The 98,654-nt window shown below is 70.5% G+C and carries 79 protein-coding genes, 3 tRNA genes and 3 pseudogenes; 32 read left to right on the top strand and 53 right to left on the bottom strand.

Features of this window, described 5'->3' with window-relative positions; genetic code table 11:
- Positions 1-146: 146 nt before the first annotated feature.
- The 17 genes and pseudogenes from FJ309_06690 to FJ309_06610 form a co-directional block, all read right to left on the bottom strand.
- Positions 147-942 (bottom strand): annotated as a pseudogene (locus tag FJ309_06690) (NAD(P)-dependent oxidoreductase).
- Positions 939-2,276, bottom strand: a complete 1,338-nt coding sequence (locus tag FJ309_06685; protein MBM3954284.1) for a class I SAM-dependent methyltransferase — start codon at positions 2,274-2,276, stop codon at positions 939-941. Before FJ309_06685 ends, FJ309_06690 begins: the two are co-directional and overlap by 4 nt.
- Positions 2,162-2,752, bottom strand: coding sequence for a dTDP-4-dehydrorhamnose 3,5-epimerase (rfbC, locus tag FJ309_06680; GenBank protein ID MBM3954283.1), 591 nt, complete (start codon positions 2,750-2,752; stop codon positions 2,162-2,164). Before rfbC ends, FJ309_06685 begins: the two co-directional genes overlap by 115 nt.
- Positions 2,749-3,837, bottom strand: a complete 1,089-nt coding sequence (gene rfbG, locus FJ309_06675; protein ID MBM3954282.1) for a CDP-glucose 4,6-dehydratase — start codon at positions 3,835-3,837, stop codon at positions 2,749-2,751. The genes rfbC and rfbG overlap by 4 nt, the downstream gene beginning before the upstream one ends.
- On the bottom strand, positions 3,834-4,607 hold the full coding sequence (gene rfbF / locus FJ309_06670) for a glucose-1-phosphate cytidylyltransferase (GenBank protein ID MBM3954281.1): 774 nt from the start codon (positions 4,605-4,607) through the stop codon (positions 3,834-3,836). Before rfbF ends, rfbG begins: the two co-directional genes overlap by 4 nt.
- On the bottom strand, positions 4,604-5,917 hold the full coding sequence (locus tag FJ309_06665) for an ABC transporter ATP-binding protein (GenBank protein ID MBM3954280.1): 1,314 nt from the start codon (positions 5,915-5,917) through the stop codon (positions 4,604-4,606). Before FJ309_06665 ends, rfbF begins: the two co-directional genes overlap by 4 nt.
- A gap of 10 nt (positions 5,918-5,927) precedes the next feature.
- Entirely contained in the window at positions 5,928-6,803 is an 876-nt protein-coding gene (locus FJ309_06660) for an ABC transporter permease (protein MBM3954279.1), read from the bottom strand.
- Positions 6,803-8,548 (bottom strand): ATP-binding cassette domain-containing protein, encoded by a 1,746-nt coding sequence (locus FJ309_06655; GenBank protein MBM3954278.1) that lies wholly within the window; start codon positions 8,546-8,548, stop codon positions 6,803-6,805. The genes FJ309_06660 and FJ309_06655 overlap by 1 nt, the downstream gene beginning before the upstream one ends.
- Positions 8,545-9,213, bottom strand: coding sequence for an acetyltransferase (locus tag FJ309_06650; protein ID MBM3954277.1), 669 nt, complete (start codon positions 9,211-9,213; stop codon positions 8,545-8,547). Before FJ309_06650 ends, FJ309_06655 begins: the two co-directional genes overlap by 4 nt.
- A 302-nt stretch (positions 9,214-9,515) precedes the next feature.
- Complete coding sequence (locus tag FJ309_06645) at positions 9,516-10,307, bottom strand: SDR family oxidoreductase (protein ID MBM3954276.1); 792 nt, start codon at positions 10,305-10,307, stop codon at positions 9,516-9,518.
- 3 nt (positions 10,308-10,310) lie between these two features.
- Positions 10,311-11,687: a long-chain fatty acid--CoA ligase gene (locus FJ309_06640; protein ID MBM3954275.1), complete on the bottom strand. Its 1,377-nt coding sequence runs from the start codon at positions 11,685-11,687 to the stop codon at positions 10,311-10,313.
- A 6-nt stretch (positions 11,688-11,693) separates the two neighbouring features.
- Positions 11,694-11,969 (bottom strand): acyl carrier protein, encoded by a 276-nt coding sequence (locus tag FJ309_06635; GenBank protein MBM3954274.1) that lies wholly within the window; start codon positions 11,967-11,969, stop codon positions 11,694-11,696.
- Positions 11,966-12,574 carry a sugar transferase gene (locus FJ309_06630; protein MBM3954273.1) on the bottom strand — a complete coding sequence of 203 codons (609 nt, stop codon included), beginning with the start codon at positions 12,572-12,574 and terminating at the stop codon, positions 11,966-11,968. The genes FJ309_06635 and FJ309_06630 overlap by 4 nt, the downstream gene beginning before the upstream one ends.
- Positions 12,575-12,676: 102 nt before the next feature.
- A complete protein-coding gene (locus tag FJ309_06625) occupies positions 12,677-13,816 on the bottom strand; it encodes a hypothetical protein (protein ID MBM3954272.1) in 1,140 nt (379 codons plus the stop codon).
- Complete coding sequence (locus tag FJ309_06620; GenBank protein MBM3954271.1) at positions 13,813-15,000, bottom strand: DegT/DnrJ/EryC1/StrS family aminotransferase; 1,188 nt, start codon at positions 14,998-15,000, stop codon at positions 13,813-13,815. The genes FJ309_06625 and FJ309_06620 overlap by 4 nt, the downstream gene beginning before the upstream one ends.
- Positions 14,997-17,087: a polysaccharide biosynthesis protein gene (locus FJ309_06615; GenBank protein MBM3954270.1), complete on the bottom strand. Its 2,091-nt coding sequence runs from the start codon at positions 17,085-17,087 to the stop codon at positions 14,997-14,999. Before FJ309_06615 ends, FJ309_06620 begins: the two co-directional genes overlap by 4 nt.
- A 93-nt stretch (positions 17,088-17,180) precedes the next feature.
- The gene (locus FJ309_06610; GenBank protein MBM3954269.1) at positions 17,181-17,765 is read right to left on the bottom strand and encodes an antitermination protein NusG; all 585 of its coding nucleotides are present in this window, start codon (positions 17,763-17,765) and stop codon (positions 17,181-17,183) included.
- A gap of 139 nt (positions 17,766-17,904) precedes the next feature.
- On the opposite strand from FJ309_06610, the gene FJ309_06605 reads away from it, so the two are divergent.
- From FJ309_06605 to FJ309_06595, 3 genes are all read left to right on the top strand, one after another.
- The gene (locus tag FJ309_06605) at positions 17,905-19,029 is read left to right on the top strand and encodes a hypothetical protein (protein MBM3954268.1); all 1,125 of its coding nucleotides are present in this window, start codon (positions 17,905-17,907) and stop codon (positions 19,027-19,029) included.
- A gap of 131 nt (positions 19,030-19,160) precedes the next feature.
- A complete protein-coding gene (locus FJ309_06600) occupies positions 19,161-19,616 on the top strand; it encodes a hypothetical protein (GenBank protein ID MBM3954267.1) in 456 nt (151 codons plus the stop codon).
- An 83-nt stretch (positions 19,617-19,699) separates the two neighbouring features.
- Positions 19,700-20,398 carry a hypothetical protein gene (locus tag FJ309_06595; protein MBM3954266.1) on the top strand — a complete coding sequence of 233 codons (699 nt, stop codon included), beginning with the start codon at positions 19,700-19,702 and terminating at the stop codon, positions 20,396-20,398.
- A gap of 33 nt (positions 20,399-20,431) precedes the next feature.
- Here FJ309_06595 and FJ309_06590 read toward each other — a convergent pair whose 3' ends face one another.
- The 5 genes from FJ309_06590 to FJ309_06570 all read right to left on the bottom strand — a co-directional run bounded on the left by FJ309_06590 (position 20,432) and on the right by FJ309_06570 (position 28,168).
- Positions 20,432-22,150, bottom strand: a complete 1,719-nt coding sequence (locus FJ309_06590; protein ID MBM3954265.1) for a tetratricopeptide repeat protein — start codon at positions 22,148-22,150, stop codon at positions 20,432-20,434.
- A gap of 104 nt (positions 22,151-22,254) precedes the next feature.
- Positions 22,255-23,136: a hypothetical protein gene (locus tag FJ309_06585; GenBank protein ID MBM3954264.1), complete on the bottom strand. Its 882-nt coding sequence runs from the start codon at positions 23,134-23,136 to the stop codon at positions 22,255-22,257.
- A gap of 15 nt (positions 23,137-23,151) precedes the next feature.
- A complete protein-coding gene (locus tag FJ309_06580) occupies positions 23,152-24,054 on the bottom strand; it encodes an ABC transporter ATP-binding protein (protein MBM3954263.1) in 903 nt (300 codons plus the stop codon).
- A gap of 59 nt (positions 24,055-24,113) precedes the next feature.
- Entirely contained in the window at positions 24,114-25,010 is an 897-nt protein-coding gene (locus FJ309_06575; protein MBM3954262.1) for a sulfite exporter TauE/SafE family protein, read from the bottom strand.
- On the bottom strand, positions 25,007-28,168 hold the full coding sequence (locus FJ309_06570; GenBank protein ID MBM3954261.1) for a hypothetical protein: 3,162 nt from the start codon (positions 28,166-28,168) through the stop codon (positions 25,007-25,009). Before FJ309_06570 ends, FJ309_06575 begins: the two co-directional genes overlap by 4 nt.
- A gap of 456 nt (positions 28,169-28,624) precedes the next feature.
- Here FJ309_06570 and FJ309_06565 point away from each other — a divergent pair, with 456 nt between their 5' ends.
- Together FJ309_06565 and FJ309_06560 are read left to right on the top strand one after the other, a co-directional pair.
- Positions 28,625-28,831 carry a hypothetical protein gene (locus FJ309_06565; GenBank protein MBM3954260.1) on the top strand — a complete coding sequence of 69 codons (207 nt, stop codon included), beginning with the start codon at positions 28,625-28,627 and terminating at the stop codon, positions 28,829-28,831.
- A gap of 383 nt (positions 28,832-29,214) precedes the next feature.
- The gene (locus FJ309_06560) at positions 29,215-29,700 is read left to right on the top strand and encodes a division/cell wall cluster transcriptional repressor MraZ (GenBank protein ID MBM3954259.1); all 486 of its coding nucleotides are present in this window, start codon (positions 29,215-29,217) and stop codon (positions 29,698-29,700) included.
- Here the strand turns inward: FJ309_06560 and FJ309_06555 are convergent.
- Positions 29,554-30,123 (bottom strand): M42 family metallopeptidase, encoded by a 570-nt coding sequence (locus FJ309_06555; GenBank protein MBM3954258.1) that lies wholly within the window; start codon positions 30,121-30,123, stop codon positions 29,554-29,556. The two genes, FJ309_06560 and FJ309_06555, sit on opposite strands and share 147 nt — an antisense overlap.
- A 349-nt stretch (positions 30,124-30,472) precedes the next feature.
- Between FJ309_06555 and FJ309_06550 the strand changes: the two genes are divergently transcribed.
- The gene (locus tag FJ309_06550) at positions 30,473-31,645 is read left to right on the top strand and encodes a DUF1559 domain-containing protein (protein MBM3954257.1); all 1,173 of its coding nucleotides are present in this window, start codon (positions 30,473-30,475) and stop codon (positions 31,643-31,645) included.
- Between the two features lie 204 nt (positions 31,646-31,849).
- Here the strand turns inward: FJ309_06550 and FJ309_06545 are convergent, their stop codons facing one another.
- Complete coding sequence (locus tag FJ309_06545; GenBank protein MBM3954256.1) at positions 31,850-32,368, bottom strand: carboxypeptidase regulatory-like domain-containing protein; 519 nt, start codon at positions 32,366-32,368, stop codon at positions 31,850-31,852.
- 197 nt (positions 32,369-32,565) lie between these two features.
- On the opposite strand from FJ309_06545, the gene FJ309_06540 reads away from it, so the two are divergent.
- Genes FJ309_06540 through FJ309_06525 form a run of 4 tightly spaced genes read left to right on the top strand, consistent with a single transcriptional unit; the run spans position 32,566 to position 38,046 of the window.
- The gene (locus FJ309_06540; protein ID MBM3954255.1) at positions 32,566-33,657 is read left to right on the top strand and encodes a tetratricopeptide repeat protein; all 1,092 of its coding nucleotides are present in this window, start codon (positions 32,566-32,568) and stop codon (positions 33,655-33,657) included.
- Positions 33,603-35,354, top strand: a complete 1,752-nt coding sequence (locus tag FJ309_06535; protein ID MBM3954254.1) for a CRTAC1 family protein — start codon at positions 33,603-33,605, stop codon at positions 35,352-35,354. Before FJ309_06540 ends, FJ309_06535 begins: the two co-directional genes overlap by 55 nt.
- 2 nt (positions 35,355-35,356) lie before the next feature.
- Positions 35,357-36,331, top strand: coding sequence for a tetratricopeptide repeat protein (locus tag FJ309_06530; protein ID MBM3954253.1), 975 nt, complete (start codon positions 35,357-35,359; stop codon positions 36,329-36,331).
- A complete protein-coding gene (locus tag FJ309_06525; protein MBM3954252.1) occupies positions 36,328-38,046 on the top strand; it encodes a CRTAC1 family protein in 1,719 nt (572 codons plus the stop codon). The genes FJ309_06530 and FJ309_06525 overlap by 4 nt, the downstream gene beginning before the upstream one ends.
- A 25-nt stretch (positions 38,047-38,071) precedes the next feature.
- On the opposite strand, the gene FJ309_06520 is transcribed toward FJ309_06525, so the two are convergent.
- The 4 genes from FJ309_06520 to FJ309_06505 form a co-directional block, all read right to left on the bottom strand.
- Positions 38,072-38,959: a hypothetical protein gene (locus tag FJ309_06520; protein ID MBM3954251.1), complete on the bottom strand. Its 888-nt coding sequence runs from the start codon at positions 38,957-38,959 to the stop codon at positions 38,072-38,074.
- Positions 38,960-39,046: 87 nt separating this feature from the next.
- The gene (locus FJ309_06515) at positions 39,047-40,852 is read right to left on the bottom strand and encodes an N-acetylgalactosamine 6-sulfate sulfatase (GenBank protein MBM3954250.1); all 1,806 of its coding nucleotides are present in this window, start codon (positions 40,850-40,852) and stop codon (positions 39,047-39,049) included.
- A 32-nt stretch (positions 40,853-40,884) separates the two neighbouring features.
- Entirely contained in the window at positions 40,885-41,751 is an 867-nt protein-coding gene (locus tag FJ309_06510; GenBank protein ID MBM3954249.1) for an alpha/beta hydrolase, read from the bottom strand.
- A 36-nt stretch (positions 41,752-41,787) separates the two neighbouring features.
- The gene (locus tag FJ309_06505; GenBank protein ID MBM3954248.1) at positions 41,788-43,014 is read right to left on the bottom strand and encodes a Gfo/Idh/MocA family oxidoreductase; all 1,227 of its coding nucleotides are present in this window, start codon (positions 43,012-43,014) and stop codon (positions 41,788-41,790) included.
- On the opposite strand from FJ309_06505, the gene FJ309_06500 reads away from it, so the two are divergent.
- Complete coding sequence (locus tag FJ309_06500) at positions 43,013-44,035, top strand: cation transporter (GenBank protein MBM3954247.1); 1,023 nt, start codon at positions 43,013-43,015, stop codon at positions 44,033-44,035. The two genes, FJ309_06505 and FJ309_06500, sit on opposite strands and share 2 nt — an antisense overlap.
- Before the next feature lie 15 nt (positions 44,036-44,050).
- On the opposite strand, the pseudogene FJ309_06495 reads toward FJ309_06500, so the two are convergent.
- From FJ309_06495 to FJ309_06475, 5 genes and pseudogenes are all read right to left on the bottom strand, one after another.
- Positions 44,051-45,484, bottom strand: a pseudogene (locus tag FJ309_06495) (SDR family oxidoreductase).
- 4 nt (positions 45,485-45,488) lie between these two features.
- Positions 45,489-46,343, bottom strand: coding sequence for a hypothetical protein (locus tag FJ309_06490; protein MBM3954246.1), 855 nt, complete (start codon positions 46,341-46,343; stop codon positions 45,489-45,491).
- Positions 46,344-46,502: 159 nt separating this feature from the next.
- A complete protein-coding gene (locus FJ309_06485; protein ID MBM3954245.1) occupies positions 46,503-47,945 on the bottom strand; it encodes an MFS transporter in 1,443 nt (480 codons plus the stop codon).
- A gap of 37 nt (positions 47,946-47,982) precedes the next feature.
- Positions 47,983-48,816, bottom strand: coding sequence for a sugar phosphate isomerase/epimerase (locus FJ309_06480; GenBank protein ID MBM3954244.1), 834 nt, complete (start codon positions 48,814-48,816; stop codon positions 47,983-47,985).
- Positions 48,813-49,916 (bottom strand): Gfo/Idh/MocA family oxidoreductase, encoded by a 1,104-nt coding sequence (locus FJ309_06475; GenBank protein ID MBM3954243.1) that lies wholly within the window; start codon positions 49,914-49,916, stop codon positions 48,813-48,815. Before FJ309_06475 ends, FJ309_06480 begins: the two co-directional genes overlap by 4 nt.
- A 362-nt stretch (positions 49,917-50,278) precedes the next feature.
- On the opposite strand from FJ309_06475, the gene FJ309_06470 reads away from it, so the two are divergent.
- Entirely contained in the window at positions 50,279-50,875 is a 597-nt protein-coding gene (locus FJ309_06470) for a hypothetical protein (protein MBM3954242.1), read from the top strand.
- Here the strand turns inward: FJ309_06470 and FJ309_06465 are convergent.
- Positions 50,860-51,435, bottom strand: a complete 576-nt coding sequence (locus FJ309_06465; GenBank protein MBM3954241.1) for a hypothetical protein — start codon at positions 51,433-51,435, stop codon at positions 50,860-50,862. The two genes, FJ309_06470 and FJ309_06465, sit on opposite strands and share 16 nt — an antisense overlap.
- Positions 51,436-51,499: 64 nt before the next feature.
- Between FJ309_06465 and FJ309_06460 the strand changes: the two genes are divergently transcribed.
- The gene (locus tag FJ309_06460; GenBank protein MBM3954240.1) at positions 51,500-52,663 is read left to right on the top strand and encodes a hypothetical protein; all 1,164 of its coding nucleotides are present in this window, start codon (positions 51,500-51,502) and stop codon (positions 52,661-52,663) included.
- A gap of 44 nt (positions 52,664-52,707) precedes the next feature.
- Positions 52,708-53,880 (top strand): hypothetical protein, encoded by a 1,173-nt coding sequence (locus FJ309_06455; protein MBM3954239.1) that lies wholly within the window; start codon positions 52,708-52,710, stop codon positions 53,878-53,880.
- A gap of 35 nt (positions 53,881-53,915) precedes the next feature.
- On the opposite strand, the gene FJ309_06450 is transcribed toward FJ309_06455, so the two are convergent.
- Positions 53,916-54,095, bottom strand: coding sequence for a hypothetical protein (locus FJ309_06450; GenBank protein MBM3954238.1), 180 nt, complete (start codon positions 54,093-54,095; stop codon positions 53,916-53,918).
- Positions 54,096-54,509: 414 nt separating this feature from the next.
- On the opposite strand from FJ309_06450, the gene FJ309_06445 reads away from it, so the two are divergent.
- The 6 genes from FJ309_06445 (at position 54,510) to FJ309_06420 (ending at position 60,645) form a co-directional block, all read left to right on the top strand.
- A complete protein-coding gene (locus FJ309_06445; protein MBM3954237.1) occupies positions 54,510-55,121 on the top strand; it encodes a thiol reductase thioredoxin in 612 nt (203 codons plus the stop codon).
- A gap of 31 nt (positions 55,122-55,152) precedes the next feature.
- Positions 55,153-55,521 (top strand): hypothetical protein, encoded by a 369-nt coding sequence (locus FJ309_06440; protein ID MBM3954236.1) that lies wholly within the window; start codon positions 55,153-55,155, stop codon positions 55,519-55,521.
- 138 nt (positions 55,522-55,659) lie between these two features.
- Positions 55,660-56,688, top strand: coding sequence for a DUF1559 domain-containing protein (locus FJ309_06435; GenBank protein ID MBM3954235.1), 1,029 nt, complete (start codon positions 55,660-55,662; stop codon positions 56,686-56,688).
- 101 nt (positions 56,689-56,789) lie between these two features.
- Positions 56,790-57,149 carry a hypothetical protein gene (locus tag FJ309_06430; protein ID MBM3954234.1) on the top strand — a complete coding sequence of 120 codons (360 nt, stop codon included), beginning with the start codon at positions 56,790-56,792 and terminating at the stop codon, positions 57,147-57,149.
- A gap of 669 nt (positions 57,150-57,818) precedes the next feature.
- Entirely contained in the window at positions 57,819-58,673 is an 855-nt protein-coding gene (locus tag FJ309_06425; protein MBM3954233.1) for a zinc metalloprotease, read from the top strand.
- A gap of 19 nt (positions 58,674-58,692) precedes the next feature.
- On the top strand, positions 58,693-60,645 hold the full coding sequence (locus FJ309_06420; GenBank protein ID MBM3954232.1) for a peptidase M4: 1,953 nt from the start codon (positions 58,693-58,695) through the stop codon (positions 60,643-60,645).
- Positions 60,646-60,739: 94 nt separating this feature from the next.
- On the opposite strand, the gene FJ309_06415 is transcribed toward FJ309_06420, so the two are convergent.
- Positions 60,740-60,813 (bottom strand) — tRNA-Arg (locus FJ309_06415).
- A 208-nt stretch (positions 60,814-61,021) separates the two neighbouring features.
- On the opposite strand from FJ309_06415, the gene FJ309_06410 reads away from it, so the two are divergent.
- A complete protein-coding gene (locus FJ309_06410; GenBank protein MBM3954231.1) occupies positions 61,022-62,140 on the top strand; it encodes a hypothetical protein in 1,119 nt (372 codons plus the stop codon).
- A gap of 108 nt (positions 62,141-62,248) precedes the next feature.
- On the opposite strand, the gene FJ309_06405 is transcribed toward FJ309_06410, so the two are convergent.
- Positions 62,249-62,923: a DedA family protein gene (locus FJ309_06405; GenBank protein ID MBM3954230.1), complete on the bottom strand. Its 675-nt coding sequence runs from the start codon at positions 62,921-62,923 to the stop codon at positions 62,249-62,251.
- Between the two features lie 344 nt (positions 62,924-63,267).
- On the opposite strand from FJ309_06405, the gene FJ309_06400 reads away from it, so the two are divergent.
- Together FJ309_06400 and dnaE are read left to right on the top strand one after the other, a co-directional pair.
- The gene (locus tag FJ309_06400; GenBank protein MBM3954229.1) at positions 63,268-63,933 is read left to right on the top strand and encodes an FHA domain-containing protein; all 666 of its coding nucleotides are present in this window, start codon (positions 63,268-63,270) and stop codon (positions 63,931-63,933) included.
- Between the two features lie 89 nt (positions 63,934-64,022).
- Positions 64,023-67,655, top strand: a complete 3,633-nt coding sequence (gene dnaE / locus FJ309_06395; GenBank protein ID MBM3954228.1) for a DNA polymerase III subunit alpha — start codon at positions 64,023-64,025, stop codon at positions 67,653-67,655.
- Between the two features lie 389 nt (positions 67,656-68,044).
- Here the strand turns inward: dnaE and FJ309_06390 are convergent.
- A pseudogene (locus FJ309_06390) lies at positions 68,045-68,188 on the bottom strand (hemagglutinin).
- Between FJ309_06390 and FJ309_06385 the strand changes: the two are divergent.
- Positions 68,103-69,470 carry a DUF1598 domain-containing protein gene (locus tag FJ309_06385; GenBank protein MBM3954227.1) on the top strand — a complete coding sequence of 456 codons (1,368 nt, stop codon included), beginning with the start codon at positions 68,103-68,105 and terminating at the stop codon, positions 69,468-69,470. The pseudogene FJ309_06390 and the gene FJ309_06385 overlap by 86 nt on opposite strands.
- 212 nt (positions 69,471-69,682) lie before the next feature.
- Here the strand turns inward: FJ309_06385 and efp are convergent, their stop codons facing one another.
- Positions 69,683-70,264, bottom strand: a complete 582-nt coding sequence (gene efp / locus FJ309_06380; protein ID MBM3954226.1) for an elongation factor P — start codon at positions 70,262-70,264, stop codon at positions 69,683-69,685.
- Between the two features lie 165 nt (positions 70,265-70,429).
- On the opposite strand from efp, the gene epmB reads away from it, so the two are divergent.
- Entirely contained in the window at positions 70,430-71,464 is a 1,035-nt protein-coding gene (gene epmB / locus FJ309_06375) for an EF-P beta-lysylation protein EpmB (protein MBM3954225.1), read from the top strand.
- 38 nt (positions 71,465-71,502) lie between these two features.
- A complete protein-coding gene (locus FJ309_06370; GenBank protein ID MBM3954224.1) occupies positions 71,503-72,396 on the top strand; it encodes a universal stress protein in 894 nt (297 codons plus the stop codon).
- A 31-nt stretch (positions 72,397-72,427) separates the two neighbouring features.
- On the opposite strand, the gene FJ309_06365 is transcribed toward FJ309_06370, so the two are convergent.
- From FJ309_06365 to FJ309_06350, 4 genes are all read right to left on the bottom strand, one after another.
- The gene (locus FJ309_06365; GenBank protein MBM3954223.1) at positions 72,428-73,240 is read right to left on the bottom strand and encodes a 3-deoxy-manno-octulosonate cytidylyltransferase; all 813 of its coding nucleotides are present in this window, start codon (positions 73,238-73,240) and stop codon (positions 72,428-72,430) included.
- 70 nt (positions 73,241-73,310) lie between these two features.
- Entirely contained in the window at positions 73,311-74,117 is an 807-nt protein-coding gene (gene eutC, locus FJ309_06360) for an ethanolamine ammonia-lyase subunit EutC (GenBank protein MBM3954222.1), read from the bottom strand.
- A complete protein-coding gene (locus tag FJ309_06355) occupies positions 74,114-75,529 on the bottom strand; it encodes an ethanolamine ammonia-lyase subunit EutB (GenBank protein ID MBM3954221.1) in 1,416 nt (471 codons plus the stop codon). Before FJ309_06355 ends, eutC begins: the two co-directional genes overlap by 4 nt.
- Positions 75,526-77,238, bottom strand: coding sequence for an amino acid permease (locus FJ309_06350; GenBank protein ID MBM3954220.1), 1,713 nt, complete (start codon positions 77,236-77,238; stop codon positions 75,526-75,528). Before FJ309_06350 ends, FJ309_06355 begins: the two co-directional genes overlap by 4 nt.
- Before the next feature lie 27 nt (positions 77,239-77,265).
- Here FJ309_06350 and FJ309_06345 point away from each other — a divergent pair.
- The 3 genes from FJ309_06345 (at position 77,266) to FJ309_06335 (ending at position 78,217) form a co-directional block, all read left to right on the top strand.
- Positions 77,266-77,349 (top strand) — tRNA-Leu (locus FJ309_06345).
- A 115-nt stretch (positions 77,350-77,464) separates the two neighbouring features.
- Positions 77,465-77,537: transfer RNA gene (locus tag FJ309_06340), tRNA-Lys, on the top strand.
- 119 nt (positions 77,538-77,656) lie between these two features.
- Positions 77,657-78,217: a rhodanese-like domain-containing protein gene (locus tag FJ309_06335; GenBank protein ID MBM3954219.1), complete on the top strand. Its 561-nt coding sequence runs from the start codon at positions 77,657-77,659 to the stop codon at positions 78,215-78,217.
- On the opposite strand, the gene FJ309_06330 is transcribed toward FJ309_06335, so the two are convergent.
- From FJ309_06330 to FJ309_06320, 3 genes are read right to left on the bottom strand one after another with little or no spacing between them, the layout of a single operon-like run.
- Positions 78,132-78,776, bottom strand: a complete 645-nt coding sequence (locus FJ309_06330; protein MBM3954218.1) for a methylated-DNA--[protein]-cysteine S-methyltransferase — start codon at positions 78,774-78,776, stop codon at positions 78,132-78,134. The genes FJ309_06335 and FJ309_06330 overlap by 86 nt on opposite strands.
- 49 nt (positions 78,777-78,825) lie before the next feature.
- A complete protein-coding gene (locus tag FJ309_06325) occupies positions 78,826-80,283 on the bottom strand; it encodes an FAD-dependent oxidoreductase (protein MBM3954217.1) in 1,458 nt (485 codons plus the stop codon).
- 43 nt (positions 80,284-80,326) lie between these two features.
- Positions 80,327-80,587, bottom strand: coding sequence for an AbrB/MazE/SpoVT family DNA-binding domain-containing protein (locus FJ309_06320; GenBank protein ID MBM3954216.1), 261 nt, complete (start codon positions 80,585-80,587; stop codon positions 80,327-80,329).
- Positions 80,588-80,653: 66 nt separating this feature from the next.
- On the opposite strand from FJ309_06320, the gene FJ309_06315 reads away from it, so the two are divergent.
- Positions 80,654-81,982: a PQQ-like beta-propeller repeat protein gene (locus FJ309_06315; protein ID MBM3954215.1), complete on the top strand. Its 1,329-nt coding sequence runs from the start codon at positions 80,654-80,656 to the stop codon at positions 81,980-81,982.
- Here FJ309_06315 and FJ309_06310 read toward each other — a convergent pair.
- A complete protein-coding gene (locus FJ309_06310) occupies positions 81,939-82,832 on the bottom strand; it encodes a PEP-CTERM sorting domain-containing protein (GenBank protein MBM3954214.1) in 894 nt (297 codons plus the stop codon). The two genes, FJ309_06315 and FJ309_06310, sit on opposite strands and share 44 nt — an antisense overlap.
- Before the next feature lie 1,468 nt (positions 82,833-84,300).
- On the opposite strand from FJ309_06310, the gene FJ309_06305 reads away from it, so the two are divergent.
- Positions 84,301-86,622, top strand: coding sequence for a hypothetical protein (locus FJ309_06305; protein ID MBM3954213.1), 2,322 nt, complete (start codon positions 84,301-84,303; stop codon positions 86,620-86,622).
- On the opposite strand, the gene FJ309_06300 is transcribed toward FJ309_06305, so the two are convergent.
- Positions 86,588-87,457 carry a tRNA glutamyl-Q synthetase gene (locus FJ309_06300; protein ID MBM3954212.1) on the bottom strand — a complete coding sequence of 290 codons (870 nt, stop codon included), beginning with the start codon at positions 87,455-87,457 and terminating at the stop codon, positions 86,588-86,590. The two genes, FJ309_06305 and FJ309_06300, sit on opposite strands and share 35 nt — an antisense overlap.
- Positions 87,454-88,245 (bottom strand): CAAX prenyl protease-related protein, encoded by a 792-nt coding sequence (locus FJ309_06295; GenBank protein ID MBM3954211.1) that lies wholly within the window; start codon positions 88,243-88,245, stop codon positions 87,454-87,456. The genes FJ309_06300 and FJ309_06295 overlap by 4 nt, the downstream gene beginning before the upstream one ends.
- 197 nt (positions 88,246-88,442) lie before the next feature.
- Here FJ309_06295 and FJ309_06290 point away from each other — a divergent pair, with 197 nt between their 5' ends.
- Complete coding sequence (locus FJ309_06290) at positions 88,443-90,536, top strand: elongation factor G (GenBank protein MBM3954210.1); 2,094 nt, start codon at positions 88,443-88,445, stop codon at positions 90,534-90,536.
- Positions 90,537-90,542: 6 nt separating this feature from the next.
- Here the strand turns inward: FJ309_06290 and FJ309_06285 are convergent, their stop codons facing one another.
- The 4 genes from FJ309_06285 to FJ309_06270 form a co-directional block, all read right to left on the bottom strand.
- Positions 90,543-90,800 carry a hypothetical protein gene (locus FJ309_06285; protein MBM3954209.1) on the bottom strand — a complete coding sequence of 86 codons (258 nt, stop codon included), beginning with the start codon at positions 90,798-90,800 and terminating at the stop codon, positions 90,543-90,545.
- A gap of 161 nt (positions 90,801-90,961) precedes the next feature.
- A complete protein-coding gene (locus FJ309_06280; protein MBM3954208.1) occupies positions 90,962-92,071 on the bottom strand; it encodes a DUF1559 domain-containing protein in 1,110 nt (369 codons plus the stop codon).
- Positions 92,072-92,366: 295 nt separating this feature from the next.
- Positions 92,367-94,094 (bottom strand): hypothetical protein, encoded by a 1,728-nt coding sequence (locus tag FJ309_06275; protein MBM3954207.1) that lies wholly within the window; start codon positions 94,092-94,094, stop codon positions 92,367-92,369.
- Positions 94,091-98,497, bottom strand: a complete 4,407-nt coding sequence (locus tag FJ309_06270; protein ID MBM3954206.1) for a hypothetical protein — start codon at positions 98,495-98,497, stop codon at positions 94,091-94,093. The genes FJ309_06275 and FJ309_06270 overlap by 4 nt, the downstream gene beginning before the upstream one ends.
- Positions 98,498-98,654 lie beyond the last annotated feature (157 nt).

Here is a 98,654-nt window from a genome sequence, read left to right as displayed (position 1 = left end):
TGGGTCCCTCAGGTCCTCGAAGTGTGAACGAATTACCGGCGTCGTTGAAACAATCACAAGTCGTCCTCCGTGACACAGGCGAAACGACGTGCGGCCACCGCCGCCCGCTTGCCTTTCGACGACTCACAGCAATACTTGTGCCGCTCTCAGAAGATGCGATTGCCCTGGGGGCGGGCACCGAATCGAAGCAGATCCCGACGGCCGTATTCGTCTGCGATCGATTCCGCCAAGGCACGAACGGTGATGCCTCGTCCGGAGCAGACATTCACGGCACCGGAACGGTCGGAGTTGATGATCGCGGCGATCCGGCACCCCGCCTCTTCAATGTCGAGAAAGTCACGAATCTGGGTGCCACTGGTCAGGTCGACCGCTGCACCGCGGGAGAGTTGACCACGGATGGCCGCCGTCAGCCGTCGGGGGTCCTCGCCCTCGCCATAGAGGTAAAACAGCCGACACCAGCAGAATTCGACTCCGGCAGCGGGTAGCGCCTGTGACAGCGCGAGAAACGTCGCAGCCTTCGCTGCCGCATGGAGTCAACGGCTTGAGTGGTGTCTCGGTGGAAAGATAGCCACCGGTGAGATCGTACTCAAAACAGGTGCCGACACCGAGAAACCGTCGCACGCCGGCCGCGATCGCCCCTTCCGCCAGCGCGATGGTCCCTGAGAGGCATGACAGGTTACGGGGCGAGATCAGGTAGCGACCCGGCTCTGCGTACCATGCCAAGTGGGCCACGGTGTCGATGCCGTCACAGGCATCCCGCCACCACTCGGCACTCTCGCCGAACAGGTCGTCTGTCTCGATGACTTCGACTTCAGAAGACGTTGGCGATAGGCGGGAAACCGTACCCCGTCGGATCACTACCCTCAAGGCGCGTTGAAGGCATCGTAAGACCTGCGTCCCGACGAACCCGGTGCCACCGGTAATGAGGACACGTCCACTCATCGGTCGACTGCCAGCCGTGGGATCGCGGTCACCGTCGCTACCGGGGCAATCCGCGTCACCACGGGCAACGCACGGACTTCAGTGGCGAGATTCCATGGCAGGATGAGAATGGTTTCGGGTCTGAAGGGGACCAGTGCGTCCGGATGGACGACCGGAATGCGACTCCCAGGGAGGAATCGCCCTTGTTTGGCCGGAGCGGCGTCGGCGACCAGCGGGAGCAGGTCGGGCTTCACCCCGGCGAAGTTGAGCAGCGTGTTGCCCTTTGCTGCGGCGCCGTATGCGGCCACCTTACGGCCGGCGCGCTTCTCGCCGATGAGGAAGTCGAGGAGATCGTCCTTCACCCGCTCGGCGCATGCCTGGAAACCGATGTATGGGGCGAGGGTCTCGAGCCCCGCCGCCCGTTCCGCCTCCATGATCCGGGCCACGGCGGGGGTGGCCGGCCGCGGGTCGGCTGCATGGCAGCCGTAGACCCGCAGGCTACCGCCGTGGGTCGGGAGTTGCTCGATGTCCCACACCCGCAATTCGGCCGCCGCGAAGATCCGTGCCACCGCGCCGAGCGAGAGGTAGGAGAAGTGTTCGTGGTAGACGGTATCGAACTGGTTCTCTGCGATCAGACGGAGAAGGTGGGGGAATTCGAGGGTGATCGTGCCGGTTGATGCGAGGGCCGCAGCGAGGCCGCGCGTGAAGTCGTTGATGTCGGGCACGTGGGCATAGACGTTGTTGCCCGCGATGAGGTCGGCGCGCCGGCCTGCTGCCGCGAGTTCCCTGCCGAGGGATTCGCCGAAAAACTCCTGTCGTACCGGAATCCCCAGTGCCTCCGCCGCGGCCGCGGTACCGGCGGTCGGCTCGATGCCGAGGCAGGGGATGCCGGCCGCGACAAAGTTCTTCAGGAGGTATCCGTCGTTGGATGCAACTTCGATCACCAAGCTGTCACGGCCCAGACCGAGGCGATCGATGATCATCTTCGCGTAACGGGCGGCATGCTCGAGCCAAGTGGTGGAGGTACTCGAGAAATATGCGTAGTCGGAGCGAAACAGATCCGACGCCGCCGTGTAGTCCTGCGTCTGGACGAGCCAGCAACGGTCACAGACCATCACCCGGAGCGGAAAAAAAACCTCCGGTCGGTCGAGGTCTTCTTCCGTAAGGTACGCATTCGACGGCGGCGCCACGCCAAGGTCGAGGAAGGTATGCACCAACGGAGTCTTGCAGTGACGGCAGTTCATCGCGGGATAGCGCTTTCCCGATGGTTCACGAGGACGATACCGGGGAATCCGCCCGTCAACGGCGGGTGTGCTTGGTCGCGGGTGGACAGCCCGACGATCGGCAGAGGCCATTCGATCGCGAGTGCGGAATCGTCGGGCCGGATTCCCCCCTCGGCCGCCGGCACGTAGGGGTGGGAGTGGGCGTAGACCAACTCGCAGTCGTCGGTGAGGGTCTGGAAGCCGTGGGCGAATCCCTCCGGTATGAGAAGAGCCCGACGGTTGGTGGCGGAGAGCCGCTCGGCGTGCCAGCGCAGAAACGTGGGCGAATTACGTCGTAGGTCGACCGCTACGTCCCAGACCTCGCCGCGGATGCAGCTGACGAGTTTGCATTCCGCGTGCGGGGGCCACTGGAAATGCATTCCTCGCACCGTGCCACGGGCCGCCGTAAAGGTGTGATTGATCTGCGCGACCGGAACGACAAACCCTGATGCCGCAAGCGCGTCGGAGTCGAACAAGCGAGTAAGAAAGCCGCGGGCATCGCCGTGGAGCCGCCGGGTGACTCCCTTCAGGCCGGGCAGCGGCAGTTCGGTAATATCCAGCCCGCTCACCGCAGCCTCTGGAAAGCGCTGATGTCTTCCTCGCACAGGCTTCTCGCCGACGTGCCGGCATGAAACCGTCGGTACCACTCGATCGTCATTCGCACGGCATCAGCCAGCGCCAGCCGAGGCGTGACCCCGAGTTGCTCGCGGGCCCGCGCCGTCTCAAGGGCCAGCCAGCCGGCCTCGTGCGGTCCCGTCGGAGTCTCGGCATAGTTCACAGCCGCCCCGGGGAAGGCACGGCGCGCCTGCTCGATCACGGTATGGACGGTCGCCGCCTCGTGCGGCGGTGGGCCGAAGTTGTAGGCACTTGCCACTTCGTCGCCGCGCTCCCACAGCGCTTGGGCGAGCGTGAGATAGCCCGACAGGGGCTCGAGCACGTGTTGCCAAGGCCGGGTACTCATTGGCCGACGGACCTCGAGGGGAACCCCCGCGCCCCACGCGCGGATCGCGTCGGGCAGCAGTCGGTCCTCCGACCAGTCTCCTCCGCCGATCACGTTTCCGGCTCTGGCGGTGGAGACTGCGACACCCCGGTCGATGAGGAATGCGCGGCGGTAGCATTCGACGATGACCTCGCTGGCGGCTTTGCTGGCGCTGTAGGGATCATGTCCGCCGAGCGCATCGTCCTCGCGGTAGGGCCACGGCCACTCGTTGTTGCGGTAGACCTTGTCTGTCGTCACGACGACGACCGCTCGAATTCCGTCGGTCTGGCGCACGGCCTCGAGCACGTGGGCGGTGCCTTGTGCATTGGTCGAGAACGTGCCGAGTGGATCTCGATAACTGGCACGTACGAGGGCTTGGGCAGCGAGATGGAAGACGATCTCGGGGCGGGTAAGCGCGACGATCCGACGGACCGCCTCGGCATCACGGATGTCGGTGACGTGCGAATCGCAACAGCCGTCGAGTCCAGCGGAGGTCCAGAGGTCGGGGCTCGTCTGCGGCGCCAGGGCGATCCCGGTGACGGCAGCACCCTGGCGTGCAAGCCACAATGCGAGCCACGATCCCTTGAAACCGGTGTGACCCGTGAGGAGCACCCGCTTGCCCGCCCAAAACGCCGGCCGGAAAGAGTCGTGCGGGGCCGCCACCGACACAGTCATCCCCATGACTTCCACGGAGCCCGACCCGACGCCCACAGGTGCTCGAGATGAATGCGGTCGCGGATCGTGTCCATCGCCTGCCAGAAGCCGGTGTGGACGAATGCGGAAAGTTGGCCGTCAGCAGCAAGCCTCGTCATCGGTGTGCCTTCGAAGCTCGTTTGATCGCCGGCGACGTACTCGAGGACCCGGGGCGAGAGGACGAAGAACCCGCCGTTGATCAACCCACCGTCTCCCTGCGGCTTCTCCGTAAACCCGGTGACGGTCTCTCCGTCGAGCGACAGTGCGCCGTAACGGCCCGGGGGGGCCACGGCGGTGACGGTGGCGATCTTGCCATGGGATCGGTGGAAGGCGACCACCCTGCCGATGTCGATGTCGCTCAGGCCATCGCCATACGTGAAGCAGAAGCAATCCTCATCGCGAATGTGATCGGCCACGCGCTTCAATCGCCCTCCGGTGAGCGTCTCTTCGCCGGTATCGACGAGCGTCACACGCCACGGCTCGGCTTTGCGCTCGTGGACCGTCATCGAGTTGTAGGCGATGTCAAACGTCACGTCGGACATGTGGAGGAAGTAGTTGGCGAAGTACTCCTTGATCACGTAGCCCTTGTAGCCGCAGCAGATCACGAAGTCGTTCACGCCATGAGCGGAGTAAAGCTTCATGATGTGCCAGAGAATCGGCCGGCCGCCGATCTCGACCATCGGTTTGGGTTTGACCGAGGTCTCCTCGGAGAGCCTCGTGCCGAGCCCGCCGGCGAGGATCACGGCCTTCATGAAACTTCGACCGCCGTGCCGAGCTGCTCGACTGTCCACTCGAGTCGCGGGCGGATCGTTCCCGGCATCGGCCCGGCATAGCCGACGCGTGTCGTGTCGAGGGTGACGGACATGTCTTCGGTCACCTGGAACATCAGCGCCCCGCGCTCGAAAAACGCCACATCGAGTCCGGGGTTCATCGACGTCACCGCGACGCCGATCGTGAACGTGCCCGTATTGAGCAGCCGGGGAGGGATCGTGCAGTGACAGGTCCAGCGACCGGGGCGATTGAGGCGCTCCACATTGCCCGGCGTGATACCGGCCGAGACGAAGAGATAGTTTCCGAGCTCATCGAAGAAGTGGAAGTTCGGGTAGGTCTGCCGAACGCCGGCTTTCAGGACCGTGTATTCCATCCAGACCTTGACCGGTTCGTCGAGGTCGAAGGCGCTGGCCGGGGTGCCGTCGGCGCGGGTCAGCCAGGCTTTATGAAGGCGGGCGTATGAATTGCCGATCACGCGGCCTTCCTCATCGGCGTCGAGCATCGCGCTGCCGCCGACCCCGCCGTGCGAGAGGTAATGCATGACGGCGTCGGGTGTCGAGCCGTCGAACGCGATCTCGCCGCGCTTGAGCACGATCCCACGATCGCACAGCGCGTTGATCATGCTCATCTGGTGGCTGACAACGAGCACCGTCCGGCCTTCGGTGTGCATCGATCGCATCTTGCCGAGACACTTCTTCTGGAAGTCGGCGTCACCGACGGCGAGGACCTCGTCGATGACGAGGATCTCCGGCTCGAGATGGGCGGCCACCGCGAAGGCGAGCCGGACGTACATCCCGGAGCTGTATCGCTTGACCGGGGTGTCGAGGAACTTCTCGACTTCGGAGAAGGCGGCGATCTCGTCGAACTTCGACCGGATCTCGGCCTTCGTCATGCCGAGGATCGCCCCATTCAGGAAGATGTTTTCACGGCCTGTCAGCTCCGGGTGGAACCCGGTTCCCACCTCGAGTAGACTGGCGATCCGTCCGCGAAGCCGGATCCGCCCAGTGGTCGGCTCGGTGATCCTGGAAAGCACCTTGAGGAGGGTCGATTTTCCCGCGCCGTTGCGGCCGATGATCCCGACGACCTCGCCCGGCCGAACATCGAAGGTGACGTCGCGCAGGGCCCAGAAGTCTTCCTGGTCCGGCTCGGAAGAGCCGGCGACCGGTCGGCTGCCAAACAGTCGCCGCGCCTTGTCGGCGAGCGCTTCGCGAAGCGACCCGCGCGGTTGGACTGCATGGCGGAGGCTGTAACGCTTGCCAATCTGCTCGACTTCGATGATCGGAGATGCCATCGGTCCCGGGTCAGATGATGTCGGCGAAGCTGCGTTCCGTCCGGCGGAAAAACGTGATCCCCGCCCACAAGAGGACAAAGGCAGTGACCAGCGAGACCGCCAGCGAGGCGGCGTGGAAGCTTTTCTCGACCCCGATGCACCAGCGGAACCCTTCGATCACGCCGACCATCGGATTGAGCGAGTAGATGAGCCGCGGCAGCAGGCCGAGCTTGGCCTCTATGAGGTCGGAACTGAAACCGACCGGCGAGACGTACAGCCCGAACTGCACGAGGAACGGGATCACGAACCGGAAGTCACGGTATTTGACGTTGAGGGCGGTCGCGATGAGGCCCGGCCCGAGCGCCGCGACGAGCGCCAGGAGGATGAACACAGGCAGGAAGACGATCCGGACCGGCGGAACATAGGCATACCAGACCATCACCGCGGCCATCATCAGCAGCGTGATCGCGAAATCGATCATCGCCACGATCACGGCACTGGCGGGGAGGATGATCCGTGGAAAATAAATCTTCGTGATCAGGTTGGCATTGGCGACGAGGCTGTTGCTTGATTCTGAAAGTGCGGCCGCGAAAAACTGCCAGGGGAGCATGCCGCCAAGGACGAGGATCGGATAGGGCACGCCGCCGGAAGGGAGCCCCGCGACCCGGCTGAAGATGACGACGAAGATCACCATCGTTAGAAACGGCCGCAGTACAGCCCACAGGACGCCGAACACGGTCTGCTTGTAGCGGACGAGGATGTCACGCCAGGCGAGGAACGCGAACAGATCGCGGTAACGCCACAGGTCGCGCCAGTAATTCGCCTCGGTGCGCCCCGCCTCGATCACCAACTCGGCTGGTGGGGGCACCGCGGCCGTGTCGCGACGGTTTTCGACGATGGTCGCCATCAGATCGCGTCGGCCAAGCGGGGGGCGGGTAGGAGCCTACCCGACTCGACTCGGTACACCACGTCGCACTCGGCCACGGTCGACAGGCGATGGGCGACGATCACGAGCGTCTTCACGCCGTGGAGGGCGTTGACGGCTGCCATCACCTCGGCTTCGGTGGCGGTGTCGAGCGAGCTGGTGGCCTCGTCGAGCACGAGCACCTCGGGGTCGCGATACAGCGCCCGGGCGATCCCGATCCGCTGTCGCTGGCCGCCGGAGAGGCGCACGCCGCGCTCGCCGACGGTCGTGCACAGCCCCTGCGGCAGCCCGGCGACGAAGTCTTCGAGCCGCGCGGCGCGGAGCGCGCGGGCCACGGCGGCATCGTCGATCAGGCGGTCGGGCACGCCGAAGGCGACGTTGCGGCGGATCGTGTCGTCGAAGAGGTGGATGGCCTGCGGCACGTAGCCCACCAGCGATTGCCAGCCGGCCAGGTCGGAGGCGATGTCGATGCCGTCCACCGTGATCCGGCCGGTCGACGGGGCGAGAAGACCGAGGATCAGGTCGACCAGCGTGCTCTTTCCCGCGCCGCTGCCGCCAGCGAGGCCGATCGCGCTGCCGTGCGGGATCGACAGGTCGATGCGGTCGAGGGCGCTAACGGCCGAATCGGGATAGCGAAAAGACACCGACTCCAGGCGAATCGCATCGCGAAACGCCATCCGCCGCGACGGCTGCGGTGCCGGGGTGGCGGGTTCGTCGGCCAGCTCGCGGCGCAGGCTGTCGATCGCCGGGGTCAAAAAGGCCACCGTCTGCAGCCCGATCGCGATCCGATTGATGCTCGGCAGCGTGCGGAATGCCGCCGCGGCGAACAGCCCCAGGGCCGGCAGCAGCGCCTCGGTCGGTTTGCCCTGGGCGACAAGCACGGCACAGAGCGTGGCCAGCGCCACCACCGCAGCCAGCTCGTACCACAGCCGCGGGATCTGCACGAGAAATGCCTGGTCGCGCCGCGCGTTGGCAAGACCGGCGGCGGCCGCGGCATATTCCGCCTCGAGAGCCGGCGCACAGCGAAGGAGGAGGATCTCTTTCATGCCGGCGCTGGCCTGCTGGAGCTTCCGCACCCCGGCCGACGTGAACGCTTGCACGCGATCCCCGGCATCGAACAGGTGCGGGCGCGACAGCACCACGAGGAGCCATGTGCAGGCCGCCGTGAGCAGGCCGACCGCGACCGCGCCGACCGGCTCGAACCACACGAGCAACCCCACGACGCCGACGAGCACGAGCACCTCGGCCACCGCCGACAACAGCGCCGTGCAGGCGGTGGCGAGCTTGTCGATCTCGCCGATGCTCCGCACCAGATCGGCGGAATTGGCAGAGAGATGACTGGCCCAGGGACGCGCCAGGGAGGCCGCGAACAGCCGCCGAGACAAGGTTTGCTGCACATCGGCGACGAACGCCGTCTGCACCCGTGCCACCCAGACGAGATAGCCGGTGCGCAGCAGCCAGAAGCCGATGACGGCGCCGATTCCCCAGCAGACGAGCGCCGCCGGCGCGGGTGTGCCCGCGAGCCTCGCAAACGGTTCGACCCATCGGGCAAGCGCCGGCGGAGCGTCGGCCCCGAGCCCGGTCGCGACGACGGCGAGGATGGGAACGACGATCCCCACGCCGATCATTTCCAGGACCATTGCCAGCACGAGACACATTCCCAGCCACGTGGCGCGCCGCCGCTGGCGAGGCGAGAGCAACCACCACAGTCCGCCGATCCCGGTCACGGGGAGGCGTCTCCCGGGGCCATGCCGATGTCGATCAGCGGAGTGGGACGCCCGGGGACGCCGACCACGAGCCGGTCGGCTGCAACGTCGGAAAGCGTTGCGGAATTGGCCGCCACCTTGCTGCGGTCACCGACGCGCCGGCCCGGTCCGACCGATGCCGACAGGCCGAGGAACACGTCGTCGCCGAGGATCGCATGGCCGCCGAGCGCGGCGTTTGGCGACAGCACGCAATAGTCGCCGGTCGCCGAATCGTGGCCAAGCGAAGCGTGGTAATTGACCAGCGTGCAGCGGCCGGTGACGACGCGGTCGCTGACCACGGCGAGCGGGCAGACGATCGTGCCGGCGCCGAGGCGGGCCGACCTGGCCAGCAGTGCCGTGGGGTGGACGAACGTCACGAACCGCCCCCCACGCGATTCGAGGTCGGCAGCGACGCGCCGGCGGACAGCGGGGATCCCGATCGCCAAGAGGAGGCCGTCGCCAGGTTGCGGCAGGTATCTCGCCGGGTCGGCGAGCAGGGGTGGGGAGTCAGGATCGAGGGAGCAACGCGGGTCGGCATCGAGGAAACCGGCGATCGGCGGCGATCGTCCGCCGCCCGAACGGATCCACTGCCAGACCTCACGCCCGAAACCACCCGCACCGACGATGACGACTCGGTCGCAATCCAACGCAACGGGCACGACTGCAGAGTGGAAACGACGGCAAAACACACACGGCGGATCCTGCCCGGATCGCGCCCGCGGCCGACAGGCTCGGCGCGCACTCCGTTCCCGTGGGTGGCATCGGAGTCGATCGCCAGCCCGGGAACAAAGGCGTTGCATTCCGCTCAGGAATCAGCTGCGAGCAACGAGTATAGCGATGCAAAACCCGCTTTCATCGGGCTTCCGACAAACGGGGGGGCACGAGCGAAACCGTGCTCTTGGAGCCGTCCTGGTGCCGGCTCTTGCGGCAGGTTCTCGGGAGAGAAAGATCAAAATCCCCCACCGCCGTCGACCGTGATCGTCTGCCCGGTGATGAACGCACTGCGCGAGTCGGTGAGAAAGTCGATCGCCCCGACGACGTCCTCGGGCATCCCGAGCCGGCCCAGGGGCGTGCGGCGCACGAGGCGCGCGCGGTCGCCGACCGACAGGCTCGCCGACAGGTCGGTCTCGAGGAATCCCGGCGCGACAGAGTTGACTCGGATCCCGCGGCTGCCGACCTCGCGGGCGAGGCTCCGCGCGAAGGCCTCGAGGGCGCCTTTGGTGGCCGCGTAGACCGCCAGCCCGGGGCTCCCGCGCGCCGCCACGCTGCTCGACACCAGGACCGCCGAGCCCGCCCCGTCGGTAGTGCCCGAGCGCGGTTGTACGAGCCACTGGCGCACACACTCGCGCACCAGCACGATCGAGCCCTGGACATTGACTGCCAACAGTTCGGCGATCGTGGTGTCAGGCATCGTCGCCAGCACCCCTTCGGCTGCGATCGCGGCGTTGGCGACGCAGGAGTCGATTCTCCCGAAGCGCGCGATCGTCGCGCCGACGAACGACGCGACCGCGATCGGATCGCCCGCGTCGAGAGTCGCGGTGAACAAGCGCTCGGGGTGCCGTGACGCGAGGTCGTCGAGACGCCCGGACCGCCCGCGCGAGAACGTGGCAACGCGGTCGCCGCGCTCGAGAAGGCGCTCGACGACCGCGTGGCCGAGGCCGCGCGATCCCCCCGACACGATCGCCACCGGCGCGGCACCGTCGACCGGGCTCGTGGGGGAGGGGGCCGTCGCCACGCGCAGGCCTCAGATCCGTCCGACCGGGCGCCTGGGCACCTTGCCGGCCGCGGTGGTCGCGATCCGTTTGACGATGTCGAGCACGCGTGGCACCGCCGCCGGCTCGCAGGCCGACCGGCAGGCGGCCAGCGCCGCGGCCCGGACCTGTTCCGGCGTGACACCGGCGGGGAGCGGATCGGCGAGCACGATCTCGGCGGCCACCAGCTCGCCGGTGATGGCGCTCGGCATCCCCCACACGCGGGCGTCGGCGATACCGCTCACCGCCCGGAGCACCTCCTCGACCCGCCGCGGCAGCACCTTCGCACCGCCGACGACGATCACGTCGCTGCGCCGGCCGGTGAATTCGTAGCGCTCCCCGCGCCGTTCGACGAGATCGCCGGTCGCGACCTGCGCCGTGTCGCGCGACAGTTGCACGAGCAGCTCGCCGTCGCGCCGAACGGCAAGGCGGACGCCGCCGGGCAGTGTCTTGCCGATCCAATCCGCCGGGAAGCCGGCATGACCGTCGGCGACGCGAAACACCTCGCCGAGCTCGGTCGTGGCGTAGACCTGCGAGATCCGCGCTGCCGGGAACGATGCCCGGATCTGCTCGAGGAGGGCGCCGTCGGCCGCCTCGCCGCCGAGCGTGATCCGCTCGGGGTGGGCCCCACGCAACAGCGCGCGGTCGGCAGCGGTGACGAGCCGACGCAGCAGCGTGGGCGTGCCCGGCAGGACAGCCACCCGTTCGTCGCCGAGCGCCCGGGCGACCTGGTCGGGGTCGCGCGAGGCAGGGGTCACGACCGTTCCCCCGGTGAGCAACGCCTGCAGCCAGACCTGGATGCCCGCCCACCGCGTCGCGTCGTAGACCAGCAGCCAGGCCAGCGCGTGCCATTGCCCGGCCAGGCGGGCCGCCGAGAGGAGCGAATCCCAGGAGTGCTCGACGAGCTTGGGCGGCCCGCTCGTGCCGCTGGTGGCGACGACGACCGGCGCCGGCAGCGAGCGGTATTCACCATGCCGCCCGTCCGACGCGGTGACCGCGAGCGAGTCGTCGACAACCACCCAATCCGACAGCGTCCCCGTCAGGTCACGCGAATCGTCACCGAGCAGCGCCAGCGGCACGTGGAGGCGGCCGCAGGCGGCGGCGATCACCGCCAGCGTGTCGATCCTGCGCGAGCGGGCGATGACGCCGATCGGGCGCGCGGTCTCGAGCCGTTTCGAGAAGGCCACCAGGCGGGCGGCGAGCTGCCGGTAGTCTTCCGTCGCTCGCTTGTCGGTCCCGGCGGCGGAAACGACCGCGACCCGGTCAGGATGCTCCGCGCCGATCACGGTGATCGCAGTCGCCAACCGGTCGGCCGGAGGTGTGTCGGCGATGGCAGCGAGAGCCGGGGAATCGTTGGTCGTGGTGTGCATGGGCTGTCACGGATCCTGACGGACGGAAGGCTCGAGGGCGGCGGTGTAAATGGTGATCAGGTCGCCAACGGCCCGCAGCGGACCTCCGGACGCCCCGCTCCTGAACGGGTCGACTCCCAGCGCACGTTCCAGCAGCACCACCGCCTGGGCGACATCGAGGGAATCGAGCCCCAGGTCGGCCCCGAGGAGCATCGGCGGGGCGATCTCCCGGTCGGCTCGCCCCGTGTCGATCAACACGGTGCGCAGGGCCGAGACGACCGCAGCGGCGGGATCGGCGCTCACGGGAAAAACTCCGGCATCGACGCGTGTCCTTCGGCCGCGGCACCCTTTCCGGTCAGCGCCTGGCGGATCACCTGGAACCCCGTCAGCAGGACGATCCAGCCATCGATCAGCGGAGCGTACCAGCGCGACGACATTTCGACGTACCGCGCGTCGAGTTCGAGGCGTCCGGGCCAATCGACCTGGTTGCGACCGTGAACCTGGGCCCAGCCGGTGAGCCCGGGCCGAACGAGGAGGCGCGTGGCCTGACGCGGGCTGTAGCGCGGAAGATACCTCATCGGGAGGGGTCGGGGGCCGACCAGGCTGAGGTCGCCGGTGATCACCGCGGCAAGTTGTGGCAGTTCGTCGAGGCTCGTGCGGCGGAGGAGTTTTCCGAACCAGCCGAGTCGGGCCTCGTCGGCAAGCAAGGCGCCGTCGGTGTCGCGGTCGAGTGTCATCGAGCGGAACTTGACGATCGTGATCGGCCGGCCGCCGCGGCCGGCGCGCTGCTCGCGGTGGAACACCGGGAAGCCGAGGACCATCACGACCGCGGTGGCGACTGCCGCAGCCAGCGGAGCGCACAGAACCAGCAACACGACCGCACCGACGATGTCGAGCCCACGCTTCAGGACGCTGGAGTACACGCTTCGTCGCGGGCTGCCCGCGCCAGGGGGCCGGTGGCGATCCGCAGCCTGGCCGCACCACGGCCGGAACCTATCGCCGCTGGTTGGCTACTCCTTCGGATTGTGGAGCGCCGCTCCCGTCGGTGCCAGCGTCCGCCGGGCGCAGTGCCATTCGACGCCGGCGGTCAGCAGGCAGGCCAGCGTTAGCGGGGCCAGAGCCATCGCGGACCGGATCTCGACGGGCACCCGGTCGTCGACGGTGGCGACCCCCGCCAGGCCGCCGAGCAGCGCCAGCACGGCGTAGAGCAGCGAAGTCGCGGCGTGGCTCCAGCCGCTGCGCACCAGCCGGTGGAAGAGGAACTCGCGGTGGGGCACGAGGGGATTGTGCCCGCCGGCGATCCGCCTCAGGACCGACAGGAAAGGATCGAAGATATACGGCCAGAGGGCCATCGCCACGGGCAGAAGGACCACCGCGCGGTAGCGCTCCGGGAACAGCAGCGGAACCGCGGCGAAGAGGATCCCCAGGAAGGCGCTGCCCACATCACCCATGAAGATTCGCGCGGGCTGCCAATTGAAAACGAGAAAACCGCCGGCTGCCGCCGCGACACAGGCGCCGAGGATGATGCACGGCGGCGACCAGAGCAGCCACGCGATGAACCCGACCAGACACCCGCCGATCACGGCACCGGTCGCGGCCATGCCGTCGATACCATCCATGAAGTTGAAGGCGTTGGTCAGCCCGACGATCCACAGGATGGTCACCACCCATGACCACGCACCGAGGGGGACGGTGAACACCCCTGGGAGGGAGACCTGCGAGAACGATCCGAGCACCAGCCCGATCACCACGGCCATCGCCACCTGCAGCGCGAGGCGGAACTTGGCGTTGAGAGGGCGGACGTCGTCGACGATCCCGATGACCCCGATGGCGACACTCGGGAGCAGCACGCCGACGAGCAGGGGAACCGCCATTCTGGGCCAACGCATCGCGATCGCGGCGATCGACACGATCACCGTGAACATGATCGCCAGACCGCCGCCCCGGGCGGTGGGAAGGGAGTGGGCACTCCGGCGGTTGGGGAGATCGACGAGCCGGAGGCGCGTGGCGAGGATGATGATGATGTCGGTGATCACCCCGCTGACGACGAACAGCAGCATCACGAGCCCGGGCCAGATCACCGGCTCCAATTCATGGAGCGGGGGGAAGTGATCGACGGGCATCGTCGAAGGCTGCATCATGGCGATCATGGCCCCGACCCCGCACCGGAGGCCAGTCCCGCCGCGCTGCGCGTGATCACCGCAACCACCTCGGCGGCAAGCGCCTCGGTCATCTGGCCCCCCATCGGCAGCGAGAGACTTGCGGCGGCGAGCCGCTCGGTGACGGTCATGCCGCCGGCCACCCGGTGGTGTCGGAAGGCCGGCATGGAGTGGCACGGGGGATCGTAGTACGTGCGCGAATCGATGCCGGCGCCCGCCAACGCCCGCCGCACGGCGTCGCGGTCGGTGCCGAACAGGTCGGGATCGACGAGCACCGAGTAATCCTTCCAACTGCTCTCCGTGGAGGGATCGATGTCCTGGAGAGTGAGGCCCGGCACCCCCCCCAGGCCACGGGTGTACGCTGCGGCGATCGCGGCGCGGCGGGCGGCAACCTCGGGGAGCCTCGACAGCGAGGCCCGCCCCAGCGCGGCGGCGGGTTCCGGCATGCGGCCGTTGAGTCCGGGAACGAGGCAATCGTAGGTCCCGTCGTTGCCATACTCGCGCAGGTCCCGGAGCGCGGCGGCCAGTGCCGGGCTCGACGTGGCCACCAGGCCGCCTTCGCCGGCACAGACGAGTTTCGTCGGCGACAGACTGAACACCTGGGCGAGTCCCTCGGCTCCCACCTGCTTCCCGCGCCGCCGGCTGCCCAGGCCATGGGCGGCATCGACCAGCAGGGGCACACCGGCGTCGTCGCAGATCGCCGCGAGACGGTCGGTGTCACATGGGCAGCCGAACGTGTGGCAGCCGAGCACCGCCAGCGTGCGCGGGCCAAGCGCGGCGGCGACGGCGCGGGGATCGATCGTCCAGGATGCCGGATCGACGTCGACGAAGACCGGCTCGAGGCCGGCCCAGACGACGGCTGCCGGGGCTGCCAGGAAGATGAAACTCGGCAGGATCACCTCGACGCGTCCGACGGGATCAGGGCCGCCGCGTCCTGCCCGCAGGGCGCGCATCACCAGCGCCAGGCCCACCGAACAACTCGACACCGCGACGACGTGCTCGCTGCCGAGCACCCGTGCCGCCTCGGCCTCGAACGCGGTCAACTCGCTGCCCTTGGTGAGCAGCCCCGAGGCGTGGATCCGTCGATACGCGGATTCGACGGCCTCGAAGGGCGGCAGGTCGGGACGGACGAACGGCACCCGCCACTGGATCGCTGCCCGAGGAGGGTCGCTCATGCGCCACCTCGTGCCCGCCGCGGCAGCTTCGCATCGACGGCCGCAGTGGCCAATTCCTCGCGTCCTGACGGTCGCCCCGAGACGGGCACCGGGGCGACCGCCCGGTCTGAGGCGTTGCAGTCGGCCGCAGCGATCCGCATCAGCGTCTCCCGGGCCGCGGCGGGACCGCGGCCGGCAGCCTCGCGCAGTTCGTCGAGCCAGCCACGGACCTCGGCGAGCGACCGCTCCGGACGCATCGCGCAGGTGACCCGTTCGTCGGTGGTCGGCGTCCGCACCTCGTCGGCGAAGAACAGTTCCTCGTCGAGCTTCTCGCCGGGGCGCAGCTCACTGAACTCGATCCTCACGTCGTCGCGGTGCATCCCCATCACGAAGGCGACGGCGTGAACCAACTCGACGATCGGCACCGCCTCCCCCATGTCGAGGACGAACAGCCCACCGGAGTCGCCCGTCGCCGCGGCGAGGATCACCAGCCGCGCCGCCTCCTTGATGGTCATGAAGTAGCGGCGCACGTCGGGGTGCGTGACGGTGACCGGAAGCCGCTGGCGGAGCCGGTCGGCGAAGATCGGCACGGCGCTGCCGCTCGACCCGATGACATTGCCGAACCTCACCACCACGAAACGCCGTCCCGAGGCGGGACCGAGTGCCTGGAGGAACCGCTCGGCGACGAGCTTCGAGGCTCCCATCACGCTCGACGGATACACGGCCTTGTCGGTCGACAGCGCGACGAACGTCTCGACACCGGCCGCCACGCAGGCGTCCGCGAGGGACGCGGTGCCAAGCGCGTTGTTCTCGATCGCCTCGATCGGATGTGATTCCATCAAGGGGAGATGCTTGTAGGCCGCCGCGTGGATGACGATCTCGGGGCGCTGGTCACGGAGCACGCCGTCGACCCGGGCCGGCGAAGTGATGTCGACGAGGAGCGGCAGGACGACGGTGTCGCCGGCGCTCGCGGCGAGTTGACGGTGGATCTCGAACAGGGCCGCTTCCGACCGCTCGACGAGGACGAGCGCCCGTGGCCCGTGGCCGATCAACTGCCGGCAGATCTCGCTGCCGATCGACCCACCGGCACCGGTCACGAGAACGCGCCGACCGCGGAGGAACGGCCCGATCAAGTCGCCGTGGTCCTGGATCCTGGTCACCGGCCGCGACAGCAGATCGGGCAATTCGACACGCCGGATGCGGAGCACGTCGCGGGGCGGGGCTGAGGAGCCCGATGGTGCGCTGCGCGTCGCTGCCACGTCGCCGTCGGTGTCGATGGAGGCGATGCGGACCGTGATCCCGGCGGCGTCGCATTTCTCGCACAGTTGGCGGAGTTGGTGGCCGTACAGCGTGGCATCGGGGACGAGCAGTTCGCGGACGCGAAGTCGTTTGGCGCAGGGGACCGCGACCTCCAGCGGCCCGAGCACGCGGCCGCGGCCGACGCGGATCCCGTACAAGTCGTGGTCGTCGTCGAGGAGGCCGGAAACGTAGAAGCGTCCTTGCGAAAGGCGCGACAGATCGCGGGCCAGGCGTTGGCCGGCCGGCCCGGCCGAGGCGATGATCACCCCGACCTCGCTGCCCGATGTCGTCGCCGGGGCGACCTCCTCGTAGACGCTGCGGGCGATCGCCTGCATGCTGCCGACAGCGAGCACCGCAAACACCCAATCGACCACGAGGACGGTACGGGGGATGGTCGGTGTGCCTGGAAAGCGCTGGGCGAAGAAGTAGTTCCAGGCGATCAGGATCATCAGGGCTGCCGTCGCGGCCCGGACGAGCCGATTGAGGTCCTGGAAGCGGGCTGCCCGCCACGGACGATGGCACAGGCCCCGGAGGTAGAACGTCACCGTCTGGATGGCGACGACCCAGCCGATCGTGCCCTTGATCACTCCGGAGTCGGACGGCTGGAGGATCAACTCGCCACGCACGGCGAACGCGGCCAGGTAGGCGAATTCACAGAGCACCGCCACGAAGGCGGTCGCGAGGATCGCCTCCCGGGTGGGCGCGATGCCGCGGAGCCAGCGGAGAATCCTCGGCTCGGCGTGCGCCGGACCGTCGGCGATCTCGGCACCACTGCCGGGAGCCACGCTCGTGGGATCGTACTGGCTCATCGACTCGTCGCAAAAAGATCGTGCCTGGATCGCAGCCCGGCGCCGTGAGGGTCGGTCGTGACGTCGGTCAGCCCCCGGTCGGACGGGTGGCACTCACAAACGTTCCACGTCGACATCCTCGAGCTCCATCGACACGCCTTGGTTGAGGAATCGTACCGCGACGACGAGCCGTTCGCCGGTGCCACGGCGGATCACCGCGCCTTCGAGTCCGCGGAGCGGGCCGGAGCGGACACGGACCCGGTGCCCGGCGTCGATCCGCGCTTCCGGCGTCAACGGGGCATCGGTGGTGATCAGCCGCCGGATCGACCGTAGGTCGCGGACAAGTTCCTCGGGTTCGGAGACGGGTATGCAGCGGGCGATGGTGTTCGTGGCGAGGGCGAGACGCCGTTGGTCGTCGTCGACCAGGGAGAAGACGTAGCCGGGAAACAGCGGCACGAACGACGCCCGTACCCTCCCGCCGGGTGAGGGGATCCGGCGGCGAACCAGCGGCGCGTAAAAGGGAATCGCCGCTCCGGTCAGGCACCGCATCAACTCCTTCTCCCGTCGGGTGAGCGTATAGAAGGCGAGCCACCGTCCGGTCGCCGTGGCTGAAACCTCCGCCGGGGCGATCGCCGCCGCGGATTCGAGTTCGAACAACCCCGGCGGAAAGATGTCGGGCTGAAAGGGCAGGATGGGCATTCCGGAGAGCCTACAGGCTGGACGGGGAATGTCATGCACTCTCCCGGTTGATCGCTGAAAAAAAGGGAAGTCTGGTGGCGACCATGCCGATCATTCCGATTGGAGTGATCGTGCCGGTCGCGAGGAGCCAGCCAATATCATGAATGTCACGGTCCCCTTTGCCTACCGATCCAGCGTGCGCCTCAATCGGCCCCAATTCCTGCTGGTCGGTCTCGGTCTGGCGGTCGCCGCCGGGCTGCTGACGACCACGGGTTGCAATATCTACGGCCGACCCCAGCGCCAAAGCGGGCTGCAGGCGACGCTCGACGCGACCTGCCAACCCGACCCGGCCACGATGCCGGCCAAGGAATTGGCCAAGATCACGCTGCCGGCTTACGTCATCGAGCCCCCCGACATCCTCATGATCGAGGCGCTCCGGGTGGTGCCCAAGCCGCCGTTCCGGATCCAGTCGTTCGACACGCTGCGGATCGACGTCGCCAATACGCTGCTCGACAGTCCGATCGCGGGAGACTACGTCGTCGAGCCCGGTGGCAACGTCGATCTCGGGCCGGTGTATGGCAAGGTCAACCTCCAGGGCAAGTCGCTCGACGAGGCGCAAGACGCGGTCACGCGCCACCTCGCGCGGATCCTGCGTGGCCCCCAGGTGTCGCTCACGCTGACCCAGGCGGCCGGGCTCCAGCAGGTGGCTGGCGAGCATGTCGTCGGCCCGGACGGCACGGTCAATCTCGGCATCTACGGCCAGGTGTACGTGACCGGGATGACGCTGCAGGAGGCGAAGCTGGCGATCGAGAAACAGCTCTCCAACTACCTCGACGCCCCGATCGTGGCCGTCGACGTGTTTGCCTACAACTCCAAGTACTTCTACGTGATCACCGAAGGGGGCGGCTTGGGGGACCAGGTCGCCAAGCAGGTGATCACCGGCAACGAGACGGTGCTCGACGCGCTGGCCGACGTCACCAACGGCCTGTCGCAGTCGTCGAGCAAGGAAATCTGGATCGCCCGCCCGGCGCCATCGGGGGTGGGGTGCGACCAGATCCTTCCGGTCGACATCGACGCGATCATGAAGGGGGGATCGACCGCCACCAACTACCAGCTGCTCCCCGGCGACCGCGTGTTCATCGCTCAGGATCCGTGGTATGCCTTCGGCGGGATCGTCGACAAGATCACCCAGCCCTTCGAGCGGATCTTCGGCTTCACGCTCATCGGTGCCACGGCGATCCAGTCGCTCGCCCGGTTCGGACAACTCGGTTTCGGGTTCTTCTGAGTCGATCGCGGCCCGGGGCATCCCTGGCCGCGGTCCTGCGAAAGCCGTATGATCTCAACGATCTCCACGGTTGGTTGACCGGGATAGAGCTCATGCCGGAGGCACGAGAGATGACACTCAGCAAAGGTCGCATGACGACGGATCTCGCGGGTTGGCTGCGGGCCATGGTCGCCCTTGCGCTCGTCGCCGTGCTCTGGGGCTGTGCCGGCACAGCCGAGGCACAGATGATGGGGCCTGGCCGCAACACGGCAGGCCGCCGACCGTCGGTGAGCCCTTACATGGCGATGGCCGGCGGCGGTGGCGGCGGTGTCAACCCGCAAACCGGGCAATTCAACGGAGTAGGCAACACGCTCGGTGCCCTCAACGCCTACGCCAACATCACCCAGCCGGGCATGCAGCAGCAGCGGATGCAGGCCCAGCAATCACGCCTCGGCGGCCAGGTGGGGCGGCTTCAGACCCAGCTCCGGGGCACGAAAGTCAGTGCGGCGGAATTGGCTTCGGGAATGTTCATCTCTCCGACAGGGCGGGCGGCGACGTTCTCCAATTTCCTCCACTACTACCCCAACAAGAAGTCGTCGGGCCGTTGATCCGCCTCGCCCCGCCGCATCGTGTACCGCCGGGACGCGGCCCGTCGCCGTGGCGCCTGTGGGCAAAGAGTGTTCTGGCGCCGGTGATCGCCGCGTTGGCGGCGCTGTCGATCGAGGCGGCGGAGCCTGCCGCAGGACGCTCCCCCCCCGAGCGCCACGCTCTCGCAACCGGGGGCGACCAGGGCAGTGCAGCTCCAGCCGCCGCGGTCGCACCGATGGCGGTCGGCCCGAGGCGCCCCGCCGCCCTGCTTCTCGATCCGCCTGCCGGCTACGGCCCGCCGCCGGACGACGCCGATCTCGAGCCGATTCGCGCGATCTTCCGTGACGAGTGTCGCGATCTGCTGCGCGTGGCGCGGAGCCATCTCGGCGCCCGGATGGTGGCGGGGGTTCTCGAGGAGGCTGCGGCGGTGGAGAAGGACGCCGTTCTCCGCTGGGTACTCCTCGAGGAGACGCTCCGCTTGAGCGTTGCCAGCGGCGACCCGAAGCGGATCGCGTCGGCGGTCGCTCTCGCCACGGAGCATTACCGGTTCGACGCCCTGCAGACCGAATTGGACGCGTTGTCAGACATTCCCCAGCGCGTGCTGCGACCGGAGCGGATCAGGGAGATCGCCACGGCCGCCGAGCGCCTGGCTGCAGCCGCGACCGCTGCCGACCGGCCGCACGAGCGAAGAGCAGCCTGGAAACTGGCCGCCGATTCCTGGCGGAGGGCCGGCGACCGTGGCCGGACGGAGAGCGCACTGGCGGAGTACCGTCAGGCGGTCGCCGCCGTGGAAGCCGATTGAAACGGGCTTGTGGCACTGCCGGTCGGCCGCCTGTCAATCGAACGGCCGCCGCGGTGCCGGTGCCCCGGACGCGGGCGCCCGTTCGGCAGAGGCGGGCGCTGCCGCCGGCTCGTCGGCCTGCTGCCGCTCGCGCCACGGCCGGTCGCGTTCGTAGCTGGCCAATTCCTCGCGGAGCTGCGTGCGCACCTCGTCGGCAGTGTCGTCGACGTCGACCGCCTGGCGGCTGTAACGGCGGGCAGTGGCGAAGTCGCCGGTCTCCGCGTAGGCCGCGGCGAGCGTGGAAATGATGTGCGCCTCCTTCCACTCGGTGCGTTCGCAGGCCTTGGTGGCCAGTTCGATCGCCAGGCGCCCGTCGCGGATCTCGTCGTCGGGCGACGTCGCCAGCAGCCAGGCGAAGTTGTTGAGGACCGAGGGATCGTCGGGCTCGAGTTCCGTGGCGCGGGCCAGGTCGGCCCGAGCCGCCTTGTGGTCGCCGACCGACAGTGCCGCGTCGCCACGCCCGCGCCGCGCGAGGAACAGCCCCTCGTCGAGCTCGAGGGCGCGGTCGAAGCGTCGGATCGCCTCGCGGTGCTGCTTCGCCGCGAGGTACAGCATCCCGAGTTGGGCCGCCAACTGGGCGTTGTCCGGAGCGAGCCGGGCGAGCCGACGGAAATCGGCGATCGCGGCGGCGTAGTCGTTGCGGTCAGCGGCCAACAGGCCGCGCATCTCCAGCGCTCCGGGGTGATCGGGATTGGCGGCGAGGATCCGTGCCAGGTCTGCGGCGGCTTTGTCGGGCTGGTCGGCCTGGTGGAGGATCCGCGCTCGGAGGAGGAGCGGCTCGGGATCGTCGGGGCCGAGCTCGACCGCCCGGTCGACGTCGCCGATCGCAGCGTCACGGTCGCCGGCGAGCGCCCGTGTCCGGGCCCGCTGGAGCAGGGCGCCGACACTGCCCGGGTCGAGTTCGAGGGCCCTGTCGAAGGCGGTCCGAGCCTCGTCGAGGCGACCTTCCATGAGGGCCACGGTGCCGAGCGTCTCCTGGAGCGAGGCGTCTTCGGGATCCGCCTCGATCGCCGCGGCGAGGTCAGCCCGGCAGTTCTCATAGTCGTCGCCGACGAGGTGGAACAGTGCCCGGGTCCGCCGCACCTCCTTGTCGCCGGGGGCGAGCTCGACGGCGCGGTCGTAATCGGCACGCCTCGTCGCGGCATCGTCGTCGGCCAGATTGCCGCGCACCAGATGGGCACGGGCGGCGATCAGCGGTTCGTCGCCTGCCAGGTCGATCGCCCGGGACGCGGCGACGGCGGCGCGATCCCGGTTGCCGAGCGGCAGGGCCTCGAGCCGCGCGATCGCCAGATGGGCCGCGGCCAGGTCGGGCTGGCGTTCGATCGCCTCGGTGAGGTCGCGGAGGGCGAATTGCCGCATCTGCCGCCACTGGGGATCGGGAACGCGCGACCCGAAAATCACCTCGGTGAGGCGCTCGGCACGCTCGACCAACGTGCCGGTGATGAGGTCCTCGGCGAACCCGCTTGACTCCTCCGAAAGTCCCTTCCGCAGCGCCGCCCGGCAGAGGTCGAGGACTTCGGCGTAGTCCTCGAGTCGGCGGACGCCGAGTTTCTTCTCGATCGCCTGCCCGAGGTCTTCCTCCCCGGCTTCGGCGACCGCGGCGGCCGGTTCGTCGGCGGCACGGGTGACGGCGGGACCGAGCGGCAGCAGGACGCCGACGGTCGCCAGCATCAGCCGCGCCCCGTGACCCACCACCTGGCGTTGAGCGTTCATGTTCCAACCTCCGCTTGACGGGCCGCCGGTTCGCGGCCACACGGCTCCAGTATGGTCCGGCGCGGCTCCGCGGACCATCGCAGTCGGTCGGCACTGTCCGCTGTTCACAGCGGAGCCGGCAGGTCGCGGCGGACGAAGATCAACCCGCCGATCACGTAGGCCACCAAGCCGATGCCGAGCAGGAGGCCGTCGTAGCGGGCCACGAGGCCCCATCCAGAGCCGTCGGCGCCCACCAGACGCTGCGGCTCGTACACGCTGAAGATCGACAGCCACCCGACCCATTCGAACCGGCCGACGAACCGACCGACGAGCTTCGCCAGCAGCGACAGCACGTAGCCGCCGCAGAGGATTCCGATCGTGCGCGAGCGGTAGCTGTCGGCCGCGGAAACGCACGTCGTGAGGCCCGCGATGCACACGATCAGGCCGAAGACGTTGGCCACCGCCGGGACGAACCGGGACGGCTCGACCTCGCCGGCCCACGGTCCGAGGGCCACCGCCGACCAGACGCCGGCGAGGAGCACCGCGCAGAGCAGGCCCGCGGCGGCGACCGTGGCCAGCGCCTGGGTGACGTAGAACGCCGTTCGCGTCACCGGCTGGGCGAGGATCATCTCCAGGGTCCCGCGCTCCACCTGCCCCGAGACCGCGTCGCTCCCGCGGGTGATCGCGAACACGGTGGCGGCGAGGACGACGACCGGATCGACGAACGCCAGGGCGACACGGCCGGCCGGCGTCGCGACTTCGGCGAACGGCACCCCTGAAAGCTTCTGCCAGTCCTTGGGGATGAACGACAGCAGCCCCTGGAACGCGGTCATGTCGATCTGCGCCGACAGCCAGATGAACAGCCAGGGAAACACCGCCCACAGGGCGATCAGCGACACCACCAGGACGCGCTGGTCGCCCCAGGTCTTCCTCCAGATGGCGTCGTTATACCATCCGGAAAGCAACGGGGCCGCCACTGCGGCGATCGCGGGCGGGGATCGGTCCATGCGTCGCTGGGCTCCTCAGGCGATCGGCGCCGGGCGTGCGGTCGCACCGGGGCGGTGGAACGTGTCGTAGATGGCGTCGAGCCCGACCGGCTCGACGCGGATCTCGGCCAGCGGCAGCGTCGCCAACCAGCCGAGCAGCGGCGGCAACTCGGCGACATCGTCGAGGACCATGATCCCGTCGCCGGCGTCGCGGATCGTCGCGGCACCGTCGGGAGCCGGAGGCAGCGATGCCAGCGGTGCGCTGAGGCGGGCGGTGATCCGGTGCCGGCGGCGCACCCGTTCGAGCGGTTGCTCGAACACCACCCGGCCGGCACGGACGATCGCCACGCGGTCGCAGGTCGCCTCGACCTCGGAGAGCACGTGGGAGGAGAAGATCACCGTCCGCCCGTCGGCACGGCTCTCACGGACCAGTGCCAACACCTCGGCCCGCGCGGTGGGGTCGAGATTCGCCGTCGGCTCGTCGAGGATCACCAGCCGCGCCTCGGTGGCGAGCACCGCCGCCAGTGCCAGCTTCTGCCGCATCCCCGTGCTCATCCGTGCGACCTGACGGCTGCAGTCGAGGTCGAGCCGCCGTGCCACCCCGGCAGCCCGGTCACGGTCGCAGCCGGCGCGCAGGTGGGCGAAAAAGTCGAGGACCTCCGTGCCGCTCATCCGCCGGAAGAGACGGGCTTCACCGGGGAGGTAGGCGGTGGCCGCCCGGACCGCGACGCTTTCCCGGGCGCAGTCATGCCCGGCCACGGTCGCCGTGCCCGACGACGGCGTGATGAACCCGAGGAGCAAGCGGATGAGCGTCGTCTTGCCGGCGCCGTTGGGGCCGAGGAGGCCGAACGTCTCGCCGGCTGGCACGGCCAGCGAGCAGTCGTCGAGGGCGGTGAAACCGCTGTAGCGTTTGGTGAGGCCGTGGGTCGCGACGAGCATGATGCGGCGAACAGGAGATACGGGGCGGGCGACCCCGGGGTGGGACCAGGGCCGGCGACTCAGCCGTACTCCCGCCACAGATAATAGCCCGCCAGCGCGAAGGCGATGGCGGCGACGAGGCGGCGCACATGCGCGGGGCGCAACCGCCGCACGGCATGGGCCCCACCGAGGCTGCCGATCACCGCGGCGACGGCCATCACCGCCGCGTGCGGCCACGACACCCCCCATCCGCCGCCGGTGGCCGGACCGGAATCGGCGGCGGACACGAACGACGCGACCGCGAACACCGCCGCAGCGGTGCCGTTGATCGCCATCGTGAGCAGGTTCTTGACGCCGTTGGCGCGATGGATGTCGGCGATGCCCAGTCCGCCGATCAAGGCCAGCGTGAGGATCCCGATGCCGGCGCCGAAATAGCCGCCGTAGACCGCGACCAGGAACTGCGCGAGCATCGCGAGCCATCCGTGGATCACTCGTGCCCCGACGGGCCGGTCGCCGAGCTGGTCGGTCGCCGGGGCAGCGGGCGGGCCGAACGCAGCGGCCGCGAGACGTGGTTGAATCGTGAACAGGATGGCAGCGCCGAGGATCAACCACGGGACGAGCGCCTCGAACCAGCGTGCCGGCAGGACGATCACCAGCAGCGCCCCGAGCGCCGCGCCGGCGATGCTCGGCACGAGGAGATGGCGCGCCCACGCCGGCTGCGCCTGCCGCTGGTCGCGGTAGGCCCACGCGGCGGCGACGGCGCCGGCCCACAATCCGACCGTGCTCGTGGCATTCGCGGTCACCAACGCCGCCGGCCCGGTGAACAGCGCGGCGACGACGGGAAAGGAGATGATCGTCCCGCCCCCGGCGACGGCGTTGACGGCGCCGGCAAGCAGGCTCGCCAGTCCGAGCCCGATCCAGGGGAGCAGGACCGTGGCGTCGCCGACGGCGGACGAGGCGCCTACCAGGTCGCTCATCGCGCCCCCTGCGGCGCGGCACCGGGAGGGTGGGGCTCCCCCGGCTCGACCAGCAGGTAGCCCGCCCACAGCAGCGGCGCCGAGCTGTCGACGAGGGGATGCTCGGCGTCCTGCCGGATCCGTGGTTCCGCCGCCCCGTCGGGCACTTCGCGGCTGACGACGTCAACCGCCCGCCGCCAGCTCGCCGCGCCCGGCGCGGCATGGTGATCGGGGCCCGCCGGCGACGACTCGTCGAGGGCGAGGAGGAACTCGCCGATCAGGTCGATCGACGTCGCACCGGCCATCCGCCAGCGCGACACGAGCCCGCGGCGGGCGCCGGCGGCGAGCAGGTCGACGGTCGCCTCGAACAGTTCCTCGCCGCCGCGCCCGGCCGCCGTGGCCCCGACCGCTGCGGTCTCGACGTCGGCGAGGATCAGGCAGCCGGGCCGCTTGGCCGGGGCACCGAGCCAGTCGGTGAAGCTCACCGTGGCCGCGGCGCGGTCCGGGCCGCCGGCGAGCAGCGGCCGAGCGCCGACCGGCGAGTCGATGGGCACTTCATCGAACACGACGAACGTCTCGCACAGCGCCGCGGCCAGTGCCGACGTCTCCGCCGTCACGCCGCCGGGGAATGCCACGGCCCGCGCGACGCACCGCTCCAGCCGGGAGGCGACACGCACGCCATCCCCCGGGCGGTCGCCGCGCCACCGCTTGCCGATGTGGATGCCGATCGGGCCGGGCGTGGCGGCGGCCGCGGTGTCGGACAGCGCCAGGCCCCTCGTCGGGCACGTGCGGATCCGGCAGACCTCGCGGAGGGGGCGGGGGGCGTCGGCATCGCCCGACCCGACCGGCAGCAGCTCGAAGGGGAGGTACCACAGCGGTCCGTCGGGCACGATCACGAGGTCGTCGATCCCCGCGCCGAGCGCGATCCGCGACGCCTCGAAGAGCAGCCGTTCGAGATTCGCCGCCGGCGTCCGCCACTCCTTGGCGGCGAGGTGGGCCGTGGACACCGGCGCGGCATTGGCGAACAGCCCGATGCCACGGAGCAGGTCAGCCATCTCGCGCTGCACGGCCGCCGGCTGCGCCACCTGCCAGAGGGCGACGCGGTCGCGCGACTCGAGGGCCCCGAACAGCCCCGCCCGCGTCCAGTGGAACGAGAGGATCATCTCGCGGGGCCGGAGCCGCTGGCGGAGATCGGGACGGGCCGGGGGTGGAAAGTCGAACACGGTCGGGTCGCGCCCGGCGGCGATCTGGTCGACCCGCGTCCGGCGCCGCTCGGAGGCCGCGCGAAACGCGCGCCAATCGTCGTCGTCGCCGCGGAGCGCCGCGTCGGCAACGCCGCGGGGCGGGGCGGGATCGGGGCCCGCGGGGCGACCGGCCTCCTCCGCCAGCGCCGCCGACAGCCGGGCGCGGATGGCGCGCGTGTCGTCGAGGAGCCGGACGAGGTCGGGATTCCGGGCCAGCAGAGCGGCGCGGCGGGCGGCGGCAGCGGCGTCGAGCCTCGTCGGATCGGCGTCGAGGAGCCGATCGATCGCCAGCCGGCGGCCACCGAACGGCTGGAGGACCGACCACCGCGCCCGGGCGGCGGCGTCGGCGGCGGCGAGGAACGAATCGGCACCGCGCCGCCCGGCGACGGCCAACCAGGCATCGAACGCGGGCTGCCGCGGTGTGGTGACGATCACCATCGCGGCGAGCGGATCGACCGTGAAGTCGCGGGGAGCGGGGTCGGAGAGGAGCTGCGTGAGCAGTTCTTCCGCCTGCCGGTCGGAGAGGCCGTCGCCGCCGCCGACGATCCGCTCGACGACCAGCGCCGTCTGGTGGAGCCGCGGCGAACGCTGCCGTCCGATCGCGACGGCCCGCTCCAGTTCGGCGCTGCCCGCGGCCGCATCGCCCCCCGCCAGCGCCACCAGGCCAGCGGCGTAGGCGACCAGTGCCCCGACGGCGCCGCGCCCCGCTTCGCCGCCGAGAAACCGCTGATCGATGGCCTTGAGACGGGCGGCGGCGGCCTGCGGGTTGCTGCCGGCGAGCACCTCTGCCTGGGAGGCGAGCAGCCGGGCACGGACCACCGGCAGGTCGCCGCGGGCCCAGTCGGTCGCGGCAGCGATCGATGCCGGCACCGTCTCGGCGCCGGCGGCCATGTGGGCGGCGAACGCCCACCGGAACGCCTCCTCGAGGGCCCGGGCGTCGCGGGCCTCGGCGGCCGCGCAGGCCGCCTCGTCGAACAGCCGGGCGGCGCCGGCGGGGTTGCCGGCATCGAGGGCGATGCGACCGAGGACGACGAGCCCCCACCCGGTCAGCCCGTGGTCGAGCCCCGGCCCCACCACGAGCCCGCGTTCGAGCAGCGGCGCCGCTTGCTGCGGTTTGCCCTGCGACCACAGGGCCGTGCCGAGGGCCACGTCGATCCAGGCCTGGGAATGGTGGTTCGGGGGGGCCGGGCGGCGCTGCAAGGCGGCGAGCACCTCGCGGAAAGCGGTCGAGTCGCGCGCCAGGCCCCCGAGGATCTCGGTGCGCCGGTAGAGGCTCATGACCAGCGCCCGCATGATCTCCTCGGGGCGCAGCGTGGTGCTGAACGCGGCCGACAGCAGGCCTCCTTTCTGGAGCACGTCCTGAGGGTCGCTGCCGGAGAGTTGGATCAGCGCCGTGGCGGGGAGGTTGGCGGGGCGCGTGGCGCGCTCGCTCTTCCGCCACGTGGCGACCCGGGGCCGCGCCGCCGGCTCGGGTACGCCGGAGGGAAATCGCACCGCGAGCAGCCAGTCGGCATTCTGGGCGATGAGCAGCAGCGTCTCGTCGAACGCGGCGACGGCTTCGCGGAAGCGGCCGAGCTCGTACTCGCTCTCGCCGACCACCGCCGCGATCGCCGCCGAGTCGAGCCAGCGCCGGCTGCCGACGCGGATCCCGCCGCGGTACTCGCGCCCGGCGATCTCGAGGGCCGGGGAGTAGTCGCCGCGCGACAGCGATTCGAGCGCCGCGTCGTAGGCCGGTCCGGGAACGGTTTGGAGGCCGCGCGGCGTGCCGGTTCCCGGGGGGAGGACCGGTTGTTGGGCGAGCACACCGTCGGCTGCCGAGCCGAGCCAGGCGCCGAGACAGACGAGCGTCGCGAGGCGCCGCGCGGTCGGCCGCCGCCGCGCGAGGTCTGTCAGAACCCCCGTCGCAGTCGGGGTCTCGGTGGCCCGGGGCTTCATGACGGTAGTTGTAACGGGTGAACGCATTCCCGCGGCGTATCGACCGGCGGCGGGTCTGGAGCGAAGCCGAATCGGCAGGGCGCAGGTCCGGAAGGGGTGGGTGGTTCGCGTGAGCAGCTTATGGAAAAAGTGCTCGGCCGCCGGATGCGGCCGACGGCTACCCGGGAAACCAGCAGTGTTTCCCGCGGTCGCCCGAGTGGACACTGGTCTCAGAGGGCTTTGTCTACGGACAACCAGGATCGCCGAAGCGAGGCAAACCGGGGGGATTGGACGGGATACCGCCGCTGGTGGGTGGGCCCTGGGCACCGGTCGTAGCGATCGGTCAAAGTTTTCCGGTCGTGTCGGTCGATACGAAATCGGAGTCGTTCGACGACACCGCTTCCTCCGCCACGGACCCGAGCCATGCACGCACCAGCCTTCCGCCGCGAGCCGTCGAGCCCCGCCCGGTCATGGACCCTGTGCTGCCTGATCGGTTGCCTGTCCGTGGCCGCGCTGTCCCTGACAGGGTGCCAGGTCGACGTCGGCGGCCAGACGCTCCCCAGCGCCTACTACCTGCAGGACGACATCCAATACTTTCCGGCCGGGCCGGAGTTCAAGCTGTCCAAGGAAGCGGCCGCGCTGAAGGCGGCGTCGCCGCCGGCCGAGTGCGAGTCGTGTCACTGAACAAGCTCGGCAGGGCACCTGGTTGACGCCTTGCAGACGCTTATGGGCGCCGTTTTGCACGGCCAGCCATGCCGGGTGCGCCGCTACACGTGGCCGCTCCAAGCCCCTGCCGGTTCTGACTGTCGCGATCAGCTTGCACTTTCCAAGCGCATCGCTAGACTCCGCCAGTGGGTTTGATGCCCATAATGCGGTTTTTTAGGCTAAATTTGTGGGTTACTTGCCCTGCAATCGGGTCACCGATTGACATGGCACGGCCGTTCCCCGCGCTGCCAGTGACGGCCGCCGGGGTCGAGCGGCAGCCCGGGGAATCTTCGGCGCGGCAGGATGGATCGTCCCGCGACGAGTCGTGCAGGGAGGCAAGGGATTGACGGCGACGGTGCACGATGGGCACGGCCGGTGGATTGCTGATCGGCGAGTTCGTCAGAACGCTCGACGGGCGTTTTCGGCTCTCGTTACCGGTCGAGTTGTCGGCCCCGCTCCTCGCCGGCGGGCCACGGTTGATCGTTGCCAAGGAGCGGGCCGGCTGCCTGTCGCTGTGGGCGGCGTCGACGTGGCGGCCGCGGCTCGACGCGGCGGTCGACGTGCTCCGCAGCAAGTTGGAGGCGGGATTGCTCGCGCAGCGTGTCGCCGAAGTCCAGCAGGCCGGCCGCCTGCTCTCGGCCCGGCATGCCTCGGTGTCGCTGGCGGGGCGCGACCGCCTGGTGATCCCCGAGGGATTCCGGTCATTCCTCGGCATGGAACCGGGGCACGACGTGGTGGTCGTGGGGGCGGTGGTGTGCGTCGAACTGTGGCACCCCCAGGCCTGGCAGCAGGTCCTCACCGCCGAGATGCCCGATTTCCGGCGCCGACTCGACGCCTTGATCGGCTGAGACCCTCGCCGGCGAGAGCAACCGAGCCGTCGACAGGGAAGCAGAGCCGGCCCTGATCTGCATGCGCGGAGGGCAGCGATTCACTCGGCCGCGGGTGGCCGTGACACGGATGGTCACGGCCGCCCGCCGGCCCCTGCACCGGATGCGGGGCCTGAGGTCGTCGAGCGATACCGTCTCCACCGCCGAGTGCATGGAGCGGTTCGGGATGCTTTCCAGCGCCGTGGCGACGCCGGCGCGGGGCGTCTGGAGCACGTTGGCATCGGTCGGGGTAGCACGGCCGCTGGCGGCGAGCTTCGGCCCGCCAGCATGACGCGCGGTGTGGCTGCCGGGTGGGCGGCACCGATGACGTTGCCGTGGGAGTCGGTGGCGACCGTTTCCGCGCAGCCGGCGAGATACCCGCGGACCAGATCCTGGACCGGCCACTCGTACCCCGAGGGGCTGGGGGTTTCGAGGAGTCGGACGAGGAAATCGCGGGCCGAGTCGTCCATCGGGAGGCCTCCGAGGAGTGAGTCATCGATCGGGGGAAAGGACAGAACGTTTTATTGACGGTTCGTAAGGGCGGCCATATAGTTCTCGCTGGTGAATGGTGGGGTAAATCTGGTCATTCCCTGCCATTCCGGCATCCGAATCCAGGGTGGCGAACCCTGCGGAAGGTGCCGAGATCGTTGTCGGAGCCCCCCGGCTCCGATGGGGAGATCTATCCGGTTTTCATCATCGGTCCGTGGTCTCCGGGGCCGTGCTCCCGGAGGGCATGGGCACTTCAGGAGGCGTCATGTCGTTTTCAAACAGTCCGCCACTCGCCGGCACAGGTGTGCCGGGCGGTGCAGGACGGCGGTCGGCTGGCTTCACGCTCGTCGAACTGCTCGTCGTGATCGCGATCATCGGCACGCTCGTCGGGCTGCTCCTGCCTGCAGTGCAGGCGGCCCGCGAAGCTGCCCGGCGGAGCAGTTGCACCAACAAGCTGCGGCAGTTGGGGATCGCTCTCCACAACTACCACGACACGAACCAGTCGTTTCCCCCGCACTGCATCAACTGGCGCTGGGGAGCCCATCCGCGTCTGCTGCCGTTCACTGAGAACGTCCAGATGTACAACTTTCAGATGAGTTGGCAGGGGGGCAACAGCAACCTCAACGTCGGCGGCCCACCGAACGGCCAGCCGCCGCCGTGGGACAACTGTGGTCTCGGTCCGCAGCAGGCTCCGTGGAACTTCACGCTCCCGGGCATCCGCTGCCCGTCCGACCAGGAAGCGGTGACCGCCACCGGCGACATCGGCAGCGTCGGCGTGTCGAACTACTGCTTCAGCCGCGGTGACTGCGGCTCGTACAGTGAAGACAATGGTGCGCAGAATGCGCGAGGCATGTTCCAGGCCGGTTCCAACGGCTACCCCGACGGCACCTACAAGCGTGCGCCCAAGGGGAGCACGATGGCGCAGGTCGTGGACGGCCTGAGCAAGACGATCGCGATGTCGGAAAACCTGGTCGGCACCAATTCCCAGAATGTCGTGAACTCCGGGATCGCCACGGGATTCCCCGGCTGGCAGGACTTCGTGCCGTCGGATTGCATGGCTCGGGTCGGTGCCAACGGCCAGTACGTGGCGGGCACCAACACGCGCCCGTGGCGTGGCCAGCGCTGGGCCGACGGCGGGACGACGTTCACCGGCTTCCAGACGGTGACGCCGCCGAACGGCCCGTCGTGCATCGAGGGTGATTGGGACGCGCTCGGTGGGGCGGTGTCCGCCTCGAGCAACCATCCCGGCGGCGTCAACGCCGTGATGGGGGATTCGTCGGTGCGGTTCATCACCAACAACATCGACACGGGCAACCTGTCGCTTTCGTGGCGGGCCTACAACGGAGACGGTTCCCCGGGAGGTCGTGCCTCGCCATACGGCGTGTGGGGCGCGATGGGCTCGCGGGCCGGTCGCGAGTCGGTCGCCACCAGCGATTGACCCTCCGCGATCCATGACCCACCCGACGGTCCGTGACTCTCGTCGCGGCCGACGGGCTGGGGAGACGATGAAACGACAGGGGCCGCGATCGACGAGTCGATCGCGGCCCCTGTGCTTTTCTGCTCGGTCGTGGCCGCGGTATTCGTGGCTGATGCGGCCGCGGTCAGGTTCGCCAAGGCGATCGCGGAGGCGTCGCCGCGGCGGTCATTCGACGTCGAACGTGAAGTCGTTCTTCCCCGCCTTGACCGTCGCCTTCAGCGGTGAAGACGACGGCAGCGCGAACTTCCCGTTGACGAGGTTCTTGACCTGCGGTGCCGGGGGAGCCTTCTGGTTCTTCATGTAGTACTCCTGCGACTCCTGCGACGAGTAGACCTTGCCGACCGTCTCCGTCTTCTTGACGGTCACGCTGTAGTCGCCGGGCATCGCCCCGTCGCCGGGGTTGAGCGATGTCAGGGAAAACTTCCCCGTGGCGTCGGTCATTCCTGAAGCGGCTCGGCCCGCACCCGCGGCAGAGAACGTGACGGTCGCTCCCTCGAGCGGAGCGCCCTTGAGTGTCACGGTTCCCGTGACCGGCGCGAGGCCCGCGAGCCCAGGAGACTTGGAGCCGCACCCGGCGAGGATCATGCAGCCAGCCATGGCCAGCAGCATGCCGGCGCGACGGCGGACAAACGCGCTGGACGACAGGGGGGAGTGGATCCCGTGATGCACTGGACGGATCGACATGGATGAGCCTCGGCGAGCAGGAAGGGGCAAAAACCGGCGGGAAAACGTCGAAGCGATTGTATCGCCCCACTCGCGCGACGACCACGTCGCCGCGGCTTGCGTTGACCGAGTGGAGTGTTCGATAACAACCGGTATTTCATCGGGAGCGGCATCCCTGCCGGGGATGCGGATCCCGCGTCGTCGGACTGCGGTGAGGCATGCAGCGCCAACGTTCTTCGTGCCCTGGCCGGCGCCCGTCGTCGGACCGGTCTGACGCGCCGTCCCGGTCGGCGTCGGCCCCGGCACGCCTCTCCAGCGCCGTGATCACCGGCGTGGCCGTGGGGATCGTGGGACTGTTCATCGTCGGCGAGCGCCTGTCGCGCCCGCGAACGGCCGGCCCGCCAGGCGCCGACACGCTGCCGGCGCGTCCCGGTCGGCCCGAGGCAGGCGCGGAAGCAGCTACCGCGACGGCCGCGATCGCCCCGGTGCGGCCCGACGAACGAGAGCTCGCCGGGGATGCCGACGCGCTGGCCGAATCGCTGGCCCGGGATTTTGCCGGCAACGGCCGGGCGCTTGCCGTCAGCGGCCGTGTGCTGCAGCTGTTCGTCGCCCCCGAGCGGGGGCGGGCCCGGTTCGAGCAGGCGACGGCGATCGCCGCCGACGAGCCGGAGGCCTGGCTCGGTCTGGCGGAGACGGCGTGGCACGGCGGCGATTACCCGCAGGCCGCCGCCGCCATGGCCCGGCTCGAGCGGGTCGCGCCGCGCCTGGCGATCGAGAAGGCGTTTCTGTGGGTCGACAGCCTCGTCAAATCGGGCGACGGCGTCGCGGCCTTGGAGATCCTCGGCCGGATCGCCGACACGGCAGGAGGCGAGGCCGCCCTGCCGGGCTGGGCCCAGGTGTTGCTCGGGCAGGCCCGGACGCAGGCGGGAGACCTTGCCGGGGCGGTGACGGCGTACGACCGCGCCGCCGCCGATCCGGCACAGCGGGTCGTCGCGGCCTACGGCCTGGCCCAGGCCTGGGCCAGGCTCGGCGACCCCGAGCGGGCCCGGCGGGCGCGGGAGACTTATGCCGCGCTCCAGCTGGAGAATCTGGCCGCGTTCGACAGTGCCCAGCAGGCGGAGACCACCACGCGGCTCGACGCCAAGTATCCGGTGCTGGCCGGCTACCACTGCGAGGCGGGCAGCCTCTACGCCCGCGCCGGGCGCTTCGACGAGGCCGCTGCCCATTGGCGCCGGGCCGCTGCCCTGGCGCCGGAATGGCCCGAGCCGCGACGGTTTCTCGAAGTCCTCGCCGCGCAGGAGGGACGATGAGGCGACACCTTCCGCCCGGCGCCCTCCAGGGCTGGTTGGTGGCGGGCCTCGTGCTGCCGCTGGCGGCGGCGGTTGCCGATGTCCCGATACGGCTGCGCGACGTGACGGCGGACACCGGGATCACGTTTCGCCACAGCGACGGCGGCGCCGGCCGGCACTACATGGCCGAGACGGTGGCATCGGGGCTGGCCTCGTTCGATTACGACGGCGATGGCGACGTCGATCTCTACCTCCTCTCCGGCGTGCCCCTCGAGGGGTCCCCCGCCGACCCGAACGCGGGCAGCCGGCTGTACCGCAACGCCGGCGGGTGGCGCTTCGAGGACGTGACCGCATCGTCATCGATCGCCCACCGGGCCTTCGCCCTCGGCGTCGCGGTCGGGGATTACGACGACGACGGCACCCCCGACCTGTTCACCAACGCCTTCGGTCCCTGCCTCCTGCACCGCAACAACGGCGACGGCACGTTCACGGAACTGGCCGCCACGGCCGGCGTCGGGCGCGGCGAGGCGCTGGGAGCGGGGGCCAACTTTCTCGACTACGACCGCGACGGCGTCCTCGACCTGTTCGTCGCCAACTACGTCGACTTCCGCTACGCCACCCACCGCACCGCCCGGCTCGGCGGCCGCGACGACTACGCCCGGCCGCGCGACTTCTCCCCGCTGCCCAATCGCCTGTATCACGGCCGCGGCGACGGCGGCTTCACCGACGTGTCGGGGCCCGCCGGCATCGCCGCCCATGCCGGTGCCGGGATGGGAACGATCTGTTTCGACCACGACGACGACGGCCTCACCGACATCTTCGTCTGCAACGACCAGCGGCTCGACTTCCTGTTCCGCAACCAAGGGGACGGCACGTTCGCCGAGGTCGCGCTGGCGGCCGGACTGGCGTGCAACGCGCTGGGCACGCCGACGGCGAGCATGGGGGTCGATGCCGGCGATCACGACAACGACGGCCGACTCGACCTCGTCGTCACCCCGTACTACGACGAACTGCCGGTCCTCCATCGCGGTCTCGGTTCCGGCCTGTTCGAGGACGTGGCCGCAAAGGCGGGGATCGGCGTCCGGGCGGTGGCGGCGATCAAGTGGGGGGTCGGCCTCGTCGATTTCGACAACGACGGGCTCAAGGACCTGTTCATCGGTTGCGGGCAGATCTACGAGCGCGAGCCGGGTGTCACGGAGCGCGAGGTGAGCTGGCCGCCGGTGCTGTTCCGCAATCTCGGCGGCGGGCGGTTCGCCAACGTCGGGGCGCTGGCCGGCGACGGTCTGGCGGGCAGGCATGTCGTCCGCGGCGTCGCCTTCGACGACTTCGACGACGACGGGTTGGTCGACGTGGTGATGCTCGTCCGCGACGGCGCCGCGGTGGTGCTCCGCAACGAGTCGCCGCCCGGCAACCACTGGCTCCGCGTCCGGCTCCGCGGCCGCGCTGGCAATCGCGACGCACTCGGAGCCCGCGTCCGGGTGGTCACCGGCGACCTCGTCCAGGTCGCGGAGATCCATTCAGGCCGCGGTTACCAGAGCCATTTCGGCTCCTGCCCCCACTTCGGCCTCGGGAGCCGGCCGCGCGTCGATCGGATCGAGGTCCGCTGGCCGGACGGAACCACCGCGGTCGTGGAGGACGTCGCCGCCGATCGCACGGTGACGATCGTCGAGGGGGCGGAGCGGTCCGCCACCGCACCGGCACCGTTCGGCGCGGGGTGAGCATGGGACGAAGGAGAGAGCGAGCGGCGCGGACGGCGGCTCCACCGTCGGGAGGCGTCAGGCCCCGGCGTTCGATCCTCGCAGCCGGCCTCGCCGTGGCCGTCGTCGCCACCGCGGTCGTGGCCTGGCGGGTGGTCGGCCTCGCCCGACGGACCCGGGCCATTTCCGCCCTCCGGCCGGTCGCCGCCGAGGTGCCGCCGGATCAGGAGGAACGGCGCGCGACGCTCGAGATCGCCGATCGGCTGCTCCACGACCTCCCGGCCGCTCCCGAAGCGCTCTACGCGCGCGGCCGGATCCTCCTCCGTCACGGATACGGTGACGAGGCGGTCGCCAGCCTGAGGGCGGCGCTGGCCGTCGAGCCGGAACTGGCTCCGGCCTACGAACTGCTCGGCATGGAGGCGATGTCGCGTGGCGACCATGCTGCCGCCGTGCCCCTCCTCGAGCGCGCCTGGCGGATCGATCCGGAATCGGAGGCCGCCGGCGTCATGCTCGGTGAGTCGCTCGCCAACCTCGGTCGATTGCCCGAGGCCGTCGCCGTGCTCGAGCGCGTCGTCGCCGCCCATCCGGCGGTGACCGCCGCCCACGTCCAGCTCGGGCAGGCGTGGAACTCCCTCCGGGAGCCGGCGCGGGCCAAGGCCGCGCACCTCGAAGCCCTGCGTCTCGATCCGGTCAGCGGGCCGGCCTGCTTCGGCGCCGCCCAGGCCTGCCAGCGGCTCGGCGAACACGACCTCGCCGAGCAGTACCGGCGCCGGCATCTCGAGATCGTGGCGGAGGATCGCGGGATCGGGCAGCGGCGGATCCGCGAGGGGCTCTCGGCCGGCGAACCGGCAGGCGCGCTGGCCGCCGCCGCCGACCTCGCTGCGAAGGTCTATTCCGCCAACGGCAGGATGACCGAAGCGGCCGATTTCCGTGCCCGCGCGGCCGCGGCCGCCGCCCGGGCGCCGCGGCCCGGGCCCGCCGGGGGGAATCGACGATGAACCGGCGCGGCATCCTCGGCCTGACGGCGGTGGCCGTGCTCGTGGTGGCGGGCTGCGCGCGGCGCGACGCCGCCCCGCGCCCGGGGGCCACCGGGTGCCCGATCCGGCTCGACGATGCCACCGCGTCGAGCAGGGTCGTGTTCGTCCATGCCGACGGCAGCGGCGGGCAACGCTACATCGTCGAGTCGATGGCCTCGGGGGCGGCGACGCTCGACTACGACGGTGACGGACTGTTCGACCTGTATCTGTTGTCGGGCGTCCCGCTCGAGGGAACGCCGCCGGTCGACCCGGCACCACGGAGCCGCCTGTTCCGCAACCTCGGTGGTTTCCGGTTCGCCGACGTCACCGACGCGGCGGGAATCGGCGACCCCGGCTACGGGCTCGGTGTCGCCGCCGGCGACATCGACGACGACGGTCATCCCGATCTCGTGATTTCGACGTTCGGCCCGAAGGTCGTCTACCACAACAACGGCGACGGCACGTTCCGCGACGACACCGCGCGCTCGGGGATCGACGACGGGAGCCGGGTCGGCGGCGGCGTGTCGCTCCTCGACGCCGATGCCGACGGCGACCTCGACGTGTACTTCGCCAACTACGTCGATTTCACCTGCGCGACGCACGTCCCGGAGTTCTCCGACGGATTCCCCGTCTACACCAGCCCCAAGGCCTACGACCCGCTGCCCCATGCCCTGTTCCGCAACGACGGCGACGGCCGGTTCACCGACGTCTCGATCGCTTCCGGCATCGCCGCCACTCCGGGGCCCGGGATGGGGACGATCACGGGCGACGTCGACGACGACGGCGACACCGACGTGTTCGTGATGAACGACGGGTTCGGCAACTTCTGCTGGCTCAACGACGGCCACGGCCGGTTCACGGAGGGGGCGCTGGCGGTGGGGCTCAAGTTCAACGGTGACGGCGCCCCGGTGGCGAGCATGGGGGTCGACGCCGCCGACGTCGACGGCGACGGGAGGATCGACTTCTTCGAGACGACCTACCAGGGGGAGCGGCCCGTGCTGTTCCGCAACCTCGGTGGCGGCGACTTCGAGGACGTCACTCGACTCACCGGGGTCGGCGAGGGGACGACGGCCAACGTCAAGTGGGGCTGCGGCTTCGCCGACTTCGACAACGACGCCCACCCCGACATCCTCTACGTCGAGGGGCACATCCAGGACAACGTCGCGCAGTTCGACCGCACGACCTCCTACGAGGGGCGCGCCGTCGTCCTCCGCAACCGCGGCGACGGCCGCTTCACGCGGCTGCCGGCGACCTGCGGGAGCGGCCTGTCTGTCCCGGTCGTCGGCCGCGGGACGGTCCTCGACGATCTCGACGGCGACGGACTGGTCGACGCCGTGATCACCAGTTCGCGCCGCTCGGCCGTCGTCCTCCGCAACGCCTCGCCGGCGGAGAACGGCCACGTCGCCGTCCTCCTCCGCGGCACGACGGGCAACCGCGACGCCGTCGGAGCCCGCGTCACGGTCACCGCGGCGGGGCGGTCGCAGGTCGCCGAGGTGGTCTGCGGCCGCGGCTACCAGGGGCACTTCGGCACGCGGCTGTCGTTCGGGATCGGCGCCGCCGACGGCGTCGAGCGGATCGTCGTCCGATGGCCTGGCGGGGAAACGACGGTGATCGACGACCCGCCCCACGGGTGCTCGCTGGTCATCCGCGAGACCGGCCAGTGGTTCGTCGCGGCGCCGGTGCGCCACGCCAAGTGAGTGACAAGGGGCCGGGCCGTCCGCCTCACGACCCGGCGGGACCGCGGGGGGCGGGGAGGAGGGGCGCGGCCTTGCCGTCGGCATCGACCTCGAACACGTTCCGCGCTTTCGGATCGGCGACGAGGATCCGGTCGCCGCGAATCGCGAGACCGACCGGGCCGGCCAGCGGCGCGCCGGAGAGCCACGTGCTCACGCTCCCGTCGGGGGCCACCTTCCACACCGCCACCGCGTAGTTGTCGCTGACGTAGGCCGTGCCGTCGGCGGTGACGACGACGTCGTGGGGAAACTGGAACGCCCGCGACTTGACCACCGGTTCGACCGTGGCATCGGCCGTGATCCGCACCAGCGGCGCGTCGCCCGAGGCGGCCACCGCCCAGAGCCGGTCTTGGGCGTCGACGAACAGGCCGCGCGGCGCCGCCAGCACGGCCAATTCCGTCGGCTCGGTCGCGCCTGCCGCGACGCGCCACACGCGCTGGGTCTCGAGGTCGGAGACGAACAGCGTGCCGCGCGAATCGATGGCGATGTCGATCGGGATCCCGATCTTTCCGCCGGTGAGCGGCGTCGCCGTGCCGTCGGCGGCGATCCGGTGGACATCGCGCGTCGCCGGGTCGCCGGCCCAGACGGTGCCGTCGGGGGCGATGGCGACGGTGCGGACGGCATTGAGCGGCGTGCGGAACTTCTTCGATCCTTGGAACAACACCGTCGCCGTGCCGTCGGCGATCCGCCACAACCCGGGGAGCACGCGGTCGGCGCAGAGGAGCGCTCCATCGGCCGCCGGCGCGACGGCCAGGGGATACTCCGGGGTGTCCGGGGAAACGTCGCCCTGCGCACGGGCCGGCAGCGAGCCGGGGGCGGCCGCGAGGAGCGTGGCGGACAGGGCGACCAAGCGGCAGCGCTGGATGACGGTCGGCATCGGCGAGAGCTCCCGCGGGGCGAAGGGCGACCGGCGCAGGGTACCGCGGGCCGCTCCGGCCCGCCAGTTGGCCACGGGTCCGCGCGGTCAGGGGACGGGACGGAGGACAAGGCGGCGGACGTCGGCGACGGTGGCTCCCGGCACGGCCGGGGCGTCGAGGCGGAGCGTCTGCGGGCCCGCGGCCAAGTCGATCGTCCCGAGCGGGAGCGTTCGGAACGGCTTCTCGAAGCTTTCCGCATCGCGCCCGACGCGGTCGTCGCCGCGGTTGGCGGGGGGATCCCAGCCGGGTGTGACCGTCGCCGTGACGGACCGTGCCGCCAGGTCCGCGCCGTCGGGCAGCGCCGTGAGGCGCACCGTCGCCCCGGCATCGGCCGGCGGGCAGGTGTACCAGAGGTCCGCCTCGTAGCGCCCCGGTGTCACCACCTCCACCGTCCAGGTGATCGAATCGGCGGCGGTCGTCCACCGGGTGAAGTGGGAGGAGTTGGGGGCGCGGGCGCTGCGCACGACGCCGCCGTGCCCGATGCCGTCGCGGGCGGGAAGCTCCGTCCACGGCCAGGCGGGATGGCCGACGAAGAAGCGCTCGGGCAAGGGGCGCGGTTGGAGCGCGACGACGTCGCGGCGGAACGCCGCCACCAGCCCGCCGAGCCGGGCGGCCGTGTCGGGATCGGCGGCGGCGATGTCGCGCGACTGGCCGGGATCGACCTGCATGTCGTAGAGCCGCCCCTGGCCGTCGAGCCGGTGCCCGGCGGTGCGCACGCTCACCTTGCCCCCCCACACCGCGTACAGGGCCCGGCCCGCGAGCCGGGCGGCGAGATCGCCGCCGCCATCCCCGACCAGCAGCGGTGCCAGGTCGATGCCGTCGAGCGGTTGCGGAGGGGCGAGAGCGATCCCCGCCAGGCCGGCGAGCGTGGGCAACAGGTCGATCGCCCCGGCGAGGGCGTCGATCCTTGTGCCGGCGGCGATCCGCCTGGGATAGCGGAGGCAACAGACGCTGCGCACGCCCCCCTCGTCGACCGTCCCCTTGCGGCCGCGCAGGCCGCCGCTCCACCGCGCGCCGTTGGCGCCGTTGTCGGAGAAGAAGACCACGATCGTGTCGTCGGCGATCGCATGGCGCTCGAGCGCCGCGAGCACCCGACCGACGTTGCGGTCCATGTTCTCGACCATCGCCAATGCCGCGCGGGTCGTCGGCAGGTCCTCGTCGTCGCCGTCGCTGCCGCGGAGCGGGAGCGGACGGTCGCGGAACCGCTCCCAGTCGGCGTCGGGCACGTCGAAGGGGGAATGGGGGGTGTTGAAGGCGACGTGGCAGAAGAACGGGCGGTCGGGAGCGGTCTCCCGGCAGCGGTCGAGATAGGCCACCGTCCGCTCGGCGATCACGTCGGCGAGGTAGCCCGGGTGTTCGGCGAACTCGCCGTCGGCCTCGAGGAGCGGATCGAAGGCGTCGCCCCAGTGCCCCTCGGTGAAGCCGACGAAGGTTTCGAAGCCCCGTGCCCGGGGATGGTGGGGGCCCTGCGTGCCGAGGTGCCACTTGCCGAAGCAGGCGGTGGCGTAGCCGGCGTCGCGGAACACCTCGGCGATCGTCCGCACGCCGGGGTCGAGACGCTCCTGCCCCAGCGAGACCCCACGGACGCCGCCGCGGCAGTGCCAGCGGCCGGTGAGCAACTCGGCGCGCGACGGCGCACAGACCGGCTGTACGAAGAACCGCTCGAGCCGGGCGCCGTCGCGCGCCAGGCCGTCGATCACCGGCGTCGCGAGGTTGGTGTTGCCGGTGAACGAGAAGTCACCGGGGCCGGCATCGTCGGCGAGGATCACGATCACGTTGGGGGGGCGGGCGCCCATCGCCGGGACGGCGGACAGGAGCACGACGAGCCAGACGGCGGCCACACCAATCCCCATCGGAATCCCCTCGCACGTGCCGTCGGTCTCGCTCAGAAGCCATGGGTCTTCATCCAGTCGGCCAGCCGCGCCGGCCAGTCACCGGTGCCCGGAGCGCCGTCACGCGGCCGCATCCCGTAGCCGTGGCCCCCCTTCTCGTAGACGTGGAGTTCCGCCGGCACCTTCGCCGTCGTCAGGGCGCCATACAGCGCCAGCGCCCCGCGCACCGGCGAGGCGGTGTCGTCGGCCGTCTGCGCGATGAACATCGGCGCGGTGCCCTGGTCGATCGTCACACCGGGCCAGAGGCCGGGGCCGTCGTCGGCGACGACCCGCCAGGGATAGATGAGGATCGTCACGTCGGGCCGGGCGGAGGGTGCGCTGTCCGCCCCGGGGAAGCCGGCCTTCGTGGTCGCCGCGACCAGCGCCGTGTGGCCGCCGGCGGAGAATCCCATCAGGCCGATCCGGGCAGGATCGATCCGCAACTCGGCCGCGCGGCGGCGGACCTCGGAGACGGCACGCTGCGCGTCCATCACCGGTCCGACGTCCGAACCGGGGCCGCGGCCCGTCGGGACGCGGTACAGCAGCGTGAAGGCGACGATCCCCCGCTCGTTGAACCACCGGCAGATGTCCGTTCCCTCGTGCTCGTCGGCGAGGATCGAGTAACCACCCCCTGGGGCGACGATCACCGCCGGCCGTGGCGCGCCGTCGGCCGCCGGCGGCAGGCCGTGGACGACCAACCGTGGGACGGAGACGTTGGTGCGGCGCTGGATCCCGTCCTTGCCCTTCTCCACCGTCTCGGCCGGTTCACCGGCGACGCGCGGCTCCGGCACGCCGTCGGGCCAGAGGACGATCTCGTCGGGATCGGCCGCACGGGCGGTTACGGCGGTGATGACCACGAGCGCGGGCAGCAGGCAAAACATCGGCGGGTTCCTCGCGGGAGCGGCGAACGGGTGTCGTCAGGCGAGCGGGTTGCCACGGTCGGGCAGCGACTTCTCGAGCGGCCAGTCGATCCGCCTACCCGCCAAGGCCGACGCGTAGATCGCCGCGGTCATCTCGACCGTGGTCAGGCCGGCATACATCCCCGTGGTCGGCTCACGGTCGGACTGGATCGCGTCGACCAGATCGAGTGCCGCACGCCGTGCCCAGCCGGCGCGTTCCTTGGCGCGATCGGCATCCGCCGCGGGGGGCGGATCGTCGAGCCCCCCGGGGCCGATCGGACGCCAGGGAAACTCCTTGTCGACGCGCCACAACGGCGCCTCGCGCAGGTAGGCGTGGGGGATCTGGTCGGAGCGGACGTGGATCGCCCCCTTGGTGCCGACGAGCATCAGCCCGAACGGCGGCTGCTTGAGGCCGGCTTCGCGGACGCTGGAGAAGAAGCCGACCGGGCCGTCGCCGAGACCGAACGTCGCGTGGACCGCGTCGCCGGCGATCAGACCGAGCCCCTCCGGGCCGGTGATCGCGTCGGCTTTCGTGATCGGCCGTCCTCCCGTGGTGACCGACGCCTGGCACCAGATCGGACCGCCACCGATGTCGGCCATCATGTCGAGCATGTGCGACCCGAGGACCCACAAATCCTCGCCGCCACCGCGTTGGTCTTCCTTGCCGCGGGCGCGGATTTCCAGCAGGCGGCCGATCCGCCCCTCTTCGACGAGGTCGCGGACGACGCCGTAGGTCGGACCGTGCCGGTTGACGAACGCGAGGCCGAGCTTGGTGTCGGCGGTACGGCAGGCGGCGATCACCGCATCGGCATCGGCCGCGGTGGGGACGAAGGGCTTCTCCATGAAGATCCCGCGCGCCCCGCCCTTCGCCGCCGCGATCGCCATCTCGGCGTGGCAGTCGATGTGGCGCATGCAGAGGACGACGATCTCCGGCTTGACCGCGGCGAGCATCGCCCGCCAGTCGCGGTGGCCGGCGTCGGCGGGGAGCTTCAGACGCGCGACCGCCTTGGCCAACCCGTCGGCCGACTCGTCGGCGACGGCGACGAGCTTGGTGCCGGGAATGTCGGCCCACAGTTCGTCGATCGCGTGCCCGTAATCCCCCCGGCCGGTCCGGCCGATGACCGCCACCCGCATCGGTTCCATGTGCGCCTCCCGCAGGGATCGGCGATCCGTCGGTATGATCGGACGAAGCCCCCGGCCGCAGATGCTACCCGATGCCGAGGGCCGATCGGAATCGTTCCCCATGACGGCGACGCAGCCCCACGGCGGCACAACGGCGAAGGCCCGTGCGGACGACCACGGCCCCGCTGGCCATGGCCATCACGGTCACGACCATTGCGGCCACGGTCATCACGGCCACGGGCACCACCATCTCGGCGCACTGTCTTCGGGCGGACTTGACCGGGCCCTCGGCCTGGGCGTGGCGCTCAACACCCTGTTCGTGATCGTCGAGGTCGTGGCCGGACTGTGGGCTGGGTCGTTGGCGCTGGTCGCCGACGCCGGCCACAACGCCGGCGACGTCCTCGGCCTGCTCCTGGCGTGGGGGGCGAGCCATCTCGCCCGGCGCCCGCCGACACGGCGCTACACGTGGGGGTTCCGTCGTTCGACGATCTACGCGGCGCTCGCCAACGCGGTGCTGCTGCTGACGGCCTGCGGAGTGCTCCTCTGGGAGGCGTGGCGCCGGTTTTTCGAGCCCGCACCCGTGGCCGGGTGGACCGTCGCTCTGGTCGCCGCGGTCGGGGTCGCGATCAACACCCTCACCGCCGTGCTCCTGGCGCGTGGAGCCCGGGGCGACGCCAACGTCCGCGGGGCCTTTCTTCACATGGCCGCCGATGCCGCCGTGTCGGCAGGGGTGGTCGTCGCCGGCGCGTTGATCGCGCTCACCGGGCGATCGTGGATCGATCCGCTGGTGAGCATCCTCGTGACGGCGGCGGTGATGGTCGGCACCTGGGACCTGTTCCGCGAGAGCGTCGATCTGGCGCTCGACGCGGTGCCGCGCGGGCTCGAGCCGGAGGCACTCACCGACCTCCTCGCCGCCATTCCCGGCGTGGCGGAGGTCCACGACCTCCACGTCTGGAACGCGAGCACGTCGGAGATCTCGCTCACCGTCCACCTGGTGGTGCCCGAACCCGGCCGTCACGACACGGTGCTGCGCCGTGCGTCGGCCGATCTCCGCTCCCTGTTCGGGATCGCCCACACGACGATCCAGATCGAGTCGGAGGACACCGGCCGGGAGTGCGTCCAGCGCCCCGCCGAGACGCTGTGACCGGAGCGCGGGCCGTCAGCGCCGGCGCCTCGCCGCCCGGACGATCCCCGCGAGCATCTGCCTGAAGACGAGCTCGTGGAGCGGCCAGATCGCGTACCAGTAGGCGAGGCCGAACAGCCCCTTGGGATCGAAGACCGCGGTCTGGTGGATCGTCACGGCATCGTCCCGGGGCACGACCTCGAATTCCAACCAGCCGCGGCCGGGGAGCCGCATCTCGGCGGCCAGTCGCAGCCGCCGCGGCGGGTCGCAGACTTCGACTCGCCAGCAGTCGAGGGTGTCGCCGGAGGCAAGGTGATCGGGGTCGCGGCGCCCGCGCCCCATCCCGGGCCCGCTGAAGAGCCGGTCGATCCAGCCGCGCAACTGCCACAGCCAGTCGTGCGCGTACCAGCCGTGGACGCCGCCGATCCGTTCGATGGCAGCGAAGGCCCGCGCCGGAGGGACGGCCACCGTGGCGTGGCGGTGATCGACGAGACGCGTCCCCTCGGGGTGGCCGCCGTACCGGGCCGGAAGCTCGTCGACGTCGGCCGTCTCGGCCCAGCGCCGACCGGCGAACGAGCGGTCTTCGTCCTGGATCGCCTCGCGGACGGCGTCGGCCAGGCCGCGGGGCGACAGCGGCAGATCACGCATCGGCCCGGGATCGGTGACCACGGTGGGGTTCTTGAGGCCGTCGATCAATTTCCTGCCCACCTTGGCATAGCGCGGGGTGACGAGCTTGAGCCACAGGCTCGACAGCCGCGGTGTGAGCACCGGTACCGGAATCATCAGCCGGGTCAGGCCGCGTTCGCGGGCCTACGCCCGCATGATAGCGCCATACGACACCCTGTCCGGCCCGCCGATCTCGATGATCCGTGGTTGCCCCGGTGGCAGGTCGATGGCCGCCACCAACGCCGCGACGACGTCGGCGATCGCGATCGGCTGCGTCGGGGTCGCCAGCCACGCCGGGCAGATCATCACCGGGAGCCGCTCGACGAGCGTCCGCACCAGGTCGAACGAGAAACTGCCCGCCCCGATGATGATCGACGCCCGCAGCTCGACGACGTCAAGGCCGCTGGCGGCGAGGATCGCTCCAACCTCATGGCGGCTGCGGAGATGCGCCGAGAGCCGGTCGCCGTCGGCGCCGAGGCCCCCGAGGTAGACCAGCCGCCGCACGCCGGCCGCCCGGGCCGCGGCGGCGAAGTGCTCCGCCGCGAGCCGGTCGGCGCGCTCGAAATCGACGCCGCTCTCCATCGAGTGGACGAGCCAGTAGGCGAGGTCGATGCCGGCGCACGCCCGGTCGAGATCGGCGCGGTCGGTCGCGTCGCCGGCGACGATCTCGGTCGTCGGGGCAGTCCTGCCGGCGAGCCGCTCCGGCCGGCGCACGAGGCAGCGGACGGAGTGGCCGCGCGCCTGGAGGGCGTCGAGCAGGCAACCGCCGACGTATCCCGAGGCGCCCGTCAGCAGGATCCGCATGCGATCACGGTTCGTCGACCTCGAAGGCCCGGTCCATGAGGCGCGGATCGCCGGTCGTGAGGCCGTGGAGGAACCAGCGGGCGCGCTGCTCGCTCGTGCCGTGCGTGAACGCTTCCTGGACGACGTAACCCTGCGTCTTCGCCTGGATCCGGTCGTCGCCGATCGCCTGGGCGGCATTCACCGCCTCGTAGATGTCCTCCTCGTCGAGGATTCCCGCGTAGCGGGCGACGTGATGGGCCCAGACTCCGGCGAGGAAGTCGGCCTGCAGCTCCATCCGCACCGAGTACTTGTTGTATTCCGCCTGCGGCACCCTGCCCTGGAGGGACTGGACCTTGGCACTGATCCCGAGCTGGTTCTGGACGTGGTGTCCGATCTCGTGGGCGACCACGTAGGCCTGGGCGAAGTCACCCGGGGCACCGAAGCGGCGTTTGAGCTCGTCGTAGAACGCCAGGTCGATGTACACCTTCTTGTCGAGCGGGCAGTAGAAGGGGCCGGCGGCGGCGCTCGCCATGCCACAGGCGCTCTGGACGGCCTTCTCGAAGATCACGAGCGTGGGGGGCGAGTAGCGAGCGCCGAACGCTTTGGGAAACAACTGCCCCCACACGTCCTCGGTGTCGGCAAGGACGGTCTTGACGAACTTCGTCATCTCCTCGTCGGCCTTCTTCGCCGCCGGGCTCTTGGCGACGCGCGGCGGTCCGGCTTGGGGCGCGATCGCCGCGACCTGCCGCGGATCGGCACCGAAGAACAGCATCGTGAACATGATCAGCAGCGTGAGCAGGCTGCCGCCGACGAAAGCGGGCGCGGCCATGCTCCGGCGATCCTCGACGTTCTCGCTCTGACGACGACCTTCCCAGCGCATGGTCGGACGGACTCCTGGAGGGGGGCTGGGGGGGGGCTGGAAGAGGCGAACGGCCGGCGGCGGTGGCCACCGGCCCGTTGGCGCCAGAGTCTACGGCCGGGGGGGGTGGCGACGGAAGCAATCGGCGGCGCGGCGATTCCCCGGCCGAAGTCGCGGGCGTCAGTCCTCCGGCAGCGGCTGGCCGGCGGTCTCCGGAAGCAGGGGGAGGACTGCCAGTCCGACGAGAAACACCAGGCACATCAGCGTGCCCGACGGCCGCAGCGGCTCCGCCCAGCCGGAAAACACGCCGGACGAGAGCTGGCCGAGCAGGAACGGCCCGCTGGCGGCGACGAACCGGCCGACGTTGTAGCAGAAGCTCGTCCCCGTGCTGCGCAACCGGGTCGGGAACAACTCGGGAAAGTAGATCGCGTAGCCGGCGAACAACGACAGTTGGCAGAACCCCATCACCGGCAGCATCCAGAAGTCGGTGACGTCGTCGAGGAACTGGAAGACCATCATCGTCGACAACAGCGCCAGCACGAGGAAGATCGCGAAGAACGGCCGCCGGCCGATCCGGTTGCAGATCCGTGCCGAGAGCATCATCCCTGTGAAGGCGCCGACCTGGATCAGCATCGAGGCCACCCCCGAGGCGATCGTCAGCCGCCCCTTGAGCGCCGCCCCCTCGAGGCCCTGGGCCTGGAACGTCTTCCGCAACACGCTCATCTGCAGGTCGATCGAGAAGAACCCGATCCCCCACAGCCCGATCACGCCGGCGCAGGCCAGCAGCATGCCGAGAAGGGCGTTGCGCCTCCAGCGCGGATGGGCGAACAGCGCGTTGTAGCCACCGAGCACGTCGCCGGTCTCCGCGGCCTTGGCCTTCATCGCCTTCCACCGCTCCGGCTCCTCGAGGCCGGAGCGGATCACCAGCGCCAGCACGGCCGGCAGGGCGCCGATGACGAACTTCCAGCGCCATGGCTCCCAGCCGTAGATCAATCCCTCCGCCGTCGACAATTGCCACAGCCCCAGCGCGATGCCGATCGCCGCGGCGCCGAAGTTGCCGAGCGCCGAGAACGCCTGGAGGAGGCCGAGCGCGTGGGGCCGGGCCCGGTCGGGCATCACCTCGGCGACCAGCGCCACGCCGACGGCGAATTCCCCGCCGACGCCGAGCCCGGTGATGAACCTGTAGAAGGCGAAATCCCAGAACCCGCGCGACAACGCCGACAACCCGGTGCACAGCGAATAGATGAGGATCGTGATCAGCATCGTCCGCGCCCGGCCGAAGCGGTCGCCGACGACGCCGAAGATCAGCCCCCCGGTGGCCCAGCCGGCAAGGAAGATGCAGGTCGACAGGCCGCCGTAGAAGTCGACCTTCTTCGCCAGCGCCTTGCGCTCCTCCTCGCTCGGTTGAACCTGGCCCGGGTCGAGCGGCGCCGTCGCCAGCAGGCTCTCCATCGCCGGCTTGCGCGCGAGATTGAACAGCTGCTGGTCGAGGCAGTCGAACAGCCAGCCGAGCGCCGCCACCGTGAGCACGAACCAGTGGTAGCGCGTCAGCCCCGTCCACCATGGCGTGCCGTCGTCGGCCGGCCGGCGGCCGGGCGGGGAGACGTGGGCGAGGTCGGCCATGGTCGGTCTCCGTGCCGTGCGGCGCGGCCGGGAAGGCTCAGTCGAGCGCCGCCTCGATCCCCTGCATGGAGGCGATGCTCTCGCGCGCCAGCCGCTCCGGGCCCGGAGCATAGTCGAACACCTCGACGCTCACCCACCCGGCGTAGCGGATGTCGGCGAGGGCTTGGAGGATCGGAGTGAACTCGACCGCGCCGAACCCCGGCCCCTGAAGGTTGACGTCGTTGGCGTGGAAATGCTCCAGCCACGCAGCCGAGGCGTGGATCAGATCGGGGATCGGCTCGGCCTCGGCCGACATCGCCTTGACGTCGAGGTGGAGGCGGACGTGGGGGGAACCGATCCGCTCGAGGAGCCGGCAGGTCTCGGCGGCGGTGGTGAGGACGTCGGTCTCGGTGGGGGCGAGGGGCTCGACCGCCAGCACCGTGTCGGTCGCCTCGAGGGCCGGGACGAGCCGCGAAAACACCTCGTGGAGGTGGTCGAAGGCCAGCGCCCGGGTGACGCCCGGAACGAGGCTCCGCTGCCGTGGCGAGCCGAACACGAGCACCCTTCCGCCGAGCTCGTGGCAGAGGCGCGCCAGGTCGCCGAGGTACTCGACCGTCGCCAGGCGCACCGCCGGATCGGGGTGGGTGACGTGGAACCCCTCGGTCTTCGCCAGCAGCCAGTGGAGGCCGACACACTCGAGCCCCGCCCGGGCGATCGTCCGCACGATTTCGCCGCGCTGCCGTGCGGAGATCTCTCCGGCCAGCGGGGCGAGCGTGAACGGCGCGATCTCGAGGCCGGTGTAGCCGCACGCGGCCGCGAGGTCGCAGGCTTTCTCCAGCGGCCAGTCGGCGAACGTCTCGTTGCAGATCGCGTACCGGAACGGGCTGTTCATCGGTCCTCCGCCGGCGGTGCCGGGTCTCCGACACGGGCTGTTCGGCCGGTCCGGGCCGAGCGGTAGCAGGCATCGACGATCGCCACAGCTTTGCGCCCCTCGAGGTCGTTGAGCTCGGGTGCCCGACCGGCACGGAGGGCGTCGAGAAAGGCGGCGAAGTTGCGGGTGTGGCAGGCCTCGTTGATCGCCATCGGGTCGGCGGCGCCGCCGCTGGTCGAGCTGGCGTGGCCGAGCCGCGCGCGGGTCGCGTCGTCGGCGGCGGTGGCGGTGCGGAAGCGCCAGTCGACGAGCTGTTCCTCGAGGATCTCGGCGGTGCCGTCGCGGCCGCCGACGAGGATCCGGCGGAGCTGTCCGGGATAGAGACTGGTGGCGGCGAGGATCTGCCCGAGCCCGCCGTTCTTGAACCGGAGGATCGCCACGCAGGTGTCCTCGACCTCGAGACGCTCCCGGTCGTGGGACCTCACGGCGGTCAGCGCCACCACGCTCTCGACCGGGTTCTCGTGGGGCGCCAGCCCCGGCGTCATCGCCCCCGCGATCCACTGCAGGGCGTCGACGCCGTGGATCGACTGGTTCATCAGCGCGCCGCCGCCGTCGAGCCGCTTCGTCCCCTGCCAACGGCCCGGGCCGTAGTAGGCGTCGTCGCGCCACCAGGGGACGTGGCACGAGGCCACGGCGAGGTCGCCGAAGCGCCCCGCCGCGGCGGCGGCATGGACGGCCTGGACCACCGGATTGAAGCGCTGCGGAAAGATCGCCCCGAGGACGACTCCGCCCCGCCGCGCCGCGGCGATCATCCGGTCGACGCGCGGCAGCGTGATCTCCAGCGGCTTCTCGCAGATCACGTGGATGCCCCGGCGGGCCGCGGCGAGCACGGCTTCCAGATGGGCTCCCGAGGGAGTCGCGATGGTGACGAAATCGGGCTTCTCGCGCCGCAGCATCGTGCCGGTGTCGGCGTACCAGCGGCAGCCGTGGTCGCGGGCGAAGGCCCGCCCCTTCTCCTCGGTGCGGCAGGTCGCGGCGACCAGTTCGACGCCGTCGAGGTCGGCCAGTGCCCGGGCGTGCATCCGGGCGATGGCACCGATGCCGATGATCGCAGCCCGCATCGATCCCTCTCCATTCACTGGCTACCCGCTCGGGGGGCGGGTGAGCCCGCCACAGGCGCCCGCGCCGATCCTTCGGGCCGCGGAACCCCGAAACCTTTCCGGCCGTCGCCCGGCCGACAGTGTGGGGCGCGGCCGGCAGCGGGACAAGCCGCCGGGATCGGCGCGGACCGTCGTTGACGGCACTGCGGTGGCAACGATAATCCCGATCGCGCGGGTACCCACTCCACGCGAGGAGTCCCGGATTGACCCGGCGTGCCCCGATCCTCCGCCGCCCGATGAGCCACGAAGGCGCTCCCCCCGGGGCGCGTTCCCACCGGGCACACCCCGTCGTCTCGCGGTGCCGACGGGGCGGTGTGCTCGTGATGGCGACGACCGCCGGCCTCGCCTGGCTGGCCGGGGGCGATGTGCCGCCCGCGGCTGGTCAGACCGTCGGGCGGTCTGCCGACACACCGCCGATCGACCTGACTCCGCTGTTCACGCCCGGCCCGGGCAGCGTGGGAGCGGCATCGGTTCTCGAGTCGCCCGTGCCCGCGGCCGATTTCGATCCGAAGCTCCGGCAGGGATGGAATGTCGGTGGGCTGATCGACCTCGATGCCTCGACCTCGCGGCGCGGAGCGAGCGGTGGCACGGCAACCTTCGACGCCCTTTCGGGCACCGAGTTCGAGGGGGTGTCGGCCGCGCCACCGGCTCGCCGCGACGGGCCCGTCTCCGGTCAGCCGCAGCGCCGGCGCGCGGATCGACCGCCGCTGGCTTCGGCGGGCGATTCCCGACCGGCACCCGGGCCCGGTGCTGCGGTGGCGAGCCCCGAGGACACGCCAGATCCCGCCCTCACGGGCGACTGCGGCTGGCTGGGGCTGGGGTGCCTGTCGGGTGGGATGTGGGCGCTGATCGGCGGCCTCGGGGTGGTCGGCGCCGCGCTGGTCGCGCTCATCGTCCGCGAGCTCTACTTCGCCCGGTAAAAGCGGTCGAACATCCAGTCGTGCGCACGGTGGAGCCGCGGGGCCGGGCCACACTCGTGGCTCCCCGTGCGCGGCGCGCAGGGACCGGCATAGATCGGTCCCCCGGTCGGCGCCCCGCGGATCCCGATCAGGTCGAAAGGGCGAGGAGGCAGCGACGGGTCGCACGGGGGGCCGGGCACGCACGGCGTGAGCCAGCGCGGATCCCCGGGGGCGTGCAGGCATGACGACCCCGCGGTCCAATCGGCGACGGCGTCGCGCCGCGGCGGCAACAGTCGCGCGAGGATGGCTTCGGTTTCCCGCTCCACGCGCGCCGCGTCGAGGGCTCCGCCGCTGCTCGCTCCCGCGTCGCCGCTGGCCCGGGCGGGTGGCTGTGCCGCGGTGGGAGGACGATCGGTCCGCCTCTCCGCGCTGGTCCGGTCGTGAGTCGCGATTCGGTCGACGTCCGCGGCCGTGACGGCCGGCGGCTCGGTCCCCATGGCCTGGCCGAGCGTGGCCACCAGGACCAGGGCCGCCCGGTAGCGCGCTTGCGCGGGGCGCGGCGGCGAGCCGGCTATCATCATGCATTCCCCCCTCGGTGACCGTGTCAGCATCGGCCCGCCGGGGAGGCGTGCTGGAGCGGTTTTCGTGGATCTCAGCCGCGATCTTCTCGCCGCCTCCGCCGCCACTGTCATCGGCCGGACGGCGGCAGACGGGGCAAGTCTGGTGGCCACGGCAGCCGGCGGAGGAGCGGGCGCCGTGGCAGCGCTGGCACGTACGCCAGGGGCCAGTCGGGTGCTGCTCGAGGGGCTCGTTCCCCACGCGCGCGCGGCTGTCGATCGGCTGCTGGGGGGAAAGCAGGAAAGCTACTGCTCGTCGCGCGCGTCACGCCGGCTGGCGATGGCGGCGTGGGCCCGGGCCCGGGCTCTCGGCGCCCCCGCCGGCGGGGCCCTCGGCGCTGCCGTGACCGCGAGTCTCGCAACGGTGCGTCCCAAGCAGGGCGACCACCGGGCGGTCGTCGCGGTCCAGTCGCTCGCCGCCACGGCGGTTCACTCCCTCACGTTCTCCAAGGGGCTCCGGACACGGTCCGCGGAAGAGGATGTGGCGGCGTGGCTCCTCCTCGCCGCGGTCGCGGCCGAGTGTGGTACGCCGGTGCCGCTGCCCGGGCGCCCCGCGCTGCAGCCCGACGAGGAGATCGTCGTGCAGCGCGTCGTGGCGCCGGCGCCGTGGCGGGCGCTTCTGGCCGGAGACCGGCGGGGCGTGTCGGCCATCGACGGCGACGCTCCCGGGGGCACGCCGGGAAGGTTGCTGTTCCCCGGCTCGTTCGATCCGCTCCACGACGGCCATCGGGGGATGGCGACGGTGGCGGCCCGGATCGTCGGACGGGAGGTCGAATACGAACTGTCGATCGAAAACGTCGACAAGCCCGCGCTCGACTACGTGGAGATCGCCGCACGGCAGGCGCGGTTCGTGGGCGCGACCCTGTGGCTCACGCGCGCGGCGACCTTCGTCGAGAAGACGGCGCTGTTTCCGGGGGCGTTTTTCGTCCTCGGGGCCGACACCTTCACGCGCCTCTGGGATCGGCGATACTACGGTGGATCGGCTGCCGCCGCCGACGACGCGGTGCGGTGGATCGCGGCGAGCGTGGCGGGACTGATCGTTTTCGGTCGGCTCCAGGACGGAGCCTTCGTGTCCGCGGACCGGCCCGACACGCCTGCCCCTCTCCGGGCGGTCGCTCGGTTCGTCACTGAGAAGGAGTTTCGTTGCGATCTCTCCAGCACCCAACTCCGCCGTGCCGGGGCAGCGTCCTGAGGGGCGCGGCACTGCTGCTCATCGCCGGGGCAGCGGTGGCAGTCGTGGCACGCGCCGACCGGCCGGTGGCGTCGGACGGACTGTTCCAACGCCTCCAGCGGAGCGTCGGCCGGCAGCTCGACGCCGTGGAGCTCACGGGCGGTCGTCGGCTCGTGCGTCCGGTTCTCGACGGGGTGACACGGCAGCGCGGCGAGGTGACCGCCCTCCGCCTGCTCACCGATCCGGCGGCACCGCCACGGACGGTGCAGCTGTCGGGGGTGACGCGGATCGTCATCGACCGCGAGGTGGTCTACGACACCGGGCCGACCGGCGACGCACTGCGGCCGGGTGGGGCGCGCGGCCGCGACGCCGGCGGCAAGGAGGCGGCCGCCAGCGCCGCGCGGATGCGGGCCAACGGCATCGAGCCGTGGCCGGCGAAAACCGCCGCCGACCACGCCGCGGAGGTGCAAAAGCTCGAGCAGCTCGTCGCCCTCGTGCAGCGCGACTTTCCCGGGATGCGCGTCGAGACGACGCACGAGTTCATCTTCGCGACCGACATCCCGGCCGGTGAGGTCGCCGGGGTGGTCGCCAGCCTCGACCGGATGCACGACCTGCTGTGCGACCTCTACGACATCCCCGCCGGGGAGCCGGTGTGGCTCGGAAAATGCCTCGTCATCGCGTTCCTCCGCGAGGAAGACTTCCACGCCTTCGGCAAGCGCATCATGGGGGAGATCCCGGCGGGGGTCCACGGGGCCTGTCACCAGTCGCCCGACGGGCGCGTCTTCGTGACCTGCCACAAGGGCTCCGATCAGCTCGTCTTCGAGCACATGATCGTCCACGAGACGAGCCACGGATTCAGCCACCGCTGGCTGTCGCCGGTGAAGCTGCCGAATTGGCTCAACGAGGGGATCGCCGAGTGGATCGCCTGCCAGGTGGTCCCCGCCTGCCGGCAGGTGGCCGCCAAGGAGGCGAAGGCCCGCGCGCTGATGGCAACCACTGGATCGGTCGGCGCCGATTTTTTCACCGCCAGGAACATCGCCGGCGAGCAGTACGGGATCGCCTCGGGGCTGGTGCGTTTCATGGCCGGGCGCGACCGGCGGCGGTTCAGAAGCTTCGTCCGCGAAATCAAGGAGGGGGCGACCGTCGAAGACAGTCTGTCGGCGTCGTTCAACCTGTCGCTCGACGGCCTGCTCACCGCCTACGCCGGAGCACTCGCGCTGCCGGCGCTGTCGCGCTGACGGCGGTCGGCTTGTCGCTCGGCGCGAGGAGGCTCTCAGCGCCCCCGGGCCAGCCGCCGTCGCCGGGCGGCGAGCAACGCGGACCAGAAACCGAGAAACGCGGCCATGCAGGTGATCACCACAACCGGACGCCGGGCATCGTGGTTGAGCGTCCAGGCGCCGAGCGCGTGGACGACCGCCCAGACGACCAGCGCCACCATGATCCAACGGATCAAGCGTTCTGCGCCCGGCGGGGTCGTGGCGATTGCCATACCCGCATGGTAGCCGGCGGCAGCGGATCGGCTGCCCCGCGGGGGCCCTGAAAAACAAAGGCCCCCGGAACGGTCCAGGTCCCAGGGGGGCGGAGAACCTGAACCGTTTCCGGGAGCGATTGGATCATCACGGGCACGTCACCGGGACGGCGACGGCATCCGTGCCTGTCGCCTTCCTGGCCAGGGCTGTCGGTCGCCCCGTGTGGCCTTCGAGCGGGCGGACAGTACGAGTCGTGGCATAATGAATCAAGGCCGTTTTGTCAGCGTCTCGCTCGGTTTTTCGAATCCGTTCCGCGGGCGGAAGGGAACGGTTCCTCCCCGGGCCCTGGTATGCTCCCCAGCTTTCCAGGACCGGGGCCGAATCCCGGGGTGATGGCGATGGGGAGCGAACGACCCGTGCGGATCGAGGGGGCGGGAATACCGCCAACGGCGGCGGCGTGGGAGGCGGCCTTCGACCGGGCGCTGCCCTACGCGGCATTCCTCGAGCAGCACGGCACCGGCGATCAGCGGGCGCGGTGGCAGGCGGTCCACGAGCGGGTCGTGCTCACCGAGCCGCAGCGTGCCCTGCTCGGCTCGTTCGTGAGGAGGATGCCGGTGCTCGTGGTCGCCGGCGCGTGGTGCGGTGATTGCGTGTCGCAGTGCCCGGCGTTGGAAAGGTTCGCGGCCGCCTGCCCCGCGATCGTCCTGCGTTTTCTCGATCGTGACATCCTCCCCGAGATCGCCGGCCATTTGCGTGTCTGCGGTGGCCAGCGGGTGCCCGTGGCGGCCTTCTTCAGCGAGGACTACACGCTCGTCGCCAGCTACGGCGACCGGACGCTGTCGGCCTACCGGGCCGCGGCCCGGCAATCGGGGATCGGCTGCGCCACCGGAATCGTGCCGCCGGCCGCCGACGCGCTGGCCACGGTCACGGCCGAGTGGCTCGAGCAGTTCGAACGCGTGCAACTGATCCTCCGGCTGTCGGCGCGGCTCCGCCAGCTCCACGGCGACTGACGTCACCACGATCCGAAAACCGAGGGGCACCATGACCTCCCGCGAGCGCTGGACGGTGTATCCGTTGCTGTTTTTGGCGATCGGACTGGCGCTCCGCGCCAACGTGCTTCCCCCCGAGCAGGTCGGCGACCTCGACGTCACCCGGCTCACCTGCCGGGAATTGGTGGTGGTCGACGACCGGGGCCACCCGTTCGTCAGGACGGAGCGCGATTCCGCTGACGGCGGCGGACGCATCGAACTCTTCGATTCCGGGCGCCGGCTGGCGGTGGTGATCGGGTCTGGCGCCGTCGCCGAGGATGCCTCGATCCGATTCTTCGACTCCCAGGAGCGCGAGGTCGATCGCCTCGCACCCGCCGGGGCGCTGCTGCCGCCCCCCGGTCCGTCACCCCGCCGCCGCTGAACGGTGCGACCGTCTCGGGCTGGCCAGGGCCGCCGCTGGCGCGGTCGCGTCGCCGTCCTTGACCCCATCGACGGGTGAGACTTCAATACGCAGATCGGTTCCGTTCTTCATTCGTTTCCGGGGGGACAATCCATGCCGATGCACCATCGGGTCGGCGGCGCCGCGCGCCGTCCGGCCTTCACGCTCGTCGAACTGCTCGTCGTGATCGCGATTATCGGGACGCTCGTCGGACTCCTGCTGCCGGCAGTGCAGGCGGCCCGCGAGGCCGCCCGCCGGTCGGCCTGCACCAACAATCTCAAGCAGCTCGGCCTGGCGATGCACAACTACCACGACACGCGGCAGATGTTTCCGCGCAATCTCCTCCAGATCGGCGGCAACATCTGGGAGTCGACCAGCGCCAGCGTCCAGATTCTGCCGTTCATGGAGGAGTCGAACCTTTTCCAGCAGTTCAAACAGGCCGCCCCCCCGACCGCCAATTGGGGTGTGACCTACGGCCTGATGCAAAACTCGAAGGTCAAGACGTTCCTCTGCCCGTCGTCGCCGCCCGCCGCGGTCACCAGCTGGTCGGGTGCCGGCAGCAACTACGCCTGGTGCACCGGCAGCTCGCTCGACACCAATTGGGGCGGGACCAACTTCAACGGCATGTTCGCCTACCAGCAGGACCGCCGGATGGGCGACGTCCTCGACGGCCTGTCGCAGACGATCATGGCGGGCGAGATCCTCGTCGGCACCGGGTTCGTCCAGGGCAGTTCGGGCGTCTATCCGTTCGACATCTTCTATGCGGGTGACGCGGTGTTCAATTCGGCGTCGAACCGCAACGCCCCGACCGCTGCCGACATCCAGGCGATCGGCCAGGCGGCGATGTCGAGCCCGCAGGGTGTGAAGGGGAACAATGGCGGGATGTGGGCCTGGTACTCCGCCGGGCATTCGACGTTCACGACCGCGGCCACTCCGAATTGGCAATTTCCCTCGCTCGGCGGCAACTGCTGCCCGGGCGGCGCGCACGACTGGGGCAACGGCATCATCCCGGCACGGAGCATGCACCCCGGCGGTGCCAACGTCGTCCTCGGCGACGGGAGCGTACGGATGATCTCCGACAACGTCGATCTCGTGACGTTCCAGCGGCTCGGCAACCGCAAGGATCGGCAGCCGGTCGGCGACTATTGACGAGCGGCCGGCCCGGCACGGCCGGGGCGACGTCCGAGTGGACCCGGCCGGCTGGAAGCGGCCGGCCGGACCATATTCACCTCACTGAAAGCGAGCTTTCCATGGCGGGTCGATCGGGGTTTGACGGGCGGCTGCCCGTGATCGCGGGGGGTATCGGGCTGGCGATGCTGGCCGGCGGGCTGGCGGGCTGCAGTCAGCCGACGGTCAAACCGAAAGTGATCACCATCAACGTCGATCCGATGGTCCAGGTGGCCAACACCCTGCGCGCGTATGCCACCGGGCAGGCGCTCGGGAGCGAGGTCACCGGCTTCGAGCAGATGGTCGCGACGGTGAAAGGGGTCAGCGCGGAGAAGGCCGCGATCCTCGAGAAGGGGCTGGCCGAGATCCAGAAGCCCGGAGCCGACATCAAGGCGAAAGCGAAGGCGCTGCTCGGACAACTCGGGATCAGTGCCGAGAAGTGAGCCGGCGCCGGGGTGGCAATCACGATCGGGGCAGCCGAGACGAAAGCTGTCCAGTTGGTGCGTTTGGGGCTACAGTGTGGAAGGTCGGAAGGGTCTGTGCGGCGGCAAGCCGCACTCCTTTCCGGCCCGTCTTTCCGTCGGCTTCCGGTCCGCCGGGGGAGACGGCGGATGAAGCGTCCCCGGTGACGGCCGGGGGGTGAATCGCCCGGCGGCGGCCAGTGCAGAGGCCGCGACGGCTGGGGTCCTCGTAGCAGAAGGAGGTGATTCAGTGACGCAATGTGACTGTACTAAGGGGCTGCGCCGGTAAGCGGCCAGTCGACGGGCTCGCCGTTGACGCAGCCCAATGCACGGTGCGTGGCCGAGCGGTGATTGCCGCCGCTTCGCACGCGTGGCGTGCCGGTCCCACGGCTGCCGGCCTCCGGGAGATCCCCGGGGGCCGGTGGTTTTTTTGCGCCCACGTTCTTCGCGCCCCCGGCCGGCAGTTTTTTGTGGCCGTGTCCGGTTGCGGCTGGCTGTCACGCCGATCACAGTGGGCAGCGGGATCGGTCGCTGCGTGGGGCGTGACCTCGGGGGCGAAAGGAAGGAACGGCGATGGCGAAGCGCACGAAAAAGACCGGAATGGCGCGCGGGCGGGTGCCGCGGCGTGTCTGTGGGGCGATGGCGGCCCACATGATGCTGCTGGAAAAATACCCTGCGTTCCGCATGAATCTCATGAAACTCGAGGGGGCGACCGCCAAGCAGCGCCAGGCCCCCGTCGACCTGGCCCAGATGCCGATCGTCACGGTCGACACCGTCGTCCACGTCGTCTACGCGACCGACGCCGGGAACGTCGGCGATGACCAGATCGCCAGCCAACTCGACGTGCTCAACCGTGATTTCCGGGCCACCAACACCGATCGCTCCAAGGTGCCCGCCCCGTGGGCAGGCCTGGTCACCGACGCCCGGATTTCCTTCCGTCTGGTCGAGGTGACGCGCACGCCGACCACCGTCCGCGGCTTCGGTACCGACGATGGCGTGAAGAACGCGGCGACGGGAGGAATCGCGCCGATCGACACACGCTCGCGACTCAACCTGTGGGTCTGCGCCCTGCGGGACGGCGTCCTGGGCTACGCCCAGTTTCCCGGTGGCCCGCCGGCGACCGACGGCGTCGTGATCAACTTCTCGGCGTTCGGCACCGTCGGGAAGGCACAGGCGCCGTTCAACCTCGGCCGCACTGCGACCCACGAGGTGGGGCACTATCTCAATCTCCGCCACATCTGGGGCGACACACCCGATTGCAGCGGCGGCGACGGGGTCGCCGACACGCCGAACTGCGAGGGTCCCAACTTCGGTACGCCGGTCTGGCCGTCGGTGACCTGCAACAACGGCCCGGCCGGCGACATGTTCGTCAACTACATGGACTATGTCGACGACCGGGCGATGTTCATGTTCACTTCCCAGCAGGTGCTGCGGATGCGGACGGCGCTGGAGACGGCGCGCCCGGGCCTGATGGCCACGGCGGCCGCGGCCCGGCGCAAGCGCTGAGCCTTTGGGGAGCGGCGCGATGGCGAAAGCGTCGAGGGAGCGGAAGCGGGCGTCGACCGTCCGCTACCAGATCAGCGAACGCGTGACCCGGCAGGCCTCGACCCGGGCGTATCGCTGGCGGCGGGAGCAGCGCAAGCCGGTGGGCCGGCAGCTCTGGATCTACACCCTCGATCCCTCGGTGTCGGATCGGGAGGGGGGGGTGACGAAGGTCGAGGTCCCGTGGGAGGAGCTCGATCCGGGACCGAAGGGGCAACTGTTCGAGGTGGTGGCCGGCCAGCCGCCGGAGCCGCTCGCCGCGGTAACCGAGCCGCTCGACCTCGACGACCCGGAGCTGCTCGTCACCGATGGCGTGCCCCCGTCGCCGTCCGATCCCCGGTTCCACCTGCAGATGGCCTACGCCGTCTGCAGTCTCACCTACGCGGCCTTTCGCCGCGCCCTGGGACGCGACATCGCCTGGGCGATCCCGCCCGGCATGCCGACCGCCACCGACCGCGACCGCACCGTCCGGCTGCGGATCCGTCCGTTCGCGTTCGAGGAGCAAAACGCCCACTACAGCCGTGAGTCCGGTGATCTGGCTTTCGGTTGGTTCCGGGCGGGAGCGAGGCCGGCAGGTTTCACGATCCCCGGGGGATTGGTGTTCACCGTGCTGTCGCACGACATCATCGCCCACGAGACGACCCATGCCCTCCTCGACGGCCTCCGTGCGAATTTCCAGGAGCCGACCAATCCCGACGTCCTGGCGTTCCACGAAGGCTTCGCCGACCTCGTCGCCCTGTTCCTCCACTTCACCTATCCAGGCGTCGTCGAGCAGTCACTGCGTCGGTCGCGCGGCGTCGTCGGGCACGGATCGCTGCTCACGGACATCGCCCGCGAGTTCGGCTACGCGCGGTCGGCCGATGACGGCGCGGTCCTGGTCAGGCGGGCGCTGCGCTCGGGGATCGACGTCGAGGGGATCCACGCCTTCGACTCCGACGAGCCACCGGACGGCCGCGGCGCGCCGGTGTGCTACGACCCGACCGTCGAGCCCCATGCCCTGGGAACCGTCCTCGTCTCGGCCGTATTCGAGGCGTTCGTGACGATCGCCCGGAGGAAGACGGCGCGGCTGACGGCCATCGCCGGGGTCGATCCGCAGGACCTCGGCACGAAGCCGCTCGCCGACGCCCTCCTCGCGGCCATCGGCCGCGAGACGTGCGCCGTGGCGGGGCAGTTCCTCACGATGTGCATCCGGGCGATCGACTACTGCCCGCCGGTGGACATGCTGCTCGGGGAGTACCTCCGGGCCCTGGTCACGGCCGACCTCGAGGTCGAGCCGGTCGACAAGTGGGGCTACCGGGAGGCCTTGATGCGTTCCTTTCGGCGCCGCCGGATCTTCCCAGCCGGCGTGCCGTTCATGACGGAAGACGCGCTCCGCTGGCAGCCGCCGGACGCGCCACCCGAAACGCGCTTGAAGGTCCCGGGGCTGGCATTCGGCGACCTGCGTTTCGACGGGGATCCCGGTCGCCCCGCCGACGAGAACGAGCTCACCCGGCAGGCCGACGCGCTGGGGCGTTTCGTGACGGCCCCGGAGCGGGCCCACCTGTTCATGCTCCTCCCCGTCGACGACAAGCCGCCGACGGGCTTCACGCAGGTCGCGCCGGCGCTCATCGACTCGATCCGCATCGCCCGGCGTGTCGCCCCCGACGGCAGGATCCTCTTCGACACGATCGCCGAGGTGACACAATCCTGCACCGCGACGACCGTGGACGGGCTGGTCGACCTGATCGGCGGGTGCACGATCGTCATCAACCAGGACGGCGTCGTCCGCTACACGATCGGCAAGCGGGTCACGTCACGCGACCGCCTCGCCCGGCAGATGAAGGCGATCCGGGGGCCACTCAAGACGTTCTGGACGAGCCGCTCGTCGCGCGGCAAGCGGCATCTCTGCACGCGTCCCGGCATGCTGGCCAGCCTCCACGGGCAGGCGCGGAGCTGAGCGTTGGTCCTGGCCGCAGGCCGGATCGCCGGCAAGCGTCCGGCGACAGCGGCCGGGGACGGACGAATCGATCCGCGGCGGCGTGCCGCCCCACTACGCCCGGCAGGACTCGAACCTGCAACCCTCGGTTCCGAAGACCGATGCTCTATCCAATTGAGCCACGGACGCGACGGTGGCGAGTATAGCCGCCGCCGCGCCGCTCCCCTGCGGCGTGCCTGCCGATCACGGCACAACCGGTTCCGCCGCACCAACCGTTCGTGGTCGGGCGGCGACTCTACCGGTCGGCGTGACCTGCCGATCCAAGAAGCAGGGGACGATCGGCGAAGGCTCGACGGTCGTCCGGTCTCAGCTTCCGGCAGGCAAAGGAGATCCCGCCATGGCGATCGGTACCGAGCAGACGATGGCTGCTGCCCCGAAGGAAGGCCAGCGGTTCGATTGGAAGGCGTTTGTCGCCGGTGGCGCGGCGGTGCTGCTCACCGCCCAGCTGGTGCTCATCCGCCCGGCGGCCCAGCAGGTGGCGGCATTGGAGCGGCAGGTCGGGCAGCTGTCGCGGACGGTCACCGAACTGGCCGGGACGACCGGGAGCGTGAACACCGCCAACCGGCTCTTCGCGCAGCTGCAGATCCAGGGGAGCCAGCTGGGTGAGGCCGAGGCGGCGCTCGACCGCTTCCGCACGCTTGGCGAGCGCCTCGTCGCCCAGACCGAGCAGGTGGCGGCAGCCGCCGCGGCCGTCGAGCGGATCGGCGGGGTGCACGCCGGAATCATCGCCACGGGGCGGGCGCTCGACGGCGTCACGGCGACCCTCGAGGCGGCCGACGGCCTTGTCGCCCGGGCCGAAGCGACACGGCGGCGTGCCGAGGAGGCCCGCGAAGGGCTGCTGGTGGTCGAGCGTGTCCACGGCGACCTGACCACGGGCCTGGAGCGGCTCGTCGATGCTTCCCCCGTGCTCGCCGACGTCGCCGGACTGTGCGACCGGCTCGCCGGGACCGGCCCCGCGGTCGCCCGGGCCACCGAGGTGGCGGTGGAGACGGAGCGGCTCGGAACGCGGATCGCCGGTCAGCAGGCCGGGATCGCCGCTGCCCACGGCGCGGTCGACCGGATGGAAGGGCTGATCGACGCGGTCGAGGCCGCCGGCGCCGGAACGGCCCCCGCCGCGGAGCGGCTCGCCGAGCTGACGCGGCTGAAGGAGGCCGTCGTCGCCGGTGCCGTCCGGGTCGGGGAGGCGGCTCTGGCCCTCGAGCGGCTGCGGGAGTTGGGCGCGGGATTGACGGAGGCGACGGGCACGCTCGGCGACATCCAGCACATGATCGTCGACGTCATGCTGCTGCGGCCGGCGGTCGATCGGGCTGCGGAGACGATCCTCCCGGTCATCGAGCTCACGCGTGCTGCCCGCGCCGTGGAGGCCGCGCCGCGGCCGGTCGCCGCCGCCCCGGCTCCCGCCAGCCCGACGCCCGTGGTCGATGTCGCCCGCTCCCCGGGCGACGTGCCGCAGTGATCGCCGCCGCGGCCGTCCCCACCCCCGGGGCGGCGCCGCAGAGCCGGCGACCGGATCCCTCGGCCCCACCCCCCGGGGCCGGGGGATCCGCGGCGTTTCGGGGGCCGGTCAACCCGACCGGCGATCCGAAGACGACCCACCCGCGGTCGATCGGGAGTGACGCCACCATTCCCAGGCCACCGGCAAGACCGAGAGGAGGACGATGCCCACGACGACGAGCTCGAAGTTCTCCTTGACCACGGGGATGTTGCCGAAGTGGTACCCGGCGAGCGTGCAGATCAGCACCCACGCGATCCCGCCGACGACGTTGTAGAACAGGAACTGCGGGTAGTTCATTCTCCCGATTCCGGCCACGAACGGCGCGAAGGTGCGGACGATCGGCACGAACCTCGCCAGGACGATCGTCTTGCCCCCGTGGCGCTCGTAGAACTCCTGTGCCTTGACGAGGTTGTGGTGGCGGAGGAACCACGTGTCGAGGGCGAAGGCACGCGGCCCGACGGCCCTCCCGAGGGCGTAGTTGACGGTGTCGCCGAGGATCGCGGCCACGGTGAGCGTGATCAGCAGTGCGGGCAGGCCGAGCAGGTCGGGGAACAACGCCGCCATCGCCCCGGCGGCGAACAGCAGCGAATCACCGGGCAGGAACGGCGTGACGACCAGTCCGGTCTCGCAGAACACGATCACGAACAGGAGGACAAGCGTCCACGGCCCCCACTGCTCGATGACCGTGTGGAGCCGCTCGTCGAGTTTGAAGAACAGGTCGAGGACCGGTTGCAGCCATGCCATCGCGACACGCCCGGCGGGAAGGGTCCGGGCGGATGGTGGAAACGCCGGGGGGCGTTCGCATGGTGCCACGGATCGGGGATTCGGCGGAGTATAGTCGCCGCGACCCGCGGCTCCGTCCGTCATTCCCCGTCCCGGCCCGGTCGGGTGGTGACGGCAGGAGCGGCGCCAACCGAAAAACCGGGAAAAGTCTTTGACTTCGACCGATTCCAGACCATATCCATGACACTCGTCGGGGGCTGCGCACAAGCGCCTGCGCTCCACGTGCCCGGGAATGCCGGGTCGGGGGCCCGGGCGCGGTGCTTTCGCGCGAGACCGGGGCGGTACCGATGGCTGCGGGTGGGCCGATGGCACAGGTGACGCTGCGGGTCCTGCACGGTGCCGATCGCGGCAAGGTCTTCGAGCGTGTGCCGACGCCGGTGACGATCGGCCGCGAGGAGGGGAACTCGATCCAGCTCAACGACGAGCGGATCAGCCGCTTCCACCTCAAGCTCCAGGACGACAACGACAAGCTCGTGCTCACCGACCTGGAGAGCACCAACGGCACCCGCGTCAACGGCGAGGACATCCAGGTTCGGATCGTGCGCGACGGCGACATGATCGCCCTGGGCCGCTCCTTGCTGCTCGTCGGCTCCCACAGCGACATCGACCGCCGGATCGCGGCGATCGCCGCGCGACTGCCGCCCGCCGAGGAAGCGCAGGCGCGCCAGGTGGGGGAGCGGCTGCGGCGGATCGTCCACTCGGCGAGCGACCACGATCTCGAGGTGCCCGACGTGCCGTCGCTGCTGCCGGGCACGCCGCCGCCGTTGCCCACGCGGCTCAGCCCGGCGCAGTCGGCCGAGCTCGCCGAGCTCCTCGACTACATCCAGGCCGTGCTCCGCGAGGCGACGATCGGGATGCAAATGCGCCCCGGACACGAGCGCGTCGAGATCGACTTCCTCCACTGGCAGATGCTGCTCGACCTCCAGGCCCGTCTGGCGAACCTCCTGCGGCGGATCGGCGAGCCCTCCTGAGGCGTGCCGCGTCCGAGTCTCGTGGCGGCGGGTGAACCCTGCCTTCCGCGCGGTAGAATCCTGGCCGTCACCACCGGAGGGAGCCGCCCGTGACCCCACCCCCGTTCGTCCATCTCCACTGCCACAGCCACTACAGCCTGCTCGACGGCGCCAGCTCGATCGACCGGCTCGTGGCCCGCACGGCCGAGCTGGGGATGAACGCCCTGGCGATCACCGACCACGGCAATCTCCACGGGGCGCTGGAGTTCTACGAGGCTGCCAAGGCGGCGGGCATCAATCCGATCATCGGGTACGAGGCCTACATCGCACCCGGGAGCCGGTTTCAGAAGGATGCCGGCAGCCAGCGGGAATCGAGCTACCACCTCACGCTCCTGGCGAAGGACCGGGAGGGTTTCGGCAACCTCCTCCAACTGGCCACCAAGGCGTATTTGGAGGGCTTCTACTTCAAGCCGCGCATCGACCGGGAGCTGCTCGCCGCCCATTCGGCCGGCATCATCTGCCTGTCGGGCTGTCTGGCGAGCGAGTTCAGCCGGTCGCTGGTCGGCAGCGGGAGCGGGCAGGCCGACGCCCTGGTCGCCTCGGCGGAGATCGTGGGCTGGTTCGCGTCGGTGTTCGGCGATCGGTACTTCATCGAGATCCAGGACAACGGCCTCGACCTGCAGCGGCAGGTGACGCTCGCCGCGCTCGACGTGGCCCGCCACGCCGGGATCCCGACGGTCGCGACCTGCGATTGCCACTACGTCAACCGCGAGGACGCCGAGGCCCAGGACATCCTCCTGTGCGTCAACACCGGCCGGTTCCGCAACGACCCCGGTCGCCTGCGGATGGAGGCCACCGAGTACTACCTCAAGAGCCCGGCCGAGATGGCGGCGATGGTCGGAGCGCTGCGTGGCGAGGAGACGCTCGCCGCCGTGGCCCGCAGCCAGCAGATCGCCGACGGCGTGTCGATCGATCTCGAGCTCGGGCGCCGGCATTTCCCCGGGTTCGAGGTGCCGACGGGATGCACGTCGGGCAGCGAGCTCCGCCGGCTGTGCGTCGCCGGCCTCTGCGACCGCTATGCCGACGTCGCGAAACGGTGGCGTGACCCCGCCGCCGCGCGCGACGCGGGCAATCTCCACGCCGACGTCGTCGCCCGGCTCGACCGCGAATTGGCCGTGATCGAGAAACTTGGGTTCTCCAGCTATTTCCTCATCGTCCACGACTTCGTCCGCCACGCCCGCGAGCAGGGGATCCCCGCCGCGGCCCGTGGCTCGGGCGTGGGTGCGCTGGTCGCCTACGCGCTGCACCTGTCGCACGTCTGCCCGCTGGAATATGACCTGCTGTTCGAGCGATTCCTCGACGAGAACCGCAAGGAAGCCCCCGACATCGACATCGACTTCTGCAAGGAGCGGCGCGGCGAGGTCATCGACTACGTGAAGCGGAAGTACGGCGCCGAGAACGTCGCCCAGATCGGCACGTTCGGCACGCTGGCGGCGCGGGCCGCGATCCGCGACGTCGGCCGGGCGCTGGGGATGCCGGTGCCGCGGGTCGACTCGATCGTCGCCCTCGTGCCCGACCAGCTCGGGATCACGCTGGCCGAGGCCGCCGCGCCGGGCTCCCGGCTCGCCGAGGCCTGCGACACCGACCAGGAGATCCGCGAGTTGGTCGATCTCGCCGGCCGGATCGAGGGGCTCGCCCGCAACGTCGGCACGCACGCCGCCGCCGTCGTGATCGCCGACCGGCCGCTCGTCGAATACGTGCCGCTGCAGCGGGTCACCGGCAAGGATGAAGTCATCACGCAGTGGGCGATGGGCGACGTCGAGCGCGCCGGCCTGATGAAGATGGACTTCCTCGGGCTCCGCTACCTCACGGTGGTCGCCAAGACGCTCGAGATCATCGCCGCCACTGGCCAGCCGCGCCCCGACCCGTTTGCCTTCCCGCTCGACGACCGGCCGACGTTCGAGCTCCTGTGCCGCGGCGAGACGAAGGGGATCTTCCAGCTCGAGAGCGGCGGGATCCGCGACCTGCTCCAGCGGATGAAACCCGATCAGTTCCTCGACATCGTCGCCGTCAACGCCCTCTACCGCCCCGGTCCGCTCGAGGGGGGAATGGTCGACGACTACGTCGCCGTCAAGCACGGGCGCCAGCGTGCCGAGTACCTCCATCCGGTGATGAAGGAGGTGCTCGAGGAGACGCACGGGGTGATGGTCTACCAGGAGCAGGTGATGCGGATCCTCGAGCGCCTCGGTGGCATCGAGTTGTCGAGCGCCTACACGTGCATCAAGGCGATCAGCAGGAAGAAGCTGGAGACGATCTCACAGTTTCGCGAGCGCTTCGTGGCCGGGGCCAAGGCGCGGGGTCTCGCGGCCGGCGAGGCGGCCGACCTGTTCGGGTTGATCGAGAAGTTCGCCGGGTACGGCTTCAACAAGAGCCACTCCACCGCCTACGCCCTGCTCGCCTGGCAGACCGCCTACCTCAAGACCCACTGGCCGGTCGAGTTCATGGCGGCACTGCTGTCCGGCGATATCACCGGCCGGAATTTCAAGAAGAAGGACGCCCTGGTCGAGCACGTCGAGGACTGCCGGCGGATGGGGATCGAGGTCGCCCCCCCCGACGTCAACGTCTCGATGCCCGACTTCTCGGTCCGCGACGGTCGGATCGCCTTCGGGCTGGCGGCGATCAAGGGCTGCGGCCTCCAGGCCGCCGAGGCGATCGCCACCGAGCGGCAGCGCGGCGGGCCCTACGGCGACCTCGACGACTTCTGCGGGCGCCTCGACCCGGCGGTCGTCAATCGGACGGCGATCGAAAGCCTCGGCAAGGCCGGGGCGCTCGACGCCCTCGGGCGCCACCGGGGCGCCGTGCTGGCGGGCATCGAGCGGGCGATGGCCGCCGGCGCCGCGCGGCTTGCCGATCGGCGCAGCGGCCAGAAGAGCCTGTTCGACGCGCTCGATGCCGCGCCGGCGCCGGCGGCACCGGCCGCCGTGCGCGGCGGCGGCACCGACGTGCCGCCACTGTCCGACGCGCAGATGCGCCTCGGGGAGAAGGAGGTGCTCGGCTACTACGTCCACAGCCATCCCCTCGCCGAGCATGCGGCCGTGCTCGACGCGGTCACGACCCACGGCACGACCGGGCTCACCGGCGTGCCCGCGCGCCGCGAAGTCGTGATCGGCGGGCTCGTCGCCGCGGTCAAGCATTCGGCGGTCAAGCAGCCGCGGAACGGCTCGACGCACACGCGCTACGCGATGTTCGACCTCGAAGACATGGAGGGGCTGGTCCGCACGATCTGCTGGCCCGAGGAATTCGCCCGCGTCGGCGAGCGGATCCGCACCGACGAGGTCGTCATCGTGACCGGATCGATCGACCGCCGGGCCGGGAGCGACGAAACGAACCTGATCGTCAACGATCTGGTCCCGGTCGCCGCGGTCTGGAGCCGTCCGGTGTCGAGCGTGACGGTGCGGTTCGACGAGTCCCGGCACGGCTCCGACCTCCTCGACCGCCTCGCCACCGTGGTCCACCGCCACCCGGGCGCGGTCCCGCTGCGGCTGGTGATCGAATTGGCCGACGGCCGGCGCGTGCACGTCGACTGCGACCGCCACGCCGTCGCCTGGTCCGAGGCGCTGCATGCCGATCTGGTCGCGCTCCTCGGACCGGGGTCGGTGCGGGCGACCCCGGTCGTGCAGCGACGCGACGGCGACGGCCCCCGACGTCAGGCGTCCGGTCGCGCTCCTGCCCGCTCCGCGTGACCCCACGTGCGGGGATGGACGATGGCTGTCGCCGCGCCGGCATGGTGGGGAAATGGTCCGGTCGTTCCGGTCGGGGAGTCGGGGAAAAACCGGGTCAATCGCCGCTCGACGCCGGGCCGAAGAACGACCGGAGTCCTTGTGGTCCGTCGGCGGCCACGTTGCCCGCCCTCCGGGGCGGGAATAGGCTGACGTGCGAACCTGCCGAGCCCCAATCCCCCCACGTTCCCGGGTGAGTCCATGCGTCGGTTCCAACTGTTCTGCCGGTCCGCCGGTTGCGGCCGTCTCGGACTCCTGGCGATCACCGCAGCGCTGTTCCTCGCTCCCGTCTCGCGGGCCGTCGCACAGATGGGGGTCGGTGGTGGCGGCATGGGGATGGGTGGCGGTGGGATGGGCGGCGGTGGCATGGGCGGCGGTGGCATGGGCGGCGGTGGCATGGGTGGCGGTGGGATGGGCGGCGGTGGCATGGGTGGGATGGGCGGCGGCGGGATGGGCGGCATGGGCGGTGGCATGGGGGGTGGTGGCGGCCTCGGGAGCGCCGCCGGTGTCGTCATCGATGCCAACGGCGTCCTCCGCACGCAGCGGGTCTCCGATTCCGGCCTGTCGCTGCAGAAGCGCCGCGCCGCGGCGGCGAGCCTCCCCGCCGATCTCCGGACCCGCTCGCAGTTCCGCAAGGTCGCCCTCTCGCGCCTCGAGGCGGAAGTGGCGCGCGCCGCGTCCGAAGGGCGCGAGCTCCCCGACGACGTCGCGAAACTCGCCGGTCTGACCCGGCTGCAATACGTCTTCGTCTACCCGGCGACGGGCGATGCTCCGGGCGAGGTCGTGATCGCCGGCCCGGCCGAGGCGTGGATCACCGACGCCACCGGCCGCGTCGTCGGTGTCGAGACGGGCAGCCCAGTGCTGCTCCTCGAGGATCTGGCCGTCGCCCTGCGGGCCTTCGAGCCGGGGCAGCCGAGCGACCGGCTCGTCGGCTGCTCGATCGATCCGACCCAGGAAGGGCTCGCCGCGCTCCAGTCCCACCTCCGCCGCCTCGGGCGCGTCAACCCGCAGGCCAGCGTCGACCAGATCGTGACCGGGATGCAGCAGGCGCTCGGGCCGCAGGTGATCCGCATCGACGGCGTCAGCCCGGCTTCACACTTCGCCCAGGTGATGGTCGAGGCTGACTATCGGATGAAGCTGATCGGCATCGGGATGGAGCGGCCTCCGGTGAAGATGAGCACCTGGATCGAGCTGGCGAGCTCGTCGAGCATCGCCGCCAACGCCCTCCGGCGCTGGTACTTCGTCCCCGACTACCAGTGCGTCCGCGTCTCCGAGGACGACATGGCGATCGAATTGGTCGGCCGGGGCCTCAAGCTCGTCGGGGCCGACGAGGTCGTCCTCCCCGACGGCCGGCGGATGTCAGCCGATCGTGCCGACCGGGCGAGCAAGACGTTCACCGACACGTTCACCAAGAAGTATCCGGAGATCGCCGCCCGGACGCCGGTCTACGCCCAGCTCCGCAACCTCTTCGACCTCGCCGTGGCCGCCGCGTACCTCCAGCAGCACGATGCCTACGGCCTCACCGGCTGGTCGGCCGCGGGGCTCCGCGACGAGAAGACCTGCCCGGTCGACGGGCTCGTGGCCCCCGCCGCGGTTGAGCCGGCGGTGCACGCCGTCTGGAAGGGGAGCCGGCTGCTGACGCCGATCGGCGGTGGCGTGACGCTCGAGCCGCGGCGTGCCCTCGACCCGCCGAATCTCCTCATGGACGAACAGGGCACGGTCGGTCGGGCCCATGCCGACGCCAACGTCCTGCCCGCCGGCCGCTGGTGGTGGGACTGATTGTCGCGGCTGCGGAGCGCTCCATGGCCTCCGCCGCCTCGCGCTGCCGGAGCCACAGCCGTCGGTGCGAGGGGAAAGGCGCGAGGGGCGTCTCTCCTCTGTCGAGCCCGAGCTGAGGTCTGTCGACGTCGACTCCTTGACGATCCCGGGTCGATACCGGCGCCCAGAGACGCGGGGCGTGCCAAACGTCCCCGCCCTCGATCCCCGGTCGCTCAGACCTTGACGCGCTCGAGGTACTCGCCGGTCCGGGTGTCGATCTTGATCGTGTCACCCTGCTCGATGAACGCCGGCACCACGACCTCGGCCCCGGTCTCGAGCTTCACCGGTTTGGTGAGGTTGGTCGCGGTGTTGCCGCGGATCGCCGGTTCGGCGTATTCGACCTTGAGCATCATGTGATTGGGGGGCTCCATCGAGATCGGATTGCCGTTGTACAACAGCATCGAGCAGACGGTCCCCTCCTTGATCCACTTCCAGGAGTCGTCGACCTGCTCCTTGGAAAGCTCGTACTGCTCGTAGTTGGCATTGTCCATGAAGACGAACTGCTCCCCTTGCTTGTAGAGGAACTGGGCGTCGATCGTGGCGATGTCGGCGGCATCGAGCGAATCGCCGCTCTTGTAGGTCCGATCGAGGACGGTGTTGCGGAGGAGGTTCCGCAGCTTGCACTTGTACAACGCCTGGCCCTTGCCCGGCTTGACGAAGTTGCACTCGATCATGATGTACGGGTCGCCGTCGATCTGGACCTTGAGACCCTTCTTGAATTCGCTGGTGTTGTAGGCTGGCACGGCGGCAGTCACCTCCAGGGCGTTTTTCTCCCCCGGCTGCCGCGCGTATGCTTTGGCGGTGCGGGGCGTCCGCCGCGCTGTCCGGCGGCGTCGGGAAGCGACAAGCGTCGCCGCGGTCGGGGCGGATGTCAACGTCGGCCCCCACCCCTGCCCGTTCCCGTCCGCCGCGTGGCTGCCATGGCCGTCTCGACCCCTGTTTCCACCGCGCCGCCGCGCTGGCAGAGGCTCCTGGCCGACGCGATCCGTGACCCGGCCGAATTGTGCCGGGTCCTCGGGCTCGATCCGGCAGTGGCGGGGCGCGGCGGCGGATTCCCGCTGCTCGTCCCGCGCGCGTTCGTCGCCCGGATGCGCCGGGGCGATCCCGAGGATCCGCTCCTCCGGCAGGTGTTGCCGGTGGTGGAAGAGGAGCGGGTGGTGGCCGGCTTCGGCGCCGACCCGTTGAACGAGGCGGCGGCGCTGGCCGCACCGGGGCTGGTGCGGAAATACGCCGGGCGCGCCCTCGTGCTGCTCACCGGCGGCTGTGCGGTCAACTGCCGCTACTGCTTCCGCCGCGAGTTCCCCTACGCCGACCAGGGCGTCGCCGGGTATCCGACGGCGGCCCTCGCGGCGATCGCCGCCGACGCCTCGCTCGACGAGGTGATCCTCTCCGGGGGTGATCCGCTTCTCGTCGACGACGACCGTCTGGCGGCCGTCGTCCGGGACCTCGACACCATCGCCCACCTCCGCCGCCTCCGGATCCACACCCGTCTGCCGGTCGTCCTTCCGGAACGGGTGACCGACGGTCTCGTCGGGCTGCTGCGGGCCACGCGATTGACCACGGTCGTGGTCCTCCACGTCAATCACCCCGCCGAGCTCGACGACACGGTCGCCGCCGCCGCCGCGCGCCTCGCCGGGGCAGGGTGCGTGCTGCTCAACCAGGCGGTGCTGCTGGCCGGCGTCAACGACGACGTCGGCACGCTTGCCGCGCTGTCGAAGCGTCTGCTGTCGATCGGTGTCGTTCCCTACTACCTGCATCTCCTCGACCGTGTCGCCGGGGCGGCCCATTTCGCCGTCGCCGACGACGACGCCCGGCGCCTGCTCGCGGAGCTGCAGGCCGCGCTTCCCGGCTACCTCGTGCCGCGTCTGGTGCGCGAGGTTCCCGGAGAGGCAGGCAAACGGTGGATCCCAGCCGCTGCCGAGGGCGGGAGTGGATCGGAGCCGCCCGGCGGGTAGAACGGTGCCAGCCCGGACACGGGCGGAGGAGGTGGCTGATGAAGGTTCTGGTGGCGGTCGACGGTTCCCCGGCGTCGCTCGACGCGGTCTCCCTGGCGGGGGCGCTGGTCGATCCGGCCGTCGACGAGGTGGCGATCTATTTCTCGCCGGCCGAGCTCACCCGCCGGCTTCCCTGGGGGCCGCAGCTCGTCGAAGGGGCGACGGCGGCGCTGTTCACCGAGGCCTGTGGCAGGCTCCCCACGGGGATGGCCCGCCAGCCGGAGGCGATCGTGAGCGTCAAGTCCCCCGCGGTCGGGATCCTCGAATCGGCTTCGGGCTGGAAGGCCGATCTGATCGTCGTCGGCTCGCGCGGGACCGGGTCGCTCGAACGGCTGCTGCTGGGGAGCGTGTCGCGTGCGGTCGTCCATGGCGCGCAGTTGCCGGTGCTCGTGGTCCGTGCCGCCCCCGCGGCGGGGCTGAAGGTGCTCGTCTGCCACCATCCCGCCAGTGCCCCGGCGCTGGCCTCCGCGCTCGGCCGGCTCCACTGGCCGACCGGCACCACCGGGCGGACGATCGCCGTCGCCGAGTCGCTCCTCGCCGCACCGCTGCCGCCGTGGGTCCAGCAACGCGTCCGCGATCCCGACACGGCCGCGATCGCCCGCGCGTGGGAGGCGGAGCACGATTCCGAGGTGGCGGGCATCACCGGCCGGGCACGCGCATTCGCCGCCACGCTGCCCGCGGCGCTGGGGGGCGGGGAGCCGGTGGTGCTCGAGGGCAATCCCGGGGATCGGATCAACGCCTACACGCGCAGCGAAGGGATCGACCTGGTCGTGGTCGGCCGAACCCCGGCCGACACGCTGTCGCGGTGGCTCCTGGGAAGCACGTCGGAGGCGGTCCTCTCGGGTAGTCCGGCGAGCGTGCTGCTGGTCCCGGTCTACAAGGCGGCGACCTGACCAGGCGGCGGCCGCTGGCCGGCGACGGCCGTCAGGCCGCGCCCTGGAGCCGGGCCACGAACGCGGCGTAGTCGGCGGCGGTGTCGATCCCGCGCGTCGGATGGTCGACCGCGGCGGCGGCGATCGGGATGCCGGCCTCGACGACGCGGAGCTGCTCGAGGCTCTCGAGCCCCGCCAGCCGCGACGGGGGAAGATCGTCCCAGGCCTCGAGCACCGCCCGGCGGTAGGCATAGAGGCCGACATGCTGCCAGTAGAGCGGCGGCGACGCGCTCAGCAGGTCGTCGGTCCAGTCGCGCGCCGCGGGGACCGGGGCCCGGCTGAACGTGATCGCGCGCCAGGCGTCGGGGAGCGCCGCTCCGGGCACAAGGCCGGCCGGCGGCGGATCGCGCCACGGCGTCAACACCGCCTTGACGACCGACGGCTTCGCCAGATCGGCGGCCGAGCGCAGCGGCGTCACGAGCGTCGCCATCCCGGCAGAATGGCAACGCCCGAGCAGCGCGATCGCGGCGCCGACGGCGGCGGGGGAGATCTCGGGCTCGTCACCCTGGAGATTGACGACGATATCGGCCTCTGGCAGTCGTGGCAGCGCCTCGACGATCCGCGCGGTGCCGCTCGGCGCGTCGGGGGAGGTCATCTCGGCGCGTCCGCCCGCGGCGCGGATCGCGCCGGCGATCTCGGCATCGTCGGTGACCACGACGACCGTCGCGCCCGGGACGGCCGCGGCGGCGGCGCGGAACGTGTGGACCACCAGCGGGAGGCCGGTGTCGGCCAGGAGCATCTTCCGTGGCAGCCGCTGGCTGGCGAGACGGGCAGGGATGACGACGAGCGTTCTGAGTTCCGGCATCCGTGCGCTCCTTGTGACCGCGGCAACGTAGCCTCGCCCGGCCGTGGCGGGCAACGCGCTGGTCAGCGCGTCAGCCTGGCGCCGGCGGCGGCAGGCGGGGCGGTTCGCGGTCGTCCTTGAGTGCGACGCCGCTGATTCCACGCGCCCGGGCCTCGCGGAGCAGCCAGAGGAGCGTGGCCGCCGCAGCCGCGGGGGGCAGGCCGCCGGGGTGGATATTGGAGACACAGTTGCGCTCGGCGTCGGTCCGGCCGGGGCGTGGGTCGTGGACGAAATAGGCGCCGAGGCTCGCCGGGGCGGTGAGGCCGGGGCGCTCCCCGAGCAGCACCAGCGCCAGCCGCGCGGCGAACAGCTCGCCGATCTCGTCCCCCAGCGCGACCCGCCCACGGGGCACGACGACCACCGGCGCGATCCGCCAGCCGTCAGCCGCCAGCGACGGCAACAGCGCGCGAGCGAGCGCCGGAGCGTGGGCTTCCGCCGCCGGGGCCGACAGGCCGTCGGAGACGATGCAGACGATGTCGTGCGCGCGGCGGGAAGTGTCGTGGTCAGCGACGAGCCGGGCACGGGCGGCGGGGGCGAGACGCCGGCCCAGATCGGGGCGGAGGAGATGGGTCCGGCGGTCGGTGGCCTGCGACTCGGCCACGACCGCCGGCCAGCCGGATGCGGTGATCCGCTCGGCGACGGCGACGGCGTCGAACGGGGCGAGCACCGCGTCGCGGGCCCGGGCATGGTCGAGCGACAGGGCCAACAGCGCCGCAGTGGTGAGACTGTCCCCCGCGCGCCCGAGGGCGACTCGCGCCGGCGTCAGTCCCGCCAGTGGCGGCCACGGCCGGCTGCCCGGCTGGGTCACCGCGCCGCCGGGGCCGGCGTCGTCGCTCATCGGGGAATCACCGCGGTGCTGGCCAGCCCGGGAAGCGCCGGTAGCCTCGCGGCGAGGCGATGGGCCGGCTCGGGGGCGAGGCGCCCGGCGCCGTCGAGGATGCCGACCTCCGTCGCCCAGGCTTCGAACTCCGGCGCCGGGCGGAGGCCGAGTGCCTGCCGCAGCGCCGCGGCGTCGTGGTACGAGGTCGAGACGTAGTTGAGCATGATGTCGTCGCCGCCAGGGACACCCATCACGTAGCTGCACCCCGCCGTGCCGAGGAGGAACAGCAGCCCGTCGAGGTCGTCGGGGCCGGCGTCGGCATGGACGGTGTGGCAGACGTCGCAGCCCATCGGCAGGCCGAGCAGCTTGCCGCAGAAGTGGTCTTCGAGCCCGGCCCGGGTGATCTGCCGGCCGTCGGCGAGGTACTCCGGGCCGATGAACCCGACGACCGTGTTGACCAGCAACGGCCGGAAGCGCCGGGCCACGCCGTGGGCACGGGCCTCGAGCGTCTGCTGGTCGACGCCGTGGTGGGCACCGGCCGAGAGGCACGACCCCTGCCCGGTCTCGAAGTACATCACATGGTCACCGACCGTGCCGCGGCCCAGCGCCCGCGCCGCCTCCTCCGCTTCGGCGAGCATCGCCAGCGTGATCCCGAACGAGCGGTTGGCCGCCTCGGTGCCGGCGATCGACTGGAACACCAGATCCACCGGGGCACCACGCTCGAGCGCCTCGAGCTGCGTGGTCACGTGGGCGAGGACGCACGACTGCGTCGGGATCCGCCAGGCGGCGATCCATTCGTCGAGCAGGCGCAGGAGCGTGACCACGCGATCGACGCTGTCGGTGGCGGGATTGATGCCGATCACGGCGTCGCCGCAGCCGTGCGCCAGGCCGTCGAGGATCGCGGCGGCGATCGGCAGCGGGTCGTCGGTGGGGTGGTTGGGCTGGATGCGGACGGCGAGCCGCCCGGGCAGGCCGACCGTGTCGCGGAATCGGGTCACGACCCGGCATTTCCGCGCCACCAGGATCAGGTCCTGGGCGCGCATCAGCTTGCTGACCGCGGCCGCCATCTCCGGCGTGATGCCGGCGGCGACGGCGGCCAGTACCGTGCCGTCGGTGTACGGGTCGAGGAGCCACTCGCGAAATCCACCGACGGTGAGATGCGACAGCGGCGCGAAAGCCGCGTTGTCGTGGGTGTCGAGGAGCATCCGCGTGACGTCGTCGTCCTCGGCGGGGATCAGCGGTTCGGCGAGGAATCGCGCGAGGGGCACGTCGGCGAGGACGAACCGGGCGGCGATCCGCTCCTCTTCGGCGCCGGCGGCGATCCCTGCCAGTTCGTCGCCGCTGCGCGGGGGGCTGGCGCGCGCCAGCAGCGTCTTCAGGTCGCCGAAGGCGTGGGTCACGCCGCCGAGGGTGGTCGCGTAACGGCTCATGGACGCGGGGGCGGGGTGTGGGGGACGTGAGGATCGACGTGGTGGGCGTCGGCGACGGCGTGGGGATCGATCCGGCGCCGTAGCACTGTCCACCAGGCGATGCCCGCCACCGTCATCACCAGCGTGTACTGCGCCGTGCCCGAGCGCCACCAGGTGGCCGCATCGCCCCGATTGGACCATCCCATCGCCACCAGCGACATCGTCGCCAGGCCGAGTGCCGCCAGCGGCACCCACGGCGCGCCCGGCGCACGCCAGGGCCGCGGCAGGTCGGGCTCCGTCACCCGCAGGCGGAGGAGCGCCACCATCGAGACGATCATCAGCGTCACCGCGCCGAACGCCGACAGCGTGATCAACAGCGTCGTGTCGAGGGCGACGACCGCCGCGGCGCCGATCACGAACGTCGTCAGCAGGGCCACGACGGGCGTGCCGGTCGCCGGGGCGATCCATCCCAGAACGCGGGGCAGGTATCCGGCCCTCCCCATCTCGAGCAGACCCCGTCCGGCGGCGAGGATGATCCCGTTGAGCGAGGCGACCAGGCCGAGCACCCCCATCCCGACCAGCAGCGAAAACAGCGGATGCCCCGCCGCGACGAACTGCCCCAGTGCCAGCGGTAGCGGGTTGTCGGACAGCGGTGCGCCGGCGCGCGGCACGACGCCGCCCTCCACGCCGGCGACGAGGTCGGCCGGCGCGTACACGACCCGTTCCCAGCCGCCGACCCCGACGGCACCGAACAGCACGACGACCGACAACACCACGAGCGTGACCAGGGCCGCGCCGAAGCCGCGCGGGATGTCGCGGTGCGGGTCGCGCGTCTCCTCGGCCGCGTTGGCGACCCCCTCGATCGCCAGATAGAACCAGATCGCGAACGGGATCCCGGCGAACACGCCTCCCACGCCGTGCGGCAAGCCGTTGGCGGCGAACGCCTCCCAGCGGAAGTGCGGCAGCGCCAGCCCGGCAAACAGCACCAGCTCGCCGACTGCCAGGAGCGTGACGGCGAATTCCAACAGCGCCGCCTGTCGGACGCCGACGACATTGACCACCGTGAACAATGCCAGGACCACCAGCGCCGCGGGGCGCTGACCGACGGCGGGTGCGAGGGTGGCGACGTAGCTGCCGATCGCCATCGCGATCGCCGGCGGGGCGAGGACGAACTCCACCGCCTGGGCGATGCCGGCGAGGAACCCGGCCCCCGGCCCGAGACCACGCACCGCATACACGAACGCCCCACCCGCCCGCGGCAGGGCGCAGGCGAGCTCCAGGTAGCTGAACACGAACGCCGCATACATCGCGGTGACCAGTGCGAATGCCGCGAGCATCCCCAGCGAGCCGGCGACCGGTAGCCCGAGGTTCCAGCCGAAATACTCACCCGAGATGACGTAGCCGACACCCAGGCCCCACAGGGTGAACGGCCCCAGCACGCGGTGCAGCGTCGCCGACGGCGGCGTAGCAGGTTGTGGACGAGTCGAGCTGCCGCCGGGTGCGGCCGCCGGCGATCCGGGCAACCCTTCGTGTTTCCCGCGGTCGCCTGAGTGGGAAAAGGCCACGGAGGGCGTTGTCCACGGGCTGTGAAGGGACGGCGGCATCAGTGGGTGTCCGGGGGCGCTGGGAGTGGCGGCGACGAGTGGCGGACAGACTCCCGCGGCTGGTCGATTGTGGCAGACCGGCCGGTGCCGGGGTCGCCTTGCACGGGATTCACCGGCTGCTAGCATCACAGGTGCCGTTGCAGACGGCCACTTGCCCGAGTGGCGGAATTGGCAGACGCGCAAGATTCAGGTTCTTGTCCAGGTAACTGGGTGGAGGTTCAAGTCCTCTCTCGGGCACTTCCGCGGCCGCTTCGCGCACCGTGATTCCAGGGCCCGGGTCTCTCCCCGCCCCGAAGGCCGGGTCCATCACCGGCCCGTTGTCCGGCCTCAGTCTGCTTGTAGGATGGCTCTCGAGGCTGTAGCTCAGTCGGTAGAGCAGCGGACTTTTAATCCGTCGGTCCAGGGTTCGAGCCCCTGCAGCCTCATTCGGCGGCTCGATCGGGCGCGGCCGGTCGGCTTTTCGTCTCGACCGGGCCGCACGATCGGTTCATGATCGGGGAAACGGAAGCTCCCCGATTCCCGCCCTTCCATGGAGGACGTCGCGATGGTCGCCACGATCACCCCCGCGGTGCTCGCCGATCTCCGTCGCCGGCACGAGCCGGTGACACTCATCGACGTGCGGACGCCCGCCGAATATGGCGAGGTCCACGTCACGGACGCCCGCAACATGCCGCTCGACCGGCTCGATCCGCGTGCCATCGCGAGCTTGGCCGGCACGCGGCCGGTGTACGTGATCTGCAAGTCGGGCGGGCGCAGCCAGAAGGCCTGTGAGCAGTTGCTCGCTGCCGGACTTGGCAACGTGTTCAGCGTCGAGGGGGGCACCGCCGCCTGTGAAGCAGCCGGGGTGCCGGTGGTGCGCGGCCGCAAGGCGATGTCGCTCGAGCGGCAGGTGCGGATCGCCGCCGGGTCGCTGGTCGCCAGCGGAGCGGCCCTGGCGGCCTTCGGACCGGACGCGACCTGGCGTGCGATCGGCGCCGGGCTGGCGGGGTTCGTCGGCTGCGGCCTCGTCTTCGCCGGAGTCACCGACACCTGCGGGATGGCGATGCTCCTGGCGCGGATGCCGTGGAACCAGGCGTCGGGAAGCGGCGCCGCCTGCCGGGTCTGACGTCTCCTCGCCGGCGTCCGCCCATCGCGAGGCACCGCTCGTGGTCGAGGAGCCAGGCCTTCGAGCCCGTGCCGGCCGCGAAGCCGACGAGGGCTCCGCTGCTGCCGATCACCCTGTGGCAGGGGACGACGATCGGCAGCGGGTTTTTTCCATTGGCACCGCCGACCGCGCGGGCCTTGCGGGCATCACCGAGGCGCCGGGCCTGGTCGGCGTAGCTGATCGTGGTGCCGAAGGGGATCGCGCGGAGCACGGCCCAGGCGCGCCGTTGAAACGGCGTGCCCCCGGGATCGAGCGGGATGTCGAACTCCGTCCGCTCACCGGCGAAGTAGGCCGTGAGCTGCTCGGCGGCAGCGCGGAGAATCGCCATCGCTCGCTCGCGCTCCCCGTGGGGATCGCCGTCGAACGCCACAGGCCGCTGCCGGCCGTTCACCCCCCTCACTCCCCACGACACGCTCCGCAACCCGGCTTCGGTGGCGACGAGCGTCAATTCGCCGAGGGGCGAGGGCAGCGTCGCCTCGGCACACGGCGACGTCGGTCGCGGGGGGATGGTGACGGGCATCGATGAAGACTATCCGCGACGCGCCCGTGCCGACACCCCGGCGGAAGATTCAAAGAAACGCCGCCACGTCGTCGACGGCACGCCGCGCCGCACGGATCGCCCCCGCGCTCGACGCCACCAGGCTCCCCACGTCGCCGTGGGCGAACGCGATCGGGCCGAACGGCCGCCGCGCGCGCAGTTGGTGGTTCCTCAACCCCGGTGCCGAGCAGTGGATCGCATGGCCGCGGCGGTAGAGATGGGCCTCGACCGGCGTGATCGCCCCCTCCGGGAAAGCGGCGTGAAGATCGTCGGCCACCGCGGCGGCAAGCGCCCGGCAATGATCGTCGTCGAGGAGCGACTCGCGCGCGTCCTCGGCAAGCGGGACATAGCAGGTGAGGACGTCGCCTCGAGCATCCCCTGACGCCGTGCCGACCCAATCGGCCACGATGCAGTCGGTGAACCGTCGGCCCGGACACCAAGTGTCGTAGCCGAGGCGCGGCACGGGGCGGTCGCAGCGGACGTTGACGACGCAGTAGGGGGCGTAATGGATCCGCTCCATCGCCCCGCGCTGGTCGGCCGGCAGCCCGGCGACGATCCGCGTGGTCACGAATTTGGGGAGGGCGACGATCGCCGCTTTGGCGCGGATCCCGGTGACCTGCTCGCCGGCGACGTAGGTGACCTCGACGCCATGCCCCGCGCGCGACAGCGACAGCACCGTCGCCCCGGTCACCACGCCGACCGACGGCGCCGTGGCGATATCGGCCGCCAGCCGTCGCGCCAGTGCCCCGACGCCGCCGGGCCAAGTGACGCGGCTGTCGGAGCGGTCGGGCCCGGCCCACCAATGGAGCGTGTCGATCGCCAGCGACGCGGCGACGTCGGCTGACGAGCCGCCCCAGTTCGACGGGCAGTAGGCATCCCACCAGCGCCGCACGTGGTCGCCATACGGGGCCAGGAGCGCGGCGAGCGGCGTCGCGTCGTGGCGCTCGTCGTCGGGAGCGAGGGCGAGGAGGTCGCGCCGGCAGGCGGCGAAGTCCTCGCGCACCGCGCGCGGGTAGGGCAGGTGGTCGAGCCCGTCGCCCCAGGTGTCGGGCGTGAACGTCCCCTGGTCGGCGGTGCCATCCCAGCTCGCCACCGGCAGCAGCGGCAGGCCGAGCTCGGCGGCGAGCAGGCCGGCGGCATCACCTCTGCCGACATACGCCGTGCCGACCGAACAGGGGATCCCGCCGAGCGTCGTCGACTGCGCGTGGCCACCGGGGAGCAGCTCCTTTTCGAGAACGACGACGTCGTGATCGCGGCACAGCCGGGCCGCGGAAAGGCCACTGATGCCGCCGCCGAGGATCACGAGGTCGGCGTCGCGCCACCGGCTTGGTCGGGGGAATGCGGCGCCGTCGCGGACCCGGTGGCAGTCGGCATACCGCTCCGAGTCGAGTGCCGTGGCGGAGGGGGCGGCGCTCGAGTGAATCGGGCAACCGGCCAGCACCGGTCCGGCGATCGCGATGCGGAGGGCGTGGCGGCGGGGGGTGCGCATCGGGGGCGTGACCGAGGATCGGCAGTGGCCAACGGCACCGTCATCATCGCCGGTCCGGTGATCTCCCGCCACGGTCGGCACCCGTGGCGGTCAGGGGATCTTGATCGAGACGCGGCTCGACCCCAGTCGGGTGAAATCCCTTTCGTTGAACGACAGCAATCGCTGGCAACCGCGCCGCCCGGCGGCCACGAGGCCGCTCGCCATCGGCCTCGACGACCAATTCCGTACCCGGCGTCATCCCGAGGCGATCACGCAGCGGCTTGGGGACGACGATCCGGCCGGCCTTGTCGATGGTAATTTTCATGCCAACTTGGTATTTCAGCGACCGTCGACAGGCAAAGTTGCAGGCCGTCCTTGGCGGAGAGCAGTCATGAGCGTTGGGGAATTGATCTCCGAGTCCGGCGGTTCCCCGAGGCGGCACGTGTGGGGGCGGCTGCCGCGACGGAGCCTGACCGCCATCGCCATCGCCGCGATGGCCGCGTCGGCCCATGCCGGCGACACCGCGATGAGCGACTGGCCCCACTGGCGCGGGCCGACTGGTAACGGCGTGTCGCCCGACGCCACGCCGCCGGTCGAGCTCGGCCCCGACAACAACCTCCGCTGGAAGACGGCGATCCCCGGGCGCGGCTCGTCGTCGCCGGTGGTCCTCGGGCCCGACGTGTTCGTGACCAGCGCCGTGCCCGTCGCGGGGAAGCAGGGGGAGCTCGACTTCCGCCTGTTCTGCCTCGACCGCGCCACCGGGCAGGTGCGCTGGTCGCGGACCGCTGTCGCCGCCGTGCCGCACGAGGGCACCCACCAGACACACGGCTTCGCCTCCGCATCGCCGTGCACCGATGGCCAGCGCGTCTACGCCCACTTCGGCTCGCGCGGGCTGCACTGCTTCTCGCGCGACGGCGAGGCGCTGTGGCAGCGCGACTTCGGCGACATGCGAATCCGCAACGGGTTCGGCGAGGGGAGCTCGCCGACGCTCGTCGATGGGATGATCCTCGTGCCCTGGGATCACGAGGGGCCCTCGGCGCTCCACGCGCTGGATGCCACGACCGGCCGAACGGTGTGGGAAACGCCCCGCGACGAACCGACTGCGTGGGCGACGCCTCTGGTCGCGACCGACCGCGCGGGGGGCAAGCAGGTGGTGATGAACGGCCAGCGCGCCGCGCGCGGCTACGACCTCGCTACCGGCAAGGAACTGTGGCGCTGCGGTGGGCAGACGGAGCGCCCCTGCGCGTCGGCAGTCGCCGCCGACGGCGTGGCGATCGTCGCCAGCGGGTTCCGTGGGGCGTTCATCGGCGCTTTCGATCTCTCTGGCCGCGGCGAGCTGGCGGCCGGGAGCGGCGTGCTCTGGACCCGTTCGAGCAACACCCCTGATGTCGGCTCACCGCTGCTCTCGGGGGACCGCGTCTATTACTACAAGGAGAAAACCGGCCTGCTGACCTGCATCGACGCCCGGACCGGGGCGCCGCACTACGAGGCGGCGCGGATCCCTGGCGTGGGACGGACCTATGCCTCGCCGGTCGCCGCCGGCGGGCACGTTTACCTCACCGATCGCGGCGGCGCGATCACCGTGATCCGCGACGCTCCCGCGCTCGAAGTCGTCGCCACCAACGACATTGGCGAGGGAGTCGATGCCACGGCCGCCCTGGCCGGCCGCGAAGTTTTCATCCGTGGCGAGGGGCACCTGTTCTGCTTTGCTCGTCCGTGAGGGACGGCTCGGCGGCGTCGCCGCTGCCGGCGGCGCTGTGGCGTTTCTTCCGCCGCGCCCGCCATACGGCCTGACCGGCAAGGGCACTGCCGGCGATGCCGGCCATCGCCCAGGTCGAGGGCTCCGGGACGGCGGTGCTGAAGATCGAGACGCCACGGTTGGAGTAGTCGAGTACGGCGAGCGTCTGTGTACCGGGGTCCCACGCGAAATCGTAGGCCCCGGTGGCGCTCGACGGCGGCGCGGTGCCGTTGAGAAACGTCCACGTCGGCGTGATCGTCGAACCGCTGGTGGTCGTGAACTTGACCACGTTGGTCGGGGACTGCCCCTGGATGGTCCGATCGTTGAAGATCAGCAAGTCACCCGAGTAGTTGTTGACGAAGTTGCCGAACGTGCTCGAGACGACCGCGTTCATGAACCCGAGATTCGTGACGATCGCATTGGTCGCCGTCAACGCGACGATGACGTCCGATTGGCCGTTGACATTGCTCGTCGGCCCCCTGACGGTGTTCGCGCCGGTCCGGTTGGCGCGGCTGACGCTGTTGTTGACCCGTGTGTAGAGGTCCCCGGTCGTGGGATCGAACGCGATGTCGCGCCAGGTCGTCGACGTCGGATTGGTGTTGATGATCATGCCCTGCTGGGCACCAGGTGGGACGTTTGCGGTCGTTGTGTAGATTGATGACCCGGAGACTGAATCGTTGAGGAAACGGCGTCCCTGCCCCTGCGTCACCCAGGCCAGCCCACCGCCCTGGGCAGGATTTCCCTGAAAGCCGGGATCGAATGCCGGCCCGGCCATGCCGCGCGTCGTGCCGATATTGGCGGTGGTCGTTCCCGAAGCCGAGAGGTCCCACATCTTCTGGTTGGTGGTGGAAAACGCCTGGATGCCGGTGGCGGTGTTGGCTCCCGAGTCGAACGACGCGCCGAGGATGGAGCCGCTGATCGACAGACCTGTGTAGCCGCGCGAGCTTCCCACACTACTGATCGTGCCGAATGGGGTCGAGTACGCCGCCGTGAGCACACCTTGCTGGGTGGCGTTGGTGATCTCGACGAGCGATGTGGTGGTCACCGTCGCGCTGCCGTTGAACCCGGCAACCCACAGCCGCGAGCCGTTCCAGGCGACGGCTGCCGGATTACTGCCGATGAACGACGGATTGGCGGCTCCGCTCGTCGCCCCGAGATCGAACCGGGCGATCTCGTAGAGGCCGATCTGGGCATGGACGGGCGCCCCGGCCAGGGCCAGCGAGAGCACGGCGATCGTGATCGGCGCCGCGTGGAACCGGCCGACAGTTGCATTGAGCATCGTGAAAACGCGGCCGCGCGTTTGAGCCCCCGAAACCTTCCTGACATGACGGTCCGTCATCTCCATCTCCTTGGAAACGTGGCGGGTAGAAACCTCTCATGGACGGTCGCCGAAGCACGGTCCGGATGATCTCCCGGACCGATGCCTGGTCGGTTTTCAAAAGCGGTTGATCTGTGCAGCGCGGTCATCGGCCGCGCGGATTCCACGGCGGCGCGCCCGCCCGGATGCCTTCCGCGCGAGACGATCGCCGGCTCATGGCGCGCAGCCGGCTTTCAGGCGGCCGACGGCGCGACTGTAATCACCGGAGCCTTGCCCGCGGGCGTGGTCCGGCCGCACGACGGCGGCGCGGCAACGCTCACGGGCGAGGGTGCCGGAAAAACGTGGAAAACTCGGTGGAACGTCGTATCGGTGCTGCGCAGTGCCTCCTAGGACGGTTGGCCAACCGTCGCCCACCGGTTCAAGCCGGTGGGACCACGGTTCAGGACATCTCCGGCCGTCCCCCGCGCGATGACGCGCCGGGCAGACGAAGATCCCGAGGAGCGATAGGCAAACGGCGTGCCCGGAAGCTGGGTAATCCGAACAGCCGAGCCAAGTCGCCGTGCAGGAAGCGACTTATGGCTCACGCTCGTCCGAGGTCGCGTGTCGGATCGAGCGGGGCTCGATTGCCTCTGTGGAGCGAATCACTCCGCATCGACCTTGCCGCGCGAGGCGATTCACCCCAGACGGCGGGGCCTCTCGCGAGGGACCTGACAGATCGTTCAGCGATCGAATCGCGGTGTTCACGCGACCTGCGCCGGCTTCGAGTGTCCCCCCGCTTACGGTACGGCGATTGCTGAGCCAGCAGTGCCCCGACGCGTCCAAAAGCGCCTGGCACCGAAGGCCACCGCCAAACGCGGCGATTCGCTGCGCTGCCCGCGGGGTCAAGGGGGAGACGAATCGGCAAGTCAACTGTTACCCGTCCGCGCACAGGACCCGCGAAGCCCCGCGCCGTCGGCCCCACGTACCCCACGGAGTGATCCGGATGCCCGAAGCTGAAGACTTCCCCTTCCGAACGCGCCGCGCACGCGGCCCGAGCCGACCGACACCGACGGCGTGGCTGCTCGCCTTGGCAGCGTTCGCGCTTGCCCCGCCGGTCACCGGCCACGCTGCGTCCCCCGAGCTGCGCGGCACGTGGCTGACCACGACCTCCTCCGACGACCTCGCGCAGGGCAACGTCTCGACCACCATGGCGACGCTCCGCGGAGTCGGCCTCAACACCGTCTACGTCGAGGCCTGGAAGAACGGCTACACCAACTTCACCTCGCCGACGCTCACGGCGGTCACCGGGACGACATCGCTCAATCCGAGCCTCGCCGGGCGGAATCTCCTCTCCGAGACGCGCTCCGCCGCCGCCGCCAACGGCCTGGTGCACGGCGCCTGGTTCGAATACGGCCTCGCCGCCGGGTTCGGCAACCCGAGCAACCCCCTGGCGATCAAGGCCCGCGACAACGGCTGGCTCCTCCAGGACAGCGCCGGCAACTACACCAACGCGAGCAACGGCTTCTCCTGGATGAATCCGCTCGTGCCGCAGGTGCGGAACCTCATCAAGGGGATCGCCGTCGAAGCGGTGCAGCAATTCGACCTGCAGGTGATCCAGTTCGACGACCGGCTCGCCTGGCCGGTGCAATTCGGCTACGACTCGGTGACCCGCGCGGCCTACCTCCAGGAGACCGGCCGCAACCTCCCCACCAGCGCGACCGACGCGCAGTTCGTCGCCTGGCGGCAGGGGAAGATGCAGGCCTTCGCGACCGAGCTCCACGACGCGATCCGCGCCGCCAAACCCGATGTCGTGATCTCGCTGGCGCCGGCCGTGCTCAACGTCAGCTCCGCGAACCTCAACGCCAAGTGGTCCGACTGGGTCGCCGCCGGGCTGTATGACGAGGTGGTGCCGCAGGTCTACCGGACCACGATCGCCTCGTTCAACGCCGACTGGCCCGCGCAGGTCACGGGGATGGGAAGCCGCACCGGCGACCTCGCCGGCGGGCTGCGGATCCTCGGCACCGGCTCCGCCACGCCGTGGAACGATCTCCGCCAGATGATCGACCGGACGCGGCAAGATGCCACCGGCCACTCGCTGTGGTACAGCGAAGGGGTGACGCGCAGCGGCACCGGCGGCTACCTCCCCGAGCTCACCGCCTACTACGACGTCGCCGCGACCGGGCCGGCGGCCAATCCACTCTTCCAGTCGATCCGCTGGGCGGGGGCGGGAGGAGGAGGCGGCGCCGGCACGTGGGGCACACTCGACGCCACCTGGACCGCGCGCTCGACCGTGTGGTTGCCGACGGCGCGCGGGATCTTCGACGGGACGGGGGGCACGGTCACCGTGTCCGGGAGCCAGCGCGTCGAGGGGGGGCTGCAGTTCGCCACCGGCGGCTATCTGGTGACCGGTGGGACGCTGGCGCTCGGTGGGCTGTCGCGGTCGCTCAACCGGATCGCCGTCGAGGGCACGGGGACGGCGACCGTCGCCAGCCGGCTCGTCGGCAGCGCCGGCCTGACGAAGTCGGGATCGGGGACGCTCGTCCTGTCGGCTGGTGCTTCGAGTGGCGTGGCCGGGGGGCTCGCCGTCGAGGCGGGCACGCTCGTCCTCAGCGGCAGCCACTCCTTTGCCGGCGGTGCGGCGGTCAGCGGCGGACGGCTGCTGGTCAATGGCGATGCCGGCGGCGCGACCGGCGCCGTGAGTGTGATCGGGGGCACGCTGGGCGGCACGGGGATCCTCGGCGGGAGCGTGACGGTCGGTGCCGGCGGCGTGATCGCCCCCGGTGACGGGATCGAATCGCTCTCCACCCGATCGCTGTCGCTGGGCAGCGGCGCATTGGTCTCCCTCGAGATCGACGCCGCCGCGGCGGCCGCCGCGCGCGCCGACCTCATCGTCGTCGACGGCAACCTGACGCTGTCGGGCACGGTGGGGCTGTTCCTCGCCGACCTCGCCCCGGCGACCGATCTGGCCATCGGCACTCGCCTCGCCCTGATCAACTACACCGGCACCTGGAACGGCGGCCTGTTCACCTTCGGGAGTAGCACGCTAGCCGACGGTGCCTGGTTCACGTCCGGCACCCGGCAGTGGCAGATCGACTACGACGACTCGACCGGCGCGGCGAACTTCGCCACCGACCAGCGTGCCGGAGGGTTCGTCACGATCACTGCCGTCCCGGAGCCGGGGGCGATCACGCTCGCCGCGGCCGGGGCGGCGCTCGCGGCGTGGAGGATCGCGCGCCGGCGTCGCGATTCGCCGGCGGCCGGTCGGCAGGGCCGCGGGCCGCCGGGGCGCTTCAGCCGCCGGCCAACTCGGCCAGCGGACGGGTGAGGACGTCGGCGGGGGTGAACCCGCGAACGCGGAGCTCGCGGATCGCCAGGCCGCCGCTGCGCTTCGCGAGCCGCTTGCCTGCGGGATCGCAGACCAGATCCGCGTGGCACCACGCCGGCGACGGCCAGCCGAGCGCCTCGGCGAGCAGGATCTGCCGCGCGGTGCTCGAGAGCAGGTCGGCCCCCCTCACCACCTCGGCGATCCCCATCGCATGGTCGTCGGCGACGACCGCCAATTCGTAGGCGGCCAGGTCGTCGCGCCGCCAGACGATGAAGTCGCCGAAGTCGACGCCGGCGACGCGGGTCACGGTGCCCTGAAGGGCGTCGGAAAACGCCACCACCCGGCCGTCGGGCACGCGGAAGCGCCACGGCACGCCGCCGGGAGCAGTTGCCCGCGTCCGCTCCGTCGGCCGCAGGGCCGGGGGAAAGATCGGCTCGCCTCCGTCGGGGGAGTCGTGGGGCGCGGTGGCCGCCTCCTCGACGTCGCGCCGCGAGTGGGGGCTGGGGTAGATCGCCCCCGCCGCCTCGAGCCGCCGCCAGACGTCGAGAAACCACGCCGTCCGCCCGCTTTGCCGGTAGGGGGCGTGCGGCCCGCCGACGTCGGGGCCCTCGGTCCACCCGAGGCCGAGCCAGCGGAGGTCGTCGAGCGCGGCGGTGACGTATTCCTCGCGGCAGCGCGGGGCGTCGAGGTCCTCGATCCGCATCACGAGCCCCGCTCCCCGGGACCGGGCCGCGGCCAGCGCGAAGGTCCGGGCGTGGCCGACGTGGAGCAGCCCGGTCGGCGTCGGGGCGAGCCGGCCGCGGAGCGGTGCGACGGCGCCTGCCGTGGCGTTCACATCAACCACCACGATCCGGTCGCGAGGACGTAGGCCCCCAGCGCCAGGTTCGTGCCGGCGTGGGCGAGGATGCAGTCGATCGGCTGGCGCGTCCGGGAGGCGATCCAGCTCACCGCGGGAAACCACACTGCGGCGGCGAGCGCCTCGGGCGGATGCGTAGCGACGCCATACACGGCCGCGGCCGCGAGGACGACCGCCGACAGCGTGCCGAACGGCACCCGCCAGAACTCCTCGTTGACGACGTAGCGCGTGAGGAACCCGCGCACGAACAGCTCCTCGGCGATCGGCACCGCGACGACCAGCCCGAGGGCGCGCACCGCGAGAAACGGCCAGGTCGCCGCGCTTCCCGCGCCGAACGCGGTGAACGGATCGAACCCCTCCCGGGCCCCGAAGCCGAGATCCCAGCCGCTCCCGCGCTGGAGCGTGGCCAGGATCACCCACGGCACGACCAACGCCACGCCCGCCAGCGCCGTCCACCACGTCGGCCGGCCGAGCCACCGCACCAGGTCGCGGCCGCACCAGCCGATCGCGGCGAGCGTCGCCGCGACCTGGAGGGCGTAGGCCCAGGGGTAGGCCGCCCACGGGATGCCGAGCGTGGCGGCGAGCCCGCCGCCCTCCGCCGAGGGGAGAAACGAGCCGGCGACCATGTATGTCACGAGCGGCGCCAGGCAGGTCACCCATGGCGCCCGGGGGCCGTGATCGGGCAGCGCCGTGGCGCCGTCGGCCGGAGGCGGTGCCCCGGCGCCGGGACGGGGCGGATCACCGGGGGCGGGAACAGACGGGGTCATCAGCGTCTCGTGGGGCCGGAATGGGCGGAAGACTCCCCCCGGCCGGTTGGCCGGGCGGGTCGTAACGGCGGGGGCGCTGCCTCCGCCTGTCCGGCGGGGAGAGAGCCGAGTATATTCCCGGAGTCTTTCCCTCCTTGAAACCGCGGGATTCTCCGCGGTTCCCCCCTTTTCCCCGCCGCAGGTGGATCGAGCTCTCCATGGATCTTTCCAAGCTCCGCAACATGGGCATCTCCGCCCACATCGACTCCGGCAAGACGACCCTCTCGGAGCGGATTCTCTACTACGCCGGCCGCATCCACCGCATCCAGGAGGTCAAGGGCGGGGGCGACGGGGCGACGATGGACTACATGGATCTCGAGCGTGAGCGCGGGATCACGATCACCAGCGCCGCCACGAGCGTGAAGTGGGGCGACTGCGACATCAACCTCATCGACACCCCCGGCCACGTCGATTTCACCGTCGAGGTCGAGCGTAGCCTGCGCGTCCTCGACGGCGCGATCCTCGTGCTCTGCGCCGTCGGCGGTGTCCAGAGCCAGTCGATGACCGTCGACCGGCAGATGAAGCGCTACAAGGTGCCGCGGCTGGCGTTCGTCAACAAGATGGACCGGACCGGCGCCAATTTCGAGCGCGTCGTCAAGCAGCTCCGCGAGAAGCTCGGCTGCGACGCCGTCCCGATGCAGATCCCGATCGGCAAGGAAGACAAGCTCCAGGGGGTGATCGACCTGGTGGCGATGAAGGCGATCCACTTCGACGGCGACAACGGCGAAACCGTCCGCGTCGAGCCGATCCCCGCCGACCTCACCGCGGCGGCGAAGGACGCCCGCCACGCGATGCTCGAGAGCCTGGCGATGTATTCCGACACGCTGATGGAGAAGCTCCTCTCCGAGGAGCCGGTCTCCGAAGACGAGATCCATGCGGTCGTCAAGCAGGCGCTGCAAAACCAGAGCATCACGCCGGTGTTCTGCGGCTCGGCCTACAAGAACAAGGGCGTCCAGCCGCTGCTCGACGCAGTCGTCCGCTACCTCCCCAACCCGGTCGAGCGGAAGGTGATCGCCAAGAAGTGGGACAAGCCCGACGAGGCGTTCGACCTCGTGCCCGATCCGAAGAAGCCGCTGGTGGCCATGGCCTTCAAGATCGTCGACGACCCCTACGGCCAGTTGACGTTCATGCGGATCTACCAGGGCTCGATCTCCAAGGGCGAGGCCTACATCAACCAGCGCACGAGCCAGAAGCAGCGATTCAGCCGGATCGTGCGGATGCACGCCGACAAGCGCGAGGAAATCGATACCGCCGAGGCCGGCGACATCGTCGCGGTGATGGGTGTCGATGCGGCCAGCGGCGACACCTACGCCTCGGAGCAGAAGTACTGCACGCTCGAGAGCATGTTCGTGCCCGAGCCGGTCATCAAGATGGCGATCACGCCGACCAACCGCGACGGCCTCGACAAGCTCGGCAAGGCGCTGCAGCGCTTCACGCGCGAGGATCCGACGTTCCGGATGAGCACCGACGAGGAGACCGGCGAGACGCTGATCGCCGGGATGGGTGAGCTCCACCTCGACATCTACGTCGAGCGGATCAAGCGCGAGTTCAAGGTCGAGGTCGAGGTCGGCGCCCCCAAGGTCAGCTACCGCGAGGCCCCCACCAAGGGCACGGCCTACGACTACAAGCACAAGAAGCAGACCGGTGGTTCGGGCCAATACGCCCACATCATCGGCCACCTCGAGCCGCTCCCCGAGGACACTCCCGAGAACTTCATCTTCGAGGATGCAGTCGTCGGCGGCCGTGTGCCGCGCGAATACATCCCGTCGGTCGAGAAGGGCTTCCGGGCGGTGCTCGACAAGGGGCCGATCGCCGGGTTCCCGATCGTCGGCGTGAAGGCGACGCTCGAGGACGGCTCGTACCACGACGTCGATTCGTCGGACATGGCGTTCCAGATCTGTGCCCGGGCCGGCTTCCGCGAGGCGTTCCTCGCCACCAAGCCGGTGCTCCTCGAGCCGATCATGAAGATGGAGGTCGAGGTCCCGGCCGACTTCCAGGGGCCGGTCACCGGCGAGCTCAACAAGCGCCGCGGGCTGATCATCTCGACCGAGACGGTCGGCAACACCTCGACGATCGTCGCCGAGGTGCCGCTCGCCGAGACGTTCGGCTACTCGACCGACCTGCGCAGCATGACGCAGGGGCAGGGGGTGTTCACGATGGAGTTCGCCAAGTACCGGCCGACTCCGGGGAACATCCAGAAGGAAATCATCGAGCTCAAGAAGAAGCAGGATCTGGTGGCGGCGTCGAAGTGACGCCCGTCACCCGGCCAGCTTTTCCGGGGGCTCGGTGCCGGTGGACGGTACACCCGGCTGGCTGAACTCCAGGTCGGTGACCAACAGCAGGTCGATGATGTTGAACGAGTCGTCAGGTTGCATGACGACCGTCGTACGCCCCGACGGGCTGGCGAGCGCCCATTCCGGATGACGGACCGGGATCTCCCGACCGTCAGCAAGGTGGAGTGTGAACGGACGGAAGGGCTGCGCCCGGAGGGCGTCGCGGAATCGCTCGACGGTCATCGTGTCGGCCTCGCCGGAGGTTGCTTGACCTGGAAAGAGTGTACCCGTGTCCATCGGGTGATCAACCGGCGCTCACGCGGCAACAAAAAACCGGCGAACCCGAAGGCCCGCCGGTTTGATGATTTCGTCGCCGTCACGCGGCTGGAGCCGGCAGCCCGCGATCAGTAGGAGTTTTCCGAGAGCGGCTTGAGGGTGTTAAAGCCGGAGACGATTCCGGGCATGAAGCCCGCCCCGCCGACCGTGTTGCCGGTGAGGAGTTGGGAATACACGGCCGCGTCGAGGCCGTCGCTGACGAACTTGGCGTGGCCGTCGCAGAACACCGCCATCACGCCTCCCGGGTGCCGCGACGAGGGCAGGGCCTCGGGGCGGACGCCGATCGACGCGGCCGTGGCGGTGGCCGGCTGGTTGATGACCTTGAACGGCGTGGTCACGACGGGAGACGACGGGAAGCTGGAAATGTCGGCCAGAATCAGGCCGATGCCGACGATCGGCATGCCCGTGCCGCTGAACGGCTGGGTCGCATCCCAGGCCCGCGGAGAGAACGAGTATTGCTGCGACGCCGACCGCGGGGCAGCGTCGTAAGCGGCTTGCGGGGAGAACATCGCCCCGTTGCGCTCCATCGCCAACAGCGTCATCGTCGCGCCGTCGCCACCACTGATGTAGTCGATGCTCGTCTTGGCCGAGGCATAGACACCACTCGAACCGGCGCGGCCGAACGTGTCCATCATCACGCCGTCGTCGCGGAACTGCCGCCCGGCGATCACGCCCATGCCGATGTTGCCGGCGTAGGCGATCGTCGGCGTGCCCTCGGGATCGGGGCTGCTCGACGGGCAGATGAAGATCTCGATCGCCGGCACCTGGACCTGAGTGCCGTTGTTGAGCGGACGGCCGGCCATCGGGGGCGGGGCAAGCCCACAGTCCTCCCACAGCTTGTACAGGTCACGCCGCTCGAGATTGGGAAGGAGGAGCACAGGCCAGCTCACGGCACCGAACGCGAGCTGATCCTGCTGCTGGGCCGACGTCAGGGCGGCGCTCCCGAAGGCCGTCGTCGCCGGGTGCTTGTTGCGCCAGCCAGGGATGAACTGCTTCTGGCTGTCGAACGACACCGCCGCCAGTCCGATTTGCTTGATGTTGTTGAGGCAGGTGTTGCGCCGGCCAGACTCACGGGCCGCTTGGACGGCCGGGAGGAGAAGGCCGACGAGCGTGGCGATGATCGCGATGACCACGAGGAGCTCCACGAGCGTGAAGCCGCGGGGGGCGTGCCGTTTCATGGGAAGGTTCCTTGATGCCGCCTGGCCGCTGGAGAGCGGGAGCGGAGCGGTGACGAGCGGGAGGATGGAGGCGACGCAGCGTGAAGGACGTACGGACGGGACGGGTGGACTGTTCAAAGCGACGGCGAAACCGGAAGGGTGGCCCGGTGGCCAACCCCCCACACCACATTGACCGCCCCCTCATGAGGACGGATCGCAGACCTTGCCCCTACAAATAGTTTCGGGTCCAGAACCGGCTTTGTCCAGCGCAGGGGCTCGGGTGGTGCCCCCTCGGCGATGCAGGTCGGGCAAGGTGTCAGGGACTGACGAACGAGTGCCGCACGGTGATCTGCCGGATCTGCCGGCTGGAGGGTTCGTAGCAGCGGATCCGGACTTCGATACCGCGCAGCGGATACTGGTAGGGGGGCTGGGTTTCCGTCTCGCCGGGATCCTCGCCGGCGTCGGCAAAGTCGCCGTCGCCATTGAGGTCGGCCGAGGGATCGGTCTCGTCGACCCGGCCATCGCCATTGTTATCGAGGCCGTCGGCTCCCTCGTCGACGGTGTTGTCGCCGTCTTCGTCGCGCCCGTTGGTCTCGTAGTGCGTGCTCCAGGTGTCCCAGACGCGGGCCCTCGGATTCGGAAACGGGGCCGCCGAGCCACGCAGGCCGCTCCGCGGCTGGCCGAACCCGGAAAACCGCGACACCGGCACCTGGTTATTCGGTGGATTCCCGGGCTTCATCGTGCCGTTGCCGAGATCGACGTAGCCACCGAAAGCGAACGCCGGGGGCGTGAGCCCGGCAGCGGTCAGGTAGGCGGCCCCGTAGCCAGGGTCACCGGGTACCAGGGGCGTCGTCTGGCCAGGGCGCAGGGGGATCGGGGCCTCGGGGTCGAAGACGCGGACGTCGAACGCGATGACGTTGGTGAGGATCACGTCCTCCCCTTCGCGGCTCCCGCGAAACACGAGGCCGTCCGGGACGATCTCACCGATGGCGTCGCGGCTCTGGTGACCGCTGTCGGGCAGGGATCCGGCGCCGTACGTGCCGACGTATCCCGGGTGTCCGGGACGCTGCGACTCCTCCGGCTGTTGCAGGATCCCGTCGTAGTTGTGGTCCTCCCAGTTGACGCAGAAGCCGAAGGGAAACCCGCTGCCGTCGGTGTTGCCGACGACGTTGTGCATGAACCGCGCCTCGCGCCGCGTCAGGTCGGCCAGCGTGTTGGGAACGAGCCGGCCGGGGGAGATCGTGCTGGTGGGGTCCTGATTGGGGAGCGTCATGCCGGCGTTGCGCTCGAACCGGGCCGAGACGTCGTACAGGTCGAAAAACTGCGACCACGGGTAATACCCCTGGCGCATCGCCGCCGTGTTCGACGGGATCGACACGTTTTGGGCATTGGTCGTCATTGGCGGAACCGCCGGGGGCGACGGCAGGCTCGTGCCGCTGTAAAATGGATCGATGCCGACGTAGCCGAGGACGAGGAGCTGCTTGCGGTACAGCGTGAACGTCACCGGGTCGGTCGGACCCGCAGAGCCGGTCGAGCCGCTGACCGTGCGGCGCAGGAACCAGCCGACCTCGGCCACCGGGCTCTCGAGCGTGCGCACGCCGGCGCTGGTCGTGAACCTCCCCTGAAACGGCGGATCGGTGCTCCGCGTCGTGAACAGGAGCACGTCGTCGATGTCGCCGACGATCCGGTCGTCGCTGCCGCTGCCCGCGATCAGGCTGTAGGCGGCGTTGCCCCCCTTGGCGACACCGCCGGCGCTGACCGTGTCGGACTCGGGCCCCTCGATGACCTCGAAATAGCCGTCGCCGGAGTCGGGATCGAGCGGCGGGAGCGTGCGGGCAGTCGCGCCGGCGAGGTCGCCGCGGAGGCGCCACGCCGCCGAGCGCATCCGGCCGTCGAGCTCGATCATCGCCCGGCTGTCGGACACGGCCGTGCCGAACGCGCCGAACACCTGCGCGATCGCCGCCATCAACAGCAGCGTCGCCGCGGTGGCGACGAGCATCTCGACGAGCGTCATGCCGGAGCGGCGGCCCTGCCTGCGGGTCATTCGATGATCCTCCGCAGGACGACGGCGTCGCGCACGTTGTGGGGCTTGCCCGGCTCGAAGGCCACCGGGATCGACCGGTCGATCACGTAAAACGCCCGGTGCGTCCGGACGCTGTCGGGGTTCCCCTCGATCATCTCGCGGAGCGTGATCCAGACGCCGAACAGGTGCGACCGCGTGGTGGTGGTGTTGGCCAGCCGCGTGGCGGTGTAGAGGCCGTGGACCGGATTCAAGTCGATCGACTCCTTGAGCCCGGGCTCCTGGTTCTTGTAGTCGTCAGTCGCCGGCTTGGGCCGGTTGGCGGCGTTGCCCTGCGTGTCGGGCAGGGTGGGATCGAGGTTCGGGTTCTTGTCGAGGGCGAGAAGTTGCGCCATCGACCGGGCCGGTTGGCCGGAGGCGAAGTCGGCGACCTCGGCGGCCGAGATGCCTTGCGCCGCCACACGCTTGCGGAGTGGCGTCGGGGCGGGCGTCTGGTTGCCGTTGACCTTCGTGACCAACGGCCCGGCGACGACGGCGTCCCACACGTCGTCGGCGGTGACCGTGTTGAGATTCACCCGCCCGGGCTCGCGGAACGCCGAGAGCTGGTTGACAGGCGTGGTCACTGTGCCGATCCCCGCCTGCGACCAGAGGTTCGTCGCGGTCGTCGCCACCGGCAGGCTCGTGTGGATGGCAGCGAACCGGGTCGGCACATGGACGGCGTCGAGGAGCAGCAGCGAGGGAAGATCGGTCGCCGCGGCATCAAGTCGCCGATATGAATCGAGCACTTGCCATGGCCCCTTGTCGTGGATCCTGTCACCGGGCACGAAAAACAGTTCCGTCGCCGAGATGAACGGCCGGTTCGGCCAGTGGAACCAGGCCGGGGCGTTGGAGCCCGAGCCGACCGGATCGAGCGGCCGGAACGTGAGCGTGGTGCCGACGCCGGGGGCGAAGTCACCGGCCTTGTTGCGCCAGAAGGCGGTCGGGCCGGTCGCGATCCGGCTCTTCTTCTGCTGCGGCGGCGGCGGGATCAGGCCGCCACCCGTCGAGCGGTTGACGACCTTCACCTCGACCTTGTCGACGACCCTGTAGCAGGGCACTTTCAGGTCCTTCGGCTCGATCCCCTCGGGATCGTCCTGCCACGCCTGGCCGGTGACCGTCGCCGTCGGGTCGGTGAGCCGCTCGAGGTAGATCGTCGCGTCGCGGTCGGTGCCGATCTGGCCGACGGTGCCGGGCACCTTGAAGTCTTTGAGCGTCACGGTCCCGGTGGCGGTGATCGTGTTGTTTTGCGTGTTGGTGCCCTGGAGCAGCAACCAGGCGTCAACGCCGATCTTCGGGCTCGCCGCGGGCGTGGTGAACCCCGACACGCCGACTTCATTGGAGCCGAGCCCCATCGCGCTCGAGCCGACGTCGAGCCGCGCGTAGGTCGTCTGCTTGGTGGCGTTATCGACGATCCGCAGCCGCCACACCGGCTTGACCGAGGCATCGGTCGGATCGACCGCCGCCTTCTCCGACTTCTTCGCCAGCTCGATGCGGTTGCTCGGCTTGCCGTTGGCAAAGGCGTCGAGGGCCACGTCGCACGGCTCGGCGGCGATCGAATTGTCGTCGGTGCCGTAAGCACGGGCGTTCCAGGGCCGGTGGAGCATCACGAACAGTTCGGCTTGGTTTTGGTCGTCCTCCCAGGCACTGACTTCCGTGATCACGATCTCCGGCCGCTCCGCTCCCCACACCAGCCGCCTCGTCGCCGCGGCGGGCTCCACGCTCGTCGCGTCGCCGTCCACGTCCCAGCCGTCTTCAGGTCGGAGATCGACCTCGAACGGCGTCATCGTCGAATCGCCGTCGCGGAAGTCGCAGGCGTTGGCGACCCACTGGGCGTAGCGCTCGCGGGTGGCGTCGTCGGCGCCGGGATCGAGGGCGACGAGGATCACGAACAGGTCCTTGCACCACACCTGCCGCTGGACGTAGTAGGCGTTGCCGGCCTGGTAGCCGTCGGGCTGGATTCCCGACAGGGCGCGGTTGAGATCGAAGCGCTCGCCGCGCGCCGCCTCGCCGCCGAGGAGTTGATTGACGAGCGTGCCGCTGCCGCCGATCTGGCCGCTGTCGGGGAAGGCGGCGAAGAAGCCGACGATCCGCCGCGCGGCTTCGCCGGTGATCGCCGTCGTGTCCCAACTGGCGGTCGTGAGCCGCAGCCGCGCCTCCTCGGAGAGGCTGCCGAGCATCGCCTCCAAGCGCGAGGGGAGCCGGGCAGCGTCGAGGTCGTAGGGGCGGAGCAGCTTCTCGAGCTCCGCCGTCGAGAACGGATTGGCCGACGTGATGCTCGTGCCGGTGTTGTCCAGCCAGCCGGCGCGCGATGTCAGTGGGATCTCGTAGGGGTCGTCGGTCGTCTCGACGTCGTAGTCGACCGGGTTTCGCGACGCGTCGCGGGCGATCCACTCGGCTTTCGTGAAGATCAGCCCCGGCACCACGGACCTGGCGGGATTACTTTGCGGCACAAAGACGTTTGCACTTCCAGTAGTGAACTTCATCCGCCCGTGGAGATCGGGGGGCGAGTTGTAGACGCCTCGATACGCGGGCTTTTGGCCGTTGGGGTCGGGCTTCCAGTCGAAGTTCGGATCACCGTCCCACCACAACGGCGGGATGCCGTAGCTGGTCTTCGCGCTCGACTGCATCGTGGCCGCGTCGACCTTGCGGTCGTTGACCCTGCTGATCGTGTCGTCGGTGAACGGCTGGCCGCTGCGGGCGAACGGAAACGACAGCGTGCCGTTTTGACCAGGCGTCTGGTCGGCGATCTGCCCCTGGGTGGAAAACGCGATCGTCGGGTCGAGCGCGCCCCCCTGCTTCGGCGGCTGACCGTAGCGCCCCTCGCAGTTGGGCAGCCGCGGCGTCGGGGCGTTGGCCGAGTAGCGGCTGCCGCTGTTGCCGGGGCGCTGGCCGCCGACGCCGTTGGTCTTGAGCAGCGTCCAGTTGATCCCGGTGAGGAGCTGGAGGGCCGGGTTTTCGTTTTGCTGTTTGCGCCCGTTGCCGTAGCCGTTGCCGTTCTTCGCGGAGGCGGCATCGAACAGCGCCCGGTGATTGATCTCCGCCGGGCCGAACCCGAGGCCCATCGGGATCGCCTCCTTGGGCGTGCCCATGCGGTTGAGCTGTGTCGGCTGGGCGCCGGCCGGGGGATTGGGCCAGTAGGCGTGCGACCCGGAATAGGTCAGCTCCATCAGCGAGCCGTGGGCATTGACGTTGAACCGGCCGTCGAGATCGACGACGAGCACCGAGGCATCGAGGCGGATGACGTTGCCGTCGGCGGTGGTCATCCGCGGCAGGCCGAAGTCGAGGAAGAAGCCGTCGTTGATCCCGTCGTTGTCGTTGTCTGCCGCGGGGGACACGCCGAACGACGAGATCTGCGTCTGGAGCCAATTCCCGGTGGCGTCGAGGGACATGCGGGCGGTGCTGCCGCTGGCGAGCGGCACATACGACGGCTTGAACACCACCGAGCCGGCGACCGACGGAGTCTTCCCGTTGCCGACGTTGTCGGCCGACTGCGGTTCGACCCGGGCCAAAAACGGATTGCGGTCGTCGAACCCGTCCCAGGCCTCGTGGAGATCGTTGCCAAAATTCGCGTCGCCGGCGAATTCGCGGCCATTGATCACCGCGGGCAGCGGCACGGTACCGGTCGGGGCGACGAATGGACGGGCCCGCGATGTATTGTCAACGACGAGCGAGTAGCGGTATTCATTCGTCTGCGGATGCTGGCCGGTGTGGATCGCCTTCACGATCCGGTGGCTCGTTGCCGCCCGGCCGGCGCCCAGCAGGGTGATCACGCGCCCCGGCAGGTCCTGCCAGGCGGTGTTATCCGGGGCCTGCGGCGAGCCCGAGCCGCCGAGGATCAGGTCGTAGGTGCGGAAGTCGGGGATCTCGAGCAGCGGCACGTTGGGGACCGCCGCGACGCAGGCGGTGGTATTGCTGCTGGTGAGTGCCGCCGGCCAAGCGGTGCCGGTGACCGTGGTCGCGACCTGGACGGTCGTCGGGTTTCCCGTGCCGTCTTGCAGCTCGAGGCTTGTCCGGCCGACGCCATACTTGTCGGCGAGCAGCGATTCGAAGGGAAACACGGTGCCGCTGCCGACCGGGTTTGGCGGATAGTTGGCCGACCCCGACGCGAACGTGTCGCCCGGCCAACGGAGGACGACGTTGGTGCCGCCGGCGACGACCGTGAGCATCACCCGGTCGAGCATGTCGGCCGGCTGGACACGCCGCGAATCCGACTCCAGCGCCATCCGGGAAAACGCCCGGGCGGTTTCCTTGGCCCGGGTCGCGACGACGAGATACGCCGTCCCGAGCATCATGAACAGCGTCAGCATGCTGAGGACGATCAGCAGGAGGACGCCGCGGCGCGGGCGCCCCCGGCCGTGGTCGCCCGTCGATCCGGCTGTCGTGATCATGACTGTCGCCTTCGCGCTGCCCGGCAGGCCCTTGCCCGGCCACCGGAACCGCTTCCCCACCCGTTACCGAACCCTATCGACCGTACGCTCCCGCCCCCTCCAAAACCACCGTCTGCTCGGCCAAACCGACTGAATCGACGAGGATCTGCACCGGACC

It is taken from the genome of Planctomycetota bacterium (genome assembly GCA_016872555.1).
Lineage (GTDB): Bacteria > Planctomycetota > Planctomycetia > Pirellulales > UBA1268 > F1-20-MAGs016.
This window is presented reverse-complemented; position numbering and strand designations above follow the sequence as displayed.

Bases quoted from the DNA above. Each gene is read 5' to 3' on its own strand.
- FJ309_06685 (MBM3954284.1), bottom strand. From the start codon at position 2,276: ATGGCCTCTGCCGATCGTCGGGCTGTCCACCCGCGACCAAGCACACCC.
- rfbG (MBM3954282.1), bottom strand. From the start codon at position 3,837: ATGACTGTGTCGGTGGCGGCCCCGCACGACTCTTTCCGGCCGGCGTTT.
- rfbF (MBM3954281.1), bottom strand. From the start codon at position 4,607: ATGAAGGCCGTGATCCTCGCCGGCGGGCTCGGCACGAGGCTCTCCGAG.
- FJ309_06665 (MBM3954280.1), bottom strand. From the start codon at position 5,917: ATGGCATCTCCGATCATCGAAGTCGAGCAGATTGGCAAGCGTTACAGC.
- FJ309_06660 (MBM3954279.1), bottom strand. From the start codon at position 6,803: ATGGCGACCATCGTCGAAAACCGTCGCGACACGGCCGCGGTGCCCCCA.
- FJ309_06640 (MBM3954275.1), bottom strand. From the start codon at position 11,687: ATGCACACCACGACCAACGATTCCCCGGCTCTCGCTGCCATCGCCGAC.
- FJ309_06625 (MBM3954272.1), bottom strand. From the start codon at position 13,816: ATGATCGCCATGATGCAGCCTTCGACGATGCCCGTCGATCACTTCCCC.
- FJ309_06620 (MBM3954271.1), bottom strand. From the start codon at position 15,000: ATGAGCGACCCTCCTCGGGCAGCGATCCAGTGGCGGGTGCCGTTCGTC.
- FJ309_06615 (MBM3954270.1), bottom strand. From the start codon at position 17,087: ATGAGCCAGTACGATCCCACGAGCGTGGCTCCCGGCAGTGGTGCCGAG.
- FJ309_06610 (MBM3954269.1), bottom strand. From the start codon at position 17,765: ATGCCCATCCTGCCCTTTCAGCCCGACATCTTTCCGCCGGGGTTGTTC.
- FJ309_06605 (MBM3954268.1), top strand. From the start codon at position 17,905: ATGAATGTCACGGTCCCCTTTGCCTACCGATCCAGCGTGCGCCTCAAT.
- FJ309_06600 (MBM3954267.1), top strand. From the start codon at position 19,161: ATGACGACGGATCTCGCGGGTTGGCTGCGGGCCATGGTCGCCCTTGCG.
- FJ309_06590 (MBM3954265.1), bottom strand. From the start codon at position 22,150: ATGAACGCTCAACGCCAGGTGGTGGGTCACGGGGCGCGGCTGATGCTG.
- FJ309_06585 (MBM3954264.1), bottom strand. From the start codon at position 23,136: ATGGACCGATCCCCGCCCGCGATCGCCGCAGTGGCGGCCCCGTTGCTT.
- FJ309_06580 (MBM3954263.1), bottom strand. From the start codon at position 24,054: ATGCTCGTCGCGACCCACGGCCTCACCAAACGCTACAGCGGTTTCACC.
- FJ309_06575 (MBM3954262.1), bottom strand. From the start codon at position 25,010: ATGAGCGACCTGGTAGGCGCCTCGTCCGCCGTCGGCGACGCCACGGTC.
- FJ309_06570 (MBM3954261.1), bottom strand. From the start codon at position 28,168: ATGAAGCCCCGGGCCACCGAGACCCCGACTGCGACGGGGGTTCTGACA.
- FJ309_06560 (MBM3954259.1), top strand. From the start codon at position 29,215: ATGGGCACGGCCGGTGGATTGCTGATCGGCGAGTTCGTCAGAACGCTC.
- FJ309_06550 (MBM3954257.1), top strand. From the start codon at position 30,473: ATGTCGTTTTCAAACAGTCCGCCACTCGCCGGCACAGGTGTGCCGGGC.
- FJ309_06545 (MBM3954256.1), bottom strand. From the start codon at position 32,368: ATGTCGATCCGTCCAGTGCATCACGGGATCCACTCCCCCCTGTCGTCC.
- FJ309_06540 (MBM3954255.1), top strand. From the start codon at position 32,566: ATGCAGCGCCAACGTTCTTCGTGCCCTGGCCGGCGCCCGTCGTCGGAC.
- FJ309_06535 (MBM3954254.1), top strand. From the start codon at position 33,603: ATGGCCCGAGCCGCGACGGTTTCTCGAAGTCCTCGCCGCGCAGGAGGG.
- FJ309_06530 (MBM3954253.1), top strand. From the start codon at position 35,357: ATGGGACGAAGGAGAGAGCGAGCGGCGCGGACGGCGGCTCCACCGTCG.
- FJ309_06525 (MBM3954252.1), top strand. From the start codon at position 36,328: ATGAACCGGCGCGGCATCCTCGGCCTGACGGCGGTGGCCGTGCTCGTG.
- FJ309_06520 (MBM3954251.1), bottom strand. From the start codon at position 38,959: ATGCCGACCGTCATCCAGCGCTGCCGCTTGGTCGCCCTGTCCGCCACG.
- FJ309_06515 (MBM3954250.1), bottom strand. From the start codon at position 40,852: ATGGGGATTGGTGTGGCCGCCGTCTGGCTCGTCGTGCTCCTGTCCGCC.
- FJ309_06510 (MBM3954249.1), bottom strand. From the start codon at position 41,751: ATGTTTTGCCTGCTGCCCGCGCTCGTGGTCATCACCGCCGTAACCGCC.
- FJ309_06500 (MBM3954247.1), top strand. From the start codon at position 43,013: ATGACGGCGACGCAGCCCCACGGCGGCACAACGGCGAAGGCCCGTGCG.
- FJ309_06505 (MBM3954248.1), bottom strand. From the start codon at position 43,014: ATGGGGAACGATTCCGATCGGCCCTCGGCATCGGGTAGCATCTGCGGC.
- FJ309_06490 (MBM3954246.1), bottom strand. From the start codon at position 46,343: ATGCGCTGGGAAGGTCGTCGTCAGAGCGAGAACGTCGAGGATCGCCGG.
- FJ309_06485 (MBM3954245.1), bottom strand. From the start codon at position 47,945: ATGGCCGACCTCGCCCACGTCTCCCCGCCCGGCCGCCGGCCGGCCGAC.
- FJ309_06480 (MBM3954244.1), bottom strand. From the start codon at position 48,816: ATGAACAGCCCGTTCCGGTACGCGATCTGCAACGAGACGTTCGCCGAC.
- FJ309_06475 (MBM3954243.1), bottom strand. From the start codon at position 49,916: ATGCGGGCTGCGATCATCGGCATCGGTGCCATCGCCCGGATGCACGCC.
- FJ309_06470 (MBM3954242.1), top strand. From the start codon at position 50,279: ATGGCGACGACCGCCGGCCTCGCCTGGCTGGCCGGGGGCGATGTGCCG.
- FJ309_06465 (MBM3954241.1), bottom strand. From the start codon at position 51,435: ATGATGATAGCCGGCTCGCCGCCGCGCCCCGCGCAAGCGCGCTACCGG.
- FJ309_06445 (MBM3954237.1), top strand. From the start codon at position 54,510: ATGGGGAGCGAACGACCCGTGCGGATCGAGGGGGCGGGAATACCGCCA.
- FJ309_06440 (MBM3954236.1), top strand. From the start codon at position 55,153: ATGACCTCCCGCGAGCGCTGGACGGTGTATCCGTTGCTGTTTTTGGCG.
- FJ309_06435 (MBM3954235.1), top strand. From the start codon at position 55,660: ATGCACCATCGGGTCGGCGGCGCCGCGCGCCGTCCGGCCTTCACGCTC.
- FJ309_06430 (MBM3954234.1), top strand. From the start codon at position 56,790: ATGGCGGGTCGATCGGGGTTTGACGGGCGGCTGCCCGTGATCGCGGGG.
- FJ309_06425 (MBM3954233.1), top strand. From the start codon at position 57,819: ATGATGCTGCTGGAAAAATACCCTGCGTTCCGCATGAATCTCATGAAA.
- FJ309_06420 (MBM3954232.1), top strand. From the start codon at position 58,693: ATGGCGAAAGCGTCGAGGGAGCGGAAGCGGGCGTCGACCGTCCGCTAC.
- FJ309_06410 (MBM3954231.1), top strand. From the start codon at position 61,022: ATGGCGATCGGTACCGAGCAGACGATGGCTGCTGCCCCGAAGGAAGGC.
- FJ309_06405 (MBM3954230.1), bottom strand. From the start codon at position 62,923: ATGGCATGGCTGCAACCGGTCCTCGACCTGTTCTTCAAACTCGACGAG.
- FJ309_06400 (MBM3954229.1), top strand. From the start codon at position 63,268: ATGGCACAGGTGACGCTGCGGGTCCTGCACGGTGCCGATCGCGGCAAG.
- FJ309_06385 (MBM3954227.1), top strand. From the start codon at position 68,103: ATGGGCGGCGGTGGCATGGGTGGGATGGGCGGCGGCGGGATGGGCGGC.
- epmB (MBM3954225.1), top strand. From the start codon at position 70,430: ATGGCCGTCTCGACCCCTGTTTCCACCGCGCCGCCGCGCTGGCAGAGG.
- FJ309_06370 (MBM3954224.1), top strand. From the start codon at position 71,503: ATGAAGGTTCTGGTGGCGGTCGACGGTTCCCCGGCGTCGCTCGACGCG.
- FJ309_06365 (MBM3954223.1), bottom strand. From the start codon at position 73,240: ATGCCGGAACTCAGAACGCTCGTCGTCATCCCTGCCCGTCTCGCCAGC.
- eutC (MBM3954222.1), bottom strand. From the start codon at position 74,117: ATGAGCGACGACGCCGGCCCCGGCGGCGCGGTGACCCAGCCGGGCAGC.
- FJ309_06355 (MBM3954221.1), bottom strand. From the start codon at position 75,529: ATGAGCCGTTACGCGACCACCCTCGGCGGCGTGACCCACGCCTTCGGC.
- FJ309_06350 (MBM3954220.1), bottom strand. From the start codon at position 77,238: ATGCTAGCAGCCGGTGAATCCCGTGCAAGGCGACCCCGGCACCGGCCG.
- FJ309_06335 (MBM3954219.1), top strand. From the start codon at position 77,657: ATGGTCGCCACGATCACCCCCGCGGTGCTCGCCGATCTCCGTCGCCGG.
- FJ309_06330 (MBM3954218.1), bottom strand. From the start codon at position 78,776: ATGCCCGTCACCATCCCCCCGCGACCGACGTCGCCGTGTGCCGAGGCG.
- FJ309_06325 (MBM3954217.1), bottom strand. From the start codon at position 80,283: ATGCGCACCCCCCGCCGCCACGCCCTCCGCATCGCGATCGCCGGACCG.
- FJ309_06320 (MBM3954216.1), bottom strand. From the start codon at position 80,587: ATGAAAATTACCATCGACAAGGCCGGCCGGATCGTCGTCCCCAAGCCG.
- FJ309_06315 (MBM3954215.1), top strand. From the start codon at position 80,654: ATGAGCGTTGGGGAATTGATCTCCGAGTCCGGCGGTTCCCCGAGGCGG.
- FJ309_06310 (MBM3954214.1), bottom strand. From the start codon at position 82,832: ATGTGGGACCTCTCGGCTTCGGGAACGACCACCGCCAATATCGGCACG.
- FJ309_06305 (MBM3954213.1), top strand. From the start codon at position 84,301: ATGCCCGAAGCTGAAGACTTCCCCTTCCGAACGCGCCGCGCACGCGGC.
- FJ309_06295 (MBM3954211.1), bottom strand. From the start codon at position 88,245: ATGACCCCGTCTGTTCCCGCCCCCGGTGATCCGCCCCGTCCCGGCGCC.
- FJ309_06290 (MBM3954210.1), top strand. From the start codon at position 88,443: ATGGATCTTTCCAAGCTCCGCAACATGGGCATCTCCGCCCACATCGAC.
- FJ309_06285 (MBM3954209.1), bottom strand. From the start codon at position 90,800: ATGACCGTCGAGCGATTCCGCGACGCCCTCCGGGCGCAGCCCTTCCGT.
- FJ309_06280 (MBM3954208.1), bottom strand. From the start codon at position 92,071: ATGAAACGGCACGCCCCCCGCGGCTTCACGCTCGTGGAGCTCCTCGTG.
- FJ309_06275 (MBM3954207.1), bottom strand. From the start codon at position 94,094: ATGACCCGCAGGCAGGGCCGCCGCTCCGGCATGACGCTCGTCGAGATG.
- FJ309_06270 (MBM3954206.1), bottom strand. From the start codon at position 98,497: ATGATCACGACAGCCGGATCGACGGGCGACCACGGCCGGGGGCGCCCG.